Origin of the sequence: Pseudomonas sp. FW300-N2F2, from assembly GCF_017351655.1 — a bacterium.
Taxonomy (GTDB): domain Bacteria; phylum Pseudomonadota; class Gammaproteobacteria; order Pseudomonadales; family Pseudomonadaceae; genus Aquipseudomonas; species Aquipseudomonas fluorescens_AA.
On record NZ_JACNDQ010000001.1, the window covers coordinates 1,935,407 to 2,050,749 of the forward strand.

97 protein-coding genes and 4 pseudogenes (2 of these 101 running past the window's edge) are annotated in these 115,343 nt (G+C 55.4%); 35 read left to right on the top strand and 66 right to left on the bottom strand.

What is annotated here, in order from left to right:
• From J4E63_RS08750 to J4E63_RS08775, 6 genes and pseudogenes are all read left to right on the top strand, one after another.
• On the top strand, positions 1-312 hold the 3' portion of the coding sequence (locus J4E63_RS08750; protein WP_207281668.1) for a hypothetical protein. Its footprint begins 363 nt before the window's first position; the window shows 312 of its 675 coding nt (coding positions 364-675); its start codon lies beyond the left edge, outside the window; its stop codon occupies positions 310-312.
• The gene (locus J4E63_RS08755) at positions 305-1,012 is read left to right on the top strand and encodes an RES family NAD+ phosphorylase (RefSeq protein ID WP_207281669.1); all 708 of its coding nucleotides are present in this window, start codon (positions 305-307) and stop codon (positions 1,010-1,012) included. Before J4E63_RS08750 ends, J4E63_RS08755 begins: the two co-directional genes overlap by 8 nt.
• Positions 1,013-1,016: 4 nt before the next feature.
• Positions 1,017-1,448: a hypothetical protein gene (locus J4E63_RS08760; RefSeq protein WP_207281670.1), complete on the top strand. Its 432-nt coding sequence runs from the start codon at positions 1,017-1,019 to the stop codon at positions 1,446-1,448.
• Positions 1,449-1,565: 117 nt separating this feature from the next.
• Positions 1,566-2,348, top strand: a complete 783-nt coding sequence (locus J4E63_RS08765) for a hypothetical protein (RefSeq protein ID WP_207281671.1) — start codon at positions 1,566-1,568, stop codon at positions 2,346-2,348.
• Positions 2,349-2,384: 36 nt separating this feature from the next.
• A complete protein-coding gene (locus J4E63_RS08770) occupies positions 2,385-2,966 on the top strand; it encodes a hypothetical protein (RefSeq protein ID WP_207281672.1) in 582 nt (193 codons plus the stop codon).
• 41 nt (positions 2,967-3,007) lie between these two features.
• Positions 3,008-4,018, top strand: a pseudogene (locus J4E63_RS08775) (DUF4113 domain-containing protein); the annotation flags it as partial.
• A gap of 206 nt (positions 4,019-4,224) precedes the next feature.
• Here the strand turns inward: J4E63_RS08775 and J4E63_RS08780 are convergent.
• The 5 genes from J4E63_RS08780 to J4E63_RS08800 form a co-directional block, all read right to left on the bottom strand.
• A complete protein-coding gene (locus J4E63_RS08780) occupies positions 4,225-5,148 on the bottom strand; it encodes a putative phage abortive infection protein (protein WP_207281673.1) in 924 nt (307 codons plus the stop codon).
• 240 nt (positions 5,149-5,388) lie between these two features.
• Positions 5,389-5,688, bottom strand: a complete 300-nt coding sequence (locus tag J4E63_RS08785; RefSeq protein ID WP_207281674.1) for a hypothetical protein — start codon at positions 5,686-5,688, stop codon at positions 5,389-5,391.
• Between the two features lie 2 nt (positions 5,689-5,690).
• Positions 5,691-11,027, bottom strand: a complete 5,337-nt coding sequence (locus tag J4E63_RS08790) for an RHS repeat-associated core domain-containing protein (protein ID WP_207281675.1) — start codon at positions 11,025-11,027, stop codon at positions 5,691-5,693.
• Positions 11,028-11,038: 11 nt separating this feature from the next.
• Positions 11,039-14,068 (bottom strand): S-layer family protein, encoded by a 3,030-nt coding sequence (locus J4E63_RS08795; RefSeq protein ID WP_207281676.1) that lies wholly within the window; start codon positions 14,066-14,068, stop codon positions 11,039-11,041.
• A gap of 4 nt (positions 14,069-14,072) precedes the next feature.
• Positions 14,073-15,221, bottom strand: coding sequence for a cytochrome-c peroxidase (locus tag J4E63_RS08800; protein WP_207281677.1), 1,149 nt, complete (start codon positions 15,219-15,221; stop codon positions 14,073-14,075).
• 334 nt (positions 15,222-15,555) lie between these two features.
• Here J4E63_RS08800 and J4E63_RS08805 point away from each other — a divergent pair, with 334 nt between their 5' ends.
• Positions 15,556-16,161 carry a hypothetical protein gene (locus J4E63_RS08805; RefSeq protein ID WP_207281678.1) on the top strand — a complete coding sequence of 202 codons (606 nt, stop codon included), beginning with the start codon at positions 15,556-15,558 and terminating at the stop codon, positions 16,159-16,161.
• Positions 16,162-16,459: 298 nt separating this feature from the next.
• Here the strand turns inward: J4E63_RS08805 and J4E63_RS08810 are convergent, their stop codons facing one another.
• Entirely contained in the window at positions 16,460-16,675 is a 216-nt protein-coding gene (locus J4E63_RS08810) for a hypothetical protein (protein ID WP_207282473.1), read from the bottom strand.
• 259 nt (positions 16,676-16,934) lie between these two features.
• Between J4E63_RS08810 and J4E63_RS08815 the strand changes: the two genes are divergently transcribed.
• The 4 genes from J4E63_RS08815 (at position 16,935) to J4E63_RS08830 (ending at position 24,390) form a co-directional block, all read left to right on the top strand.
• Positions 16,935-18,080, top strand: coding sequence for a tripartite tricarboxylate transporter TctB family protein (locus J4E63_RS08815; protein ID WP_207281679.1), 1,146 nt, complete (start codon positions 16,935-16,937; stop codon positions 18,078-18,080).
• Positions 18,081-18,364: 284 nt separating this feature from the next.
• A complete protein-coding gene (locus J4E63_RS08820) occupies positions 18,365-18,790 on the top strand; it encodes a LexA family transcriptional regulator (protein WP_207281680.1) in 426 nt (141 codons plus the stop codon).
• The gene (gene umuC, locus J4E63_RS08825; protein ID WP_207281681.1) at positions 18,783-20,060 is read left to right on the top strand and encodes a translesion error-prone DNA polymerase V subunit UmuC; all 1,278 of its coding nucleotides are present in this window, start codon (positions 18,783-18,785) and stop codon (positions 20,058-20,060) included. The genes J4E63_RS08820 and umuC overlap by 8 nt, the downstream gene beginning before the upstream one ends.
• A 571-nt stretch (positions 20,061-20,631) precedes the next feature.
• Positions 20,632-24,390 (top strand): hypothetical protein, encoded by a 3,759-nt coding sequence (locus tag J4E63_RS08830; RefSeq protein ID WP_207281682.1) that lies wholly within the window; start codon positions 20,632-20,634, stop codon positions 24,388-24,390.
• 531 nt (positions 24,391-24,921) lie between these two features.
• On the opposite strand, the gene J4E63_RS08835 is transcribed toward J4E63_RS08830, so the two are convergent.
• Positions 24,922-25,938 (bottom strand): hypothetical protein, encoded by a 1,017-nt coding sequence (locus J4E63_RS08835; protein WP_207281683.1) that lies wholly within the window; start codon positions 25,936-25,938, stop codon positions 24,922-24,924.
• 819 nt (positions 25,939-26,757) lie between these two features.
• Between J4E63_RS08835 and J4E63_RS08840 the strand changes: the two genes are divergently transcribed.
• The gene (locus J4E63_RS08840; protein WP_207281684.1) at positions 26,758-28,221 is read left to right on the top strand and encodes a two pore domain potassium channel family protein; all 1,464 of its coding nucleotides are present in this window, start codon (positions 26,758-26,760) and stop codon (positions 28,219-28,221) included.
• A gap of 368 nt (positions 28,222-28,589) precedes the next feature.
• On the opposite strand, the gene J4E63_RS08845 is transcribed toward J4E63_RS08840, so the two are convergent.
• On the bottom strand, positions 28,590-29,414 hold the full coding sequence (locus J4E63_RS08845; RefSeq protein WP_207281685.1) for a hypothetical protein: 825 nt from the start codon (positions 29,412-29,414) through the stop codon (positions 28,590-28,592).
• 586 nt (positions 29,415-30,000) lie between these two features.
• On the opposite strand from J4E63_RS08845, the gene J4E63_RS08850 reads away from it, so the two are divergent.
• Positions 30,001-30,867 carry a DNA/RNA non-specific endonuclease gene (locus tag J4E63_RS08850; RefSeq protein WP_207281686.1) on the top strand — a complete coding sequence of 289 codons (867 nt, stop codon included), beginning with the start codon at positions 30,001-30,003 and terminating at the stop codon, positions 30,865-30,867.
• Between the two features lie 64 nt (positions 30,868-30,931).
• Here J4E63_RS08850 and J4E63_RS08855 read toward each other — a convergent pair whose 3' ends face one another.
• Together J4E63_RS08855 and mobH are read right to left on the bottom strand one after the other, a co-directional pair.
• Positions 30,932-31,183 carry a hypothetical protein gene (locus J4E63_RS08855; protein WP_063321941.1) on the bottom strand — a complete coding sequence of 84 codons (252 nt, stop codon included), beginning with the start codon at positions 31,181-31,183 and terminating at the stop codon, positions 30,932-30,934.
• A 260-nt stretch (positions 31,184-31,443) separates the two neighbouring features.
• Positions 31,444-33,285: a MobH family relaxase gene (gene mobH, locus J4E63_RS08860; RefSeq protein WP_207281687.1), complete on the bottom strand. Its 1,842-nt coding sequence runs from the start codon at positions 33,283-33,285 to the stop codon at positions 31,444-31,446.
• Between the two features lie 186 nt (positions 33,286-33,471).
• Here mobH and J4E63_RS31190 point away from each other — a divergent pair, with 186 nt between their 5' ends.
• The gene (locus tag J4E63_RS31190) at positions 33,472-33,828 is read left to right on the top strand and encodes a DUF3742 family protein (protein ID WP_176814210.1); all 357 of its coding nucleotides are present in this window, start codon (positions 33,472-33,474) and stop codon (positions 33,826-33,828) included.
• Between the two features lie 10 nt (positions 33,829-33,838).
• Here J4E63_RS31190 and J4E63_RS08870 read toward each other — a convergent pair whose 3' ends face one another.
• The 33 genes from J4E63_RS08870 to J4E63_RS09030 form a co-directional block, all read right to left on the bottom strand.
• Entirely contained in the window at positions 33,839-35,344 is a 1,506-nt protein-coding gene (locus tag J4E63_RS08870; protein WP_207281688.1) for a conjugal transfer protein TraG N-terminal domain-containing protein, read from the bottom strand.
• Positions 35,341-35,694 carry a hypothetical protein gene (locus J4E63_RS08875; protein WP_207281689.1) on the bottom strand — a complete coding sequence of 118 codons (354 nt, stop codon included), beginning with the start codon at positions 35,692-35,694 and terminating at the stop codon, positions 35,341-35,343. Before J4E63_RS08875 ends, J4E63_RS08870 begins: the two co-directional genes overlap by 4 nt.
• Positions 35,691-37,097: an integrating conjugative element protein gene (locus J4E63_RS08880; protein WP_207281690.1), complete on the bottom strand. Its 1,407-nt coding sequence runs from the start codon at positions 37,095-37,097 to the stop codon at positions 35,691-35,693. Before J4E63_RS08880 ends, J4E63_RS08875 begins: the two co-directional genes overlap by 4 nt.
• The gene (locus tag J4E63_RS08885; RefSeq protein WP_063321936.1) at positions 37,094-38,047 is read right to left on the bottom strand and encodes a TIGR03756 family integrating conjugative element protein; all 954 of its coding nucleotides are present in this window, start codon (positions 38,045-38,047) and stop codon (positions 37,094-37,096) included. Before J4E63_RS08885 ends, J4E63_RS08880 begins: the two co-directional genes overlap by 4 nt.
• 167 nt (positions 38,048-38,214) lie before the next feature.
• Positions 38,215-38,709, bottom strand: a complete 495-nt coding sequence (gene radC / locus J4E63_RS08890) for a DNA repair protein RadC (protein WP_063321935.1) — start codon at positions 38,707-38,709, stop codon at positions 38,215-38,217.
• An 809-nt stretch (positions 38,710-39,518) separates the two neighbouring features.
• Entirely contained in the window at positions 39,519-42,368 is a 2,850-nt protein-coding gene (locus J4E63_RS08895; protein ID WP_207281691.1) for a conjugative transfer ATPase, read from the bottom strand.
• Positions 42,368-42,793 carry a TIGR03751 family conjugal transfer lipoprotein gene (locus J4E63_RS08900; protein WP_063321932.1) on the bottom strand — a complete coding sequence of 142 codons (426 nt, stop codon included), beginning with the start codon at positions 42,791-42,793 and terminating at the stop codon, positions 42,368-42,370. The genes J4E63_RS08895 and J4E63_RS08900 overlap by 1 nt, the downstream gene beginning before the upstream one ends.
• Positions 42,771-44,198, bottom strand: coding sequence for a TIGR03752 family integrating conjugative element protein (locus tag J4E63_RS08905; protein WP_207281692.1), 1,428 nt, complete (start codon positions 44,196-44,198; stop codon positions 42,771-42,773). The genes J4E63_RS08900 and J4E63_RS08905 overlap by 23 nt, the downstream gene beginning before the upstream one ends.
• Positions 44,188-45,075: a TIGR03749 family integrating conjugative element protein gene (locus tag J4E63_RS08910; protein ID WP_086936628.1), complete on the bottom strand. Its 888-nt coding sequence runs from the start codon at positions 45,073-45,075 to the stop codon at positions 44,188-44,190. The genes J4E63_RS08905 and J4E63_RS08910 overlap by 11 nt, the downstream gene beginning before the upstream one ends.
• Positions 45,072-45,755 carry a PFL_4703 family integrating conjugative element protein gene (locus J4E63_RS08915; RefSeq protein WP_207281693.1) on the bottom strand — a complete coding sequence of 228 codons (684 nt, stop codon included), beginning with the start codon at positions 45,753-45,755 and terminating at the stop codon, positions 45,072-45,074. The genes J4E63_RS08910 and J4E63_RS08915 overlap by 4 nt, the downstream gene beginning before the upstream one ends.
• Positions 45,752-46,147 (bottom strand): TIGR03750 family conjugal transfer protein, encoded by a 396-nt coding sequence (locus tag J4E63_RS08920; protein WP_086936627.1) that lies wholly within the window; start codon positions 46,145-46,147, stop codon positions 45,752-45,754. Before J4E63_RS08920 ends, J4E63_RS08915 begins: the two co-directional genes overlap by 4 nt.
• A 12-nt stretch (positions 46,148-46,159) precedes the next feature.
• Positions 46,160-46,519, bottom strand: coding sequence for a TIGR03745 family integrating conjugative element membrane protein (locus J4E63_RS08925; protein ID WP_063321929.1), 360 nt, complete (start codon positions 46,517-46,519; stop codon positions 46,160-46,162).
• A 16-nt stretch (positions 46,520-46,535) separates the two neighbouring features.
• Entirely contained in the window at positions 46,536-46,769 is a 234-nt protein-coding gene (locus J4E63_RS08930; RefSeq protein WP_063321928.1) for a TIGR03758 family integrating conjugative element protein, read from the bottom strand.
• Positions 46,766-47,104 (bottom strand): RAQPRD family integrative conjugative element protein, encoded by a 339-nt coding sequence (locus tag J4E63_RS08935; protein WP_207281694.1) that lies wholly within the window; start codon positions 47,102-47,104, stop codon positions 46,766-46,768. Before J4E63_RS08935 ends, J4E63_RS08930 begins: the two co-directional genes overlap by 4 nt.
• 119 nt (positions 47,105-47,223) lie before the next feature.
• On the bottom strand, positions 47,224-47,973 hold the full coding sequence (locus J4E63_RS08940; protein WP_063321926.1) for a TIGR03747 family integrating conjugative element membrane protein: 750 nt from the start codon (positions 47,971-47,973) through the stop codon (positions 47,224-47,226).
• Positions 47,970-50,099, bottom strand: a complete 2,130-nt coding sequence (traD, locus tag J4E63_RS08945) for a type IV conjugative transfer system coupling protein TraD (protein ID WP_207281695.1) — start codon at positions 50,097-50,099, stop codon at positions 47,970-47,972. Before traD ends, J4E63_RS08940 begins: the two co-directional genes overlap by 4 nt.
• A gap of 2 nt (positions 50,100-50,101) precedes the next feature.
• Positions 50,102-50,473, bottom strand: a complete 372-nt coding sequence (locus J4E63_RS08950; RefSeq protein ID WP_259333826.1) for an integrating conjugative element protein — start codon at positions 50,471-50,473, stop codon at positions 50,102-50,104.
• 53 nt (positions 50,474-50,526) lie between these two features.
• Positions 50,527-51,102, bottom strand: coding sequence for a transglycosylase SLT domain-containing protein (locus J4E63_RS08955; RefSeq protein WP_207281697.1), 576 nt, complete (start codon positions 51,100-51,102; stop codon positions 50,527-50,529).
• Positions 51,087-51,806 (bottom strand): TIGR03759 family integrating conjugative element protein, encoded by a 720-nt coding sequence (locus J4E63_RS08960; protein ID WP_207281698.1) that lies wholly within the window; start codon positions 51,804-51,806, stop codon positions 51,087-51,089. The genes J4E63_RS08955 and J4E63_RS08960 overlap by 16 nt, the downstream gene beginning before the upstream one ends.
• Positions 51,807-51,814: 8 nt before the next feature.
• Positions 51,815-52,462: a hypothetical protein gene (locus tag J4E63_RS08965; RefSeq protein ID WP_207281699.1), complete on the bottom strand. Its 648-nt coding sequence runs from the start codon at positions 52,460-52,462 to the stop codon at positions 51,815-51,817.
• Entirely contained in the window at positions 52,459-52,986 is a 528-nt protein-coding gene (locus J4E63_RS08970) for a PilL N-terminal domain-containing protein (protein WP_207281700.1), read from the bottom strand. The genes J4E63_RS08965 and J4E63_RS08970 overlap by 4 nt, the downstream gene beginning before the upstream one ends.
• Before the next feature lie 168 nt (positions 52,987-53,154).
• The gene (locus J4E63_RS08975) at positions 53,155-53,457 is read right to left on the bottom strand and encodes a hypothetical protein (protein ID WP_063321920.1); all 303 of its coding nucleotides are present in this window, start codon (positions 53,455-53,457) and stop codon (positions 53,155-53,157) included.
• A gap of 138 nt (positions 53,458-53,595) precedes the next feature.
• Complete coding sequence (locus tag J4E63_RS08980; protein ID WP_063321919.1) at positions 53,596-54,078, bottom strand: STY4534 family ICE replication protein; 483 nt, start codon at positions 54,076-54,078, stop codon at positions 53,596-53,598.
• 122 nt (positions 54,079-54,200) lie between these two features.
• Positions 54,201-54,605, bottom strand: a complete 405-nt coding sequence (locus J4E63_RS08985; protein WP_207281701.1) for a hypothetical protein — start codon at positions 54,603-54,605, stop codon at positions 54,201-54,203.
• Positions 54,606-54,809: 204 nt separating this feature from the next.
• A complete protein-coding gene (locus J4E63_RS08990) occupies positions 54,810-56,066 on the bottom strand; it encodes a DNA cytosine methyltransferase (protein ID WP_207281702.1) in 1,257 nt (418 codons plus the stop codon).
• A gap of 460 nt (positions 56,067-56,526) precedes the next feature.
• Positions 56,527-58,542 (bottom strand): DNA topoisomerase III, encoded by a 2,016-nt coding sequence (locus tag J4E63_RS08995; protein WP_207281703.1) that lies wholly within the window; start codon positions 58,540-58,542, stop codon positions 56,527-56,529.
• Between the two features lie 285 nt (positions 58,543-58,827).
• Positions 58,828-59,232 (bottom strand): single-stranded DNA-binding protein, encoded by a 405-nt coding sequence (locus tag J4E63_RS09000; protein WP_063321915.1) that lies wholly within the window; start codon positions 59,230-59,232, stop codon positions 58,828-58,830.
• 11 nt (positions 59,233-59,243) lie between these two features.
• A complete protein-coding gene (locus J4E63_RS09005; protein WP_207281704.1) occupies positions 59,244-59,744 on the bottom strand; it encodes a DUF3158 family protein in 501 nt (166 codons plus the stop codon).
• Positions 59,744-60,535 carry a PFL_4669 family integrating conjugative element protein gene (locus tag J4E63_RS09010; RefSeq protein ID WP_207281705.1) on the bottom strand — a complete coding sequence of 264 codons (792 nt, stop codon included), beginning with the start codon at positions 60,533-60,535 and terminating at the stop codon, positions 59,744-59,746. The genes J4E63_RS09005 and J4E63_RS09010 overlap by 1 nt, the downstream gene beginning before the upstream one ends.
• Before the next feature lie 151 nt (positions 60,536-60,686).
• The gene (locus J4E63_RS09015) at positions 60,687-61,865 is read right to left on the bottom strand and encodes an STY4528 family pathogenicity island replication protein (RefSeq protein WP_086936621.1); all 1,179 of its coding nucleotides are present in this window, start codon (positions 61,863-61,865) and stop codon (positions 60,687-60,689) included.
• Positions 61,837-62,397: a DUF2857 domain-containing protein gene (locus tag J4E63_RS09020; RefSeq protein WP_063321912.1), complete on the bottom strand. Its 561-nt coding sequence runs from the start codon at positions 62,395-62,397 to the stop codon at positions 61,837-61,839. Before J4E63_RS09020 ends, J4E63_RS09015 begins: the two co-directional genes overlap by 29 nt.
• Complete coding sequence (locus J4E63_RS09025; RefSeq protein ID WP_063321911.1) at positions 62,394-63,962, bottom strand: ParB family protein; 1,569 nt, start codon at positions 63,960-63,962, stop codon at positions 62,394-62,396. The genes J4E63_RS09020 and J4E63_RS09025 overlap by 4 nt, the downstream gene beginning before the upstream one ends.
• A 14-nt stretch (positions 63,963-63,976) precedes the next feature.
• A complete protein-coding gene (locus tag J4E63_RS09030; protein ID WP_238992615.1) occupies positions 63,977-64,195 on the bottom strand; it encodes an AlpA family transcriptional regulator in 219 nt (72 codons plus the stop codon).
• 855 nt (positions 64,196-65,050) lie between these two features.
• Here J4E63_RS09030 and J4E63_RS09035 point away from each other — a divergent pair.
• Entirely contained in the window at positions 65,051-65,866 is an 816-nt protein-coding gene (locus tag J4E63_RS09035) for a helix-turn-helix transcriptional regulator (protein WP_063321909.1), read from the top strand.
• Positions 65,867-65,935: 69 nt separating this feature from the next.
• Positions 65,936-66,167: pseudogene (locus J4E63_RS30835) on the top strand (hypothetical protein).
• A 58-nt stretch (positions 66,168-66,225) separates the two neighbouring features.
• Here J4E63_RS30835 and J4E63_RS09040 read toward each other — a convergent pair.
• Positions 66,226-67,113, bottom strand: a complete 888-nt coding sequence (locus J4E63_RS09040; protein ID WP_086936619.1) for an MFS transporter — start codon at positions 67,111-67,113, stop codon at positions 66,226-66,228.
• Here J4E63_RS09040 and J4E63_RS09045 point away from each other — a divergent pair.
• A pseudogene (locus tag J4E63_RS09045) lies at positions 67,000-67,798 on the top strand (cation diffusion facilitator family transporter). The gene J4E63_RS09040 and the pseudogene J4E63_RS09045 overlap by 114 nt on opposite strands.
• A gap of 452 nt (positions 67,799-68,250) precedes the next feature.
• On the opposite strand, the gene J4E63_RS09050 reads toward J4E63_RS09045, so the two are convergent.
• The 3 genes from J4E63_RS09050 to J4E63_RS09060 form a co-directional block, all read right to left on the bottom strand.
• Entirely contained in the window at positions 68,251-68,931 is a 681-nt protein-coding gene (locus J4E63_RS09050; RefSeq protein WP_063321907.1) for a class I SAM-dependent methyltransferase, read from the bottom strand.
• 841 nt (positions 68,932-69,772) lie between these two features.
• Positions 69,773-70,687 carry a carbohydrate kinase gene (locus J4E63_RS09055; RefSeq protein WP_063321906.1) on the bottom strand — a complete coding sequence of 305 codons (915 nt, stop codon included), beginning with the start codon at positions 70,685-70,687 and terminating at the stop codon, positions 69,773-69,775.
• A 61-nt stretch (positions 70,688-70,748) separates the two neighbouring features.
• Complete coding sequence (locus J4E63_RS09060; RefSeq protein WP_207281706.1) at positions 70,749-71,699, bottom strand: AraC family transcriptional regulator; 951 nt, start codon at positions 71,697-71,699, stop codon at positions 70,749-70,751.
• Between the two features lie 292 nt (positions 71,700-71,991).
• Here J4E63_RS09060 and J4E63_RS09065 point away from each other — a divergent pair, with 292 nt between their 5' ends.
• From J4E63_RS09065 to J4E63_RS09085, 5 genes are read left to right on the top strand one after another with little or no spacing between them, the layout of a single operon-like run.
• Complete coding sequence (locus tag J4E63_RS09065; RefSeq protein WP_060738037.1) at positions 71,992-73,302, top strand: sugar ABC transporter substrate-binding protein; 1,311 nt, start codon at positions 71,992-71,994, stop codon at positions 73,300-73,302.
• 59 nt (positions 73,303-73,361) lie between these two features.
• Positions 73,362-74,288 carry a carbohydrate ABC transporter permease gene (locus J4E63_RS09070; RefSeq protein ID WP_013692785.1) on the top strand — a complete coding sequence of 309 codons (927 nt, stop codon included), beginning with the start codon at positions 73,362-73,364 and terminating at the stop codon, positions 74,286-74,288.
• A 10-nt stretch (positions 74,289-74,298) separates the two neighbouring features.
• Complete coding sequence (locus tag J4E63_RS09075; RefSeq protein ID WP_013692786.1) at positions 74,299-75,132, top strand: carbohydrate ABC transporter permease; 834 nt, start codon at positions 74,299-74,301, stop codon at positions 75,130-75,132.
• A gap of 57 nt (positions 75,133-75,189) precedes the next feature.
• Positions 75,190-76,287 carry an ABC transporter ATP-binding protein gene (locus J4E63_RS09080; protein ID WP_063321903.1) on the top strand — a complete coding sequence of 366 codons (1,098 nt, stop codon included), beginning with the start codon at positions 75,190-75,192 and terminating at the stop codon, positions 76,285-76,287.
• Between the two features lie 57 nt (positions 76,288-76,344).
• Positions 76,345-77,118 carry an L-iditol 2-dehydrogenase gene (locus J4E63_RS09085; protein ID WP_207281707.1) on the top strand — a complete coding sequence of 258 codons (774 nt, stop codon included), beginning with the start codon at positions 76,345-76,347 and terminating at the stop codon, positions 77,116-77,118.
• 188 nt (positions 77,119-77,306) lie between these two features.
• Here the strand turns inward: J4E63_RS09085 and J4E63_RS09090 are convergent, their stop codons facing one another.
• The 4 genes from J4E63_RS09090 to J4E63_RS09105 are packed head-to-tail and all read right to left on the bottom strand — an operon-like array spanning position 77,307 to position 81,416.
• On the bottom strand, positions 77,307-78,023 hold the full coding sequence (locus J4E63_RS09090) for an NADPH-dependent F420 reductase (protein WP_219738602.1): 717 nt from the start codon (positions 78,021-78,023) through the stop codon (positions 77,307-77,309).
• Positions 78,020-79,336, bottom strand: a complete 1,317-nt coding sequence (locus J4E63_RS09095; protein WP_207281708.1) for an NTP/NDP exchange transporter — start codon at positions 79,334-79,336, stop codon at positions 78,020-78,022. Before J4E63_RS09095 ends, J4E63_RS09090 begins: the two co-directional genes overlap by 4 nt.
• A 3-nt stretch (positions 79,337-79,339) precedes the next feature.
• A complete protein-coding gene (locus J4E63_RS09100) occupies positions 79,340-80,503 on the bottom strand; it encodes an MBL fold metallo-hydrolase (protein ID WP_259333652.1) in 1,164 nt (387 codons plus the stop codon).
• Between the two features lie 22 nt (positions 80,504-80,525).
• Positions 80,526-81,416, bottom strand: coding sequence for an SDR family NAD(P)-dependent oxidoreductase (locus J4E63_RS09105; protein ID WP_207281709.1), 891 nt, complete (start codon positions 81,414-81,416; stop codon positions 80,526-80,528).
• Positions 81,417-81,602: 186 nt separating this feature from the next.
• Here J4E63_RS09105 and J4E63_RS09110 point away from each other — a divergent pair, with 186 nt between their 5' ends.
• The 7 genes from J4E63_RS09110 (at position 81,603) to adeC (ending at position 91,400) form a co-directional block, all read left to right on the top strand.
• Positions 81,603-82,490 (top strand): LysR family transcriptional regulator, encoded by an 888-nt coding sequence (locus J4E63_RS09110; RefSeq protein WP_207281710.1) that lies wholly within the window; start codon positions 81,603-81,605, stop codon positions 82,488-82,490.
• Between the two features lie 160 nt (positions 82,491-82,650).
• A complete protein-coding gene (locus tag J4E63_RS09115; RefSeq protein ID WP_060743031.1) occupies positions 82,651-83,004 on the top strand; it encodes a cyclophilin-like fold protein in 354 nt (117 codons plus the stop codon).
• Positions 83,005-83,104: 100 nt separating this feature from the next.
• Positions 83,105-84,010 (top strand): LysR family transcriptional regulator, encoded by a 906-nt coding sequence (locus tag J4E63_RS09120; RefSeq protein ID WP_060743030.1) that lies wholly within the window; start codon positions 83,105-83,107, stop codon positions 84,008-84,010.
• 51 nt (positions 84,011-84,061) lie between these two features.
• On the top strand, positions 84,062-85,240 hold the full coding sequence (locus J4E63_RS09125) for an XdhC family protein (protein WP_060743258.1): 1,179 nt from the start codon (positions 84,062-84,064) through the stop codon (positions 85,238-85,240).
• A gap of 431 nt (positions 85,241-85,671) precedes the next feature.
• Complete coding sequence (locus J4E63_RS09130) at positions 85,672-86,820, top strand: efflux RND transporter periplasmic adaptor subunit (protein WP_060743257.1); 1,149 nt, start codon at positions 85,672-85,674, stop codon at positions 86,818-86,820.
• A gap of 3 nt (positions 86,821-86,823) precedes the next feature.
• Positions 86,824-89,979, top strand: a complete 3,156-nt coding sequence (locus tag J4E63_RS09135) for an efflux RND transporter permease subunit (protein WP_060743029.1) — start codon at positions 86,824-86,826, stop codon at positions 89,977-89,979.
• A complete protein-coding gene (adeC, locus tag J4E63_RS09140; RefSeq protein ID WP_060743028.1) occupies positions 89,976-91,400 on the top strand; it encodes an AdeC/AdeK/OprM family multidrug efflux complex outer membrane factor in 1,425 nt (474 codons plus the stop codon). Before J4E63_RS09135 ends, adeC begins: the two co-directional genes overlap by 4 nt.
• 119 nt (positions 91,401-91,519) lie before the next feature.
• Here the strand turns inward: adeC and J4E63_RS09145 are convergent, their stop codons facing one another.
• The 12 genes from J4E63_RS09145 to J4E63_RS09200 form a co-directional block, all read right to left on the bottom strand.
• A complete protein-coding gene (locus tag J4E63_RS09145) occupies positions 91,520-91,915 on the bottom strand; it encodes a hypothetical protein (protein ID WP_060743027.1) in 396 nt (131 codons plus the stop codon).
• Positions 91,916-92,325: 410 nt separating this feature from the next.
• The gene (gene pqqE, locus J4E63_RS09150) at positions 92,326-93,495 is read right to left on the bottom strand and encodes a pyrroloquinoline quinone biosynthesis protein PqqE (protein WP_060743026.1); all 1,170 of its coding nucleotides are present in this window, start codon (positions 93,493-93,495) and stop codon (positions 92,326-92,328) included.
• Positions 93,467-93,742: a pyrroloquinoline quinone biosynthesis peptide chaperone PqqD gene (pqqD, locus tag J4E63_RS09155; RefSeq protein WP_060743025.1), complete on the bottom strand. Its 276-nt coding sequence runs from the start codon at positions 93,740-93,742 to the stop codon at positions 93,467-93,469. Before pqqD ends, pqqE begins: the two co-directional genes overlap by 29 nt.
• The gene (pqqC, locus tag J4E63_RS09160) at positions 93,739-94,491 is read right to left on the bottom strand and encodes a pyrroloquinoline-quinone synthase PqqC (RefSeq protein ID WP_060740340.1); all 753 of its coding nucleotides are present in this window, start codon (positions 94,489-94,491) and stop codon (positions 93,739-93,741) included. Before pqqC ends, pqqD begins: the two co-directional genes overlap by 4 nt.
• Before the next feature lie 11 nt (positions 94,492-94,502).
• Positions 94,503-95,414 (bottom strand): pyrroloquinoline quinone biosynthesis protein PqqB, encoded by a 912-nt coding sequence (gene pqqB, locus J4E63_RS09165; RefSeq protein WP_060743024.1) that lies wholly within the window; start codon positions 95,412-95,414, stop codon positions 94,503-94,505.
• Between the two features lie 72 nt (positions 95,415-95,486).
• Positions 95,487-95,561 carry a pyrroloquinoline quinone precursor peptide PqqA gene (gene pqqA, locus J4E63_RS09170; protein WP_020295432.1) on the bottom strand — a complete coding sequence of 25 codons (75 nt, stop codon included), beginning with the start codon at positions 95,559-95,561 and terminating at the stop codon, positions 95,487-95,489.
• Between the two features lie 333 nt (positions 95,562-95,894).
• On the bottom strand, positions 95,895-97,223 hold the full coding sequence (locus tag J4E63_RS09175) for a carbohydrate porin (RefSeq protein WP_060743022.1): 1,329 nt from the start codon (positions 97,221-97,223) through the stop codon (positions 95,895-95,897).
• A 322-nt stretch (positions 97,224-97,545) separates the two neighbouring features.
• A complete protein-coding gene (gene tcuB / locus J4E63_RS09180; protein WP_060743021.1) occupies positions 97,546-98,703 on the bottom strand; it encodes a tricarballylate utilization 4Fe-4S protein TcuB in 1,158 nt (385 codons plus the stop codon).
• Positions 98,690-100,144: an FAD-dependent tricarballylate dehydrogenase TcuA gene (gene tcuA / locus J4E63_RS09185; RefSeq protein WP_060743020.1), complete on the bottom strand. Its 1,455-nt coding sequence runs from the start codon at positions 100,142-100,144 to the stop codon at positions 98,690-98,692. Before tcuA ends, tcuB begins: the two co-directional genes overlap by 14 nt.
• Before the next feature lie 323 nt (positions 100,145-100,467).
• Complete coding sequence (locus J4E63_RS09190; protein ID WP_060743019.1) at positions 100,468-102,903, bottom strand: pyrroloquinoline quinone-dependent dehydrogenase; 2,436 nt, start codon at positions 102,901-102,903, stop codon at positions 100,468-100,470.
• 58 nt (positions 102,904-102,961) lie between these two features.
• Complete coding sequence (locus J4E63_RS09195) at positions 102,962-104,203, bottom strand: SMP-30/gluconolactonase/LRE family protein (RefSeq protein ID WP_203225771.1); 1,242 nt, start codon at positions 104,201-104,203, stop codon at positions 102,962-102,964.
• A 144-nt stretch (positions 104,204-104,347) separates the two neighbouring features.
• Entirely contained in the window at positions 104,348-104,905 is a 558-nt protein-coding gene (locus tag J4E63_RS09200; protein WP_013692809.1) for a hypothetical protein, read from the bottom strand.
• 554 nt (positions 104,906-105,459) lie between these two features.
• On the opposite strand from J4E63_RS09200, the gene J4E63_RS09205 reads away from it, so the two are divergent.
• The 6 genes from J4E63_RS09205 (at position 105,460) to J4E63_RS09230 (ending at position 112,262) form a co-directional block, all read left to right on the top strand.
• Positions 105,460-107,574, top strand: coding sequence for an acetate--CoA ligase family protein (locus J4E63_RS09205; protein ID WP_060743018.1), 2,115 nt, complete (start codon positions 105,460-105,462; stop codon positions 107,572-107,574).
• A gap of 68 nt (positions 107,575-107,642) precedes the next feature.
• A complete protein-coding gene (locus J4E63_RS09210) occupies positions 107,643-108,683 on the top strand; it encodes a CDP-6-deoxy-delta-3,4-glucoseen reductase (RefSeq protein WP_060743017.1) in 1,041 nt (346 codons plus the stop codon).
• A gap of 49 nt (positions 108,684-108,732) precedes the next feature.
• On the top strand, positions 108,733-109,470 hold the full coding sequence (locus J4E63_RS09215) for an enoyl-CoA hydratase/isomerase family protein (RefSeq protein ID WP_060743016.1): 738 nt from the start codon (positions 108,733-108,735) through the stop codon (positions 109,468-109,470).
• 63 nt (positions 109,471-109,533) lie between these two features.
• Positions 109,534-110,328 (top strand): enoyl-CoA hydratase/isomerase family protein, encoded by a 795-nt coding sequence (locus tag J4E63_RS09220; protein ID WP_060743255.1) that lies wholly within the window; start codon positions 109,534-109,536, stop codon positions 110,326-110,328.
• Between the two features lie 55 nt (positions 110,329-110,383).
• Positions 110,384-111,316, top strand: coding sequence for a LysR family transcriptional regulator (locus J4E63_RS09225; RefSeq protein WP_013692814.1), 933 nt, complete (start codon positions 110,384-110,386; stop codon positions 111,314-111,316).
• 193 nt (positions 111,317-111,509) lie between these two features.
• Positions 111,510-112,262: an IclR family transcriptional regulator gene (locus tag J4E63_RS09230; RefSeq protein WP_060743254.1), complete on the top strand. Its 753-nt coding sequence runs from the start codon at positions 111,510-111,512 to the stop codon at positions 112,260-112,262.
• 121 nt (positions 112,263-112,383) lie between these two features.
• Here J4E63_RS09230 and J4E63_RS31195 read toward each other — a convergent pair whose 3' ends face one another.
• The 3 genes and pseudogenes from J4E63_RS31195 to J4E63_RS09240 form a co-directional block, all read right to left on the bottom strand.
• Entirely contained in the window at positions 112,384-113,151 is a 768-nt protein-coding gene (locus J4E63_RS31195; RefSeq protein ID WP_374005037.1) for a methyl-accepting chemotaxis protein, read from the bottom strand.
• Positions 113,152-113,238: 87 nt separating this feature from the next.
• A pseudogene (locus J4E63_RS31200) lies at positions 113,239-114,348 on the bottom strand (sensor histidine kinase); the annotation flags it as partial.
• Between the two features lie 160 nt (positions 114,349-114,508).
• Positions 114,509-115,343, bottom strand: partial view of an MFS transporter gene (locus tag J4E63_RS09240; protein ID WP_060743014.1) — the 3' portion only. Its footprint extends 536 nt past the window's final position; 835 of the gene's 1,371 nt are visible here — the last part of the coding sequence; its start codon lies off the right edge, out of view — the gene reads right to left on this strand; the stop codon is at positions 114,509-114,511.

Here is a 115,343-nt window from a genome sequence, read left to right on the forward strand (position 1 = left end):
AGTACCCGAAACCCCAGCGCCCAGCCCAACAAGTGGAAAAAGCAAGGTCAGATCTTCGCTATCAATCATGGTGGGGTCGACTATTTCCCCGGTTACGGTCTGGACCCGGATGCAAGCTACCGGCCGTTGAAGGCGCTGGCCAAAGTCATTGAGGTTTTCGAGGGGCACAAGGACAGCTGGGGTATGGCTTACTGGTTCCGTTCAGACAACAGTTTTTTGGGCGGCAAAAAGCCCCAAGACCTATTGGCATCGGCGCCTGACCGAGTGATCGACGCGGCACTGGACGAGATTCAAGGCATCGCCCATGGCTAAGCGCAGTGCTAAGGGCAGTGAACGTGAGGCTCCGCCGTCGGATGATTCGGCGGCATCCGCGACTCCGGCGCCTGAGGCTACGCTGCACGTCACGTTCACTGAAATGGCTAAAGGCGAGGTGCTCCATCGCGTGCACCACGACAAATACCAGCCAGATCAATTCAATCCAGGCGTGCAGGGCAATGCACGCTTCAGCCCGATCCAGAATGATCAAGGGCAGGCGATTCCAACGTTATATGGTGGTACGACAATAGAGTGTGCCTTGATGGAGACCGTCTTTCACGATGTTCCACATACGCCAGGCTTCAAGAGTTTCGATAAAGGAAAGCTAGCTGGACAGGTGCACTCCGCTGTCCAGATCGATCAACCGCTGCAATTGGTCGATCTGTCCAGCGTTCCCCTGCGCAAATTGGGCATCACCCGTAAGCAGTTGACCGACACTGAGAAGGATCAGTACCCGGCGACGCGCAAATGGGCCGAAGCGATCCATCGCCAATGCCCGGATGCGCAAGGTTTGTATTGGGTATCCAGGCAAGACGATTCTGCACGAGCTGTGGTTCTTTTTGGTGACCGTATTCCCGGAGGTTCGCTTCGTCCACAGGGTGTTTCGCGCAGCCTGGTAGACGATCCTATTGTCTACGACGCGGTGCTCGATCTGGCAGATCGGATTGGTGTCGCCGTCATTGCAGGGAAAAACTGAACAAATGGTCGAACAGTGTCCTGTGATTCGTTTCTCTGAGATCGAAGCGGCCGTGCCTACGGCCCCTGGTCTTTATGAGATCGTCACTGATCAGGGCGAGCTTCTGAAGGTGGGCATCAGCGTTAATCTTCGTAAAAGGCTTATACAGCACCGACAGTCGAGGCAGTCTCGCTTGAAGCTCAAGGATGGAGGTGAATGGAGTAACCCCTCTGACGTTGTAAGCAAGCAGTCGATCCTCGCCAAGCATCTTTTCTTCTCAGGGCAGGTCCTGGGTTATGACTTGCAGAGCGAGGCTGGCCGGCAATGCTATCTGGAAGAGAAGTGTCATATTCTCATAACGCCTACCACGACCCGGGACGAGGCACGGGCAATCGAAAGGGTGAAAGAAAAAAGCGGCGCCTATCGATTCGGAGGCAAAGTCAGGCTTTCATGCTGAGACGCTCTAGTACAAACGTACATGGATAAAATGGAAACGACCCACGCGGTCACTAACGATATGGAATGCTCATATACGGCTTCCACACGACGTGAATTCAGAAATTAAGGAGGCCAGTTGGATCAACAGGATGAGAGCGAGGTTCGGGATCGAAACAAACAGAACCGAGTAAAAAAACTCTATGAAAACGTCGTGATAGGAAATTTCCTATACGGTCTTGGATTCGCGGTGCGGTCATGTTTGGACGCCAATACCTTGCTCCCGAGCGTGGTCAACTTGCTACAGCAGACTCCCGCGGACAGGGAGCTGGCAGACGTATTGTTAAGCTTTCCAGGTGTCGTGCGACTGATCGAGTTCAAGATGAAGGGCGCCAAGCTTTCAAAGGAACGGATAAGGCATCGATTACTCATGGCAGCCTTATCAGGTGAGAATCGCGCTTTGGTCGAAACGTCGAGAGGCCTGCATTGGTACGTCGAGGTTGACACCAGCGACACTGAAACTCCTTTGATATCCCGGGTCGTTCCATACCTTGACGCTTTCGATACCGAATGTCTGGGATTGACTGCGGGACGTCTTGAGCGATTGGTAGAGCAAACTGCGTTGGAGGCCACCCGCGAGCTCGACCCGGTATCGCGGCAGCGTTCGGAAATATATCTGCGGTTTCTACGCAATATACAAGACGGCGATCCGGTAGACGCAGGTGGCGTGCTCTTGGTTATGGGCGCCGGTGGTGCAATGCATTTTGCTCAGCTGCGGGACATCTGTGACTTGAGCATGCCGCATCGGGAATGGTTGGAACTAGAAATGCGGGGTTCGGAGTTCGAGCGATCTATTCCTTCGCTGGAGCGAAGCAAAGAATATCCCCGAAAGCGCCGCGATGGCCCTGAACATACTATGTGATGGGAATGGAGCTATGTGATGGGAATGGAGGAAGACTTGAACGAAAATGATCTAAGCCTGCGAGCGATGGCCGTTGCCGCCAAGGGCATAATGGGCGCCGCAGAGAAGGACAGAAAGGCTGCCGAGCAAGCGATTACGCGTCTAGCGGATTTGGAGAGGCGAGTCGAGCAAAGTCTGCAGCAGGTACCAACGGCGCTGAGAGCTTCCACTGCGCAGATTGCTGAGTCAGTTGCATCCCAAGCGGCCAAGCTACTAGTCAGCAAGTTCGAAGAGGCTGACGTCGCAGCGCTTAATGCTGCACGAAAATACCAGGCGGCCAGTGACAGTCTTAAGCGTCGATTCTGGCTCACCATCGTAGCGATTCATCTTGGCGTGGTCTTGCCTCTAGCGCTGTTGTTTTTTTTCGCAGTGCCCAGCACAGATGAAATTGCTAAGAGGAAACAAGAGATAGCGACGCTTGAGCACAACATCGCAGAGTTGAAGCGACTGGGTGGAGGCGTGGAAATTGAAGAGTGCGACGGGAGCCTTTGCGTGCGAACACGCGAGATCCCAGGAGAAGAACCCTATCACGACAAGGCAACTGAAAAAAAAACCTATCGACTCGTCTGGACGAAGTGATGTCAGTTTTCCGGCTGACGTCCAATGTGATGATCTGGGCCGTGATGACCCTCCTTGAATCGATGGTGCCCGCGGTTGAGGTGTACAGCATTGATGAGGCTTTTGCAGATCTGACGGGTATTTGAGGGGCTGGATGCTCTCGGCCGCAAGATCCGCAGCCACGTGCTGCGCTGCACCGGTATTCCGGTTGGGGGGCATTGCTCATACCAAGACTTTGGCAAAGCTGGCTAACCACACGGCCAAGCGTTTGCAGGGACAGACGGGTGGGGTGGTCGACATCTGCGATTCGTTCAAGCGCGATTGGGTGCTGCGCAATACCGACGTCTCTGAAGTGTGGGGTGTGGGACGCAAGATGAAGCTGCACCTGGAGGGGATGGGCATCAAGACGGCAATGGATTTGGCCAAGGCCAATCCATGGACGCTGCGTAAGAAACTCAGTGTGATGATCGAGAAGACGGCTCGTGAACTGGCGGGGACGCCGTGTCTGGAGTTGGATGAGCCGGATCCGCCCAAGCAGGAAATCTGCTGTAGTCGGATGTTCGGCAAGCGGCTCACCGAGTTGGCGCCTATCAAGGAGGCGGTAGCCACCTACATGATGCGAGCTTCGGAAAAGCTCAGGGCGCAGAAGTCGCTTTGCAAGAAGGTTCGGGTCAGCTCCGTACCGGCATGTTCAACCCGGAGGAGGCGAAGTACGCCAACGGGATATTGATTGAGCTGCCGTATCCGACTGACGACGTGCGTCTTTTGACGAAAGCGGCAGTGGATGCCTTGGATAGGGTTCTTCGGCCTAGCTTCAAATACAGCAAGGCTGAGGTGTTGCTGATGAACCTCTGCCAGGCGGGGGAGTACACCGATGATCTGTTTGCCACGTCGCAGCCTGCTGATGCGGCGAAGTTGATGCCTGTGTTGGATCAGATTAATGGCGATGGGGCAGAAGGACGCTGCGCTCTGCGAGCGTGCCTGGCGACCCTGATTGGGGAATGCGGCGGGAGATGATGAGTCAGAGCTGTACCACTAAGCTGGATCAGCTATGGCGGGTTCATTGTCAGTAGCAAATTGCGAGCGTACAGGAGGCAGGTAACGGTTCCTGGGTTACGATGGCGCGATCGGCAGCTGTCGGTCAGAAGCAGTCCACGGGACTGCAGCTAGCTCGGGGCACTAGCCAGACCTATGAACCGAGCGAAAGATTTGAACTTCTCATTAAGTTCCATAATCCAAATTTGCATAAGTGTTGTTCTGATGTAACCCAATGCTTTAATTAACATTGCGCTACGTTGTGTACGTTCTTGAATTGACTATGGCCAAATGCTGCTTGGTCGTAAAATAGCTCGGTGTCTTGTAGTAGATTATTGATTTTGCTGTCAATAACGAAGGGCATATGCTCTAAAAAAGCGTAGCGTTCTATGAGCAATTTGAAATTCCAGTAAGTGTCTTGAGGTCCAGTGCAATAGCAGTATATAGCTAGAAGTTGAGTTGCGTCATAGTTCAAGAAGGATCTGAGAATGTTGCTATACATTTTTTCGTTATTTGCGAGCTTGCAGTGTTTAATTGTGCCTTCATTGAAGTTGAAGCCTATCTGGCTGTCAGGTACATTCATTGATATAAATTTTAAAATTTGATATAGAACTCTAAAATAGTGGCCACATAAGCCATTTTTCTCTTCAAGGGCATGTTTGGCTTCTGCTAAATTTGAAACTGATCGATCAAACACAGTTTCCCTGACAATATCAATATCCGACCTTCCATTGGTCCATTTGCCTGTTGGTGCTGATATTTTCTCCAGTGCTTTATTGTGTTGGTCTAGCAAAGAAAAAAAAGTGTCTTCGAATTGTTGTTTTATTTGTGTTTTCGATTGCTCTCTTAGCGAAGATTCAGATTTTTCCTGTGCTAACGCTGAGCGCTCTAGTTCTTTTCTCGTTGATTCGAGCTCTTTGCTTTGTAGGACAATGGTTAGTAGCAGGGCAATTAATCCAAGGAAGCTTAGCAGCGGGTTAAGCGTGCCGCCTATAAAGTCGCCAAATGTTCCCCAGTCGGCGTTCTGACTGCTAAAGCCATCATTAAACTCCATAAGATAAAAGGCAAAGACCATTCCCACAACTCCTGTCGCGAAGGCTAGTATCCATGCTAACCATTTGAACAGGCGCGCAGGTGTCAAGGTTTCAAATTTTTGTTCTAAACTCATGCCTCATTCCTCTTGGGCATTACAAGCATATTGAATGCCGGTTTTAGGCAGCTTAAGCGACCAGGATGAATTAATTTACTCTATTGCTGGATTGATGGTCAAAAGAAAAAGGAGACTTGGAGTGCGGTCAAGGGTCGTTGCTCGTATCGTGGTATTTTAATTTTTATTATGATTTTTGAGCTGTGAAGTAGAGGGTGGGAGGAAAAATTTTCTGTAAATAAGTTTATGGGTTTTATTAGGTTATGCTCCGCGTATATTAAGTATGATAAATAATGATAATAGTAGAGCGGAAATGGCTACTGCTAGGGCGTAGCATATGCCAAAGCCGATTTTAATAAAGAATGCTTCATCTGCAAAAGTTTTATGGCCAACGTATCCGCCAGCTGTTGCGGAAAATATGATCCCGATGACTAGGATGTCGTATGTTTTATAATTTGGTGCGATGATGGGGATCGCAATTGTATAAAGTGTACTTATAAGTGTGGTGGCTGTAGCTATAATTATAATCGATGCAATGATGCTTTTTTTTATGGTTGTCATTTTTATTTGGCTCCTGAGAATAATTTCCAAGCCAGATTGTTTAGGTTGGCTGTTTCGCTTTTGCAGTTGTTGAGTATTATTCCGTTGCTGTGGTTGTTTGCTGGAATGTTTAATTTGTCGAAGGCGATGCGGTAGTATGGGTCCATAAAGGCGGGGCCGACTTTTTTTGCCTCGCCATTTTTTAATGACTGCTCTGCCGCACTTATATCTTCTGGTTGGTTAAGGTTCCAGCCCTCCAAGTTGGCAGAGTTGCCCCAGCTGTACGTGGATTCAACAGAGCCGTCGTGATTGGTGGTAAATGTGAATGTATGCGTAGCCGGGTTTGACCAAGAGCGTGCGGAAGTGCCAACAACAGATAGGTCTCGATTTGTGACATATGTATCTAGACCTAGTGGGTCGGTGAGTGAGGCGGGATTTCCTAATGCATAGATAAATATGTTGATGCCGCCCGCAAGTTCTATTGGATCCTCCGAAATAAATCGTCCAAAGCTAGGGGAGTAATACCGCGCACGGTAATAGTAGAGACCGGAGCCATCATTTTCCCGCCCCGTGTACTGCAGACTGTTAGCACTGGCGGAGCCACTGGTGCTGGTATGGCCGTAAGGGCCGTACGTGTATTGGGTAGTGGATGAACCGCTGCTGTCAGAAAGTGCTTGGATTGATCCCAGTGCATCAGTCAGATAGGTGTAGGTGCTGCCACTGGCCTCGGTACGGCTGAACACTTCGTCCAAACCGCCCGTGAGGAAATTTGTCTGAACCGTCGGGGTGACAGTACCGGTCAGTTCTTGCACCAAGTTGAGGCCGTCGAAAACATAGCTGGTGGTTTGGCCGGCAATCGTCTTTTGGCCACGTCTGTTGGCCGCATCATAGCTAAAGCTACCAGACGTGGTACCTGTAAGCGTACTCAGGCGCTGACGTGAATCCCAAGTGTAGGTATTGCTGCCATCACTGGTCATGTTGCCATTGGCGTCATACAGCAAGGAGGCGCCGCTCCATGCCGTCAATTGGTTAGCCGCGTTGTAGCTGGTGGTGCTCACAGCATCGGGGAGGGTGGTGCGGGCCAAGCTGCCGCCAAGCTGTACCCGTTGGCCAGCATTATCGTAGCCATAGCTCAAATTGCCGAGGTTGGCGCCGCCCTTGGCGTAACTGAGGCTGACCAACTGGCCGGCATTATCGTAACCGTAACTGACGGTCACCCCGTTGGGCAGGGTCAAAGTGGCACGACGGTTGTCCGCATCATAAGTGAAGGCCGCGCTTTGACTGCCGTTGCTCAGATTGGTCAGACGATTGCCGACGTCATAGGTGTAGTTCACCGAGGGCTGGCCCGTGACAGTCATGCTGGTACGACGATCAGCAGCATTGTAGGTGTAGGAGACGGTGCCTTGCGTTGTTGCTTCGCTGAGCAGGCGATCCAGATCATCGTACCCGCGGGTGATCGTGCCTCCCTGCGTGTCCACAATCTGCGTCAGGCGGTTACCACCGTCGAAGGTGTAGCCAACGGTGGCATCTGGAGCTGTCAAAGAAGGACCACTGCCGATCAAGGTTTGCCCGAAGGCCGATTGCGTGCGCCGATTCAAGGCATCATAGGTGTAGCTGGCGATCACGCCATTGCGGGCGGTCCACTGTGTCACATTATCCAGGCCGTCGAGGCCGTAGCTTTGCGTCGCGTTCAGTGGGTCGGTGTAAGACACTCGGCGATCGCGAGCGTCGTAGGTGTACGCATGCACTCCGTTCTTAGCGTCAGTGACACTCAGGAGATTACTGTTCGTGTCATAAGCAAAGTTGGTCACGCTTCCTAACGGATCCGTAACCTTGATTTTACGGTCCAGTGGGTCATATTCCGTCATGGTACGACGCCCCACGGCGTCAGTTATTGCCATGACGCGCCCTACGTTGTCGGTGAAGTAGCTGGTGGTTCGCCCTAGTGGGTCGGTAACGCTCGCAAGGTCTCCAAGAGAATAGCTCAGGGTCGTGTTCGCTCCGATGGGGTCGGTGATCTGCGTCAAGCGCCCTTGGCTATCTGATGTGAATTTCACAGTATTGCCCAAGGGGTCGGTAATTTGCGTCAGACGCCCCAAACTATCGTAGCCGTAGTTAGTGGTATGGCTGAGTCCATCGGTATAGCTGGTGAGTTGATTGAAGGTGGAGTCGTAGGTATAGCTCTGCGTCACTGCCTGCGAGGTCCCTTGCAGCCGGGTCACGCTGGTGAGATTGCCCAATCCATCGTATGCATAACCAGTCACTCGACCCAAGGCATCAGTGACGGAGGTCACCAAATTGGTGGTGGCGTTACGTTGGAGGCTATAGCTTTGTTGTTCGGGTTGACCCAGGCCATAGGTGTTCGTTGTGACGTAGCCTGCTCCATTGAATGCCAAGCGTTCGATATTACCGCGGGGATCTGTTACGTCCGTCTGGGTCACTTGGCTGCCACTGAGGGTGTACGCAAATTGGTAGGTGCCTGCAACGGAACTCCCAGGTCCAAGAATTTGTTGTGAGACCCGGCCATTGGCATCGTAACTGTTGCTCAGCAGTACATTGCCGTTGGGTCGTGTGATGGTCAGCATCTGGTGTGAGCTGTCATAGGTATAGGTTTCTACGCCTCCATTGGCGTCAGTGACCTTCCAAAGATTTCCGTTGCTGTCGTAGGTATAGCTGACTGTGCGGCCCATGTTGTCACTGGCCTGCGTAATGCGGTCGCTGGAGTCATAGGTGAAACTTATCCAGTGCCCATTGGGGGATGTCACTCGCTGCAAGTTGTTAAGGGAGTCTCGTGTCAGTGTGACCGTGTTACCAAATCGATCCATGGCTTGGGTCATCGCTGCATTTTGCAGACGAGTGTTGTTCTCTGCGTCCGGGAACCACATTTTTGAGCCATCTTTGAGCTTGAGCAGCCACGGCCATGTGCCGCCGACCCATGAGATGGTTGCCCCCTGGAATCGATCCGAGGGTGACCCATTGTGTTGGTACACAGCATCCCCGTAACTGGTACCCGACGAAGTCCGGTTGAAGTGAATGCGTTCACCGTTTGAAAGAATCAGATCCTGATAGGTCCAAGGGCTGGTATCGCCGACCATGAAAATGTCATAGACGTGATTGGTACCGATGCCGAAGGCTCGTGACCGAGTGTCCTCGGAAAGGTAGGTGCGAGTTAAGATCAGTGGAAGGGTATCGGCGACAACCAGGTCGGTGTGCGGGTATGTGAACAAGCCCGTGGACGTATCCACTGGCTCGGCCTTGTCACTCGAAGCAACCCCCAGCAATTGGTTGCCTCCACCGGCCGTTGGATTCTTTGCGGGCGCTAGAGACGGCACACTGACCATGGCTCCAGTGAACTCATAAACGCCAACCCCATCTCCCGGAATAACTTGTTTTCCATTTTGTGAGACAAGCCCCTCACCATAGACATACCAACCTTTATAGACGGGGTCGTAAGTCCAGAAGTCCATCGCGGAGCCGGCCGGGCGGCTGTTGTAGTTGGGGTAAATGATCTGTGCAGCCTTAAAACTGCTTGGATCGATGGCTTGCAGATTTGCGCTGCCTGGCTGAATGGTGAAATACACCGGGATGCCGTGCGTAGGAAGCGGAAACGGTGTGCGGTCAACTGGGATGGGGGTAATGCTGACGGAGCTGACAACGGCGCCGTTGGTATCTCGGATGACGGTTCCTTTAGGGATATGCAACGCCAGCCCTGGAATATGAGGTGTTGTGACGGTCACCTCTTTTGTAGTGGGGGATGGCAGGCTTACCGCGTGTTGTGTGTCGGTACGGGGCAGCCAAATGGTGTATTGCAGGGACTGGGTTTTGCCATTCTCAAAGATGACGACCAAATCATCAAAAAATCCATATTGACGACCTGGTTTGTTGGCACCAGAGCCATCGATTCTGAGCGTTTGATTTCCGGTACCGATACCACTCAGGAGAAAGCGACCAGTAGCGTCGGTAACGGCGCTTTGTTCTCCCATCTTTAATTTCACACCTACAGCTGCCTTTCCATTCATCAACAGCACCTGGCCCGCCAGTGCCGTGACTCCCAAAGGGGCTTGTAAAGGGGGGAGGTCCTGCAAAGGAGAAGGTGGACGTTTGGTGCGCCAGTCACCGGTTAAATGCTCAGGACCGGGGACCCAGTCCTCAGGGCCGGCGTTAACCATCTCAGAGTCGGCAAGTGGGGCCAGCGGCTTGGTTTGGTCATCAACAGCGCTAGAGGGGGTGGTGCTGGTTGGCGCAGTGTTGGCGGTCAGGGCCTGCGTAGTAAAGGTGTACCCCGCCAGTGTAAGTTGAGTGCCGCTCGCATCTGTGGCGCCGCTGACAAACACACTGTAATGCGTATCGGGTAATAGCTCCTGCGTCGGGACAAAAAACACCGCTTGCCCGTTTTCTACAGGCGTTACTCTGCCGGTAATTTGACCGGTCGGGCCTATCACCGTCACAGTGTTGCTGTTCAGTGACGTCACCGTCATCGGCTTGGAAAAATGCAGGCTGATCCAGCTGTTGAGACCGACAGCGTTAGCATTAGCCGCAGGCAGACTGGCTTGCGTTTCTGGAGGACCCTGCAGGGAGGTTGACGTCGCTGGCAAGCCTGATTGGTTCTCCTCCAGTGAGGAGAATTTTTGCCCGGCGGGGTCATAAAGCTCGCTACCCGCCACTGGTTTGTCACTTTGGTCTTTGCCGCCCTGGATCAAGATGGAACCGGAAGGCAAGGTTTGCGCGGTATGCCCATAGCGGGCAGTCGATAAGCTAACCGGTAGCGTATTCACCGTCCCCGTACGTGGATCCCACAGTTCGGCGCTAGTCACCGCCGTTTTTTGAGGCGACAAGCCTGCGACTAACAGAACGTGTCCATCGAGCAAAAGGGTAGCCGTATGCCGGGAGCGGGGCGTAAAAGCCGCACCGGTAACAAGTTGGGTCTGCTGCTTCTCGATGTTGATGCGCTCGGCCTGGCTAAGGGGGCTGCCCTCTGCTCCCACACCGCCAACGATGAGTACCGTTCCATCGGGTAACAAGGTGGCCGTATGGTCCTGGCGTGGGGTATTCAGGTTGCCCGGGAACAGCGTTTCAGTGTTTGTCACTGGATCAACCACGGTCAATGTCGCGAGTGTCACGCCTTTTTCCGAACCTCCGCTGAGCAACCAACGTCCATCAGGCAACAACGTAGCGTCTTCACCTGCGTGACGCGTAGGCACGCTACCAGCAGCGCCGCCAATTGCCGAAGCGGCGCTCGCTTGGGAATTCATCATGCTTAGCGCAAGCCAGGCAATCAGCAGTAACGAGCAATGTGTCATCTGCCGTAACCAGATCTTGGTTTTAGAGAATGCACCACAACCGGAGTAATTCCCTTTCATGGTGTATTACCTCAAGGATTGGTCACGCTGACGCTAATGGAGCCCACATTGGCAGCGGACGGATCGACATAGATCGTATAGGTGCCGGTGGTGGGAAGAGTCTGAGGCGATAAATTGAAACTGGAGCTGCTGGACGTCGTCGATGTAAGGGCTGTGTTGTCGGGTCTTTTTAAGGTGACGGTCACATTGCCAATACTGTTAGTGGTCAGGTGAACCGTTGCCACCTGACTCGATGTACCGCTGAACGTCACACTGGCATTTTGTCCCTCTGCCGTTGTGGTGACGGTAAAGGCTGAGCCATTGATCGTGACTGTGCCGGTTACATCTGCCGGCACACTGGTCAGATGAAATGTCATGCTGCCGGTGTCAGCCCCGTTAGGGTTGAGATAGATGGTGTAGGTGCCCGTAGCCGGAAGCGTAAGAGTGTTCGTGTAGGAACCTGTCGACCATGGATTGCTATAAATAATGTTGCCGCTGTTGGTGTTGGCATTTCCGCTGGCGTCCGGTTTATAGAGGTTGACCCCTTCGCTGCGGGGATAGGTTGAGTTAGGTACGCTGAGGTAAATACGTTGGCCGGAGGTGCCACTGAAGGTCAGGCTGCCGTTCTGGCCAATGGCGGTTGTGGTCAGAGTGGCGTCGGCCCCATCAATGCTCATCGTGCCGGTGGCATCAGCGGGCACGCTGATCAAGTGGAACGTCATGCTGCCAGTGTCGGCGCCGGTCGGGTTGAGGTAGATGGTATAGGTGCCGGTCGCTGGGAGCGTCAGGGTGTCGGTGTATGAGCCCGTTGACCATGGACTGCTGTAGATGATGTTGGCGCTATTGATGTTGGCATTCCCGCTGGCGTCCGGCTTATAGAAATTGAGCCCTTCGCTGCGGGGATAGGTGGAACTGGGGGCGCGGAGGTAGATGCGTTGCCCGGCAGTACCGCTGAAGGTCAGGCTGCCATTTTGGCCGATGGTGGTGGTCAGGGTGGCGTCGGCCCCATCAATGCTGATCGTGCCTGTGGCATCAGCTGGCACGCTGATCAGATGGAACGTCATGCTGCCGGTGTCAGCCCCGTTAGGGTTGAGGTAGATGGTGTAGGTGCCGGTCGCTGGGAGCGTCAAGGTGTCCGAGTAGGAGCCCGTTGACCATGGACTGCTGTAGATGATGTTGGCGTTATTGGTGTTGGCATTCCCACTGGCGTCCGGCTTATAGAGATTGAGCCCTTCGCTGCGGGGATAGGTGGAGTTGGGGGCGCTGAGGTAGATGCGTTGTCCGGCAGTGCCGCTGAAAGTCAGGCTGCCATTTTGGCCAACGGTGGTGGTCAGGGTGGTATCGCTCCCACCGACGCTGATCGTACCTGTGGCATCCGCAGGCACACTGACCAGGTGGAACGTCATGCTGCCGGTGTCTGCGCCGTTCGGGTTGAGAAAGATGGTGTAGGTGCCCGTGGCCGGAAGTGTCAGGGTGTCCGTGTAGGAACCTGTCGACCAAGGATTGCTATAGATGATGTTGGCGTTATTGGTGTTGGCATTCCCGCTGGCGTCCGGCTTATAGAGATTGAGTCCTTCACTGCGGGGATAGGTGGAATTGGTGGCACTGAGATAGATACGTTGGCCGGCGGTGCCACTGAACGTCAGGCTGCCGTTTTGACCGACGGAGGCCGATGCCAGTGTGGCGTCAGGGCCGTCAATACTCATGATCCCTGTTGAGTCTGGCGGCACGTCATACAGTTTGAGGGTGACATTGCCCGTGGCGTTACTGTTTGGGTTGATCAAAATTGTATAGGTGCCGGCGGACGGCAATGAGGTGGTGTCTATATCGCCAGGGGAGAGGGAACATGGCGTAGTGGTTAGGAGGCTGCCATCGGGAGTGTAAATGGCGAGGGTAATACAAGCCGAAAAGGTCGCCCCCGTTACATTCAGATAAAAGCGCTGGTTTTGTGTGGCATCAAAGAGAAGCAGTCCCTTTTTACCCCCGGTGGTGATACTGGCTGTCTTGCTCACCCCAACGGCCAGACGATCCATGTATTGAATGTCCGTCGCTAGCAATGGAGAGGGCGGAATGAATAGATCCTGCGCGCTGACGGTCGAGCCATAGGCCGTGGTAACACTGACTTTACCGCCCATGGTTTTGGTGGGAATGCTCGTTGCGATGGTGCTTGTACTGGTGGAAGTGATGATCAACGGGCTGTTGTTCAAAATCGCTTTTTCTTTGAATTTGTCGCTCTGGAAGTTACTTCCTGAGATGGTCAGCGCGGTGCCGGCTATGCCGATAGTCGGTGACAAGTTTGAAATGGTAGGAGCTGGACTCGCTGCAACGGTGAAATTGACCGTCGAGGTGGCACTGCCCGCCGGCGTGGTCACGTTGACCGATCCCGTAGTGGCGCCGCTTGGAACCACCACGGTCAGACGGTTCGGATAACTGGGATCGATGGTCACTGAGCTGGCGGTTACGCCATTGAACTGCACGGTATTCTGACTTACCGTGCTACTGAAGTTGTTGCCGTCAATGGTGACGGTTGTGCCGACCGGACCCTGTACGGGTGAGAAGGTCAAGATGCTGGGATTGCCCGCAGCGTAGGCCTTGATGGCGGTGATATTACCTACCACGTCGTAATTGTATTCAGCCGATGCCGTGCTATTGGTGACGCCAGCGAGGTGACCGGCCACGTCGTAGCTATAACCAATGGAACCGGTGCCTACAGTGATGCTGACGGCGGGCGAGGTTGTGGCGACGTTTTGGGAGTCTGTGGCTTTGGCCGTGAGGCTGTAGGTGCCTGGTGAAACATTCGTCCACTTGAAAGCAAATGGCGCAAGGGTGGCCGTGCTCAGTAGGGTGGTACCCTGATAGAACTCTACTTTTGAAATGCTTCCAACACTTGTAGCTGCGTTTGCGGCCAAGCTGATTGTCGCTGGTACGATAAACGAGGCGCCACTTGCCGGCGTCGTTAAGGTCACCGTAGGGGCGGCAGAGAGTTGGCCGGTAAACGCCATGCTCAGCATCCACCCTGTCATCACAACGAGCCGATACCACTCCGACACTTGCTGCGACATATCCCTAACCTCGGTTCTGTTGTGTGTGGGCTGATTCACATGCAGGGTCTTGCTTGAAATGAGGACTGGTCAGGGCTTTGAGAAACGCCACCAAATCGTTTTTTTCCGTGGGTGTCAGAATCAAAGGACGACTGGCTTGGATACTGCGGTAATACACTTCCAGATCTACCGCTTCTTCAAGTGTTGCAACGCTGCCGTCGTGCATGTAGGGCGCTGTCTCAGCCACATTGCGTAGGCTAGGGGTGCGAAAGCGGCCAAGATCGACTGGATTGAGCGTGACACTGAAGCGGCCCAGCTCGGCCAAGGCAGGGTCAGATTGCACGAGCGACTGGCGTTCGGTTGCAGTCAGCTTTGAGAACCGAATCGCCTCAGGAGCCAAACGGTCCGCCAGATGCCTGAATCCAACACCCAGCGCATGAAACTGCTGATCGCTGAACAACGCACTGGTCTCGCCGATGACATGGCATTGCCCGCACTGGGCACGACCACGAAATAACTCCAGGCCGCGCAACGCGTCTGCCGCCAGAGCCGTTTTTTCGTATCCATAGCGGTAACGATCAAATGGGGAATTACCAGCTGTCAGGGTGCGTTCGTAGGCTGCGATGGCTTGTGCAACGTGTGTGGCTGTAAGCGTCTCAGGGGAGGCCGCAAATACCTTCTCGAAAACTGCAACATACTGGCTGTCCTGTCGAATAATATGGACTAACTGAGCCTCATCGATCATGCCGTGTTCGATTGGATTTAGGAGGGGATCCATCGCCTGAGACTCGAGGCTGTCGCGCCGTCCATCCCAGAATTGAGTGTCAGAAAAGATCGCATTGACGAGCGTTGGGGTATTGCGAGTACCCAACTCACCGTGGATGCCTTGAGCTCGCGGCAAGCCATCTATGAAGCCTCGTTCGGGACTATGGCAAGAGGCGCAGCTGATTGTTCCATCAGCACTTAGGCCTTTGTCAAAAAATAGCTTTTTGCCAAGCTCGATTTTTTTTATTAACTGATCGGACGCTGGGGCTTCAGGTAGGGCTGGAAGACCTAGCAGACTGTCTACGGCTTGCTCAGTACAGACCGGCGACAAACGAGGAGGTAGAGCGGCCATAACCATCTTTGCAGGCGACAGCACCAAGCAGATGCTTAGGCCGAGAATGATGTGCATGTTCAACACTGAGGTTCAGCGAATTGAAAGCGAGAGTCGGTTGTCCGAGGAGTTCGTGGGCGCGAAGGGAAATATTGCGTCTCGATGCATTTTCGGAGGCTCAATATTTGTAATTGAGACTTTGGGCCTGGAGTCACCATAAGCACCTCCTGTGAGCCAAGGCCATATCCGTCTCGGCGTGCATTGCATAGCGATAGGAACAATGCGTGTTCACAATAATGGTCTTCGTTCCATGACCTTGGGTTAGATCAAGCGTCTGCGATCCACCGGGCGTCCAATATGAGGTGACGTTAGTACAGCCCTTAAAGACTCGCCAATAGACCTGAGAAATTAAATGGCCATCATGGGTGCTTCGGTGCCCTTCGATGGTGTTCTAGGAGACGCCGAACTGATGGTGCTCGCTATTGCTCGCGGGCAGCCGCTATCTAGCGTACTGACAGGGCCTCCATTGTTACGTCGGAGTTGGAGTCGGTTGCTACATACGTCATCCGGAAATGCTGCACTGCTTGCGCTGTTTCCATTCGATTATAAGGTTGAAGGCTCCAATTCTTGGTTCATATGGAGCGAAGCGCCCGGGCCGCGGATGTTCCAAGCACTTGTCAAACAGGCCGAGACCAGCAAAACGGCTCCTGGCATGTTGAGAATTCTGGCGGGGCTGGTTTCTGTCTTTTCCAGGCGTTACAAATCCGACAGGCTTCCCGCACCGGTTGGCATCGCCGACGACGCCCCGACCTACGAGGATCTGGTTCAGTTGTTCACCGGGCTGTTTGAAAGCCCGATGGCTCGCAAGCTGCTGAGAAAGACCTATAGGGCTATGGAGAATCGGGTAGAAGGGGAGGGAGACCCAGCGGTGCAACGCATGTTCAGCGCATTGGAAACCATGACCGATAAAACGCTGCTGAAAGCGATGGGGGCCGAAGACGTGGCCGCTCCGCGTTGAATAGCCTGGAACTGCCCAAAGAGCGTCGCACCGAACATGCCCAGTCACTTTTTTGGCTATTGCAGCAGCAACTGAGTGAGGAGGACCGCAAATTTACTGCCGAGTTAATTGGAACGACTGGGCACTGGCTTTGGGGCGAACCACCGAAGGATGACCCACGAGAACAGTTGGATCGCTTGGATTGAAGGCCAGCTTGGCCTCTGGAGATACTCCCCTCGTGCCAATGATCGATGCTGCACAAGATGAGAACCGAGGAGTCGCCCATGGATAAGCGCGATGCCTCGGGATACAGAACTGATTAATCGGCATCCTGTTTCTTGAGTCGAGCTAAACCCTGTTTGATGAAACCTGCATTTTCCTCGATGGTTTGCAAAGCCCCACGGATGTTGTCTCCGACCTCCTTGGAACCCTGCTTTTCGATATGAAGCGTTAACTCCATTATCGCAGCCTCCAGCGCGACTTGGTTTCGGTAGATCCTTTCCAGTACATCCGTCAGCGAATATTCCCCAGACATGCTCTCGCTTCCTCTGAAAATTTCAAGCGTAGCAGTCAGAGGCAGATGCAGAGACATGAGAGTGTCATTAATAACGGGTCCGTAGCTTCCCTGGGCCAAGTTTTTTGACCGCGGAGGGTAGCAATCACGAAGAGCCGTCTTGGGAACTAACGATGATTGTTGAGTGATCCCTTAATAACTCTCGCCGGACGGGAGGGTTTGACTGGCATAGGGCTATCACCTACGATCCTCGGCATTTTGATGCCAGGGAGATACGGCTGTGTCGGATTCCAAGGTTGGTGGTTTTTTCAAGGCCGTGGTGATGTGGCTGTTCTTCGCTTTATTCCTAGTCATAGGGCTGGCAGCGATGTTTACCAGCTTTCTGTCGGGGCTGATCATGCTCCTAGCCGCTTGCATTTTCGTCCCGCAGGTCAATCGGGCAATCAAAGATAAAGTAAACATAATTGTCACCCCAGGCGCGCGTACCGTGGTCGCTCTCGTTTGCTTCGGCCTATTTTTCTATTCCAGCAACGAAGCTCTGGACACCTCTCGCATCCAGCGTCAGGCCCAGGAAGCCTTGGTTAATCAGCAAAAGGCCGAACAGGCCCAAAAAGAAAAGTACGAGTACGTTGCTGCGAACCAAGACGCAATCTTGGCAGAGATGAACGCGATGATCGCAAAGAAAGACTACTCCGGGGCCACTGCCCTAGGCGGTAAGTACAGCAATGCAGGCAGCTTCGAAATTGACCAGGCTCTTTCGAAGGTGTCTGCCCAGAAGGCAGACGCTGACAAGCAGCAACGCAAAGCGACTCTCCTCACGTCTCTGAGCAACATCAAGCAAGATGATTATAAAGGCCTAGCCTCTACGTACTCACAGCTTGCTTCTATTGACCAGACATACCAAGCCAATGCTGACAAATTCTCCAAGCTCGCTGAACAGCATGCCCAGGAGCAGAAGGCCCGTGAGCAAGTTGCTTCTGATAAGGCACGCCGGAAAAGCTTGGGCCTTACTTGGAACTACGCAGACGGTGAAGACAAGATGTCCGGCGAGCCTGTGCGCCAGGCCTACGTGTCATCCATCAACACTGTTGATTTCAAATTTCCTTACGGTGGGGTCCAGCGGGCAACGCTCACTATCCGTAAGCACCCACGGTGGGGTACTTCGGTGTATGTGGCCATTGAAAAGGGACAGTTCGTCTGCGGGTACGATGACTGCGATGTCCGAGTGAGATTCTCTAAGGGAAACGCCCAGCGCATGTCAGCAAGTGAGCCCGACGACCACAGCTCCAACCTGCTTTTCATCAGCAATGCTGCATCGTTCATTGCTCAAGCTCGGAGGTCCGACAAAGTCTTCGTCGAGGCCGACTTTTACCAAGAGGGCAGCAGGGTCTTCGAGTTCGACGTCTCAGACCTAGAGTGGAAATGATTCGAATCCCAGTAGCATGGAAGGTTTTAGATGGAGGCCGCAGGAGTTCCCCTCGGACACAGCTAATCCTCCTGTGAATCTTTTCCATCAATCTACTCGACGATGTTTGACTGAAGCCCGGTAAGCGACATCGTCCACGCAGCACGCCTTCCACCCCTATCGTCTTTCGCGTCAGGATCGCCCCCTCTGACCCCCGCCTGTCAGATTGTTCCTATACACATTGACCCAAAAACTTGTACAAGATTAACCGTATATTCGTACAGGTTTTTCGGAAGTCGTGCGTCATGAGCTTTTTAATTCTCGGTCCTATCGCCGTGGGTGGCTTGAAGCTGCCCTTGTGTTCGTTTCGTGTGCCTGCCGGGTTTCCATCCCCTGCGGCGGATCACATCGAAGCGCATATCTCATTGGATGAGGTTCTGAATATCCGTGCCCCACATGTGTACCTGGTCTCGATTGCCGGGGAGAGCATGCAAGGTGCTGGAATCTTTGAAGGAGATCTGGCGGTAGTGGACCGGGCGTTGGAGCCGGTGCATGGCCGCATCGTCGTGGCGTTGTTGAACAACGAGCCAGTCTGCAAACGACTGTGCATTCGAGGCAGGGAGGTGATCCTCCATTCGGAGAACCCAAAGTACCCACCGAGGTACGTGCTTGAGGGCGATGAGCTGCTTATCTGGGGCGTTGTCACTTGCAGTGTGCGCAGCCATGTCTAAAGCCCAGCCGGTTTTCGCTCTGATCGATTGCAATAGCTTCTACGCCAGTTGCGAACGGGTGTTCCGTCCGGACCTGGCTCGGGTGCCCATCGTAGTTTTAAGCAACAACGATGGTTGTGTGATCGCTCGCAGCTATGACGCCAAGCCCTATGTGAAGATGGGCGCGCCGTACTTTCAGATCAAGGACACGCTACGCCAGCTTGGCATCGTCCCGTTCTCTTCGAACTATGCGCTCTATGGCGATATGAGTGAGCGGGTGATGACGCTCATTGAATCGATGGTGCCCGCGGTTGAGGTGTACAGCATTGATGAGGCTTTTGCGGACCTGACGGGTATTGAGGGGCTGGATGCTCTCGGCCGCAAGATCCGCAGCCACGTGCTGCGTTGCACCGGCATTCCGGTTGGGGTGGGCATTGCTCGTACCAAGACCTTAGCAAAGCTGGCTAACCACACGGCCAAGCGTTTGCAGGGGCAGACGGGTGGGGTGGTCGATATCTGCGATCCGTTCAAGCGCGACTGGGTGCTGCGTAATACCGATGTGTCTGAAGTCTGGGGTGTGGGCCGCAAGATGAAGCTGCACCTGGAGGAGATGGGCATCAAGACGGCAATGGATTTAGCCAAAGCTGATCCATGGACGTTGCGTAAGAAATTCAGTGTGGTGATCGAGAAGACGGCTCGTGAGCTGGCGGGGACGCCGTGTCTGGAGTTGGATGAGCCGGATCCGCCCAAGCAGGAAATCTGCTGTAGTCGGATGTTCGGCAAGCGTCTCACCGAGCTGGCGCCCATCAAGGAGGCGGTGGCCACTTACATGATGCGGGCTTCGCAAAAGCTCAGCGCGCAGAAATCGTTGTGCAAGAAGGTTCGGGTCAGCATCCGTACCGGCATGTTCAACCCGGAGGAGGCGAAGTATGCCAACGGGGTGTTGATTGAGCTGCCGTATCCCACCGACGACGTGCGTCTTTTGACGAAGGCAGCAGTGGATGCCTTGGATCGGGTTTTTCGGTCTGGCTTCAAATACAGCAAGGCTGAGGTGTTGCTAATGAGTCTCTGCCAGGCGGGGGAGTACACGGATGATCTGTTTGCCACGTCGCAGTCTGCTGATGCGACGAAGTTGATGGCTGTGTTGGACCAGATCAATGGGCGATGGGGCAGGGGGACGCTACGATCTGCAAGCGTGCCTGGCGACCCGGATTGGGGGATGCGGCGGGAGATGATGAGTCAGAGCTATACCACCAAGCTGGATCAGCTATGGCGGGTTCATTGCCATTAAATCGGTCTGGGAGGGGACCGCTTTTGTCCCAGTCTATAGCCTGATTGCAGTCGGCAGTCGGCAGTCGGCCGATTCTGTTGAAAAAGTCGGATTTTCAGATCCGCCTGAACTCAGGCACGACTACCACTGGAGAACCTGCTCACCACATTAAGTGGTTTTACTGCCCTTCGTTAACCGTTGCCGCTCAGTTAGTGGGTTAGTTTGAGGTTTTTTGCTTAGTGCAGGCGCACCTATCCCGTGACCGGTGGGCCTTGAGAAATAATTGACCACGAAATCTCGGGTGTCTCAGCCCGCAGAGGTGCCAGTACAAGCGATTAGGCGTTCGGAATTGCCGTGGGCGCCATGGAGGTTTCGGGAGTGGATTTGCGAGGGGCGCGGCTAGCGATGAGCACACCGACATGCCGCATGAAAATCGTCGTGCTCACTTCTTTCGATTTAAGAGGTTTTGTGCCCATAGATAAGAAAATCCCTCGCAAATCTAAACCGCCCGAGAATAAAGTGGTAGCAGTCCGTCCAGTACAGCTGGATGGGAAAATAGAACCTGCTGGCTACTGAAAACAGGAGATGAAAGTTGCAGTGGATCAAAGCGCTTGATCTGGAGATGTGGGCTGAAACAGTCCAGGCCAAAGGCAAGATGCCCGGCCTCGTGAGCGATCTAATATGGGCCACGGCATCAAAAGTCAGATACCTAAGATTTCCAAACGGGGATAAAGGTCAGGTTCGAGGCTACGATGGCGAACTTGACGCAGATTCCTCCTCATCGTTCATCCCAGATGGCAAGTCTGTCTGGGAGTTTGGAACAAGCGGCGCAGGCAAAGCCAAGGCTGAGAGTGACTATAAAAAACGCACCAACGAGGTCGCGCCGGCTGATCGCGCGAACCTTACGTTGGTGATTGTTACACCTCGAACTTGGGACACCGGAGGAGAGAAACTCCCTGACTGGCTTGCGGAGAAAAACGCCCTAGGGGAGTGGAAAAAAGTTGAGTATCTCGAGGGGACGCGCTTAGAGGACTGGCTCTCCCAGTGCCCCGCAGTCGCGTCGAAGTGGGCGAGTTGCGATCTCAAGCTGACGCCCCAAATCGGTGTCCAGAGCACTGAAGAATTCTGGCAATTTTACTCAAGCCGATTCTCACCCGCACTGAACGAATCGGTATTGCTCGCCAGCCGAGAGGATCAAGCGAAAGAGTTGCTGGAAAGGCTGACTCAAAACAGCGGCCGCCTTGCATTTGCAGCCGACTCTCCTGACGAGGTGATTGCTTTCGTCATCGCGGCAATACGTAGCGCACCGGAACCCATCCGCAACGTACTGGAGGCGCGCACCCTAGTCGTAGAAACGGAAGAAGCCGTCAGGCATTGCTTAACGCTGGACAATCTTATTTTCCTTCCACGACAAGGCGCTAGGGCTTCGGCAGGTCGACTCGCTCGTGAAGGTGTTACCGTCGTCAGTGCCGGGGCAGATGAGAAAAGTCACGACCACGTTCTCCTTCGCAGGCCAAGCAGCAGAGAAATGGGCAAGGCCTTCATGAATATGGGCATGAACGAAGACGCCGGTTACCAACTGGCTAGAACATGTGGCCGCAGCCTAGCGGTTCTGGCTCGACTGCACCCTAGTGGCACGGCTGAAAATCCTGAGTGGATTGAAGATGCTAACTTGTTGATCCCTGCCCTACTCGCTGGATCCTGGATGGCTGACGTGGAGCCGGATCGCTCAATCGTGAGTCTACTCACGCGTAAAGATTATGATGACGCAGAAGAAGAGCTGCTCAAATTTACTAAGATGCAGGATGCGCCATTAGAGCGCATTGAAGATCTCTGGGCGATGAAGGCATCAGTGGACGCTTTTGTATACCTCGGGCATCTCATCAGCAGCAAACATCTGGATCGCTTCAAGGAAGCTGTAACCTCGGTTTTTTCAAAAGCTGCGCAAGCGCACAAACCTCCTAGCGCGGATCAGCCCTTTTTGATGCAGGGCAGTAGAGATCAAAATCCGCTGCATACTGACTCCCTAAAAACCGGCCTTATGAACACTCTGCTGCACATGGCCGTGTTACATGAGCAGGCGCAGTTCAAAGTCTCACGCTCGAACCCTCAAACTTTCGTTGACGAGGTCGTCCGGGGACTGCCAGGCCTGTCCAGCGATCACCGCCTCATTGCGAGCTTAGAGCAACAACTCCCCCTGCTGGCGGAGGCCTCCCCACACCTTTTTCTTGAGGCCCTTGAGCGTCAGCTTGAGGGCGACGCCACGATCCGTCCTATCTTCGACGAATACCCGGGCCTAATCACCCCGACTACCTATCATTGCGGTTTGTTGTGGTCTTTGGAGGCGCTGGCGTGGCTTCCGGATTTCCTACAACGAGCAGCACTCTGCCTCGCAAAGCTTGCAGCTCTGGATCCTGGTGGAAAGCTGACGAACCGGCCCATCAATAGCCTACGCTCGATCTTCCTTTCATGGAGTCCCGGCACTGCCGTCAGCACCCAACATCGGCTCGCGATTCTTGAGTCGATCATTAACGACGTCCCCGTCATCGCATGGCCGCTCCTAGAACAATTACTCCCTCGATTTAGCGACACCAGCACGCCGACGACGAAGCCGAGATTCAGAGAGCCCGAACAGAGAGAGAACGAAAACCTGACATACGGGCTTGTCTGGAAAAGTGAGGAAAGAATCGTTGAGCTCGCGATAACCCGGGCAGAATATGATCCAGCCCGTTGGAGCTCGCTGATCGACTCTTTGGGCGCCGTGCAGGAACCCACGTTCGAACTGATCGTAAACGGCCTCGGACACGTTCTCGGTGCTACCCAAGACGAACAGCAATCCGATATATGGAATGCACTTCGCAAACAAACCCTGCGCCACCGAAAGTATCAAGACGCGGACTGGGCATTGCCTTCTGGCAGTATCGAAACGCTCGAGGCTTTGGTCGAAAGACACAAGCCCGCAGCTTTGGTGGAATCTGTAAGCTGGCTCTTCGACGATTGGATGCCCTCGTTCGATTTGGACGATGAGACCTCCGACCCAATTCAGGCGGTGGAGGACGCCCGCGTGGCAGCTCTCAGGGGCATCATGGATGCGACGGGAATCGATGGCGTCGTGGGCTTGATGGAGCGCGTTAAGGTTCCTCGCTTGGTGATGTTCTCGATTCGCGGCCTACAGCTTCCTGATAACCAGCTTCTGCAACTGTTCACCAGGCTGCTTTCAAGCACCATTGGCGAGTCAGCCCTCGCTGCAAGCATCGTCTTGGCACACGGTATGGAACGGTTTGGTGACAGTTGGGCCACAGATGCAAAGGACGCTCTGCAGAACAGCGGCTGGGATCATCAGAAGAGCGCTCTTGTGCTTTTGGGGCTCGACGAAACGAAGGAAAGCTGGAATTACATCGCGTCCTTTGGGAGCGAGACGGAGACAGCGTACTGGAGCCAAAAATCGCCGATCAGGATCCAGGGAGCGCTAGAAGAACTCATATTTGCCATCGAAAAATATCGTTCCGTGGGGCGATCTGCTGCAGCCCTGGCCGTAGCAGAAAAGCGATTGGGGGAGCTTTCCGTCGCAACGATTCAAGCAATCATGTCCTCGGCAGTGTCCGAACATAACGCAGATCCAGAGGCGAAAAGCACATTTGGATATCTGGACGTAGAGAGAATTTTCGCTGTACTGGCGCAAAGATCTGACCTCCCCCGAGAAAGTCTGGCAACGTTGGAGTTCATGTACCTTCCCATGCTCCGTACCGATAACCTTGCGATCCATGAGTTGTTGCTGGAGCAGCCAGGATTCTTTATGGACATGGTTAGCAGGGTATTTCGAGCCAAGGACGAAGAACCCCAGGATCTTTCCGAAACGGACAGAAAGCTGGCATCCGCTACCTACCGGCTACTCAAGGGGCTAAAGAAGCTGCCAGGTCAGAAAGGAAACGATGTGGATGAAGCTGTGCTGAAGGCTTGGTGCGTAAGCGTCCGAGAACTGGCTCAGAAATCGAACAGGGGTAAGGTCACAGATCAACTCATCGGACAAATACTGGCACACGCTCCCCTTGGAACGAAGGATCTGGCATGGCCTCACGAGGCCGTCAGAAACGTCATCGAAGTCTTGGCATCGCCTGAGGTTGAGCGAGGCATCAGCCTCGAGCGGTACAACATGCGCGGGGTGTACAGCAAAAGACCGGATGAGGGCGGGGATCAGGAACGCGCCCTCGCTTCTCAAGCGCGTGAGTGGGCTGCGAAAACGATAAAGTCAGTAAGGACTTCAGCAATGCTTCGCACGATTGCTGATGGCTGGGAAGCTGACGCGGAGAGGGCAGATATTGCTGCAGCGCAGCGAGCCACGCGCTGGTAGAAGTGCAGCTAAGAGGGCTCGGCGTGCGTTGAGTTTTGCCAGCGCAGGTCAAGCACCTCTCCTACCTACGCACATTACTCAGCGTTTGCCTGATGTTGAATAGCAGAGAAGCTACTAGCGCTGAGCACCTAGACATAAAGTGAGCTAAACGCTGGCCGGATTGCATTGCCCTCGGCCTGCTCAACCGACTCGATTTAGGACGAGGTTGGCATTGCGTAAGCGTTCGGGAAACACGCCTTGCGCTGCTATCCATTTCCGAACCAGATTGGTGTTGATGCCATGACGCGGGGCTACGCTGGCCATGGACACGCCAGGTGCAGGCATTCTTGGACGACCTAAGCTTTAAAGAGTTTGGGATAAGTGGTTCTTTGGTGCATGGCAATCCTAACAATAAGGGTAATCGTCCGGCCAACTCACCTTCCTGACACCGACGCCAAAGGCGATGATGTCAGGAAGGTGAGTTGGCCGGACGATTACTGTCATTTCCAGGGGGGGGGGCGAGTTAAGGCACGTTCCCCTGAGGGATGGTAATTAATGTGGTGTTGACTTCAATGCATCTAGAATTGCTGCAATATGCGCCATTGGCTTCATGATCTCTTGAATTGCAAGCATCTGGGCCGATGGTTTCATTGCATCCCCAAGCGTAGCTAAATGCGCCATTGGCTTCATGACCTCTTGAATTGCAAGCATTTGGGCCGATGGTTTCATTGCATCCCCAAGGGTAGCTAAATGCGCCATTGGCTTCATGACCTCTTGAATTGCAAGCATCTGGGCCGATGGTTTCATTGCATCCCCAAGCGTAGCTAAATGCGCCATTGGCTTCATGATCTCTTGAGTTGCAAGCATCTGGGCCGATGATTTCATTGCATCCCCAAGCGTAGCTGAATGCGCCATTGGCTTCATAACCTCTTGAATTACAAGCATCTGGACCGATGGTTTCAGTGCATTCCCAAGCGCAGCTATTTGCCCCATTGGTTTCATGACTTCCTGAATCGCAGCCATCTGAGCCGAAGGGCTCAGTGCATCCTGAAGCGCTGCCATATGCATTGACCTCATCACCCCCTGAAGCGCTTCTATCTGCGTCATCGGCATCAATGTAGCCCGGCGCACAGCATCAAAAACTGGTCTAGGCGATATGCCGAGGTTTGGCAAACGCCCACGCGGGCTTACACGATCATCTTGCATTATCGGCTGCTGAATAGCGCGAACTGTGGGGCGGAATGCGTCAAGATGCATGAGGCCCAGTGCGGCTGCAATGTTCTCCGCTTTCTCGGCGGACACACTCCAGTAGCGCGATATACGCAGTGAAATTGGCGCAATAAATTGCTCTATTGCCAGCGATTGGCCTGAATAGGCAGGTCCATTTTGTTTGGCTTGCGAGCGTAACTCTTCGTAGCCACCATACCCCAGAACTTGAGCAAAAGTTTGCTGCACCACAGACCGCTTGGGTTTAACAGGCTGATCGGGATGATACTTGCTGAGCTTGGAAATGGAGCTTTTGATACGGCCGCTTTCGAAGTCAGCCAATGTAACGGGAATACGAACCATAAAACACCTCATGCAGGGGCACAAAGTTCATACAGCAGCTGGCGGGCCGTGGTGCACCTGACTAGGGTCAAGTTTCGTATCAAAAGAATGGTTGTCGCGACTGAAGCAGGTTGGTCTCGTATCCAAAGATTTCGCGCAAGGCCAGCAGCGCCGAACGAGACCAGTCCGGCTTAGCTAAAAATATTATAGGTCTGAAAAATATTGTCAAGCGGAATATTTCTCAGCCCGTCTTTACTCTCTCTGCACCAGTTGTTTAGCTCCATGGTGCGTAGGTCAGTAACGTGAACTGGTACAAATTCGTACAACATCGTACCGCGCAACTCTGAACATTTGCGACAAAGGATATGCCGCTTTTGGTCGTTTTCTGCCTGTCGCCACCGGCAGAAATCGGCCAAAAGCAGACGCTTCCCACGTACTACCCACATGGCTGGAAAATGATCCAATGATGATCACGCGTCGCCTACAGACTGTTGAGCATTCTTTCGACCTGCTGCGGGAAAATTCCACAGTCAACGGTTGACAGCGATGAGCCGGTACAACTATAGAAGCGTTAGGATGGATGTAATGGTCACCAGTAAGCTGAACCTTACGACCGAAGCTAAGCTCATGGTATCGAGCGAACGCGATGTTGCTCGTTTAGTGGCAAGACGCGGCGGATTCTGTGAGCGTCTTCACCCGCTATCGTTTTAAAAACAAGCTTCCACCCTCAATTTTTGCAATAAACGCGAACTAGTCGAAAATCGGCGATCGCCTAACGAGCAGGCATAAAAATTAGGTCCATAAATGCATAGCTACTTACCGGCAAGCGAACTTTGGCAAATGAAGCCTCATGATTTCAACCGATGGCGCGCCGAAAACGATCTTCTGGTCCTATTTGATTATTTTAGGGAGACGCTACCTGAGTTCGATGTATGGTTACAGACTATTGGACTCAGCCAGCACCAGATACTTACAACACTAAACCTAGGTGATTTTTTCAATGGAGATGCCGAGAAAGTTGTAATCAGGGAGCGTAACAGCTATGCGCCAGAGAAGTTCAGCTGCATTGACAAGTCCGATCTTCAAAGGCCTCAATGGAGAACAAGCAGAGCGTTGGAAGGGAGGCAGTTGGATGTAGCTTCGGTTTTTACTCCTTATTTCAAGTGGATAAAAATTCGCACAAAAATTAAAGATCCAGTAATGTGGGACACTCTCAACAAATCCTATACGGATCACTTCTTCATAGGTGGATATAGGAACATACCACCTAACAGCCGCGCCAGAATTTGGAGGGGGCCTGAGCTTCTTAAGCTTGGAGAAATAGAATTACCTGAACACATCTCAATGTCTGAAATGAATTTAGATTTTGCAGATCTCGACGGGTTAAAGATTGCAGTTGGCGTAAATGGAGGATTTAAGAATATCAGCTGTTCCAGCTTTCGAAACCTTGAAATTAAAGAGACAAGCATTGCGTTTTTCAGGTTCAAATATTGCAAATTTGAAGAAGTGCACTTTTACAACTCAAGAATTCAAGATTTTTACTTTTTCGACTGTGGTCTCGGCAATCTAACAATATCAGACTGCGCTGTCTACAAGTTATCATTTGAAAGAAGTGCAGGCCTGCCTTTTATCCAAAACTGCGACCTCAAAGACTTTATAAACTATAAGCCGGGAAAGAATAACTCCTGGGAAGAAGACGCATGCCGCTTACTAAAGAACGCTTACAACTCCGCAGGACAAAGGAAATTCGCTTCTGAATACTACTATCAAGAACAGATTGCCCACCGAAAGAATATTTTCAATGCAAAAAGACATCATAAATATTCCTCCAGCTATCCAGGTGGGCGCCCAAACTCATGGCTGGAAATTGTCAAGAATATTAAAAGTCCTTTTAGAAAATCATTGGCAATAAGGAAGCTAAAACATTACTGGCAATATTTGTCAAAGCCAAAATATCTGATGGCTCTTATAAGTCACAAGCTTCAATGGGCATATTTATTCCTTGATTGGGCAATATGGGGGCATGGTGTTAAGTTGCATCGCCTAGCATTTTCATCCTCCACAGTAATGCTACTTTATGCTTTGCTGTATCAAACCCTTGGAGAGCAGATCTCGGCAACGCCAGCGCTAGGGCCCTTCTGGGATTACTTATATTTTTCCATGGTCACTTTCACCACCTTGGGATATGGCGATATCCTTCCCAAAACTACTACCTTACGAATGATATGCGGGAGCGAAGCGTTTTTGGGCGCCTTCATGATGGGTTTGGTCGTAGCTGGTTTCGCCAACAGAAAGGCGGACTGACAACGACCAAAAGCAGACGCTCAATGAACCTCTCAGATCCAGTGCTTTCGCCGGGCCTCCTTCAAATTCTGTAGAGCTCTGCGCGAGCTCTGGGTTTGGACTTTTATCGACTGCAGATAACATTGGTGACAGGTTGCGGTTTTTGCCACCATTCCTGTAGACGATTGGAGCGCCCGATTCTGGCTGTTAGCTGCCAGTGGGGAGTGGCAGCTATGGGTCGATGACTGCCGGTGGCGACTGGCACACATTGGCCAGAAGCTGCCCTTCGCAATAGGCAACAACAGCCAAAAGCAGTCACTCGCGTGCCGATCACGTATCAGAATACATAGACGTCTATTCCAGCGGTTCGCATGAACGCACAGTTAGATTTATGGTTTTTGAGCAGACACTGGCGTGCCAAAGGGGAATCCCATGCTCGATACCTCACGCATTATTGCCTCTGCCGCCTGTTGGGTGGGGAGAATTGAGGCGCGAAACGCTGACGCCAACGAATATCCCGATGAGCGCGAGATTCTGACCCACTTATCATTCTTTGGGCTTGGCCAGCACAACACTGCATTCTGGCCAATGTTGGGATGGATGTACTCGCTTAGACGATCGTAGTCGCGACGGCATTCGGTGTATGAGCTTTTCTTCGATGAGCGATCGATTCTTGTCATGATGTTCTTGGCTTGAATTGTCACCATGTCGTCTTCACTAGACTCTCTGAGTTTGGATGGCATGGCCGTGGCAACGACCTCTTTCAGAAGATCTAGACGGTTCCCGCTTGTTGCATTAATGAGCGCCTTATCTATGGAAATCACCCTATCAAGGTACCTCTCAGCGTGATCGCCACGGTTCTGTTTCATGTGGTCGAAAAGATCAAAGACCACGGCAAAAACCTCAATCATGCTTCTTGCCGCAAACAGCATGGAATAGAAATTTCTTGAGGAGAATCCATCCAAGTACATCTTCAGAAGATGGTTCACCTTGTAACTAGTGACAAACGTGAAATGCATCAGCCTGGCAGCAATGACCTGTTGCGCGTAGTTTCGGAGTTTCTGCTCATCGTTCGCGTAGTCAGCTGCGTGAGAAATCATCACAGGCATTGGGAAGTCGTAGTCTTCGGGAAAACTCTCGGTCCAGACAAGGACTGATTCGAGCCGCGAGAGCTCCGCTTTCCAGCTATCAGGTAGTGAAGGAAGTTCAGGCATAAACCTATCGATTAAGTAGGCGACAGCAGTGGCATAAAGCTCCCGCCACTACTGTCGCATAACGTTCCTTGTCCATGTGTAACCCCTTGAGCCAACTGTACCGAGCGCGAGACGCGACATTGGCAAAGGAGAAAAATGGACAAGACCTGCCCCAAGATTACGAAGTCGTCGGCAGCGTGTCCACGATCGGTTATGGGTTAAGCGCTTCCGCCCCTAAAAGCCCGTTTCTGGCCGTTAGTTACCGTCTCCGAAGGACCGCTATGGGTCGAACGCAGTCGTCTGCGCATCTGCTCCCCGTTGATTTCTGCCTATGAGGGATTGCATAGTCGCCTGGAACCAGCACTGGTCCAGCTTTGTTAACCGTGCGGCTAGGTGGGATGCAAAAAATTGTGGCGTTTGTGCTCTGCTTAACGCATGACCGTGGATGAACCCGGGCTGGGGTACCTTAGCCCATCATGTCGAAAGCTCGGGGTATGTGTCGGAAAGCGGGCAATGATTTTCTAATACATGCTTTGAAAGGCTACAGGAGTGGTTTCGCTGAAAGCTGAGCCTTATGCTCACGGGCCTTTTTCAGGAAACGGTTTCAATGCAAGGAATGCAAAACGTAAAACTGGCCTCACTCTTCATCTTCCCACTGATAGCGGCTTGCACCACCCCTGGACCAACAGACGCCCCTGACACACCCAAGCGGCTCCTGACCCAGCCAACAACCATCGACAACTGCGCAGTCGGCTGCCCATCCGGCGGAAGCGATGTCACGCTCAACCGGCAGGCTTATACGCTAAACAACAACAGCTCTACGAAATTCGCCAACTGGGTCGCTTACAAAATTACCAAGGAAACCCCAGCCAGCGGGCGTCCGCGAAACTGGAAAACCGACCCAGACGTTCCTGATGACCAAACACTGACCCCGGTCGATTACAACGGAGCTAGCGTCGCTCTGAAAATAGACAGGGGCCATCAAGCGAATCTCGCATCTATGGGGGGTGTATCGGATTGGCAAACGCTGAACTATCTCACCAACATCACGCCTCAAAAAATGGACCTGAACCGAGGCCCATGGGCACGCTTGGAGGATCAAGAGCGCAGCCTTAGCAAGGCACCTGATGTTGATGCCGTCTATGTGACCACCGGCCCTCTGTACGAAAAGAATATTGGCTCGCTACCAGGCACAAACAAAGTCCACACGATCCCAAGCGGGTACTGGAAGGTCATCTTCACTGGTAGCACGCCCGAAAATGGACTGTACGCAGCATTCATCATGGAGCAGAGCACACCGCGCTCCGCCAATTTCTGCGACTTCCGGGTAACGGTGTATGAGATCGAGGAGCGCTCGGGATTAACGTTCTGGAGTGCATTACCTCAGGACATCCAGACAGAGCTGAAAGCGAAGAAAGGGCAGTTGTCTCAGAAAATCGGCTGCAATGCGACAGCAGAGCTATCCAACAGCTAAAGCCGCATAGAAAACCACCTGTCATGAACAGGTGGTTTTCAGTACGTCTAAGGTGATCGAAAGATCAGTGAAGAAATTTCATAGCCGTGAGAATAATGCCAACAGCAGCGGACGTGATGACACCCATGCGGATTGTCAGCCTCACGTCGGCTTTTGCAATCTCAGCCGTTAACCGGTGCTCGAGATTAGCGAGATCACTTTTGGTTGCGAGAAGGGTATGCATGTCAGACTCCATTGCTTCGATCACGGCATGGGCTTTCTGCTCAGGGACGTTGATCGACATCAACGCTTGGTACAGAGCTAGGTCCATTTTCATTAAGGCCTCCAAAAAAATAGGGCCTTGTCCCACGACGGGAAAAGGCCCGTCGTGGGTGAGAAATACTGTGTTTCCGAATCGACCGTTAAGTCGACCTAACCGCACTGCAGGAAACGAAGCGGTCATTGGGAGGGATCCTACGGATAAGCTCCGTAGCGCCGTCTGAAAGATCCTTGGCGGCTGGGCATGTAGCTGACTTTGTCAGCAAAACGCGTACATAAATTGCTTCCCTGGCGGTTGGCTGTCAACCCAAAAACCGGTTACCGAGTGTTTCCTAAAGTTGGAGTCTTGCGTTTCCTCGGCATCGAATCCAGCAGCTTGAGGTAAGGGTTGTTCAGCGCCAGGTCGTTCATGAGTCCTTCGTGCGACTTGAGTAGGTAACCGTACAGCCTTCGGGTTTTACGGGCACCACTGACTTCACAGATCCAGATGTTCAGGTCGTTGGGTTGCTTCCGATGCAGCTTCAATTCCTCGAACCGCTTTTGAATCCACTCCCAGTCCAAAAGCTTTTCTTTCTTGGCAATGCGTGCCAGATGGGGATGTTCTTGGGCATAACGTAGGAAGACGCCTGGGGTAACCAAATAGAGGGTGTCGCTGACTGTGTGCACTAGGGCGTTGGCGTCGTTCATGATAATTCGGTGAGATCGCAGCCCATTGGTCAGCCACTCCATGAAATGAGCGCCGGACAGCTCAATGGGCTTGCTGCTCTGGGGAGACGCATCAGTTGGCGAATGGTCAGCCTCTTTAAATGGAGGGGCGAAATCTTCGGGTAGTGCCGGAGGCCCACCAAAAAGGTCCATGAGTGAATCGAGTGAATTCGGTGCAGATGAATCCATCGCGATTGAGCTTGATGGTGGGTTAGGGGGCATGTGCGACCCATTCGACGGTTCCCTGGCCGAGGGAGGAGCTTGAGGGTGGGTAGAAGCGTCGTCGGAGAGTGTTGAGGTGCTCTCTAGCGGCATGACCACTACCGAGCCTGTGAATACGTCTGGACGCTCTTCACGGTCCCAGATCATGGCTGGAGACAGCTTTAGGAACGTAAAACTATGGGACCAGCCTGTTTCGCTGGTGACGGTCGCTTTCCAGATGGCTTTGCCATTGGTGTTGGGGAGGGCAATGCCGTGCTCCTGGAGCACATTGAAAATGGCGATGTTTTGCTCCGGAATCCCATCGACACCTTGCGAAAGCAGATGAGCGCGTAGTTTGTCTGAGACGGTTTTACTGACCAGCCAGAGGGCTTCTTGAGTAAGCCAGCCATCTGAGGCTTGAGGCTGATTGAGCTTGAGCTCTTCGCTTAGCAAATAGCGCAAACCTTCCAACAGCTTACGTTGCAGAGCATGTTTGGGGGCTGCCATGGCCTTGGTAGGGTCACCGCCGAGTGCTTGAGCAACTGAGGCCTGGTCCGCTTTTGAGATCAGGATGCCGAGCTCGCCCGCATGTTCGTTTTGTCCTGCACAGTTGAACATCAAAGCTGTCCATAGCTCAGGGAAGGTGCTGAGCCAATCCATTATTTCGCTGTTCAGAATCTTATGGATGAGCACTCCGGCTACGATGCCGTGGAGTCGGTATTGGCGGTTTTTTTTATAGCGCGCACGGTAGGGGGCTGAGAGTGGACCCTGCCAGGGGTGCCAGACGCGGCCGTCGCCATACTCGACATGCACGTCTACAGCGATCTTGCCCAGGTCATGGCCCAGGGCCGCATATACGAGGGCGGCAGTCCAGGCCTCAGCCTGGAAGATTTGTACTTCAGGCTGAGCACCAGAGGGAAGCAGGTAAGATTGCCTTAGCTTCAACGCGTAGATAACGACTTCAAGCCCATGATCAAGCATGCCGCCGGGGTATGCGTGGTGATGACTTTCAGAGGCGGGAAGGAGCTGAACCAGTTCGGCGTAGCGGCTGATCGGGTCGAGGTAGATCTCGTTGAATTGTGGGCGGGAGACGGCGGTGTGCTGCCATATTAGCTTCAGCAGTTTTTCCCGGCGCGGTGTGGCCAAGAGGGACTTTGCTGACTGAGGACGAGTCAGTCCTGCAGGTGCCGTTGGCTCGGTTGAATCGATGTGTTTTGGAGCGGGTCGTGACTTGCGATGAAACAGCGAGAGCATGATTGATCCTTTCGATTGGGTTTGCAGGAAGGCCTTTTCTGCTTTTCGGGTAGGGCCTTTCCCCTTCTGCTCCATTCCCTTGGTTTACCCCTTTTTCCCATTTACCTTTTGAGGGAGCGGTAGGCTATGGAGCCGCCATTTGACTCCTTTGCACAGCAGGGGACACTACGGGCAAAGGAGATGTTGATGAGCGAGCAGGAGCAATCTTCGAGCGCAGAAAAATTCGGCAATTATCTCGGACGATGCTGGAAGGGATACTCGCGGATTCTGGATAGGTTCTCGCGTTGCCTACAACGCGTGGGCGTCCCCTACGTTCTGTGTCGGATGATTGGGGTGGGCTTGCAGGCCGTTGTCCTCATAATTCTGTTGTACGTTGCTTTTTGGATAACGCTGATTGCCATATGTTTATTTGTCAGATGGGCCACTGGGGTCGCTATCGACGATGAGAGGACCCCGCAGTGGCGAGATGGCCCAGACGGGTTTGGATACTATGAAGGGGATACACGTATCGACTACGGAGAAATGTTCGACGACCTTGAATGAGCTGGAATGATCACTTTTTCATTCCTTTGATCACCGAAGTACCTGAACGACCAGCCCCTTTAGCGTCGAAAATTGCATCACCCATCCCTTTGATTAAGCCTCCTGCGTTGATACCCACCCATGTTAGAGCTGCAATCCAGAACGCAGGCAGCACTACGAAAAGTGATCCCATTACGTAATTCAGCAGCATGTCCCCAAAGGAATTGTTCGCGCCTAGGAGCACGTTGAAATTGCTGTGGGGTGAGTTCCAACCGTAGAGGGCATCGAGGATCGTGCTGTCGAGCCAGCGTGCGAGCTGGAACCAGAAGTCGACGAAGAACAGGGCGAATTGCACGCAGCTGATGGTGACCAGGGCTTTGAGCTCGTAGGTGCCGATGACCAGGATCAGTGGGATGCTGATGGTCAGCGCCATCTTCAGAAAAGACAGCACCATGGGCAGGGCTTGGCGTACGACATCCATCGCGGGGAAGTACGCTGTTGCACCTACGGTCAGGCCCAAATCTGAAGCTAAGCGTGCGGTCAGGTTGGAGGCACTCATATCAATCTGGCCTGCGTAGCTGGAATAGACCTGGCCTTGGTTCAGCGTCTGCTGACGTGGTGAAGTCACCGAACGAACAACGGCGTCCTCGGCTTGGGCCATGCTGAGGAAGCGTGCCCACTGGGTAAGTCGAAACAGTAGATTGGGATCGACCTGCCGCAGCAGCCTGCCCCGTAGTCCGTGACCGACATCCGACCACCACTGCTTGCAACTCGGATAGCCACCACCGCCCGGAACCTGCAAGAGGCCTGCATCACGTGCGCTGTTGTAGGGCCAGCGGCTGCGAGGTGTTTTTGAGCGGTACGCGTCGTAGTAGCCGTGGGTGTCGAGCAGGTATTTTGAGCCAATCCAGTTGATGTCATCCATCAACGCTTCGCTCAACGTAGGCCGGTTCATGAATAGCTTGGCCCGGGCCGGGCCGTAGCAGTCTTGGCTAAAGTCAGCCACTTCCTGAGCCAGGAGAGGGTCGTCGATGCGAGCGGTATCGATGTCGATGCGTATCTGTCGCAGATCTGTACCGCAGGGGATTGCAGCAGTGGCTCCCCCCGTCAGAGCCTTGGACAGCGAGTGCATGAAGAACCACCACACAGGCACCTTTGCACTTTGGTTGTTGAGCGTGGTGAAAGTGTTGGACCAGCGCGTGTCCTGAGGTGTAGCGATGCTGACCTGGCATTGTGTGGAGCGTGTGTCGTCGAATGCGATGGTGTTCAAGTCCACATCAATGAACGGCACACCCGCGAACATGATCACGACGATGGCGACCCAAACCCGATTTTCGATACGCAGCGAGGAGAGCACGCCCTTGTTGCCTTCATCAGCACCTTCACTACGGGCCCTGAGCCACTCCTGAACGATGATCGCCAGGAAAGGCAGGGTGAAGACTCCGCTAGCAACCAGCATCTCCCATATCCCGTTGTTGACGATCCATCCGACCAGGGTGAGGTAATACTCCAGATAATCGTTCGTATAGAGCGTCATGGGCGTGTCCAAGGCCGGCTTTCGTCGGTGACGGCTAACAGCTCAAGCAGAGTGAGGACTCCAATGGCGGCGACCTCGGCGCACAGCAGGCGTCGATGCTGTTCCGCTGTGAGCCCGCGATGGGGCAGGCGCCGACGCATTCGGTACCACGCCACCGCAGTTGCGCCGTATAGGGTCAGCCGCCAGATCAGCAGAGCTGTTTTGTTCTTGTCCAGCCAGGAGTACCAACCGTTCAAATCGTTGGCCGCTTCCAGGGTTAGCAATCCGACGACGATGAATGCCAGGCCAAGGATGACGCCCCATAGAACCAGGTGACCGATTACAAGCCGTGTCTTTGATGGACGCATCATCGAGATTGGCCCTCCGGTACCGTCTGCTGGATCAGATCCAGGCGGTTGCGGATAGGGTCCCCCTGATAAACACCGCGAGAGGCAGCGGCGCGTTCGCTTTGACGCTGGATCAGCATCATGGGTGAGTTGCTCGCCAAGGTGCGACGCAGCTCGAGTTCGGTTTTGAGGTTGTTGATTTCCTGAGTCAGGGATTCGCTTTCGGTGTTGATAGCTTGCTGAGCCAGTTGGTTGGCCGCCACGTTGGGCTCTTTGCGTCCGGTGAGTAAGGTTCGTTGCAGCAGCAGAGCTTTTTCCAGGACGCTGGATAGGGCTATTTCTGAGGCAAGACGTTTTGCCAGCAAGTCTTGATCAGGTTCATCGCGCAGTGCTTCGATGACGCCGCGGGTGATGGGCAATGATTGGCTGCCCGCTGCCATGAGGTGTTCGGCGGAGGTGGGCTTGCTGCCTTTGATCAAGGCATCAAGGACTTGCAGCTTGGCTTCGTACTCCTCCTGGATGAGTGGAGTGAGACCTACGCCAGGTTTGGTTTGAGTTTTGGTGCAGGTGTCGCAAGTCTGGTGTTCTCGTTCTCCCAGGACACGGGTTGCCCAGGCTTCGGCCTCCTGGGGTGACGACCAGGTCTGGCAACTTAGGCGGTTGCCGCAGCTGTTTTTGGGGATAGGGGCACGGTTGCCGGCGTCACGACCATTGAGCAAATTGAAACCGGCGCGGGTGACGTCGGAGACGACTTTGATGGGCGGCTGTCGTTTGCCTCCAGCCGACAGACCCCCAATCCAGGGGACGCCGTTGTTGCCTCGATTTGCCTCCGCCTGCTCAATCGCCGCAACGGCGTCGTGGTTTTTGACGGTATGACTCAGTGCCATCCCTTCGGCCAACTGCCCCCAACCGAGCTGGCCACCGGCGATATCTGCCATCCGTTCGGCGACAGCTCGGCAGGTTGATTTGGAACGATCAAAGTCCAGTCGTGCTTGCAGAATGCCGTTGGTGAGTAGGTTGTAGAGACCGGGGTCAGCACGCTGGATGATCAAGGCTGGGAGAGAGGCTACTGCGCTGGTAGCGTTCTGGATGATATTGCCCATGATGGATTTGAAGCCGCGTGTGGCACCGTTGAGTTGGTTCTGCAGCGTGGTGTCCAGGCTCATGTCACCGCAGATCAAGTTGGCGTCCCAGCCGGCCCCTACCGAAATGCTGTCCATGGACGCCGATCCCCCCATGGACACAGCGCGTCCGCCGCCAATGCTGTAGAGCACATCGTCTCCAATCGAACCGCTGTGATTGATGCCGTCTTTGTTGATCTGGGTTTGAGCGGCGTATGCGTTGTGGGCCGTGAGAAGCAGGGTGGCGATGATGATTCTGGTGACGGAACGAGGAGAGACTGGAGCGCGAAAGTGGGCTGTTTTCATTCGCTTGCTCCCGCGAAATCGGTACTGCCCAGGAATATCTGGCCCTTGCGTTCGCAGCAGCTGTAGGGCCGCCAGAGGGCCCAGGCGTAGTCGCCACGTGGTGATTGAACATGCACAGCGTTGTTAGGAAAGACAACGCAGGTTGGGGATTGGCTGGGCATCAGCTCTTGCCATTTCCCGGTGCTTGCGTCGCTTTCTTTCAGCGGGCCGGCTGGCCAGTACCCATCCCGCTTTGAGCCCAGAAGCGGCTGGTACACGTGTGCTTGGCCTTGCCGAGTGACGATGTCTCCCGCGCGTTGAGCGACAACAGCAGCGCTTTTGTGGTCGTCGACGCCATGCAAAAAACCTCCACGGGGATAGACCGCTCCCCACAGGTTCCCGGCAGCGCGACTGCCGATCTCCCTCATGCCCGGCGTGACAGACTCAGGAAAGACCAGCTCCGGAATGTTGTAGCGCCAGGCGACACTGTCCAAGGTGCTCAGGAAGTAGGGCATCATCATCTGTCCAGCACCTGGGCAGGAGTAACCAGACTGCCCCGCAAACTGGCTGAAGGTGGCTCCTCCAGGATGACCGATTACATCGGCATTCTTGAATTTGGCGAGGTCATTTTCATGGCTGATGCCTGCACTGCCATCGCCGCCGCCCTGGGCAGAGGCATTGGCTGAGCTCATGGCTCGGACTTCCGTCCAAGGGTTCTCGCCGGTGGTGCTGTAGCTCGACACCACTGCGTCAGGGACATAGTGGTGAACCTTCGAAGAGGTTTTAACGCTGCATCCGAACTTGGTGCAGAAGAGCCAGTAACAAATGCCTACCACGCGATAGGCAATGCAATCTGGCGACAGGCTGGACGCAGTGATGGTTGCGGTATTCAACGCGTGCGCGGAGAGCGGAATTCCGACGGCTAGGGGGATGGCAATCAAACGGAAAATTTTTGAGCGGTGGTAGGACATGGATTGATCCTGTGCAGGGTTATCTGCACAGTGAATCAGCGGTCGGAAGCCCATACCCGTGAAAAACGGATTCAGCTGCCTCCCGTATAGGTGTTAACCCAGAAAAAAAGCGCCCTGAAAGGGCGCTTCGGCTAGGAGGTAGCGGAAAGATCAGGCTGCCTGATGGTTCAGAGCAAGCCAGCTTCAGCGAAAGAGTAGGGCTCACCTTCTCCGATGATGAAATGATCCAACAGACGGACATTGAGCCTTGGCAGCAGGTCGTTTAGCACCTTGGTGATTTCTTTATCCACGTTGCTCGGCTGAGTTTCGCCAGAGGGGTGATTATGGGCGACGATGACCGCTGCGCAGTTATGCTCCAGAGCGCGTTGCAGTATCCGTCTTGGATAGACGCTCACCGAGTCAATCGTGCCGTAGAACAGCGGTTCATAGGCCACCACTCGATGAGCGCTGTCTAGGAAAAGCGCAGAGAACACCTCTTGAGGTTCCCCTGCAAGTTGGAGCTTTAAATATTGGCGAACGTCGTGCGGCCTTTCGAGGTAAGGACCGCGCTTGAACATACGCTGCTCCAGAATGGAGATCGCTTTTTCGACCAGCAGGTCATCATGATTAGAGGGCTCATTCTCTTGAATGGAGGGCTTGGCCGGTGGAAAAATTGTTGTCATGGGAGACTCCGTTGACGAAAAGAGGCTCCCGTCCCAAAGGGCGGAAACCCCAAGGGACTGTGTTAGATAGAAGACCGAGCTGACTCGGAAGGGAGAAAGGTGCATCCACCACCGCTTGAGCGGAGATTCGCTAAAAAGGATGCTCAGCGAACGATTTTGGTCTGCGCAGTGACGCTGCGCCGTAGCCTTAAGGACCAGAGCTACCTGGGCAGTTGCTAAGGGTGTCAGAGGTGACACGTCGTTGCCGGATCATTGTTATGAGAATGAAGGTCGCTGTCCCGATTTAAACCGTCCTGACAGCTCTCCACTTTTTCATTCGTACTTCAACGTCTTCCCCCGGCTCGATCACTTATGTGGGGTGGACCTGTATTAAGTGGAGGAGTGCTCATCTGGGTGTCTGGCATGCGGCCAGCTAGCCTCTCGCTTCATCCTCAAGCTTTCCTTGGCCACTGCTGAGTGGAGTGCCTCCGTCAAAAGATCCGCAAGTCGTAAAGCCACGTCCTGCTCCAATCTTCTGATTGTCCCCGTTCTAGGGGTGGCGCAACTGATAGTTTTCTCAGCGATACGGAGCGAGGACATCACGCCCCGTAGGTACCCGTCCAAAAATTGATTATCAAAGAGGACATGGCTTTCAGGCGCTTCCTGATAGTCCCAGTCCACTCTGAAATACTTCCCGTCTTTAGATACTTCGATTTTCGGCAACGATGACTCTGAAAGAGACGATTGTGCTCGGCTCATTGACTGACCTCTTGAAGGCTTGAGGGCATGAGATTCACATAGTATGGAGAACGGCCGCCACGATGATGGTGTTAACCATCGCTATGAAATTGTAACGGTTGAATTCCTCGAGCCCGGTCTATGTTTTCTGCCATTCGAATGGCGGCATCAAGCTCACTTATTCCATGTTCCTGCATGAGCTTGAACCTCGCTGCTTTCTCCTCAGGTTCGGTCATGGCCATCGCTAGATACAGGCTAGGTGGCACGGCGCGAAAGAGCGCCTCCATCGACTTGGAGAGCACGACGCCTTCGCAGTATTTTCCAGCCTCTTTGCGGGCTGACATCATCATCGATTTTTGGGCAGGGCTGAGCTCGCGGAAGCGCGCGATCTTCTCGACTTCGTCAGGTGGCATGCTCAGGCAAATCCACCACTCGATCATGTTCAGCATTGGTTCTGCGGCTTTGGGTAAGTCGTCCAGATTTTGTGTGGCCAGCCAGAACCAGGCACCCAGTTTTCGCCACATCTTGGTGATCTTTACGACGTAGGGCGAGAGCAGGGGATTCTTGGTGATGATGTGTCCTTCGTCCGTGACGTTGATAATGGGCCGTCCCTGGAATTGGTCCCGTTCAGCGATGTTGTTCACTGTGTTGAGCAACGAAAGGTAAGCAATTGAGAGTTGAGCGTTGTAACCCTCACGAGCGAAGGTGGCCAGGTCGACAATGGTGATGTCCGCCTCCGGCCAAGGAGTACCGGGGCGGTTGAATAATTCGCCATCCAGCCCCTGACAGAACAGATCCATGGCCTCAGCCATCTCGAGTAGTCGTGTTCGCCGCGACTCAGGCAAGCCATTGTCTCGGCCACGTTCACGCAATGCATCACGCACGTCCTTAGTCAGCACGGATCGATGCTCATCGGCGCAACGTTGTGCCGCGTCGAGAATGCTTTGACGAATCAGACTACGGTCTGCCCGGGTCAGGCGAGCCTCCTCTTTGTCTTCGCCCCCGGTGATCATCAGGCGCGCCGTGATCTCCAATTCTCCAAGGACGTCTCGCTGCTCATCGCCCTCTTGAGGAGCGGCCGTCTCTTCTAGCCGCTCAGCATCCAATGTCTCGATTTCCTCAGGCGTTTCAATCAAGCGACGAGCGTCTGCAAACGGCGCCAAGCTTACGCCGGCCCCTGGCGAAAGCTTTACATGATGCACCGTCAGACCCAAGCGCTTGGCGAACTCAGCAAACAACCCAAAGGAGTTGCCAGCCTCAACGATGAACAACCGTGGTCGATAAATCGCAGTGATCTGGTTGAGGATATTGTTGAGCGTCGCTGACTTGCCGGAACCGGTAGGCCCAAACAAAAACAGATGGGCATTCATTTGCCGATCGAGGCGGTTCAGCGGATCGAAGGAGAGGGTACCGCCACCGCGGTTGAAGAATGTGATGCCTGGGCGCCCCGTCCCTTGGCTACGGCCCCACACCGGGGCCAGGTTCGCCGCGTGCTGTGCGAACATCAGTTGGCTGTACCATTGCCGTTTGTCCTTGGCCGGGTCGAAGACACACGGTAGCCAGCGCAGGTAGCTATTGAGCGGCGCTACCTCGTCGTCCTCTCGTACTGGCTGCAATCCGGCATTGAGCATCACATTGGCCAACTGCAAGCCGCGGGCATCCAGTTCCGCAATGTCTTTGCCACGTAGGAAAAATGCGAGGGATCCGCGATACAGTTTGTGAGCGCTTCCGATAATTGATCGAGCCTGCTGGACATCTTGGCGAGTTTGCTCCGAGGCCAGTGTGTCGCCCACGGATTTCTTGCTGAGGTGGTTGAGGTGAGCTTCCAGTACATCCTGAGGTGTGGCCACCAAGGTCAGGCACATCATGGTGTCTTCTGGCATCTGGTCGAAGTAACTGTTGATGGCGTCACCCTTGCGCGTCTCACCCGTCAAATGGCCTGTGTGGGGTACTGAGCGCATACGGTCCATCAACATGACCCGATGCGGCATGCCGTTGAAGGACCAGGTGCCGTGGGTTGCATCAGAATGAGGTTGGCTGAAGAACAGACGTTGAGAGAAGTCCGTGCCGCTGGCCAATTCGATTTCCCCGGGTTCTGTTTCCTCAGGGTAGGCGGTTAACTGATAGAAGCTGTCCCGATCACTTGCAGCATCCCCCAAAAGCGTGGGATTGGGGTTGAACCAGCGCAGTAGCCAGTCGTAAATATCCTTTGCCTCAAGGCGTTGCGTCTTGAGTCCAGCACTGCTCAAACCGGCCGTCAGCCTATCGCAAACATTGCTCAGGGCTTGTTCTGCAGAGTGCCCCTTTCTGGATGTTGCGACGGAGGCCCGTCGGTAAACAACCATTCGTACCCGCCGATTCTGTCCCTTCCAGGGCAGGCGAGTGAGCGTGGTGTCCTCAAAGAGTCCGCCAGGCTTGGCAATCGCCTTGAGGTGGTGGGCAAAGAACCGTAAATAGAAATCACTGAAGGCACTGCCTCGTGCTCGTGGTCGAAGGTACTGACCCAGCGTATTCAGGTAAGCGTCCCAGTTGGTTTCGTCCTGGGCATATAGCTGCACCACCCATGGGTTGCTATCCAGTTCGTCGAAGCTGTCCTGCAACACGTTTTCAAGCGTATCCCTGGCCTGCAACAGCCAGGCAGTTTCCCGACCTTCGGTACCCAGTGGCATCAGCTCGAAGAAGGCCGCAACTGAAACGCCATCCTCCAGCAGCATGCACTTGGATTGGGGTAGGAATTCGACCCATGGCAGCCGCTCTACAAAGGACGGCGCCACGTCGTAAAACGTGGTGTCGTCTGCTTCAGTCACGGGTTTGTTGTGCCAGCCTCCGGGCCCAGCGATACCTCGCTCAGCGAGTTTCGCAATGTGCCGGCTCCAGGCATCCTGTTCCGTAGGCTCCGACGTTGGCTCATGATATTTGTGCTGAGGGAAAAACCAGGCCATCAGTAGTCCTCCAGACGTTCACCAGGCAGGGCGTATTGCACACGTTGGTGCAGTGGAAAAACGGTGCTGTACCCAGGCACCGGTACGGCTTCTGTTCCAGCCCGGTGAGGAAAGACGTACATCACCAGGTCCGGATTGGGTAGCCGATGGAACTGACGCTGGATTTCGTTTTGTGCGGTCCGTGTATAGGGAGCCGAAAAGGAGGGCACCAAAGGTTCTGTCAGTGGATGTCTCAAGGCTTGCCGCGCGTCGAGCAATCGTTGACTCGATTGCTCATTACGCGACCCGGTCGTTTGCCGATTCCAGACCTCCAACATGGTGCTGCCGTCATGGCTGAGCAGGTCCTGGGTATTGGTTGCGCATCCAGTCAACGCGATGACGATCAGCGCAGCCGCCATTGCTTCAATCCAGGTCCGTGGTGTCATGGCGACCTCCGAGGGTGTGATCGACTTTGCGTCCTTGAGATTCGTAGTCGAGAGTAAGTGGTTGTTCGATATGGACGGCGATCTGTGCGCCAGGCTCCACGTACACGGCGGCGAAGGCTTGTCCGTAGAGTTTGTTGACCCATTGCGAGATGTCCTGCACACCGCTGGCCAGTAATCGGTTCATGGCTTCACCGCTGGAGATGCCTACGGTCCCCATTGCACCGCCGCCATTGCCGGCATAAAGGGTCGTGCTGTCTGACTTGATCAAAGAGGCTGCGCCTACCCCGGCGGCGGTGATCAAGGCCTGTGAGCCCAGATACTGCTGAGCGTTACTTCGCCGTTTGCCCGGTACACACGGAATGCCATGTTGATCACTGATCCAGCCGAGACCTTCTTGCCCATGATTTGAGTCGCTCCTGGACTGTCCAGCAGACTCCTCACGACTGTCACCCGGTAGGGTTCGGATGGTGCCGTCCTGGAATACGAAGGTGATGGAGCGGATCTGACCTCTGACACAAGACAGCGTCCAATCACCCGACGCAGTACCACTGACGACCGCACCTGCGATCTCAGGGAGATCAATGCCATTGGCCGTCAGGTTGTCGGCCCCAATCAGTACCTTGAACGGGTAGGGGTCATTAACGGTGCCGTCGATGGGGATTCTTCCAATGAGCGCTGTCATTGCCACGGAACCCATCAACGTGGCATTGGATGGAACGGTATAGGTGGGCTTCAGCTGCCGGCTACCAAGGTCTCCGATGGCTCGTGTGGCGAAATTGTTTGCTACATCGCCCAGAGGATTCTGTGCAGGACCGAAACGTGTCGGGAAGCTGAAACCCGGTTCGTTGGAGGTGTTTGCAGATTCTTTTGGTATTGCATCATCGGGCTCAATCCAGCGAGTACCGTTCTTGAATGCCGTGCCGTCGCCATCCTGCAAGCCTAGTCCCAGCGGCAGGTCCGCTGGATCATCCGGCTGCTGCAAGGTACTCAGCTGCCGTTGAAGATCTTGTAGAAGCCATTGAGTCTCAGCGTTACTGTCATCGGTAGTGCTTTTCTCCTCCTGGATTCGTTGTCGTTCATTCTCCAGAGCGAGTTGAATGCGTTGCTCGATGACATCTGCGAATTGGCCCAACGATTCGGGGGCACCCGTGCGAAGCTCGTTTTCGCTTATGGTTCTTTTCAACTCAGCCCGAAGCTGCCTGACCTGAGCGACCAGCGTGGCCACCGTATCGCTTGGCGTGTCGCCCTCCAGTCCCAGTGCCTTCATTTCTTCGGCGGTGAGCTGGTTTTCTAGCGCTGGCGGTTCGGCTGGGGAGGGCTTATTGGAGAACACTTTCACAAGAATCAACACCACAAGCAGCACCATCGGAACCATTAACCATTTGAGCAGCCCGTTACTTTTCATTTGGCCTCTCCTTCGGCGATGCTCCAAGTGCTTGAGGCAGGTTCAGGGCGGCATCGATTGGGCTAATCGTGGGAATCAACGCAGCCGCAATGCCTTGCCCACGACTGGTGAGGTAGAGCACCGTGGTGTCTGAGGGGGTGCCCCTGGGGCCAAGGAACTGATGTTGGAACGTGGCCGTCGCGAAATCTCCCAACAGATATCGAGGATCCAGATCAACATGAGCTTGGGTTTGATTGCTGAGCCGAATAGCCGTAACCCAGTAATCATCCAACCGCCACGCAGCGAGCGTTTTGGCACTGATTGATAGGCTAGGCATCAATAGGTCGAGCGCGAGATCGGCCGGCAGGTTAACGGGTCTGACGCCGGGTAAAGGTTCTACAGTTCTAAGCGGTGCGTATAGGTTTTGAGCTGCATACCGAGTCAGTACGACTGGTACCGGAGTTTGTTGTATATGTTCATGGACAGAGGCTGTCGGTTCGGAATGGCCATCTTTCGTGTGTGCTTGGTTTATGGGGGATTCGACGATCTTTATCGCTTCCAACGCCGCCTGACCCGCTTGAGCTACCTCAGCAGCGATATCCAGGAGAATCAGCTCTCCCGTTGCCGCGTCTTGTAGCTGCAAACGTGTCGGCTCGATCGGTTCATTGGCCCGCAGGTACACGGTTCCTCCAGCACTTTGGACTCGTAAGCGATCTCCCAGCTCGGCCGGCATACCGACCCGTACATTACGTTCAACAAACAGCACGCGCTCTTCGCCAACAACCAGCGGAACTGTCAAAGGCAGCCGCTCCCAGCGCATTAGCTCCACTGCTTGGCATTTGAAGAGGGGAAGAATCAGCGTCAGTCCTAGCACAACGGACGTTGCGAATGGATTCATGAGGCATCTCCCAACGGACGGTCCAGGGTTCGTGTAGCAGGTGCCGAGGACGTGGGCAGTGTTATGCGTTGAGGCGTGCCTTCGTAGCAGTCCAGAGCCAGTCCGAAGGGATTGAGCTCTGGATCGATGTCCAGGCGTACGACCTTGATGGGATAGCGAACGAGCGCGCGCTTAACCTGCTCGGCGCCGTGGTACTCATCGGCATTGATGTCCAAGGTAACCAGCCAGTCATTGTCTGAAACTACTTTGACGCGGGTTTCCGGGGCGTCCCCGTAGCCGCGTCCAGGAATCTCATACACCCCGCGCACACGCTTTCTGAGCTCACCTAATCGACGGCGCTGGTCATAGTCCTGTTGGAAGAACGATCGGCACGCGGGAGTCAGATAGGCCGTCAGTGATTGCAGGTTACGGCTGTAGTCGTCTTCACCGTCGTTGGGCCAGCGGTTGAGCTGCTGGAAGATGTAGAAGGTGAATGCGTAGACAGATTCGGGAGGGATCTCCCACCACTTACGAGTGCTGCCAGAGCGCAGGTCAGGAGGGACATGGATGGTTAAATCTCGTGGGGCATTCCACCATCCCGCGCCTAACCCGACGACAACGAGAAATAACCCACCGGTGCAGAGCCTCAGCGTCCTGACATGAGATTGCAGGTGAAGGACCTCGTTTTTAAACCGGCTCATGCCTCACCTCGACGCGTTACCCAGAAGCCGGAGTAGGTAATGAGTCCATGAATACCCAATTGGCGGCTCACGTGAGGGTATTTTGTGGCGAACCTCCATTGGAGATGTCGATAGAGCCAAGTCTCCGGTCGACCGCGCTTCTGTCGACGTAATAACCCTCCGCCGAAGAAGAGTCCGGCTGCAATCGACAGTACGATCATGGTGGGGACCATGGCGATGCTGCTGGTGAGGCAGACTAGCGGTACGCCCAGAATCAGGCCAATTGCCGCTGATAATCCGGTGCAGATCCAGAGTTCATCTGCGGTCAATCCTCGAACGACAACAGGTTGTCGATTCAGGCGGTGGGGCAGGAAGGTGATGGTGGCCTTAGGCGCACTCTGTAGAGACTCCATGGTGCGTCGTCCTCACAAAATCCCGGTGGCTTTGGTCAGCAGCCAAATGCCGACCACCAGCATGACTGCACCCACCGCGATGCTCAGGCCGAACTGACCCCAGGTAGATCGTCCTGTATGAATTTCGGAGTAACGGGTGTAAGCGTGATAGCAGACACCGATGAACATGGACGCAACCACTAGTAGCGCCACGAGCATCACGATGTCGTAGCCATAGTTTTGCATCGTATCCATGATGCCTTTGCCCGCACCGCGGGATGGGTCCTCCATCGTCGGTAACTTGCCTTTGGCCAAAGCCAAGGAGGGCAGTGCGCTAGTCCAAAGGGCTGGTACGACAGTGAATCTTTTGGAGCACGAGATATAAAAATTCATGGAAGATTCCATTGGCTTACGAAAGGAGGAGGTAGGTCAGGGCCAGGTACATCGCCATGAAACGGATCACCACGCCGAGGAACTGGCGCTGGTTCAGCCGTTGCTCAGCCCAGCCGGAATAGGCGGTTCGTATAGCCCAGGTGCCCCAGAGCAACAGCACCGCAAAGACGGTTGAAGTCAGAACCAGGGCGGTGATTGAAGGTGAGAAGCCACCGTTTGCTTGAAAAGCAGCGATCTGGGCGGTGCTCATTGATGAGGCACCGTTTCATCGAAATAACTGCCGTACAACGCCCCGGCGTCGCGAGGGGAGGCTCGCTTGGGAGACAGGTAGTCTTTGATTCCCGTACTGACACGATGGATATCCATGCGTAAACGGACATAGTCAAAGTGATAGCGAGCCGTCTCGGGGGCCTTGATGAAATCATCGGCAGCGACGAGCCGCTCGATAGCCTTCAGCTCGCGAAGGACGGTGGCTAGGCGGGTATGTTCATCAACGATCTGATTGGCTGTTGCAGTGGCTCCTCCTACGAGTGCGAAGAGCAGGCCAGTAGCCTTTGTGAGTGTTGGAGGTGAGGGAGTGATCATGGTTGAGCTCGTTCTGTCCAGTTAGACAGCCCGATAGTGCTAGGGGGGACGTACTGATGCTGCGATCAATATGTCATGGGAGAAAACCCTATTGATCAGCGATATATCACTAGCAGCGGTCAGAGATATTTCTTGAACCTGCTGGCTGCTAGGGAAAGAGTGATTGCCAGAAGAATCGCGCCAGGTAACAGAATCCAGGCAGCATTCAAGCTCACAGGCAGCGCCAGGTAAACGACCCAGGGCCATGTCAGCAACGGCATCACACAGGCCTTGGCTCGATGGTAGACGTAGCCTGACTCACGACCTGCACCGAAACGACGGATGTCGCGTTGTACCAGCCCATCCACCAAGCCGATGAAAGCCGCCATAAACAACAGCGGCACTGAGAGAAACAGCACCATCAGCCGAACGACGAACACCAGGACGCAAAATGCCGCAGCGATCAGGTTGTTTTCCAGGTGCATATACAGCAGCGCAATGTAGTAATGAGGCTGGTGAGTCGCTTCAGCGTGGGCTCGGGCCGCACCCTCCGATGTTTCTTTCAGAGACCTGATGATTCCGGTCTTGATCAGCACACCTTCATACACCAGTTGGACAATTGCATTGGCGCTGCGACCTGGTTCTTGCACCAATACGCTGCGTTTGAAATCACTGGACAATTGGCCCAGCTCATATTCAAACATCTGTCTTGCATGCCGCCAGCCATCTTCAGGCCAGAAGGCATACATACCGATGCACTCGATCACGATGTTCAGCAGCAGCGACCCGAACAACACAGCGACAAACCGGAAGGGCAGTGTAATCAGACCGAATACAAATCCCCGTTGCTGCCGCTGTTGACGTTGCGCTGTCGATGACGGTTCGCTCATTCTTCGGTCTGCTCGGACGATGCAGACTCTTCGAGTAGATCCTTAGGCAGTGGGGGATCTTGATAAAGCTCTGCTGCTAAATCCAACCAATCATCCGCCGCGACGTAACGTTTACGCATGTAGCTGGCCATCATTTGGAGGTCCCTGGGCATCACTTCATCGGGATCGGGTGCGGGGAGTGGCATGCGAATCTTCCAAAGCTGACCGCCTTCAATCAATCCGAAGGCTTGCCCTTTGGGCAGGGCGACCACATGGGCAGGCTCAATCATGGGAACTGAGGTCGCGGTGACTCGATCCTGGGTATTTGAAGTGAAGGCAGTGTTGCCATGCGGGTCCGAGCTGTCGGTAGCAGCGCTCATCACCGACGCCGTATACACCTCCACCTTGGGTAATTGGTTGGTGAGTAACTCGGCTGTGGCCGTTTCACGAACGCGCAACATGAACAGATTATTGAAGTTGCCGATGACCTGGCCCGCCTTGGCCCGGTTTCCGATTCGTGCCTCGATATCACTGAGCGTCTGGGTGTAGGCCGTGACCTGAATCCCGGCACCACCACCTTTGTTAATCATCGGGATGAATTCGTCTCCCATCAGCTCGTTGAATTCATCGGCATGGAGGTTGATGGGGATTTTCTTATCTGCCACTGCTTTATCCAACCCATAGTCCACCCCGAACTTGTAGATGTGACCGGCCACAGACACTAGGTCCGAAAACATGGAGTTACCCACGGCAGAGGCCACCTCAGCATCCGAAAGTGCATCAAGGCCAACGTAAACGACAGCACGTTTGCGCATGACTTCCATCCAGTCAAAGATCGGTCGCGAGTCATTCAGATTGATGTAGTCGGGAGCCAATAGCTGGGCGATCTCACCCGTGGTGAGTTTTTCCAGCAGAGGCAGTAGGGAAGCGACGATCTTGTCGAAATAGGTCCGGTCATAGCGCACGGCTGAACGCAGTCCGTCGAGTACAGGGTCATACAGGCGTGCCTGCGCCAGGTATTGCTCAATCGCCACGACCCGTTTCTCACGACCCATCATGTGCCGCGGAGTGTTTTTTTCATTGATCCTGGCTTCCAGTTGCACGATGACGTCCCAAGCCTTGGGAGCTTTTTCGGCAAAGAAGTGAGCCGCATATTCGATGAATAGCGCGTCGATGTTGATCACGTGCCGTTGAATCAGCAAGTAATCCGGACGTTGGCCCAGTTCAACCAGGGCACGAGCGATGATGTTGACGAAGCGCCAGGCAAACTCCCTGAAAGCAGCAGAGTTACCTTCACCGGATAGTTGTCCGGCAATTCGGGATGCCACCTCAGTGATACGCCCGAAACGGCCGATGGCGTTGTATCGGGCTGAGATTGTGGGTTGTCCTAGGTGAAAAACATAGAATTCGTCACCGCGACCTGCACGTTGGGTCTCAACGTACATGCGCTTGAGAAGCTCGGCATCACCCTTTGGATCGAAAACGATGCAGACCTCGCCGCGACGAATGTCCTGGCTGATGAATAGCTCGGCAAGTCGAGTTTTTCCAACTCGAGTTGTGCCTAGCACCAGCGTGTGACCGACCCTCTCACCCAAGGGGAGGGTGACATCCAATTCTTGAAGCTCTACAGCATGGAGCCGTGGCATACCCCCGACTGGCGGTAATGGCCTCATCGGGTTCAGCGGATGGTCCCAGCCAGTGAGGCGGGGGAGCTGGCTCAACGGGTGAGGAGAAAATTCAAGTCTTGCTTCCAGCCGGCGTGCCCACTTGTACAGAATCGAGGGTTCTACATAACGTCGGAATTCCGGTCGGTAAGTCTGCATCAGTCGGTGGGTATGGCGTTGATCCCAACGAAATCCTTTTCCCACAAACAGGCGCTGATGACTGACTGGGATTTCACGGCTGGTCATCCTATAGCGTGGCAATCGCCTCATCTGCCTGCGATAGCGCAAAACGGTGCATGCCTGGTTTAGGCGAATGACGCCTAGAACCGCGAAGGCGAAGGCCGCGGCTGCACCGATAGCAGGCGCCAGGGCTAATGACCACGGCGCTGTGATACATAGAATCGCCCCGGAACTGCATGCAGCGACGCTATACAACTCCACCGCCGGTCGTAGCAGCGTTTCAATGCCATGGTTGTGCGTCATGGTTACTGCTCGATACTGCTGGCCGTGACTAAAACGGGGTAGTGTTGCAGTTGCAGTCGTTGGGCCAGATCATCGGCGGATACGGGAGACAGGGTGAGACCTGGCGCTAACTGACGAAGTTGAATAAGTGACGCGTTGGACTCCACATTGACGACCAACCCGGCGGCCTTGAGCTTGGTCAGTTGGGGTAGTCGCTGCCTAAGCCAAGATCGTGAAAGCGCGTCGTCTCCGATCAGGAAGAACGCCGGCAAACCAGAGGCATTCAGGGGCCTGCGTTTAACGGTTCCGGGGGACAAGGTTTTGGTGCGAGCCGGCAGTTGGTCGTCTTCGCGAAAGCGGTCCTCTGCGTATTGAGGCATCGCTCTATCCGCCATGCATGGAGTGCAATCGAGTGCTAAAAGAATGCATATCCACCCAACAGTATTTTTCATGGTTGCAGTCTCCTCTTTGAAGCCAATTGGTCCAGATGTTTGCGGATGCGATCTCGGTAGCGTGTAGCCAACGGTCCGCCTGCCGGACGGTGATAACGACCAGCAGCCAGGAGCCAATCTTCGCCCTGGCGGTGATGGTTACGCAGGATGGTGGCGGCAACCTCCAGATTTCGATGAGGTCGCAGCAACTCACAAGGGTGCCGATAAAAATGGCGTTGGTGACCCAGGTTGATCTGGGCCAGACCTGCGTCTATTTGAGAGGGAGGGTGGTGCTTGAGGGCTCGTTGAATCGTGTCGCAGGCATCAGATTCTCTGGGGAAATAACGGGAACCCCCAGCGATGTTGAGCGTCCAGGGCCATGGTATTCGTTGGCCTCGCAGCGTGACGTCGCTTTCCTGTAGCGCCACTGCAAACAACAGTTCCGCAGGCACTCCCATTCGCCGCGCAGCTAAACCGTAGGCTGGGGGAGGCTCCAGAGCGGTCTCAGCCCCTTCAGCAAAACCCATTTCAAAAAGGGTGGCGAAGCTCAGGAGTCGCAGCAGTGAACGGCAAGTCTTCACTGTCGCAACCATCTGCCATTGACCTCCTGCATCACGGCCGGCAGTTCTCCGGCATCACCGATCGATACCCAGCGTCCTTTGTCATGGTTGATAGAAATGGTCCCGTCTCGAACCTTGATGGGCTTGATTCCGACTTTATGGGCCCAATGACGAATGCCGTTGTCGTCATGTTGACTATCAATGATGTAAAGATCGAAGGCTGTTCCAGAGGCTTGGAGTTGCCTTATCCGGTGCTCGCATTCAGCACAGTCAAGGCGCACGAAAACAGATTTTCTTCCTGCGGTCTTGATCTGTAGTGGACTGTGCAACGGAGGAGGATTGATCAGTACCATCCCCGGAAATCGGTTTTTCCATGCTTGGTCATAGGCACGTTGATAGGAGAGTAATTTCTCGACGCGTACAGCTTCGGCTTCAACCTGAAGCTGGGCATAGTGCTGCCGTTCCGCATCAGTTCGGGCCTCGATCCCCAGCGCGCTCAATGGGTCCAGGTGAGGGGAGTACGTACCCAGTGGGCCGCGCATCAGTGCAGTGAAGCGGTCGAGTTCTTCTTGCTCCAACCCCCATTGTTGAGCCAACAACGCGCTTTCAAGAGAAACCGCCGTATCGGTTTGTGGCTTGGACTTGAGCCCAGCGAGGGTACTCGGAGTGAAGTGTTGTGCCTGAACCCCACAACATAGCGACAGGGCCAGCAAGGGCAGTAAATGCAAGCGGAACATAGCCACTCCTATCGAACGTTCAATTTGTGCGTGATGCCGTCGACAGAAAACACTGCCTTCTGCTCGTCGAGGCGCTCAAGCTTCCAGCCGAGATAGGTATCGCCGATCCTCAAAAGTTGGCTTTGATCCAGCGCTTGAACACCTACTGGTGCGACAGACAGAAACTGCACTGCGCCTCGTAGCTCCAGACCCAAGATCTGGAAGCCAGGCTCAGCGCCTTTCTTCGGTTTTTGAATAGAAGGCTTGGCTTGTTTGGGAGTGGGAGTTTGCGTGATTGATTTCTGGCTGGATTCGAGCCGCTCCAATCGTTGCAGCAATGGTTGCAAATCCTGCTGCGCCATATGTGTTGCTAAGGTGTTCTCCAGGTCTACCAGGCGCTTGTTCAGATCAACCTGCAGATCCTTCAGGTCGTTACGATTGGGTACGTGTCTCGCTGTCTGTTGCACTTGCAGGACAGCTTGCTCTAGCCCTAACACCGTACTTTCAAGATGCTCCAGGCGATTAACGTCAGGATGGTCGCTCAGACCCTGGGCCAGCTTCGACAACGACACCTGATGAGATGCGAGCACGCAGCTCATCAGCGTGAATACAAACGCAGGCGTCCAGCGTTTAAGGCGACTGTGCAAACGAGGCCCAGGCAGGGTGGCGTATATCATTGTGTGACCTCCGGATTGACTGCCGCTTGTGCTGTAAGGCTCGGTTTGGCAGCCCCGGCAACAGGGATGAAGCAGACCAGGCGAAGCTGATCATCGGTTTGCAGCGCCCAGGCTGGCCCCGCAAGCGTCTGTAACGCGTCGCGAAGTTGAACAGGGCCGAGCTTCAGATGAGGTGCAGGGAGGGGTAGGGCAAACAGTGCCGCGTTTTCTGGTGTGCGATCACAAAGTTGATACCCCGAGCGCAAAAGGACATAGCGCAGCGCATCAGCAACTGAGATGGACCAATTGCCCGGAAGATCGATATCGATCACTTGAAGCAGAAGGTTTTGTTGTGCAACGTGCGGCGCGAGTTCCACCAGGGTGTATCGACCATATCGTTGAACGGGGATGTAGTGGTCGGAAGAGGGCTGGGGCACACTCGGCACCGCCTGTTCTATGGAAGTTCGTTCTGTAGACAGGCACGCAGTCAGGGTTAGGTGGCTCAACAGCATGAAGGGCAGCAGACGCATCTGTATCGCGGGCATATGAGGAGTTCCTGGATGGGATATGCGAACGATCTCAAGCAGGTGACTCTGTAGCAGCCATCAATAGGTAATGACCCGTTACCTGTTTCAAGGCCATCAAAGAAAACGGCCTCCGAGGAGGCCGTTGCGAGGATTAACTGAAGTGCTAGAGAGGTCTGGCCGCAGGCCTCAATATTCCTCAGGTAGAAGAATGGTGGTCACGGTACGATCAGCTTCGGTGATAACCCACAGTCTCAAGCCAGGTTCAACATCGTAGGCAGACATCAGACGATAACCCGACTGCAGTGCATCTTCATTGAGCTGACGATCTTCATCACAGATATCGCCCCAGTCGCCCAAGATGTGGCGGCCGAAGTAATGGAACGGATCTAATCGTTTCGTTCTCATCAGTGCATCAACGCCAGGGGTCATAACCAAAGCGCCGTGCTCGGACCAGGGTTTGGCCGAATCTCCAAATTTGATAACAATCATGGTCTGCTTCCTATTCAAAAAGTTGGGCCATGACACTCCCCTCGGGCGTCATGGCTTACGAGGGAGGGTGGGAGTTTCAAACGTCGACGTTGAATGACGACGTTGAGGAAAAACCAAGACCCGTAGTCGGATCTGAGATCAGAATGCAAAGTCCTCTTCGGGTGATGGAGGGGCTGCGTTCACTGGTTGAGTTGTAGCTTCGGATTTCAGGCTGTCTTGATTCGAAGGTTCGCGCTTATGCACCAAAACACCGTCGATCTTGATCCAGTTCAATAAGAGCAATCGGGCCTTGAAGCTCACGCCCAACTGTCCCTGGTTAATGCCTTTGGAGTAAGTGAACGTGTCCACCCAGGGATCTCCCAGACGAAAACCAACCAGGACCTTACGGTCCAACTCAACGGCTCTGGCACAGCGCCGAACCAGTACCTGTGCATCTTCGCCTGTGACACGAACGTCGAAACGCCGATACTCAGCGCAGTCGGTCGGACCATTGAGCGCCGCGATGTCGCAAGCTAGGAATGATTCACCTTTCTTGAGCTTCACTTCACGAATGCGATTGAGATAACCCAGTCCAGTGATGTGAAGGTCAAAATAGGTCGTTTCATCAAACGTAGGATTCATGACATGCCTCCAGGCTAGGAATAACGATGGAGGCGCCTCTCCCGAAGGGGCAGTCGCCCCCAATGGGTGATTGGTTTGGAAAGTGGGGAAAACTGCCAGGCCCCAGTGAATAAAGAGGCTGATTACCAGCCGTGGTAATGAAGGATCAGCGAAGCAATAATGCCTCTCTGTAGAGGGTCTAAAAGGCCCAGATCAGCCAAGCCTTTAACCCCTGCCTGCTTGAGCAACTCACAACCTTTTTGGGTGTCGTGGAAGCTCACCATTGCAGCTATTAATATCCGTTCCTGACTGCTCAGGACTTCGAAGTTTTTATCGATCAATCGCATGATGGGACGCAGATCCCATCGGCAATTGGCCTTGTTGAAGCCAGCTTTAGAACCGTCACCAAAATAGGTGAAACCGGCTAAGGCAACGCCTTTTTTCCAAGCGGCGAAGAAAGCGGCTGCTGTATTGCCGACATCAGCAAGTTGTGCGGCGGGCTTAGGCTGGGACAGGGACGACAGTTGAGTAGCGGGAGCGTTTTTCATCGCTAATGACTCCTTGGATCTGATTTAAGTGGAAGGTGTGGGTAACCCTCACGGCGAAAGACAGGCATCAACGCCTTCGAAGGCGTACGTCCACGGAAACGATGCCGGGCGGACTGGGCGGGGCCAGCGTGAAACATTTCACGACGCAGCTTTGAAGACCCTAGCTGCCTGGGCATGCGCTGATCTGTGATCAGTCTTGCGTGGTCAAGAATGGTTTTTCTTAGCCGGCCTGTCAGTGATCAATACCTCGCTGAAAGACTCCGGATTTCTAAGCACACCGAGCAAACGTTTACCGAGCCAAGTCAGGCAGGGGACGGCCATTGAGTTGCCTATGACCTTGTAACGGGGGCCGTCAGCAGCCATCAGCATCCAGCCATTGTCGGTGACTTCCCACATGTCCAGAGGCCGACGGTGGCTGATGCGTCTTATTGCGTAATGACGCCTGGGAATGCGCGTGTAGTTATCGGGTAGTCCCTGCAGGCGCTCACATTCAATGGGAAGCAGGCGCCTGGCCCTAGGACGCAGGTGGCAGCTGTTACGTGCGATAACGTCTTGGTGCAGCAAATGGGGAGTTGAGGTTTCACAGACGGAGCCGTGTGTTGTGCCACACACCACAATCGCAACGTCGTGATTGCAGGTCAGTGTTGGGCAGCATTCCAACGCTGCCTCAGCCCCGCCTTGGCCGTTGGCTATGCCATAGGCGTTGCTGAACACGACGTCGCGTAAGGGGTCATTTAAGGCTGCAAGGCCAGCGCGAGCAGGGGTGGCAGCCTGCGTTTGTGGCGTGCGGTGCGGCGCAGTATCCCGGCGCGGGCCTTGGCGCTCAAAAAGTACCGCAGCGGGATCGAATCCCACACGAGCACTTGCGACAAGGAACACGCGACGGCGTCGTTGGGCCAGGCCGAAATATTGGGCATCCAGGACGCGCCACGCGACTGTTCTTTGGGGGCCAAACACAACACCTGCGTGCGACCAAGTCTTCCTTGGGGGGACGAGTTCATGTTCTTCGCCAGCCAGTGCTGCGATAAAACATCCGAAGGCGTTGCCCCTATCGGTGAGCACGCCGAGAACGTTTTCCCAGACGATGATGGCTTCAGGTTCCTTTCGTTGCATTCGGACTTGGTCGATTGCATTGGCAAGCTCCACAAATGTAAGAGTCAGAGCACCTCGAGCATCTGCCAGGCCCGCGCGAAAACCCGCCACACTGAATGCCTGGCACGGCGTGCCGCCAATCAGAATGGCAGGAGCCTCAATGACTCGATTGAGTGCCTGGCGGGCCAGTCGCTTCATGTCGCCGAGATTAGGTACGGTAGGGTAATGATGGGCCAGCACCGCACAAGGGAACGGTGCTATTTCGGAAAACCAAGCCGGGGTGAGACCTAAAGGCTTCCAGGCGACGGTCACCGCTTCAATCCCGCTGCAAACGCTGGCGTATTGCAGTGGCGGAGAGGTTTGAATCATGGGGTATGTCCTTTGCAGGCGCGCCTTTCTGTGCCCGAGCGGTGTCGGACACGGCGCAAAGTGGGAGAAAGGACAAAGGCGCCGAAGGCGTGACCTTCGGCTTGAACAGAGAGGCCACCCGTGGGGCTGTTCCGGGCTTGGCGGTCGTCAGGCCAGGCGCCTTCACAAGCATCGCACCCGACCCGTTTCGTGGCGTGGGTCGGTATCATCAGGCACACATCCGCGTACAAAAGGAGCTCGTTGTTTGACCGGCGGGGTCCGGTACCGACTATGTCCACCCTGAAGGGTCTCCTGATCGCCCCGGGGAAGGCGATCAGGGGACCCTTCAGCACGGCACTGTCCTACTGAACCATCATGCTGTAGGCACAGCTCAGACGATGTGTTCCTCCGTGCCACCGGCTGTTGCTCGGCTTGGCGCGCTCGCTGTTTCAGAAGGAGAAGCGAGCTTGGGCAAGGTCGTTCAGGAGTTTCCAGGTTTTGAACGACGCGGCTTTCTGTGGCGTGGGGAGACTCTCCCTTGCGAGGCGACGGGTAAAGCCCCCCGGCATTCTGGATACCGGGTACAGGACCAAAACTTGCTGTGCTTGCCGTCACGTTGACGCATCGGCGCCCCACACAAAGGGCAACTCGGACCGCCGGGACTATGGAGCGCCAAGGTCGTCGTACGGTAATGCTCGACCAGTTGGCTGATCCAGGCGGTTTGTTTTGCGAGGAAATCCTCCAGCGTCAGTTGGCCGGCCTCGATCATGTCGAACGCCTGCTCCCAAATGGCGGTGGTGGCCGGGTCTGCTATGGCGGGAGGTACCGAATCGATCAAGGTGAAGGCTGCCTCAGTAGCCCGCACAGATCGCCCTTTGATATACAGATACCCTCGGCTCAGCAAACCGCTGATGATATTGGCCCGTGTGGCTTCTGTGCCGATGCCTGTCGTCTCCTTGAGAACCTGCTTCAGCCTTGGGTCTGTCACCAGTTTGGCCACGCCTTTCATGGCTTTGATCAGCTCACCCTGGGTATAAGCTTTGGGGGGCTGAGTCTTGAGGGACTTTAGCTCCACGTCCACCACGTTGCAGCAAACACCCGAATGCAGGTCTGGTAGCGCTTGGCTGCGTGGCGACGCTTCGTCGTCGTTGGGGGGGCATTCGCTACCCAATACTCGGTGCCAACCTGATTCCACGACGTGTTTGCCATGGGCTTTCACTACATGATTGCCGCAGGTGAGCTGCACGGCGGTGCGGTCGTACTCATGAGGGGGCAGAAACTGCGCTAGATAACGGGCTCTAATCAACTCATAGACCGCGCATTCGCGTTCGCTTAACGCCAACCGATCAAACGGTTCCAGTGTCGGGATAATGCCGTGATGCGCGCTGACTTGGCTGTCGTTCCAAGCCCGGGAGCGCAGCGTGGGATCGACGGATTGCACCAAAGGGCCCACGCCAGGATCGCTCTTTATCAGTGCAGCGAAGACCGCTTCTGCCTCGAGCAACATGCTTTCGGGAAGGTAGCCTGAGTCTGTGCGCGGATAGGTCGTCGCTTTGTGGGTCTCATAAAGCGATTGAGCAATGTCCAATGTTTCCTGCACACCGTAGCCCAAGCGTCTTGAGCAAACTTCTTGCAAGGTGCTCAAGTCGAAGGGTAGCGGCGGTGCCTCTCGAGTTCGTTGCGTCTCAACCTCCAATACTTGTGCAACCCCTGTCGCTCTGAAGCTCTGCTGCGCCTGCAAAGCGACGGCTTGCCTGATACACCGGCCAGCTTCGTCAGTGGCACTGTCGGGTGCCACCCACTGAGCTGTAAACGCTTGCCCCAGTACTTCAAGCTTCACCTGGATAACCCAGTAAGGCCTGGGTACAAATCGTTCGATCTCGCGATCCCGATCAACCACTAAGCGTAAGGTCGGTGTTTGCACACGTCCCACCGACAGCACCCCGGTAAGTCCGGCCTGGCGGCCCAGGAGGGTAAACAGTCGGCTCATGTTCATGCCGATCAGCCAGTCCGCTCGTGAGCGGGCGAGGGCAGAATGGTAGAGGGACTGAGTTTCTTCTGCCCGTCGTAATTGACTCAGGGCTTTGCGGATGGAGGCTTCGTTAAGTGCTGACAGCCACAGCCGTTGGATAGAGCCGCGGTACTGACACAGTTCAAGCATCTCGCGAGCAATCATCTCGCCTTCGCGGTCCGCATCAGTGGCGATCACCAATTCAGATGTTTGGGCCAGTAGCTGTTTGACGATTTTGTACTGAGCCACCGTGTTCGCTTTGACGCGGACACGCCACGAGGTCGGAATGATGGGCAAATGGTCCAGCGACCACTGTTTGAAGCGTTCATCATAAGCTTCAGGTGGTGCCGCTTCGACCAAGTGTCCGATGCACCAGGTCACACTGATACCCACGCCTTTGAAGCAGCCGCTGCCACGTTGTCGAGCGCCAAGTACCCTGGCAATGTCTTTGCCCTGGGAAGGTTTTTCACACAGAAAGAGTCGCATGTCATGCCCAGCAAAGCAGTTGAGAGGGCAGGAAGATGCATGAGGGGAGACGGTGCGCGCGACTCTCAAAGCGATTCTGCATCAGAGCGTATTGATGATCAGTCGGCAGAGGCGACCATGAGCCAGGCATGGGAGCAGCGGTCTTTGCACCAGCGAATTCGTCATGTGCCGCTGGCTGGAACAGGATGGACGTCAGTGGACACTCACAACGCCGTAGGGCTTGCGAGCGTTTTGGGGCAATAGAGCGACTGACGACTGGGCCAGCCGCTCTCCCACTTCTCGGGATCAATGCGGATGGTCGTCGCCATCGGTAGCGGCGGCAGATGATTTGCCACCCAGTGTGACCCGTTCGACCCGGTAGGGCAGGATGCCCACACGCCGCGCTTCGATTTTGAACGTCACTCGTGCGTTCTCATCCGCATCGGCCCATTCCTCCTTGACCGAGCGTCCTTCAACCATCACCCGCATGCCTTTTTGATACAGCGTGCTCCAGTGTTCTGCTTCACGGTGCCAGATTTCAACCGGCGCCCAGAAGCCGCCTCGATCTTCATAGCCGTCTTTGACAGGGACAGGGTTGTCGAAATAAACGTTGAGCCTCAGCAGACGCCTGGGCTCGTCATTGCGGTTGTTGAATTCCCGAAATTCGGGCGCCGATCCGATATTACCTTCACCGAAAAAATGAGTGCTCATGAGGGGCTCGCTTATACAAGGGCGCGTTGGTTAACGCAGCGTTGATAGACCGCTTCGGCATGCGCCATCTTGATGGCGCAGTCATTGGCTTGGCGGGCCAGGACGTGGGTCATGCTGATTTGCATATTCAGCACGATCCGCTGTTGCTCCAGTGCGTAGAGGTCGTCAATCAGCAGATTGGGGGTGGCCTCGTGTTCAATGCATTGCTGCCACAGGGATACCCCCATGTTGGTGCGGTCGGGGTTGCGCCAGCGCAGAAAGGTCGTCCCAGCCCCCGTGCTGTGGCGGGTCAACTGTGCTGCCAGCAGGTTGAAGGGATAACGCCGAGCTTGGGTCAGGATTCGTGTCTGCGCCAGCCCAATCAGACCGTCACGAAGTGCATTGCAATCGCTGGCCCAGTCCTCCAAACAGCCCTTACCTTTAAAAGGCTGTAAAAGGCCTTTTAGGTAGGCCGCATGCTGCAGTTGCTCGAGCTCTGAATGAACCAAGGGTTTGAAATAATGCAAGGCCATCAGCGCTTTTCCTCTGCTGGCTGCTCCCGAGCGCAGGAGGCAGGTTCATGAGGGCAGGGCGCTTCACTGTCGATGGCGACGTCCAGGGTATTCTCTTCGTCCCTTTGAAGGGCGCTGATCGTGAGACGGCGCACCAAGGGCGGGGCAAAGCGCGAGCGACGGGTGCCTTCCAGAATGTCTTGATCAATCTCACCAAAACGTTCTTTGGCCGATATCGCCAGGGGGGTATTGGCCTGATAGTCCTCACGGTTCAAGCCGGATGATTTGTACTGTTGAGCCAGGCTGAACAGGCTTCGTAAAGCGTGTGCTCCTTCGTTAAGCCAGCGTTCTAAGCTGGAGCGATCAATCAATGCGGTGTGATGAGCCAGGATCAGACGTCGCGCCAGGTCGTCATAGTCTGCCAACAGATACACGGCCATGAAGCCGAGTTGGGCGTTGACGAATAGCGGTAATTTGACTGGCTGCACATTGAGGTTCTCGCCCAAGCTCAAGGCGGAAGGCACTTCTGCGAGCGCCAGGTTCACCTGCTCATTCAAGACGTTGAGGATGTCTTTGGTCGCGTTGAGCTTTTCTTCTATTCTTAACATCCAAGCGTCGGCGTAGGGGTCATCCAATTCCGCGCCACGTTTCATTTTGTTCATGACGGCAATAAAACCGTTGAGGCCGATGATCGTTGCTCGGCCTTGGGAGGCATCTCGCCCATGCCAGATGCGAGAGGCGTGATGGGTGTGCAAGGTCAGTTGCACGCTACTGCGCAATGCACCGAGGTTCAGTTGCAGGTCGTTTGCCATAGGACGTCACTCAGGGACTGTGGGAGGGTGCCCAGCTTTGCGGCACGGCGGGACTCTGTCAGTGAACAAAGCGCAGGCAGTGCGAGCCTGATTGGTGACTGCGAAGGTGGGGGCGACAGCTATCCCCAGGGGATAGCTCGATGCCGTGCTGTCATCGTTCCTTCAGCAGACCCTTGAGCTCGTCCAGATAGGCGTGAGCAACAGCTGGGTCCCGCTCCGTCTTCTGAGTTTGCTTGGGGCTGGGCTTCGTTCCACTCGATTCAGGAGCTTGTTCCTTGGCTGCCCAGACGGTGAATTGACCCTGCAACGCTTTTTGAAAAATGCCAAACAGGTAGCCGGCTGGATTGCGTATGTGGGCCTCTCGGCACCGAGCTGCCCATTCATCCAAGACTGCCTGCCGCAATTCGCCTGGCAATCGCTGCAACGCCACTTTGGCACCCGATTGCTGTGCAGGCGTGAGCGATGAAAAGCGGGGAGGGAAATCCAGCTCGAAACCTTCCTGCGAACACTCGCCAGTACGTAGTGTTTTTAACGCTTTTGTACTTAACATACTCGCAGGCTTCGGATGCCGAAGAGAGTGCTCCTGCGGGGCTTTGGGCCTTGGTTCGGATACCGAAGACGGGGCGTTTTGTTTCCGAAGAGCCTGAGAGGTACATTTTTCGGTCGGCATATCTGGCGCGACATCGACGGCCTGCGTTTGCTGCAGACGCAAGGCTAAAACCTGTAGATGGCTGGGCAGCAATTGAGTCTGGACGCTGGGGTCATGGCTTATTTCTTCGAGCACCGCCAATCCGACGCGCTGAATACCCTTATTGGCGTGCTTGAGCGTGTGGCTGACCAATACCATGTATTCGGGATCGATCTGCATAGCTTCAAAGGGCGTCAAAGGGCGATCATGCAGGACATACAGGTTACCGAGCACACGTCCGGTACGTGCATCTCGCCGTCGACGGGCCAAGCTCAACCACCTTGTCAGACGCAGGAGTGTCAAGGTCTTCGCAACTGACTCATGGGAGGCCAGGGCGCCGCAGGGTACGGACGCCAGATACTTACGTAACTGGTCATAGGTCGGAAAAGCGGTGACTCCGTCGTCGTTGAGCAGCAGCCGAAAAACTTGCCAGGCATTGCGTTCAAGCGGGGTCAAACGCTGATCAAGAAGCAACGCCCTGGGGACGGTTTCATGGCGGTTGCCACTGAACAGGAAACCGTCCCCATTCCCTTGCGTGCTCTGGGCACACAAACTCTTCAGGGCGCTATCAAGCACAGAGGAGAGAGGTTTGGGGGCCGAGCTTTTCACCACGCTAGACCAACCCTTGATCGATCCAGTCACGCAATGATGCCCAAACCACCGAGGCTGGGTATGAAAGCTCCTCAGCCAGATCAAGCGTCAGGTCCAGTAAGGCCCGGTCATCGTCCACCGAAATTTTTCGTGCCTTGAATTGAGGGTGCCAACGCTCCCAGAGCAGTGTGTCCTGTGCTTCGCTGAGCACATGGTGCCGGCCCTTACGCTTGGGCAGTCCCAAAATGTTGCGACGCAGGGCCACTTCCTGATGAGTCAGACCGTAGAACTGACTGACCATTTCCGTACTGGCGCCCAGGCGCAGCATCCGATCAACGTTGGCGATTTCTAGCCCCACGTCTTCTGCCTGACCAAGGATTTTCTTCAGTACGCCACGGTTTATCTGGACCGTGCACCAAGGCACACGGGCATTGAGCAGAACACTGATAAGCCCGGGTTCCTTGAGGGCGGCCAAATCCTCATCAGCAAATCCCATGGTCTTGCAGCGTCTGAGTTGGCCGTTGCGCAGATCATGCAGCGCCTGGGCTATAACGGCTTGGTTGATCGGATGGGGTGTCGTCATGAGTCCTCCTTGGTGTGCATGTCCTGGTCGGTGCCAAATTCTGATTTGAGGTCAATCAAGCGTCGGGCTAAACGAATCAAGCGAAACAATTTGATCAGATTGGCGTCGCTCAATCGGTATGCTTGGGCATCCCGATGTGCGCTTCCCAATAGAAGAGGGCCGATTTCCATCGGGACGCTTGGTACAGAGGAGTTGGTCGTCAATGTTTCGAGCAAGGCGACCAAGGTTAACGGTGAGGGATGTTCGGGTACTGTCTCGAGGCGACAACGAAAGCCGATCCCTTCATCCACTTCGGTGATGAGGTCGGCTTGGGCAACGTCCTGACAAATTTCACGTGCGAATTGGCTGATATGTATCCGCAGGCGCTGTGGCTCATCCAGTGCCGGATCAATGTTCCAGATATCCGAAATAGGGAAGAGACTCTCTTGTGAAAACGGCAGGACGTCAGATGCCAAAGAGGGTTCACCGCCCGTATGTCTGGCCACCAACGCTTGGATGGATTGCAGGCGATCAGAACCAGATGCATCCGGATGGTCAGGCTCTTTAAGCGCCTGAACAGTTTTCGTTGGAGGGCCAGCCGGGATAGACGGGACGGTTGGGAGGTCCAGACCGGTGTCCGAAGCAGCCGTTTTTGGAGGGCAGGGCGCGTAGCGATGACTCGGAACGTGAGTTAATGCCTGCTCACGTTTTTCGCCTGCCTCAGACGCCAAGGCCAGTGTGTCGTAGTCAACACCCAGGTAATGAGCCATTTGTCCAATGACCTCATCCTGAGCGCGGTCGATAGAAAAATCGGCCGTTGCTCCATCAAATAACATCAGAGCTTCCTGAAAAAGGGATGCAAAATCGATGGTCAGGATTTTTGTTTTTGCATGCTCATCCCAGATCTTGGCACAGGTCCGTCGAAGCACAGCAAGGCGCTCGACTTGATGCCGGCCTAGCCCTCCGTATAGAACGTTGGGAATCGCAGGTAGCAAGTAGTGAACCGCATCTCGCATCCGGCTGATGTGGGATTGGTGAACAGGGTAGCCGTCCGAGGTCAAGCGCCTGGACAGCTCTGACTGGGAAAGCGCTGCTCCGCTCTCAAGCTCGTAAAGCTCCCTGGCTTTCTCAACGCCGAGCGCGCGCTCGATAAATGTCAGACCGCCGCGCAATTCATTCTCAGCTAGGTGGCCTGTCAGGGAAATGATTTCACCGCGCTCGGGCCAAGGGCGAAACATGCAGGTCAGATGATAAAACTGCTCGTCCTTTGTTTCAGACCAGAGCTCGCGCAGGATCGAAAGCCGCGTGTTGCCACCGTTGCGCACGCGGAAACAAGATTCGCCTGGACGCCGGGTGATCGGCGGCGGCGAATCGAGTCCACGCTGGCGGATGGACGCCTTGATTTCATCGTACTTGGGATTGCGCGTGACCCTCGGGTCCAGGTCGTAGGGCTTCAAGCAGTCCAGTGTGACGACCATAGGCGTTTCGACCTCTGGATCGCTCGAGCATGCTGAGACAGCGTTTTCGCAAGGCGCATTTGAAACACGTTTAGACGCCTCATCTTGTGTAGGGAAGGTTGATGCCACGCTCGCATAACTCCTTAGCTGCGATCGTTTGAACGATCTGTAATCCACTGATCGACTTCCATGGCGTTCCAGCCTACGGCCCGAACGCCCAAGCGGACGGATTTTGGGAATTTGCCCTGACCCATCAGGCTGTAAAGGAACGAGCGCTTGAGCCCCGTTTTCTGCTCGACGTCTGAAAGTCGCAATATGCGAAGCTCATGAAGGGGAGGTTTTGAATCAATATGCATAGGCATGGTTGACACTCCTTGACGATTGATCGCGCCTGATAGAGCACGGGTAATAATGTTTCAAGGCAAACGAGCGTCGCTAATGAGCGCTTTGGTTGCAGCGGTCAGGTCATGGTTGGGCTCAGCAACGGCGTAGTTCGTTAACTGTTTGCAAATGTGTCATGGGTACAGTGAGCTTTACGAATACATGCAGGGATGTCAGGCAGACTGCTAGATTAAATGCCGCCTTTAGCACACGGTAGTAAGTGTTGGTGCCGTTGAACTGTTCATTTTGATCATGAGTCTTTCCATATCCTGCAATGTCCATCTATGGAACTGCATGCTTGGGAACGACGAAAGATTCAATGCGTCAAGGCACATACCCGTTTAACTGGTAGACAGCTGATGATTTCTAGATATTGCATTGGAGAGGCCGCAGCGTTGCGTTGTTCGCGGACCGTAAGCGTTGTGAACGAGTATTCGAAGACGCCGCGGATCAACACGGTTCAGGCTTGAACTCACTTCCAAAGCATTGTCTTGGAGAGATTTCAGCTGATGCATGCAGCGAGCATGAGGAGGTTGCCTTGCGGGTAATAGGCAGAAACATTCTGAAGAAACTTGCGTGCCTAATACACATAGTGAAACGGATGTGAAATTGACAGCGACAAGACCTTTCCTTAGGAGGAAGTCGTTTATGACTTCGTGCATGTGGTATTCCTTACCATATGTTGCAGTGACTTACGTGAAGAGGTTTCGCGACGGTTTGCGAAAGCAATATTTCGTTAATGTCTCCTCATAAGCAAGTGCTCGAAGCGCCATTATCTGATGCGAGTTGCTGCTACTTTAATGAACTTGTCGCTCTGGAATTGAAAGCTTTCATGTATGCCTGATCATTTTTCGTCAAACTTGTACCACCTATGCTGTCACTACCGATCTGTCGCGGAGGTGTGCCGAAAACTGAAGATCAACCGAGGGCAGTTCACCAAGTATCTGAACGGCAGCAGCCGACCCACGCCTTACAACCTGAAGCGAATTTGTGATTTCTTCGGCGTGGAGGAGAGCGAGATCGCGTTGCCAACCGAGCGGTTTCTCCCTTTGATTGGCGTCCAATCGCGCTCTCGAACAACCGAGCCGACGAGCGCTGCTATAAGGATGTTCGATCATCTGTGCAAAGGCTCATCAGACCGGTTCTCGACGTTGCTGGGGTACTACCATGAGTACTACTACGCCATGACCGAGCCCGGCCAAATCCTCTGCTCATTGGTCCATTTGCGCGAGGAAGCTGGACAGGTGGTGTATGAGCGCCATGAACGAGTACAAACGGTTGAGGCGGGGCAAGAAGTTTTTGAGCGATACCTTTACAAGGGAATTGCCTACTACCTGCGAGACCGAGTGTTTCTTCTCGATTACGAATCGCTGACGAATAATGAGATCACCCAGACCATCCTGATTCCTAGTTACAAAAGCCGTTTGTCTCGGCTCAATGGACTGAAGCTAGGGGTATCGGCTACAGACCAACGCGTACCGACATGCACGCGAGTGGTGTGGGCTTTCTTGGGCACCCATATTGATCAGGAGGACGCTCTAAAGCGGACTCGATTGTATCGGCCCGAAGATTCGAGATTGGATGCCGATTTGCTTGAGCGTTTATCGCGGACGGAGTTCGAGGGAGGGACATTTAGGCTGGGATCATCATGAACAGTATCGAGTGCCGATTGAAGGACTATTAGCTCGGAGCCTTTGCCCGCTAACCCCGGTAGGTGTCCTATGACTGACCACGAACGTTTATTCACCCTCCAGTCCTACGCCTGGATCCTTGAACTCCCGGGCGAAGCGTGTTTCAGCACGACGAGTTGCTGGACTGCGAACACAACCCGCACCTGAGCCTCACAACAAGGCAGGCATTCACCAGGCGATGCGTATCATCATCCGGTTGATGGAAGAGCATTGTGGCAAGTTGACTGATCTCGGGGACGAATCGGAGAAAGCAGGGCAGTGAAACCGCACGGGGAATCGTGTGAGATTTTCCCGTGCGGTCCGAAGAAAACCCTGCCGACTTACCGCTCAGGCATGTTCCGATACGGCCCCATCAGGAAGAACATCTGCGCTCCCACCAGCAACAGCCCCATTAGCACCAGCAGCCCTGCGGTGTAACTACCCTGCAAGTTGCGCGACAAGCCTAGCAGGCCGATGGCGCAAGCCGCCGCGACCTGGAAAACCGAATATACCAGTCCATAGATGGACCCGAACGAGCGGCGTCCGAAGTAACGGGGGATCAGGTAGCCGAGCACGTCGAATTCCGCGCCGATCACTAGTCCGATCAATGCGGCGCACAGCGGGGCGGTGCCCGAGGGGGCACCGAGGGCGAGCAGCAGCAGGGCGAGGGCGGCGGCTAGGCATATGCTGGTCATCAGCTTGGATACGTGGATGCGATCGAGCAGCCAGCCGGTGCCGATGCGTCCGAAGATCAGCGCGATGCCGAGCACCGACTGCATCGCCATCGCCTGGGGTGTGTTCATGCCGGTGTCGACCAGGATGCGCACCTGATGCACGAAGACACCAGAGCTGGCCGCACCAAGGACGAAGAAGCCCACCAGCACCAGCCACAACTCGCGGTCGCCCCAGGACTGGCTGACGCTACGCTCGACCAAGGGCGCGGCGACCTTGGCTTCGGTGCGGTTGCGGTCAGTGCCGGCGTCCCTGAGCAGCCAGAACGCTACCGGCCAGGACACCAGGACGGAAAGCGCGCCCAGCACCTGGTAGGCGGTGCGCCATCCGTAATGCACCATCACCAGCGCGGCCAAGGCGGGCAGTAGCGCGGCGCCCAGGCCCTGTTCGACGGTTTTTTCTCGTTGGTCGCTACCTTCATCAAGGTACTGATGCTGATCACGGCCAGGTTGATCGCCAAGGAAAGCAACCACCGCTTCCAGTTCGGGTTCTGGCATCTGGAACCCATGGTCCTGCTGATCGAAGGCAGCTTCCTGCTGTTGATCGCCATCTATGCCTTCCTCTAATGGCGTGTCCGGCATCATCACCGGTGGCCGTGAAATCGAGCTGGGGATGGTGATCATCTATGCCGCGGTGTTCACCGTCGTCGAGTTCGGCTATTTCTTCTACGTTCGCTATCGCAATCGAACGCTCAAGTCATCGCTCATCCAGTTCGACAACATCAGTTGGCTGGTCGACGCGATGCTTTCGGTGGGCCTGCTGGTCAGTTTCCTGATCGCTCTGTTGCTCAAGGCCCAGGGGTACGGACAGTGGGCGATGTATGTGGACCCGTTGATCCTGATCCTGCTGGCGCTGAGCATGCTGGCACCGGCCTTCAAGATCCTGCGGCCGGCTTTGCGCGATGTATTGGGTATCGCACCGGATCAACTTGACGATACGGTGCGCCAGGTGATGGATGCGGCCACGGTAGAGCATGGGTTCGAGGACTATGTGTCCTATGTCCAGAAACACGGGCGGGCGCGGTTTATCGAGATCCATATCGTGCTCCCGGCGGATTACCGGTTGCAAACCGTAGGGCAACTGGACGCGATCCGTGAGCAGATTTCTGCCAGGTTGGGTCAAGCCGACGCGACGCGGTGGTTGACCATTTGCTTTACCGGTGATCGCAAGTGGATCGCTTGATTTTTCATCGTCCCTGAAGCCCGGCTGAGTTATGTGCAATTACGACGGCAAGTACGGTCCGCCAGGTCGTCCTAATCTCAAGGTTCGAGCGCTAGGATGCTTGGTGTCACGTCGGTACAGATGCCATATTTCTGGCTCTCGGCTGAGTGCTTGCAGGCGCCTATCTACGATTTTTTGCTACGGGTCGACGTGTTCGGCTTGCAAAGCATCGGTGGCATTATCGGCGCGGTGCTCACTGGTGTGTCTGGGGCGGTCTGTTGGAAGGGGGACCATGGACCTTGCTGAGCATAACGAGCGGGTCTACAACCATTGTCCCCCGGCGCTGAATGCAAGTAGCCCACTGTTGGCTGGGCCATTTACGTTGTAATTCAACTCATCGCCAGTTCCCCGGTGATTCGTTATGTATGAACTATAAACTTTATCAGCTCAATAAGTGGCCGATAGCTCTCCTATTATTTTTTGCGCAATACATACACTCTCCACATGGCGTACAGCGGAATAAAGTCTAGGGATTTCTGAACGCGGAACCCGGCCTGTTCGAATTCTGCCTCGACAGTAGTAGCCGACAATACGAACCGATTTTGGTAACTGTTCTGTTCTCCTTTGTTGCGACGACGCACTTCGGTACGCTTGCGTTTCCAAGCCTTGAAGTTCCCGTCCACCCATAGTGAGATAATTACGCTGTCGCGAGTAACGCGTTGAAACTCACGCAGTATCGCGAGTCTGTGCTCAGGGGCGCCGATGTGGTGCATCAAGCGCATGCAGAATATGTTGTCGACCGCGTTGTCCGGTAAATCGATAGCAAAGGCAGAGGTCTGCAACGGGCGAACCCGTTTCACCACCTCCGCCGGTTGGGCGATGGTTGCGACCTTCAACATCGACTCAGAATTGTCTGCGCCGATGATCACGCGACCAGGCTTTTGCGCCAGTAACGGCCAGAAACGCCCGGCCCCACACGGCAAGTCCAGCACCAAGCCAGGCTCGCCAGCGGCGACCAACGCACTACGCGCCAATTGCTCGTCGCGTTTGTGGGATAAACGGCGGGCCAGATTGTCCTGATGCTTGAGTAAATAACTCTGCGCGTGCTTATCGTCGTACTTTTCGGAAAATTCAAGCTTGATCGGATCGGGCATCAATGGGGCTCCATTCGTTGCGGCGAATAACTCCAGAGGATATGAGCTGTAATCCTCATTCTGAACTTATGCGGTCGTAGCTTTGGCCGGGAGATCTGCGTGACTATGGGAGCTGTCAGGTCATTTAAAAAACCTTACGGCTAATGGGCGTGGAGCCTAGTGACGATGACGCAGGTGGCTTCGTAATCGTGGCGTGATTTTACGACAGGGATGACCAAGAGCTAGCTACCTGATCGCATATAACCATGAGCTGTATTGATGGCTGGGCACCAATATCCCATTGCGTTGATTCATAAGTCTCATTCATGGCTTCATTTATGTATTCAATTGTTTGACTTCGTCTGAAAATCTGGCTCGCGTCACCGTACACAGGGCGACGTTGATTCGCGCAGGGCAGTAACCCGTGGTGCTCCCAGAGTTTCAATATAGCGTCCATGCAGGCGCTACTTGCTCGCCCCAACGGGCCCGGATCTTCAGCTTCCAGTCATTCGCGCACAAACCTGCGAATGTAACTGGCCAGTCGCATGGCGAGAGGGCCATCCGGCACTTCAGGTTGGTCACTCGCAGCGAGTAAAAAGGTATACGGATATTTCTGAGGTGGCGGGAACGCTCAGTGGGTGATCTGCATCTGAACAAGCATTGGGCTAAACAAGTGGCCGCTTAGAAGCAACAGCCCTGGCAAAACGTTCTGGACGGCTGCCTGGCACGAACAGTGCGCTTCGAATGATTTTGGATTAAACGCCCCGTGCAGGGCGGGCTAGTCGTCATCCGGGATCTAAAGTCCATCCAGTGCTTCTTGAACCCCGCCTTCCTGACAAAATGGCGGTACGCAATACGAACCTCAGCGCTGATGTTGCATGCGGTTTGACAGCAAATCCTCCACCTCTTCACGACTAGGCGCGTAAGCCCCGGCATGCGAGCAAGACACCGACGCACAAGCAGCGGAGAACTCCAATCGTGCATGGGGCTCTTGGATGCCTAACAACGTCGAGGCCAGCCATCCGGCCATACTCGAATCGCCGGCACCCACCGTATCAGCGACCTCAACGGCGATCGCGGGCTGTTCAAACTTCACGTCGGCAGCATACAACGCCATACCTTTCGCTCCACGGGTGAAAAGAATCTGCGCACTAGCATTCATCGTCCGCAACGTGTGAAGCGCCTGTTCTTCGTTCAATCCAGGGTATATCTGGCGAAGATCTTCATCCGAGAGCTTGATGATGTCTGCAAGCTCCACCATGGCCGGGAAAGTCAGCTCGCGGTAGCGGGTGTCCATCAGGTTGCGCCAGTTCGGGTCATAGCTGATCAGCTTGTCTTCTTCCTTCACCCTCCTGGCCACCTCAACAAGCCTGTCCCCCAATGGCTGACGGGCAAGGCTGATACAGCTGAAGTGACAGAGTCGAGCGGCATCCAACCAACCTGCCGGGAGTTGGTCCACATCAAAAAGTAGATCGGCCTCGCCCGCAAAGAAATACCGGGGAGGGTGGCTGGAGGGCACGATAGCTACCAGAGGGTCAGCGTCAACTCTCTGGAGGAATCTCATGTCCAGGCCGGCAGCTTTCGATTGCTGTGCGAGCTCATCGCCCAATGAGTCGGTACTGATCGAGCCGGCGAATGCAGTGGGCACGCCGAGGCGGCTCATTGCGCGGGCCACGTTCCAGGGCGCGCCACCTGGATAGCCCTGCCACCGTCCGGGCGAGTGTTGAACCACGTCGGTCAGTGCTTCACCAAACACAACAACGCTCGGCAATTGCATTTTCATTCTCTCTTGTATCGGGCTGGGGACACTATCGTGCGTCACATCAATAGGCGCGGTCTCACCGCACCTGCGTGATCGGTAGCGATGGGTGAAGACTGTCTCGGTTGAAGAGCTTCACGGCAGTACTACGCCGGTAGTCGCTCGGGGTCTGATGCATTTCATGACGGAAGTGGCGATTGAAATTGGAGACGTTTTCATAGCCAACCTCGAAGCAGATTTCGGCGACCGAGAGCTGTGTCTGGACGAGTAGCCGACATGCACGCTGGATGCGCAGCTTGCGCATCAGGTCCATGAATCCGTGGCCAGTGATTCGTTTGAAAAAGCGTGAAAAACCGGCCTCGCTCATTCCAACTCGCTCGGCGATGACAGATAGCCGGATGTCGGATGTGAGCTCATTGATCAGGTAGTCGAATGCCTGATTTATTCGCTCCGAGCTGCGCTCGTTCAACGAAGGCGAGTAGCAGGCGCTGGCCAATACCCGAATTTCGCGCTTTGGCGCCCTTGCGAGGGTGTCTATCAATTGCAGGAACATGATCAGGCGCTTAAGCCCCGTCGCCTCGCCGATTTTCTCAAGCAGCAAAGCGGCCTCGACGGCCGTCCCCCCAGTAAATTCGATCCCACGTTGTGCCAGCTCAAACAGCGTTTTCAGCTCCGATAGCTCAGGCAATGAACCTTGGAGGTCGAGCAGGGCAGCGCCGTCAAACTGCAGAACCACGTCGCGGCCTACGAGCTGTTCTCCCGGCGCGATATCTCCCATCCAATCATGGGGAAGACCTGGTCCAATCAGTGCGACATGTCCTGCGGTGAAGGGCCCAATGTAATCCCCAGCCAAAAGCTTGCCACTTCCTTGTCGAATCAGGTGGATTTCATATTCCGGATGGTGGTTCCAGCGGGCGAGGGCGTATGGATAGTCGTGCTCGTACCATCGAAAGCTCTGATCGGGTTCAGGAAGGATGACTTCAAGGTCGGCTGGTCGGTGCTCGAACAAAGCAGCGCGGTTGTCAGGCATCTCGTGCCCCTTTTTATAGTTATGCGGTGGATCGAATGCGCCAACCATACGCCGAATTCGTCCGGGACTGCTAGCCCAACTATTGCAGCTGGTTGATACTTTTTTAACCCTTGTGGCTGCCGGCTATCGCGATCAAAAAAGTATCAATTCGGCGTCCGCGATTCGTTTGAGGGCGGGGCGGGTAGGTGATCTAATCAATTCGCCCACCACTGCAATGCGGTCTTGTTTGGCTCACAAGTGGTGAACAACAACAATAATAGCTCCGGTCATCTGGCTTGGAGTGGAGAGCCCCATGAAGATTACGAATGCGCTAATTCTTTCTACTGGTCTGTCATTCGCCCTTGCCAGCCATGCCGCTGAGACGCTGACCATCGCGACGGTCAACAACGGTGACATGATCCGAATGCAACGGCTATCCAAGGTCTTCGAGCAGCAGCATCCCGACATCAAACTGAACTGGGTCGTGCTCGAAGAGAACGTTCTGCGTCAGCGCCTGACCACTGACATTGCCACTCAAGGTGGTCAGTTCGACGTGTTGACCATTGGCACCTACGAGACCCCGATGTGGGGTGCTAAGAACTGGCTAGAGCCGATGAAGGACCTCCCGGCCGGCTACGACGTCGACGATATCTTTCCTGCCGTGCGTCAGGGCCTTTCTGTTAACGATACGCTCTACGCACTGCCGTTCTACGGCGAAAGCACCATCACGTACTACCGCACCGATCTGTTCAAGGCTGCTGGGCTGACGATGCCGGGGCAGCCGACCTGGTCGCAACTGGGCGAGTTCGCTGCCAAGCTCAATGATCCTTCGAAGGATCAATATGGCATGTGCTTGCGTGGCAAAGCTGGCTGGGGCGAAAACATGGCCTTGCTTACCACGATGGCCAACGCCTTCGGGGCGCGCTGGTTCGATGAGAAATGGCAGCCTGAACTCAATGGTCCTGAGTGGAAGGCAGCAGCGACGTTTTATGTTGATACCCTGAAGAAATATGGCCCTCCCGGAGTATCCAGTAACGGGTTCAACGAAACACTGGCCCTTTTCAACAGTGGAAAATGCGCGATTTGGGTTGATGCAAGCGTGGCTGGATCTTTCACCACCGATAAGGAGCAGAGCCGGGTGGTGGACAGCGTAGGTTTCGCTCCTGCGCCTATTGAGGTTACCGACAAGGGGTCCTCATGGTTGTACGCCTGGTCATTGGCAATTCCTGCCACCTCCAAGCACAAAGAGGCCGCCAAATCGTTCGTCACCTGGGCCACCTCCAAAGAGTACATCCAGCTAGTTACCGATAAGGATGGCATCACGAACGTGCCACCCGGTACACGCATCTCGACCTACAGTGACGCTTACCTCAAGGCCGCGCCGTTTGCTCAGGTAACGTTGCAAATGATGAAGCACGCTGACCCGTCGCAGCCTTCAGCCAAACCTGTTCCGTACGTGGGCATTCAATACGTGGTGATCCCCGAGTTTCAGTCGATCGGTACATCGGTAGGCAAGCTTTTCTCCGCAGCATTGACAGGACAAATGTCGGTTGAGCAAGCGCTGGCTTCTGCCCAGTCCACAACCGAACGCGAGATGAAGCGTGCGGGCTATCCCAAAAAATAAATAGCCCCTTACCTCCGCCGGCTTAGCGCCGGCGGTCACAGCCGCACAGGTAAATAATCATGAACACGTCCATTATTCGAGCCCAGCTTGCGGCCTCGGCGCCATCACGCGCACGCCGTTTGATCAATCCAGGATGGTTTCTGGTGTCGCCATCGGTTGCACTTTTGTTGCTCTGGATGATCGTGCCGCTGGCCATGACCGTTTATTTTTCGGTGATCCGGTACAACCTGCTCAATCCAGGGGAAAACGAGTTCGTTGGCCTGGAGAACTTTGCCTATTTCGTGACAGATTCGGGTTTTCTTCCCGGAGCGCTTAACACGTTGATATTGGTGGGCAGCGTGCTGCTGATCAGCGTGATTTTTGGTGTCTTGATTGCAGCCTTGCTTGAGGCAAGCGAGTTCTTTGGACGCGGCATAGTCAGGGTGCTGCTCATTTCGCCGTTTTTTATCATGCCGACCGTGGGGTCGCTGATCTTCAAGAACCTGATCTTCCACCCTGTCTCCGGGATCCTCGCGGCGGTATGGAAGTTCTTCGGGGCACAGCCCGTCGATTGGCTAGCTCATTACCCACTCTTCTCGATCATCGTCATCGTTTCCTGGCAGTGGCTGCCTTTTGCGATCTTGTTGCTGATGACAGCCATGCAGTCGCTCGATCAAGAGCAGAAAGAGGCCGCTCGATTGGATGGGGCGGGTGCCCTGGCCATCTTCTGGCATTTGACCCTGCCACATTTGGCCAGGCCCATCGCGGTGGTGGTGATGATCGAGACGATTTTCCTGCTGTCGGTATTTGCAGAAATCTTCACCACGACAAATGGCGGACCTGGGTTCGCTTCCACCAACCTCGCCTATCTGATCTACAACCAGGCACTGGTGCAGTTCGATGTGGGCATGGCCTCGGCCGGTGGTCTGATTGCGGTGGTGATCGCCAACATCGCGGCGATTGTGCTGGTGCGCATGATTGGCAAGAACCTGACCGACAAAGCCTGAGGACAACGCCATGATGACGCTTAAACAATCCCGGTCTCTGCAAAGCGTACTGCTCGGCACCTTGGCCTGGGTCACCGCTTTGCTGTTGTTCTTTCCGATCTTTTGGATGGTGCTTACCAGTTTCAAGACCGAGATCGACGCCTTCGCTACGCCGCCACAGTTCATCTTCATGCCTACGCTGGAGAATTACTTGCACATTCAGGAGCGCAGTGACTACTTCCACTTCGCGTGGAACTCGGTGCTGATTTCCTTCTCCGCTACAGCGTTGTGCATGCTGATCGCGGTGCCGGCGGCCTACTCGATGGCGTTCTATGAGACCAAGCGCACTAAGCAGACGCTGCTTTGGATGCTATCGACCAAGATGCTTCCTCCAGTTGGGGTGCTCATGCCTATCTACCTTCTGGCGAAGGGGGCGGGGTTGCTGGACACCCGGATCGCGCTGATCGTGATCTACACCCTGATCAACCTGCCCATCGTGGTGTGGATGATTTACACGTACTTCAAAGACATTCCCCGGGAGATTCTGGAGGCGGCCAGGCTGGACGGGGCGACCCTGGGACAGGAGATGCTGCGCGTGCTGCTGCCCATCAGCAAGGGTGGACTGGCGTCGACCATGCTGCTGTCGATGATCCTGTGCTGGAACGAGGCCTTCTGGTCGCTCAACCTGACGAGCTCCAGCGCCGCACCTCTGACCGCGCTGATCGCTTCCTACTCGAGCCCCGAGGGCCTGTTCTGGGCGAAGCTTTCCGCGGTTTCCACATTGGCCTGTGCACCTATCTTGATCTTCGGCTGGATCAGTCAGAAGCAATTGGTTCGTGGGCTGTCCTTTGGCGCCGTCAAATGACGACGTCGAGCATTCAATGATTTCGCGAAGGCTCCAATTTCATACAGGACTTTACGCATGGCCACTTTGAAAATAGAAAATCTCAAGAAAGGTTTCGAGGGACTGTCCATCATCAAGGGCATCGATCTCGAGGTTAAGGACAAGGAATTTGTGGTGTTCGTAGGGCCGTCGGGGTGTGGCAAGTCGACCCTGTTGCGCCTGATTGCAGGTTTGGAAGACGTCACGAGCGGCACGATCGAGCTCGACGGCCGAGACATCACTGAGGTGACTCCCGCCAAGCGAGACCTGGCCATGGTATTCCAAACCTATGCTCTGTATCCGCACATGACGGTACGGAAGAATTTGTCATTTGCCTTGGATCTGGCCGGTGAGAAGAAGCCGGATGTGGAAAGGAAGGTCGCCGAGGCCGCAAGGATTCTCGAGCTTGGTTCTCTGCTCGACCGCAAGCCTAAGCAGTTGTCAGGTGGTCAGCGCCAACGGGTCGCGATTGGTCGTGCGATTGTCCGAAACCCGAAGATTTTCCTTTTCGATGAGCCACTGTCGAACCTTGATGCTGCGCTGCGTGTACAGACGCGCTTGGAGCTGTCCCGACTGCATAAGGAGCTGCAGGCGACCATGATCTACGTGACCCATGACCAGGTCGAAGCCATGACGCTCGCCACCAAGGTCGTTGTGCTTAACGCAGGGCGGATCGAGCAGATTGGTTCGCCGCTCGAGCTCTACCATCACCCTGCCAACCTGTTCGTTGCCGGCTTCCTTGGGACACCAAAAATGGGATTCTTGCAGGCGACTGTGCATGCCGTGCATGCGTCGGGGGTTGAGGTTAGATTCGCCTCTGGAACCACTTTGCTCATTCCACGCGACAGCAGTGCGTTGTCGGTCGGGCAATCCGTGACGATCGGGATACGGCCGGAGCATTTGACCCTGAGCGCTGAAGGCCAAGTGCCGGTCACGACGGATGTCACCGAGCGCCTGGGCAGCGATACCTTCTGCCACGTGAATGTCGATTCAGGAGAAAGCCTGACGGTACGTGTCCAGGGGGATTGCGAAGTGCCGTACGCCGCCCGGCGTTATCTCACCCTTGATGTCGCTCATTGCCATCTATTTGATGAGAGCGGTCTTTCGGTAAGCCCTGCGGCATCACGCGCGGCCTGACTTCCATCAGGCGCGCTCTTTCGATGAAGCGCGCCACGAACCACAAAGGTAGATTCAATGAAACGTCTCGAAGGTAAAAGCGCTTTGATCACGGGTTCCGCACGCGGTATTGGCCGCTCGTTTGCCCAGGCCTATATCGGTGAAGGCGCTACGGTCGCTATAGCCGACATCAATTTGGAAAGAGCTCAAGCGACGGCCTTCGAGCTAGGGCCGCAAGCTTACGCGGTGGAGATGGACGTTACCCGCCAGGCGTCCATTGATGCAGCAATCGCTGAGGTCGTTGCCCACGCAGGAAAGCTGGACATCCTTGTGAACAATGCGGCGTTGTTCGATCTTGCACCGATCACCGAGATCACTCGGGAAAGCTACGACAAGCTTTTTGCAATCAACGTCAGCGGGACGCTGTTCACGCTTCAGGCAGCGGCGAAGCAGATGATCAGTCAGGGGCATGGCGGGAAGATCATCAACATGGCTAGCCAGGCGGGTCGCCGCGGTGAGGCGCTGGTAGGCGTCTACTGCGCCACCAAGGCGGCGGTCATCAGCCTTACGCAGTCTGCTGGCCTCAACCTCATCAAGCACAAAATCAATGTCAATGCGATCGCCCCGGGGGTTGTCGATGGCGAACACTGGGACGGTGTCGACGCGCTCTTCGCCAAACACGAGAACCGACCTCTAGGTGAGAAGAAGCGGCTCGTCGGCCTTGAAGTTCCGTATGGGAGAATGGGGACGGCAGAGGATCTGGTAGGAATGGCAATTTTCCTGGCGGGCTCGGAGAGCGATTACATCGTTGCACAAACGTACAACGTTGATGGCGGGAACTGGATGAGCTGAGTGCAGGAGGGGGGGCGGGTGACAGGAGAGCGGCACATTTTCCGATCACCCGGCGGTTAGATTCAGCTTCCTCGCGATCACGCTGCCCGACTCATGAGAGCCTGGCAGTTTGATCCACCGGCCGATTGTTGAGGTGGGAGCTAGCAGCAAGGTTTCTTGCTTATCTACGCGGCCACCAGAACTCTGCACTACAGGCCGAGGAGGCGGCGCAGTTCCGGTGCGGTCAGATGGGCGCGGAAACCCGGCCTGCCCGGCTGGAACGAGGCGGAGGCAGCCAGGTTGCCCACGACGACTGGGTCGCAACCAGCATCGCGTACCATGTCGGCGGCGACCCGCAAGGCCTCGGCGTCATCTCCGGCGATGGGCATGCCAATGCTCCCGCCCGCTCGTGAGGCAGACGTTGCCACCACGGTGGCATCGACGGCACTGAATGCGCGCACCAGTCGCGCGCCGATCATGTACTTCGCGACGGTTTCAGCAACGCCCAGGTTGTGCGCTTCGCGGTATACATCGCTGCTGCTTGTGCCCCAAGGATTGGTGGAGTCCAGAACGATCTTGCCGCGGTAGGCACTGTGCAGGTCTCGCCCGACCTGGGGCAGCGCTTCAAACGGAATAGCCAACAGAAGCACGGTGCCGAACTCCGCTGCCGCCATCGGCAGGCCGGCCGAAGCGCGTGGCCCTAACTCCTCAACCATGTCTTGCAATTGCTCTGGATGGCGGGAAGAGAACATGACCTCATGTCCAGCCTCGACCCACAGCCGACCTACCGTGCCGCCCAGCGAGCCGCTACCGATCACGCCGATGCGTGTTGGCGCGACTGCAAAGGCGCGACTCGCGGGGATGAGCCAAGGCAGAGCGGCCAATACGCCAAGGGATTTCACTATGGAGCGGCGGGTAGACTTCATGTCCTGTCCTCAATCAATGATGGTGAGACCGTAGCATCTCGCTGTTCCTGCTTCAGGTGGGTTCGTCCCAACCAGACACTCAAGCCCAGCCAGATAGCTGAGAGGGGGACCGAGATCATGGGAATCTGCGCCAGGGTCAGGCCAAGGCCCATCAGGCTTGCGTATCCCCAACTGGCGATTTGGTCACCGCCACGATAAACGACCGTGTCGATGAAGTTCTTAGCTTTGTAGCGATCTTCACGTGTGCTGGAGGTAAACAGGATTTCCCTGGCGGGTCTGGCCAGTGCGAAGTTCGCTACCCGGCGGGCGACCTGCGCGGCCACGATGACCGCGACGCTAGGGCTGGCGGCCAAGGCAGCGAAGCCGAACAGGCTGACCAGCGGCAGGACACACAGCGTTGCCACGATGCCCACGGTGGCGATCATCCTGCCGGTGATGAACAGCTGGAATACCAGTGTGATCGCATTGACGATCAGGTCGATATTGGCAAAGAACGCCGTGCGGGTCGCACGATCAGGGAGCGAGGACTCGGCGATGCTGGCCTGCTGAAAATACAAGAAAGTCGACGTGACCGAGTACAGCAGAATGAATAGTGCCAACCCGACCAAGTAGGGCGAGCGCAACGTGTGGACCATGCCGGTAAAGATGCCGCCACCCAAGGGCTGGTCCGGGTTTTCCTTGAGCGTGGTGTGGCTGAACATCGAAGCAAGGCGAGATAAACGACGTGATGCAAGTACCGCCACTTCCAGAAACAGGATGGCAATCACCATCAGCCAGGAGCGGTCCAACTGTTGGATCAGGCTGGAAGTGATAGCCGAGCCCAAGAGGCCGCCAATCGTTGCTCCTGCCGCGAGTAGCCCGAACAGCCGTTTGCCCTGCTCGCTGTCGAAGATATCCACCATGAACGACCAGAACACCGAGACGACGAACAGGTTAAACACCGAGACCCAGATGAAAAAGGCACGTCCCAGCCAGATCTGCCACTGTGGATCGGCGAGATGCAGCAGCAGTGCAAACAACATCAGGTTGGCAGCGAAGAAGCGATAGGACACGACGATGAACTGCTTGCGTGGCAGTTTGCGCACGGCCAGCGCGAACAACGGGCTGGCTACCAGCATCGCCAACAACGTACCAGTGAATAGCCAGGGCAAGTTCTGGACTCCGCCCGCCACACCGAGCTCGTCGCGAATAGGTCGCAACAGGTAATACGCCAGAAACAGCGCGATGACGTAGAGCATCGACCACAGGACTGCGGGAGCTTCTTCGGGGCGCACCTTGGCCTGGCGCTGCAACAGCGATAAGGGAGACTGCACGACTTACTCCTCCCTGGCTCCAGCCGCGAGCTGAGGCGGAGTCTTCACCACGTCGTCTTCCCACCATGCCGTGAACGACTGCGCACGGCCGTCAAGGTAGACCGTGCGGCCGATTTCGGGCGTCCACAGCGCGAAGGTTTGCCCCTGACTGGCGACTTGCATGCGCTTGAACGGATCATCCCAATCGTGAGGGGCGATGGAGAAGCGGCCCACATGCGTCTGCATCAGCACTCGGGCGCGCAGGTCCTTGGCTGCCTGCGCGGCCTGTTCCGGATTCATGTGGACGTTCGCCCAGCGCGGATCGTACTGACCGGCATCAATGGCGACATAGTCGAACGGACCCAGCCGCTGGCCGATCTCGGCAAAGTGCGGGCCATAACCCGAGTCGCCACTGAAAAACAACCGCTGCTCAGGAGACACAAGTGCAAAGCCGACCCACAGCGACTGATCGCGGGTAAAGGTGCGTCCAGAGTAGTGTCGAGCTGTGGTGACGTGGACTCTGACGTTCGGTGTCAGCGCGATGACTTCGTTCCAGTCGGCTTCACGTACGACTCCCATGTCGTAGCCCCAGCGCTCGAAATGCGCGCCTACACCCAACCCCACGATAACCTTTCTGACTTTGGGCTGAAGCGCCTGAACGGTTGGATAGTCCAAGTGATCGTAATGATCGTGGCTGATCAACAAAGCGTCGATCTCGGGTATGTCATCGGCCGTGTAGAGGCTGGTGCCCTCGAATGCCTTGTTCACTCCGGGGATCGGCGCGGCGTAAGTGCTGAACACCGGATCGATCAGGATGCGTTGTCCGCCCAGTTGCACGAAGTAGGAGGAATGGCCCAGCCAAACGACTATATCCTGTGTAGGGTCGAGTGCTTTGAGGTCGGTCTTGACGGCGGGAATCGGGCTTGGCGGTCGAGGCTGCCCCTCTTGCCCGAAAAGGGTCTGCATCCACATCGATATCTCGGATTGGTCCGTGGTCTTCATGGGCGTGTCGATCTGGTTGCGGAACACTCCGTCGGCATGATTGGGCGAATGTTCGATGCGCGTCAGCCGCTCGCCGCTGGGCAGGTCGCCGAAGACCGGCTGCTGTAAATAGGCGAAGGCGCCAACGATGCCTAGCAGAGCGATACCGACAACGGCCATGAGAAGACGACCCCAGAATAATTTCATGCAGTAGTTACCGTGGAGATGGTCACGACAGGTTCGTGCCGCTGGCGCGCGTGAGTTCAGCCAGCAGCAAGTCTTGGAATCGGGAGTCTTGGACCGCGGAATGCGGCTGTTCGCGTTGCTGATGGTGCCAATAGCCGCCGCTGGTGAGTGCCTCAGGATCATTGCTGGTGGCAAGCCATTCCTGGGTCAGGTGTCCCAGGCGCAGGTCGTCAGGCGCGTTGGGACCTCCCATCTTCGTTGGGACCCAGCCCGGATCGACCGCATTACTGAGGACGTCGGGGTACAACCGCGCAACGGCGGCTGCGAGTGCGGTTACAAAGAGTTTGCTGTCCGAATAGCTGCCTGTGGGGGTGCTGCCCGACCAGTCCAATCCCGTCAGGCTGGCTCGTCCCCCCCTATGCATGCTGCTGCTCAGGTAGATCAGACGCTTGGGGCGCTGAATCAGGGCCGTCAGCATATAGGGTGCGATAACGTTGACGACCAGCAGTTGCGCCCCGCTAAGGATGCCTGCGTTGTGAACAATGGCATCCATCGCGCCGATGGCATTGACTTGACGGGCAAGATCGCGAACCTGTTCAAGATCACCCAAGTCGCCGACTGTCGCGATGGCGCCCTGGTCCACGAGTTCTTGCACGGCAGACAACCGAGCAGGTGAGCGCACATGCACGACAACATCGTGGCCTTGGGCAAGCAGAGTCTTGGCGGTGGCATGGCCCAGTCCATCTGCCGAGCCGGTAATGAATACGCGGGCTTTGCCGCCTGTATTGTTGTCCCGTTGTGCGCTGGACGCGGGAGCTTTCCTTCGGGAATTGGCTGGGGTCTCTGCCCAGGATGCCGCTGCTTCCAGAAGGGAGCCTGCGACCAACGCCGAACCCAGTCCGGCGCCTCTGATGAGAAAGTCTCTACGATCCATGGGCGTCCCCTCGGGCTACTTCGCGCCTTTCGTCCCGAGCGCCATGGCGATTGCTCGCGTTGAATATAACGAAGTGTTGGTTAACGAGGTTGTTAATGTAACCGTCCCGCTTCGGCGCCACTAGCTAATCAGTCCTTAAAGGGGCTATAAGGCCTGCTAATTAATGATTCATGAGAGACTTGGACGATGGTCAGACGTAACCTCAATGATCTCTTATCGTTCGTAACGATCGCCCGTGAAGGCAGCTTCACTCGGGCTGCTTCCGTACTAGGGGTGACTCAATCTGCCCTCAGCCAGGCAATGAGTGGGTTAGAGGCCAGGCTGGAGATTCGCTTGCTTACACGAACCACGCGTAGCGTATCACCTACGGTAGCTGGCGAGCGTTTACTAAAAGCCATTGGTCATCGCTTTGACGAAATCGAGGCAGAACTCGACGAGCTGACTGAGATGCGTGATAAGCCTGCCGGCACCGTGCGTATTACCTGTGGTGAGCACATTCTTCGGGCACATTTGCTTCCCAAGCTCACGCCGCTTTTGCTCGATTATCCGGATATCAAGATAGAGTTCGATATCAATTATGGTTTTCGAGACATCGTCGCCGACCGTTTCGATGCAGGCGTTCGTTTGGGCGATACCATCGACAAGGATATGGTTGCGGTACCCATCGGTCCTCAACTGCGTATGGCCGTTGCGGCCTCCCCGAAGTATTTCGAAAGGCATCCAACTCCCAAAAAACCACGTGACCTGCTAAAGCACAGTTGTATCAATCAGCGTATGCAAACAGCAGGGGGGTTGTACGTTTGGGAGTTTGAACGTCGCGGTCAACCGTTGAATGTACGGGTGGATGGCCAACTCGTTTTCAACACCTCTCCCAGCATGGTGGATGCGGCTTTGGCTGGCTTAGGCATCGCCTATCTTCCTGAAGAAGAATTCGCACCGCATCTGGAAAATGGCCGCCTGGTTCGTGTGTTGGAGGATTGGTGTGCTCCATTCCCGGGTTACCATTTGTATTACCCAAGTCGCAGGCAGCCATCGCGGGCTTTCACGCTCGTCATGAATGCACTGCGTGTGTAAGGAAGATTGATAAATCTCATTCATGACTTCAATCGCTGTAAGGTATTTCAGTTTTTCTGTCAGCTGATACCTTCTGGCAGGAAAGCAATTTGGCTGTCAGATCAATTCGGGTCGGGGGTAGGGCGTGCCCCGCAGCCCATCGGAGCAAAGTGGAGCAACTATGAAAATACGCATCGATGTTTCAGGCGGCCCGGTTACGGCAACGCTCGACAACAACGATTCCTCCATAGATTTCGTTAAGCAGCTGCCGATGAAACTGACACTGGACGACTACGCCTCGACCGAGAAGATCAGCGTCCTGCCCGAGCCATTATCGACACAGGGCGCGCCAGCTGGCTTCACGCCTTCGGCGGGTGACATTGCCTTCTATGTGCCATGGGGAAATCTCGCCATTTTTTATAAAGGCTTCAAGTATTCGAGCGGCCTTATCAAACTCGGCAGAGTTGATTCCGGTCTGGACATACTCGCGCGCCCAGGCCCCCTCGAAGTGAAGATCACATTGGTCGATGAGTGATCCCCCAAAGCGATCAGAACCATGCCGGTAAAACTGTCTGTGGCGTAGGGGGCGGTGAGGTCTTTTCGTTCATACGTTTCACACCAATGGCAGAGAACCAATGCAGCTGACTCGTGCCAACTTTGGCGATTTTATCTACTTTTTAGCCGTCGCCCGCCATTCCAGCTTCAGTCGTGCGGGTGTTGAGGTGGGGATAAGTGCGTCTGCGCTGAGCCACGCTATCAAGGGGCTGGAGGCGAGATTGGGGGTTCGTTTGCTCAATCGCACGACCCGCAGCGTCACCCTGACGGCAGCCGGTGAAGAACTGCTGGCACTGATAAGCGAACCTGTCGACAAAATCGACCAGGCCATTGAGCTGTTGAATAAGTTCCGTGATGAGCCCACGGGTCGTATACGGCTGAATGTTTTCAGCGACGCGGCGCTTCTTTTGTTGGCACCCGTTTTATCGACATTTGCCCATCGTTATCCCGATATCGAAGTGGAAGTCTCAACCACCAACAGTATGGTCGACATTGTTGAAGGAGGCTTCGACGCTGGGATCAGGTATGGCGCTACCGTACCTGAAGGCATGATTGCCCAAAGCCTCTCCCCCCCTGTTCGATGGGTCGTGGTAGGAACCCCCGATTACCTCGACCGATGTGGCATGCCTCTGCACCCAGAGGATTTGAAACAGCACAGTTGTTTAAGGTTTCGGCTAGGCAACGGTCGGATGTACAACTGGGAGTTTGAGAAAGAGGGTGAAAAATTAGAGATCCCAGTGTCCGGTAATGTCGTGTTGGATGAGACGCGGATGATGCTCGCCATGGTCACCCAGGGCGCTGGGCTGACTTATTGTGCCGAACCCATTGTCGCGCCGCTTGTAGCGGAAGGAACTTTACAAGTGGTTTTGGAGGATTGGGTCAGTGTTGGTCCAGGCTTCCATATCTATTACTCAAGCTACCGGCAGGTGCCGATCACGCTGCGTTTGCTGATCGACTTGATCAGAGAGTTGCACCCGCTTGGATAGTTGGCGATCGACCGCGACTTTGCCGGATTCGCTTTGGGAGAGAGATCTGATATGTCCAGTTTGAACGCATTGCTCGATGCCATCCACGTCGAACAGAACGAGGGTCGAGAGTCTGTACTCGCCACCGTTGTGAAAGTCGAGGGTTCGGCGTATCGCCGTCCGGGGGCGCGCATGCTCGTTTCACAATATGGACGTCCGGAGGGCACTATCAGTGGTGGCTGTCTGGAGGCTGATGTGGTGCGAAAGGCCTGGTGGCTAAGTGAGTCGGGCCCGGTGATTCGTAGCTACAGCACAGCCGAGGCCACAGACGAAGAGGGCGGTGAAGAGTCCCTTGGTTTCGGGCTGGGCTGCAACGGCAAGGTATATGTGTTGTTTGAGCGAATACCAGCTACAAAGCAATGCGCTGTGCTTGATGCTTTACGCAAAGTAAGAAGCAACCAGAGACCCGTAGCAATCGCAACGGTAATAGCGGGCTCACGCAATAGCCGTGCAGATGTTGGAGACCGTGTGTTCCTGGAATCTGGCGCGGCGCCCTTCGGGGGACTCTACCATCCTGCACTGAACGAGCGAATTACCGCTGATCTGCGTCTCACATTGGACCAGCAAAAATCTACGCGGCAACGCTATACCGAAGGCTACGCAGAGGTAGAGGTTTTTCTAGAATACGTCGCGCCACCACCGCGTCTGATGATCTTTGGGGCGGGCCATGATGCGCAGCCGTTGGTACGGATCGCAAAAATCTTGGGGTGGCATGTCACCGTTGTTGATAGTCGCCCACATTTCGCCCGTCCGGAACGTTTTCCCGAAGCGGATCGGGTGTTGAGCGCCGATATAGGCGGGCCTTTCGAATTTCGAAAATTTGTGGAGGGGGCGTGTGTGGCGGTAATGTCCCATAGCCTGAGCCAGGATGCGCATTGGTTGAAAGGCGCGTTACAAGGTAATCCCCGTTACGTCGGTCAGCTCGGGCCGCGTGATCGAACCGAGCGTCTGCTTGATGAAATAACGCGACAGACAAACAGCCTGCCTGCGCTGGACCGATTGCACTATCCAATGGGTTTGGATTTGGGTGGAGACACCCCGGAAAGTGTGGCGATGGCGGTGCTTGGGGAGATGCAGGCCGTCCTGAATGGGCGAGCGGGTGGAAGTCTGAAGTTGCGGACGTCAACGATCCACGAAACTTGTCAGCTTGAGCCCAGATGTTCCCGTGAATTATCCATGGCAGAGTCGTAGAAGGCTTGAGTTGGAAGCTCCGGCAGGATATGAGCCTCGCCGATGCGCTGCACGCATTCGAGGCCAAAACTGATAAAAACTCACTAATCGAAATGCTGTCCTCCGTTAATCGCTGGATATAGAGCGTTGTGAGTAATCTGCAAAATTCTGAAAACATTTTATTGCTGAATATCACTCATTGGTGATTTCAGTAAAGTCGGGCTAATCCTCAGGCCCCTCCATTGTTAGCATGCTCACATAACAATCCAATGCGCAGCGCATTGGCTCATCGGGTTTATTAACCCGGTCAATAAGCTTGATCTTCGCACCGCGCCTCTTGCGCGTACTTGCCGAACTCTGTCTCCCCATTGCCGTCAGCAGCTGTTTCAGCCTGTGCTGCGGCAGTTTGCAAACTCATGCGCGCATTTTTCAGCGCGATGTTCGAGGACTTTATGCCATTCAAGCCTATCTTTCCTGCTTTGGTGACCGCCATTGCTTTTGCCACGATGCTCAGTGGATGCAACAAGGAGCAGGCTGCTGCTACCCCGGCGCAAGCCCCTCAAGTCAGTGTGGTGACCCTGAAACCTCAGGCGGTGACCTTGTTCAACGACCTGCCCGGGCGTACCAGTGCCTACCGCCTTGCTGAGGTTCGGCCGCAGGTGGATGGCATCGTCCTGAAACGCTTGTTCAAGGAAGGCGCAGATATCAAGGCTGGTCAGCAGCTTTATCAGATCGATCCATCAACTTACGAGGTGACGCTCGCCAGTGCGCAGGCCAGTTTGGAGCAATCTCGCTCGCTGACCACCCGGTATCGGCAACTGATCGATGAGCAGGCGGTGAGCAAGCAGGAGTATGACACCGCTCGATCTCAGCAGATGCAGGCAGAGGCACAAGTCAAGGGCGCCCAGATCAATCTGAGATATACCAAAATGTTCGCGCCCATCAGCGGGCGAATTGGACGTTCGGCTGTGACCGAGGGTGCGCTAGTTTCTAATGGCCAAGCAGCCCCCCTTGCGATTATCCAGCAACTCGACCCCATTTATGTCGATGTCACTCAGCCTTATGGCGAGGTGCTCAAACTGCGTCGGGCTCTTGAAAGCGGGCAGTTGCAGAAAACTGCTGACAGGGCTGCGAAAGTCAGCCTGACACTTCAGGACGGTAGCCAGTATCCGCTGCAGGGTTCGCTGGAGTTTTCAGAAGTCTCCGTCGACGAAGCAACCGGCTCGGTCACCCTGCGCGCCGTGTTCCCCAACCCCGATCACTTGCTGCTGCCCGGGATTTTTGTGCATGCGCGGTTGCAGGAGGGGGTCGCCGAGCAGGCCATTCTTGCTCCACAGATTGGTGTGACCCGGGATCTCAAGGGCACCCCGACCGCCATGGTCGTTACCGCCGATAACAAAGTCGAGCAACGCCAGCTCAAGGTTGGCCGCACCGTCGGTGCGAATGTGCTGGTGGAAAGCGGCTTGAGCGCCGGAGACAAAATCATCGTCGAAGGGCTTCAGTTCATTAAGCCGGGGATCACCGTGGTCGCTCAGGAAGCGATGACAGATGAGGCGAACAGAGCCCCTGTAGCGCTAAACACCAGCGCTAAGGCGGAGTAGACCATGTCGAAGTATTTTATTGATAGACCGATCTTCGCGTGGGTGCTTGCACTGATCATCATGCTCGTTGGGGCATTGTCGATCCTCAATTTGCCGATCAATCAATACCCTGACATCGCACCGCCCGCTGTCGCGATTCAGGTTTCTTACCCCGGTGCTTCCGCGCAGACAGTGCAAGATACGGTCGTGCAAGTGATCGAGCAGCAGATGAACGGCATCGACAATCTGCGCTACATCTCTTCGGAGAGTAATGCCGATGGCAGCATGCGAATCATCGTGACCTTCAACCAGGGTACCAACCCGGATATTGCCCAGGTTCAGGTACAGAACAAGCTGAACCTGGCCACGCCGCTGTTGCCGCGGGAAGTGCAGCAGCAAGGGCTGCGCGTCACAAAATTCCAACAGAATTTCATGATGTTCATCGGTCTGGTTTCCACCGATGGAAAACATACCAAGGAGGACCTATCCAACTACATCGTCTCAAATATCCAGGACCCGATTTCGAGGACTTCAGGTGTTGGTGACTTTCAGATTTGGGGCACGCAATACGCCATGCGAGTCTGGCTGGACCCGGCCAAACTGAACCAGTTCCAGTTGACGCCAGTCGACGTGACCGAGGCGATTGAGGCGCAGAACGTACAGGTAGCTTCGGGCACGATCGGTGGTCTTCCTGCGCGCAAAGGTACGGTGTTTACCGCAACTATCATCGGCAAGACGCGACTGCAGACCTCCGAGCAATTTGGTGACATTTTGCTTAAGGTCAATAGCGACGGCTCCCAGGTGCGCCTGAGTGATGTGGCTGATATCAGTTTGGGCGGTGAAAACTACAGCATCAACGCCCAAGCCAATGGCAAGCCTGCCTCGGGTATCGCCATCCGCTTGGCCACAGGCGCCAACGCCCTTGATACCGCCAGGGCGATTCGCGCCACGGTCGACCGACTGAAACCATTCTTCCCGGCCGGGATTGAAGCGGTGTACCCGTATGACACGACGCCGGTGGTCACCGAATCCATCAGCGGAGTGATGCATACACTGGGCGAGGCGGTAGTTCTGGTCTTTCTGGTCATGCTGCTGTTTTTGCAAAATCTGCGCGCCACCATCATTACGACTTTGACAGTGCCCGTTGTGTTGTTGGGTACGTTCGGCGTCCTTGCCGCGGCCGGCTTCTCTATCAATACCTTGACCATGTTCGGCATGATCCTGGCGATTGGATTACTCGTCGACGATGCGATTGTGGTGGTTGAAAACGTCGAACGGGTGATGGCGGAGGAGCACCTGTCACCCAGGGAGGCCACGCGCAAATCGATGGGGCAGATCCAGGGAGCGCTGGTGGGTATTGCCTTGGTGCTTTCGGCGGTGCTGTTGCCCATGGCTTTCTTTGGTGGCTCCACTGGCGTGATCTACCGGCAGTTCTCGATCACTATCGTATCGGCCATGGCGCTTTCGGTATTTGTTGCTTTGGTATTCACCCCGGCGCTTTGCGCCACGCTGCTCAAGCCCATCGATCCGACAAAGCACGGTCAGCCCAAGCGCGGTTTTTTTGGATGGTTCAACAGACGGTTCGATGCCTGCGTCAACGGATATGAGCAGGGCGTAGGCCAGATCATTCGGCATAGGGTGCCGGGCTTTATGGTTTACCTGGTAATCGTCGCCGGCACGATCTGGATGTTCGCCCGGATACCGACCTCGTTCCTGCCCGATGAAGACCAGGGTTTGATTTTTACGCAGGTGCAGACGCCGGCCAACAGCTCGGCTGAGACCACGCAAAAAGTGCTTGATCGCATGAGTCAGTACTTGCTGGACAAAGAGCACGGAGAAGGTAAAGCCGTTGCGACGGTGTTCACCGTTAACGGCTTCAACTTTGCCGGCCGCGGGCAGAATTCAGGGATTGCGTTCGTCAACCTGAAGCCATGGGATGAACGAGACAGTGACAATACTGTGTTCAAAATTGCCCAGCGTGCCCAGCAAGAGTTCCTGAAGTACCGCGACGCCCTGGTATATGCGGTGGTTCCGCCTTCGGTACTGGAGTTGGGTAACGCCACCGGCTTCGATTTCTACCTGCAGGACCAGGATAGCGTGGGCCATCAAAAACTCATGGAAGCGCGCGGCAAGTTTCTTGAGCTGGCTGCCCAGAGCCCGGTCCTCGCCGGTGTTCGCCCAAACGGCTTGGCCGACGAGCCACAGTACCACCTGACCATCGACGACGAGCGCGCGCGGGCGATGGGTATTTCTCTGGCCGATATCAACACCACGCTGTCAGTGGCATACGGCAGTAGTTATGTGAACGATTTCGTTGATCGCGGCCGAGTTAAGCGGGTGTACGTACAGGGCCAGCCTGACTCGCGCAGCACCGCAGAGGATCTGAGTAAATGGTTCGTGCGTAACAACCAGGGTCAGATGGTCCCGTTCTCGGCATTTGCGAGTGCCGAGTGGATCTTCGGCTCACCAAAACTGTCGCGCTACAACGGCGTTCCTGCCGAGCAAATTCTCGGGACTCCCGCCCCGGGTTACAGCTCTGGCCAGGCGATGGCGGAGGTCGAGCGAATTGCAGAACAACTGCCGCCCGGCGTAGGCATCTCTTTTACCGGGTTGTCCTATGAAGAGCGTCTTTCAGGGTCACAAGCGCCTGCTCTGTATGCGCTGTCGATTCTCGTCGTGTTTCTATGTCTGGCGGCACTCTATGAAAGCTGGTCGATCCCGATTGCGGTCATCTTGGTCGTGCCTCTTGGGGTAATCGGCGCGCTAATGGCCACGGCATTGCGGGGACTGTCCAACGACGTGTTCTTCCAAGTGGGTCTGTTGGTGACTGTGGGGTTGGCGGCGAAGAATGCGATCCTGATCGTCGAGTTTGCCAAGGAATTGAATGAAAAAGGTACACCGTTGCTGGAAGCGACGGTCGAGGCTTGTCGTATGCGTCTGCGTCCGATCGTGATGACGTCCTTGGCATTCATTCTCGGCGTGCTGCCTCTGACCATTTCCAGCGGAGCCGGCTCTGGCAGTCAGCACGCCATCGGCACGGGGGTGATCGGCGGCATGATAACGGCCACCGTTCTGGCGATTTTTTGGGTTCCCCTGTTCTTCGTTTCCGTTTCAACCTTGTTTAAAGGCAGCCGCAAGAAGCAGGACGAAACTGCTATGCGTGAGGAGGCAGGCCAATGACTCGCTCTTTAATCGGTCTCGCGATCAGCGCCGCTGTTCTGAGTGGTTGCTCACTGATCCCTGAGTATCAGCGACCGCAGGCTCCAGTTGCGGCGCAATATCCGCAGGGTCCTGCCTATCAGGCAACCAACGCTGCCGACCAGGCCGCTGTGGAGCAGGGGTGGCGCGAGTTTTTCCACGATCCGGCATTGCAGCGATTGATCCAGACTGCCTTGATCAATAACCGCGACCTGAAGGTCGCGGCACTGAACGTTGAGGCGTACCGGGCGCAATACCGAATCCAGAGAGCTGACCTGTTTCCGGCGATTGGCGCCAACGCCAGCGGAACACGACAGCGACTGCCGAGTGCTCAGACGCAGTCCGGTCAGGCCAGTATTTCCAGCCAATATGACGTCAACCTGGGAATCAGTTCGTACGAGTTGGATCTGTTTGGTCGCATCGCCAGTCTCAGCCAGCAGGCATTGGAAACGTATCTGTCTACCGCCCAGGCCCGACGCTCGACCCAGATCAGCATCGTTTCGAGCGTGGCCAATGCCTACCTCACCTGGCAAGCTGACCGTGAATTGCTCAAGCTCACCGAGAATACATTGGGCGCCTATGAAGAGAGCTTGCGTCTGACCGCTCGGAGCAATCAGGTGGGTGTGGCTTCTGCGCTTGATCTCGCACAGGCGCGTACCTCGGTGCAAGGTGCGCGGGCGAGCTTGGCAAACTACCAGCGCCGGGTAGCCGAAGACGAGAATGCTTTGGTGCTTCTTCTCGGTACAGGACTGCCCGCCGATTTGCCAGAGCCACAGTCCTTGGATGGCGACTTGCTCGCCAACGTACCGGCCGGACTGCCTAGTGATTTACTCGTCCGCCGTCCTGACATCCTAGCTGCCGAGCATTCGCTCCTGGCGGCTAACGCAAATATCGGTGCGGCGCGAGCGGCGTTTTTTCCTAGCATCAGCCTTACGGCAAATGCTGGCACCTCGAGCGCGAATCTGGATGGGCTGTTCAAAAGTGGCTCAGGCAGTTGGGCGTTTTCCCCTACCATCAGCTTGCCGATTTTCAATGCTGGCGCGTTACGCGCTAGTCTGGATTACTCAAAGATCCAGAAAGACATTGGTGTGGCCAACTACGAGAAAGCTATCCAGACTGCTTTCCAGGAGGTCTCCGACGGGTTGACTGCACGTAAAACTTACGTCGACCAGTTGCAGGCACAGAAGGATCTCGTTAACGCCAGCCAAGATTATTATCAGCTTGCCGAGCGTCGCTATCGAATCGGCGTGGACAGCCACCTGACTTTCCTGGACGCGCAGCGCTCGCTGTTTAGCAGCCAACAAGGGCTGATCAACGATCGTCTTGCGCAGTTGCAGGCTGAAGTGAGCTTGTATCGTGCACTGGGTGGGGGATGGAACGAGCGGGGCACGCATAAACTCTGAGGGCGACTAAGCAAAAACGCCCGGCGATAGGCCGGGCGTTATTGTTTTAGCGTGGAGTGAAACTGTCATGATTACTGTGTACTTAGGTGGTACCTCGCTGTCACCTGCTCTGCGGGAAATTACAAGCAGGGCATTTTGTCAGTTTGAGCCAAGGTATTACCTTTGCTGTCAATAAGTTCAATTTTTACCTCTTTTCCCGCACTACTTTCCATCAAGGTGTAACGTTCATTCGGTAAGAAATTGTCATAGGACAGGGTGGCAACACAGCGGTGTTGGCTTTCCTGGTAGCCCTTGGTAACTACCCCAACTTCCATCGTATGCGCCCCTGGCGATACTTTGAAATAAGTCAGGTTCTCTGCACGTTGCGTATCCAGGCGTCTGGCCAGCATTTCATCACCGATCTGCTCGTGAAGATTGACAATGGATTCGCCATCCTTAAGCGTCGGAAGTTCAGTCGCGCAGCCAGCCAGGCCGGTGATTAAAATGATAGAAGCTGTAAGTTTGGCAAGGTTCATAAGTGTCCTGAGTTCTTTGGGGGTCGAGAATAGCTATAAGCTTGTTCTGAACCGTTAAATAGGGAAGGTTTTAAGCAAGCTGTTCCCGCCTAATAACGCATTGGTTTGGGAACGTGCGCCCGTTGCTTCTGTGGATGACGCGAGATGATCGAGGGCGGCAAGGGTTAAGATGCCTACTCGATATCCGGAATGAATTTGTTGTCGGTATGGGGATATTCTACAGGCTGATTTTTAATTGATTAGCCTGTGAGCTATTGATGCAGTGCTGAGCTTTACTCACTAATGATGAGCCATCCACGACGCCGGGCGCCTGAATCCCTCAGGTGTTGCAGGTGATATTTGCTGCGCGTTGGACGTTACCGTCATCGAATCTATCGTCGACCAATCAGTTGTTTCTGTCGCTGAGACGATCAGCCTTTAACGATGAGGCGCGAGTTTCGTTCATTGCGGAAGGCCAGTTCTTCAATGGTTTGCGTGGCGTACTCTGCGTCTTCGCGAGCCTGCAGGATTATCCCGTGATGTGCGGATTTACTACACACCGGATCAGCATTGCTGGCGTCCCCCGTGAGCATGAACGCCTGGCAGCGACAGCCACCGAAGTCCTTTTCTTTTTCATCGCAGGAGCGGCACGGTTCGGGCATCCAGTCATAACCGCGGAAACGGTTGAAACCGAACGAGTCGTACCAGATGTGCTGCATGCTGTGGTCGCGCACATTGGGAAACTGCACCGGCAGCTGTCGGGCGCCGTGACAGGGCAGTGCCGTGCCGTCCGGCGTGACGGTGAGGAAAATGCTGCCCCAGCCGTTCATGCAGCCCTTGGGGCGTTCTTCATAGTAGTCCGGCGTGACAAAGATCAACTTGCACGGATTGCCTTCGGCTTCCAGCTTGGCGCGGTATTCATTGGTGATGCGCTCGGCGCGTACCAGTTGCTCCCGGGTGGGCAGCAGGCCGACACGGTTCAATTGCGCCCAGCCGTAGAACTGGCAGGTGGCGAGTTCGACGAAGTCGGCCTCCAGGGCAATGCACAGCTCGATGATGCGGTCGATCTTGTCGATGTTGTGCCGGTGGGTCACGAAGTTCAGCACCATCGGATAGCCGTGGGCCTTCACCGCCCGGGCCATTTCCAGTTTTTGCGCGAAGGCTTTCTTCGAGCCGGCCAGGAGGTTGTTCACCTGCTCGTCGCTGGCCTGGAAACTGATCTGGATATGGTCCAGCCCGGCCTTCTTGAAGTCACTGATTTTCTGTTCGGTCAAGCCGATGCCGGAGGTGATCAGGTTGGTATAGAAACCCAGCCAGCGCGCTTCACCGATCAGCTCGGCCAGGTCCTGGCGCACCAGCGGCTCGCCGCCGGAAAAACCCAGCTGCGCGGCGCCCATCTCCCGGGCTTCGCGAAAGACCTTGAACCACTGCTCGGTGCTCAGCTCCTTGCCCTGCTCGGCGAAGTCCAACGGGTTGGAGCAGTACGGGCATTGCAACGGGCACCGATAGGTCAGCTCCGCCAGCAGCCACAGCGGCAGGCCGACTTCCGGCCTGGGCGGCAGGGCACGGGTGTCAGGCAAGTTCGATCCAGTGCTGTGCACGGGCGACCTCCATGAATTGCTCGATGTCGTCACCAAGTTCCGGCACGTCGGGAAACTGCTTGGCCAACTCGTCGATGATGGTCGCGACATCCCGTTCGCCGTCGATCAGGCCACCGATCAGCGCAGCGCTGTCGTTCAACTTGATCATGCCTTCAGGATAGAGCAGCACGTGGCCTTTCTGGGCCGGTTCGTACTGGAAACGATAGCCGGGGCGCCAGCGCGGGGTTTGGCTGCGGTCGAAACTCATAAGGTAATTCCTTTGTGCCAAACCCGTTGGTCGGTCACGCTGTGATAGGGCGGGCGATTCAATTCGTAGGCCATGCTCATGGCGTCGAGCATGCTCCAGAGGATGTCCAGCTTGAACTGGAGAATCTCCAACATGCGTTCCTGCCCTGCGCGGGTGGTGTAGTGCTGCAAGGTGATCGCCAAGCCATGCTCCACATCGCGCCGGGCCTGGCCCAGGCGGGTGCGGAAGTATTCATAGCCGGCCGGGTCGATCCACGGGTAATGCTGGGGCCAACTGTCCAGGCGCGACTGGTGGATCTGCGGGGCGAACAGTTCGGTCAGCGAGCTGCTGGCGGCCTCTTGCCAACTGGCCCGGCGGGCGAAGTTGACATAGGCGTCCACCGCGAAGCGCACCCCTGGCAACACCAGTTCCTGGGAGCGCAGTTGGTCGGGGTCCAGGCCCACCGCCTGGCCCAGCCGCAGCCAGGCTTCGATGCCGCCGTCTTCGCCGGGCGCGCCGTCATGGTCGAGCAGGCGCTGGATCCACTCGCGACGGATTTCCCGGTCTGGGCAGTTGGCCAGGATCGCGGCGTCCTTGAGCGGGATATTCACCTGATAGTAGAAACGGTTCGCGACCCAGCCCTGAATCTGCTCGCGAGTGGCGCGGCCTTCATACATCGCCACGTGATACGGGTGATGGATGTGGTAATACGCGCCCTTGGCACGCAGGGCCGCTTCGAACTCGGCGGGGGACAGGGGGGTGTCAGTCATTTCGGTTGCTCCTACAGTTCAATACTCATGCCGTCGTAAGCCACTTCGACATTGCGCCGCACCAGCTCGGCCCGCTCGGCGGAGTCTTCATCGAGGATCGGGTTGGTGTTGTTGATATGGATAAGGACCTTGCGCTGATTGGGCAGTTGCTCCAGCACTTCCAGCATCCCGCCGGGACCATTCTGCGCCAGGTGGCCCATTTCCCGGCCGGTGCGGGTGCCAACGCCACGGCGCTGCATTTCATCGTCGTTCCACATCGTGCCGTCCACCAGCAGGCAATCGCTGCCGGCCATGATCTCCAGCAATGGCCCATCGACCTTGCCCAGGCCGGGGGCGTAGAACAGTTTGCCGTCGGTGCGCAGGTCTTCGACGATCAACCCGATGGTATCGCCGGGGTGCGGATCGACGCGGTGCGGTGAATAGGGCGGCGCGGCGCTGCGCAATGGCAACGGGGTGAAGCGCAGGTTCGGGCAGGTCGGGACGGTGAAAGACTGGTCGAGTTCGATACGGTTCCAGCTCAGCCCGCCGTTCCAGTGGGTCAGCATGTTGAACAGCGGGAAACCGGTGCTCAGGTCTTCATGGACCATGTCGGTGCACCAGACCTGATGCGGGCACCCTTCCCGCAGGCTGAGCAGGCCCGTGGTGTGGTCGATCTGACTGTCCATCAGGATGATCGCGCCAATGCCGGTGTCCCGCAGGGCTCGGCCCGGCTGCATAGGGGCGAAACTCTGAAGCTGGGCGCGAATGTCCGGAGAGGCGTTGCACAGCACCCAACTCACACCGTCATCGGAAATCGCGATGGATGACTGAGTGCGCGCCTGGGCCCGCAGGCTGCCGTTGCGAAAACCTGCGCAATTGGCGCAGTTGCAGTTCCACTGGGGGAAACCGCCACCGGCCGCGGAACCTAGAATCTGGACGAACATGGCTGCTCCATCATTCTGGAACTTAAAATAAAGCGCCTCGGCAGGCCGAGGCGCTGTCCATCAGATACAAACTTAACGGTTTGCGAAGTACATGGTGACTTCAAAACCGATACGCAGGTCGGTGTAAGCAGGTTTGGACCAAGACATGAAAGTACTCCTATCAAGTGATGAGACGTTTGTCAGGTACATATTTCTGAGTTTGGTTGGGATCATTTTGCAGCGTTCCAAGGCGCGCCCAACCTACGGCGCCGTGTTTCGGCTGTTATACCTCGTCTTGTGCTGCCGGACGATCGGACAACAGGACGGCTTCGGGAAATTGCTCCAAGTACGAGAACGAGTGACTCGACAATTTAGAGGCCAGGGCGGCGACGCACTTCGTGAGCAGTTGAACTCGATTCTGTAGGCTGCAAAACGTCATTGTCGTAGTCTCCCGTGTTTGTGCGAATTCAGGCTGAAAATAAATTGCATAGGAAGAGCCTCTTACAGACTGGTCTCGAATTTCAAACCGGCCACCCATGCATCCCTGACCTCGCTGACTCCGCCAGGATTGCCTACAAATTGCAGGTTGGGGCGCACGGTCAGCCACTTGGTCACGCCGAAGCCATAGTAAATTTCCATGTTGGTTTCTGAGCTTTGTGTCGGTGTGTAGCGAGGGTCGTCGTAATCGCTCACCCCCGCCCGGTCGTTCAGTTGCTGCTGACGATCTGTGAAACGGTTATTCACATGGAGACTGGCGATGGCGACGCCGATCTCGTCATTCGGGCGAGATTTGAAGGGGGCCGTGTAGTAAGCGCCTACTTGCGCATAGCGATCGATCATATTGGTGGCTTTGTCATGCACGGTGGCATAGGCAAACACCGTCAGCCCGCGAGCAGCGAAGTCCGGATCTTTCCAGACTTGTTGTTGCCCGGCAATCCATGCGCCGTGTTTACTGTCGCGGGATTTTGCTATGCCGTTTTCTTCTGTGTTGACGTCGTTTGCGTCACGGCTGCTGTAATACGCCCCTACGCGATATTCCCCTGGCAGCCGTCCGGCTCCCAGCGACGTGGTATGGACCAGCTCGACAGGTACCAAGGTACCCTCATTGCCGCTGCCGCTGAGTTTGAAGCCGTTACCTATTTCCAGGTAGGAAGGGTTTTGTTCGTACGCACCGATCTGCGCATAAGTGTTATCGCTCAATGCGACCTTTACACGGCCCGCCCATTGAGTGATTGGCCAGTTATAAATGATATCGCCGGCCCAGTTACCAGGCTGCGCGCCGCAAAATGCCAAGTTCTGGAATTTGCAGGGGAAGCTGCCGAAGTCCTCGCCAAAATTCATGCGACCCAGTTTGATATCCAGCCCGCCGTCAAAGAACTTTTGACGATACCAGAGTTGCGTAAGTCGCCAGGTCTGGCCGCGCCCGTATACCTCTTGAACCTGACTGATGCCTCCCACACGAGGATCGGTGAGTACATCGTTGGTTAGATTGCGCCCGTTACGATCCGATATGGTGAATTGAAAATCAGCATCTTCCCAGCCAAGTATTTTCTCAAGGTCAAAATTGCTCATCAGCGCAAGTTGGTCGGTATACCGCGCCGTGGTGTGCGAATCGTAGCCACCAGCAAGATTCGTCGCTGCGTCGCCCGTGTAGAGCACGTTAAAGGTATAACCTTTTTCCAGCAATTCTGTGCGTAGGCCGCCCCAGTCTCCCAACATCCAAGGGGATTCGGGACTGAAGGCTTCTTGTGCATGACTGTTGGCCGCTCCGCAAAGCAGCAGCAATGCGATGGAAGTATTAAGCGTGTTGCAGTTCAAATGAGTGGTCATGATAATCTCTGCTTTTGTTTTTATTAGTCAGATAATCGAACACATCTTCAGGTTGGTCTTCCGCTCGGAAGAGCATTAAAGAATGTCTGCAACGGTTGATCCCAGCGAAGCTCTACTGGATTTTTTGTGGACGCGTCGAGCTTGACGTGACACACGGTAAGTTGATGAGAAGACGGGACCTAAGTCATGTCACGTCTGTTCTTGAGAAATGTCTCGGTAATTTATTTGAGCATCTGTAAAACTCTCCTTGTGATTCTCATGAAGGTTACTTTCAACTTAACGGCGCCGAGGATGCCGTCGGCGCGCTCTTGAAAAACACCTGTCATTCGCCGCCCGCACTGATCGGGTTGGGTTGGCGTTTTTCAATGGTGTATTTCAGCAACGCAGCGCTGCGGAATATGCCGTGGGCGAATTTGCTGTAGGGCATGGTCAGGAAGAACGCCATGACCAGGCCCAGATGGATCGCAAGCAACAGGCCCAACGCACTGGTTTCGCGCCCGGCAAGCAATGCCAGGCCGCTGGCGCTGACCAGGAACAAGAGCGCGATGAAGCCACGGTCCATGGGTTTCTGGTTCTCATCACCCTGTTGCGGGTTACGCCGCAAATTCATCCAGAGCAAACCTGCCGGGCCGATCAACAGACCTACACCACCGAAAATGCCGAGCAATACCGGCAGGCTCAAAATCGGGTACGGCGCCGACCAATCCAGCAAAAAGTGATAAAGGGTGGCAACGCCCGTGGCTGCGAAGCACAACATGAACCCGTAGAAAGTGAGGTGATGAAAGCGGCGGCGCCAGAGGGTGAATTCGTCGTCAGCGTTGTTGCAGCCTTCCCCATGTCCGCCGTCCAGGTACTTGAGTTGTGCGACGTTGGCGCCGGCCTCCAGTGCTGCACTGGCTTTCAACGGCAGCGGTGCCTCGGCGGGTGAGATTTCGCGCCAGAATCGACGCACGCCGATGCCTAGGGCCAACACGGCGAAACCGAACACCGCACTGAACATCAGTGCCAACGTGTTGTGTGGAAAGATCTTGTAGAAGTTACCGTCTGGCATGGCAATGAACAGGTTGCCCATGATCATCAAGGTCAGCGATAGGAACAGCGCCAACCCCGCGCCTGAAGCCAGTGCCAAGGTAAGGCCGTTGCGTTGGTACAATTTGCCCAGTGGCTGCGGCCAGGCGTAATTGGTGTAGGTTTCCAGACGTACCTTAGCCATGGCTTTGGGCACGTTGACGGCAAATTCGTGCGGGGCAGCGTATTGGCAGGCTGACAGGCATGCGCCGCAGTTGTGGCAAAGGTTCGCCAGGTAGTGAATGTCGGCCTGACCGAATTCCAGATGCCGGGTCATTGCGGGGAATACGGCACAGAAACCTTCGCAATAGCGGCAGGCATTGCAAATGGTCATCTGCCGTCCGACTTCGGTTTCCTGCAGGTTGAGGACCGGGATCAGTTGACTGGATACCTGGGGATCAAACAGCTGCATGTTGAAGCTCCGATTTCACAGGAGAAAGGCCAAACCCCGCACAAAGCGCGGCCTGTACGCCGGCGATTCGTCCGAAGGCGGTACCGATGGCCATGCCAATACCCGCGGTATAACCCTTGCCTAGTACGTTGCCAGCCATCATTTCTCCGGCGACAAACAGGTTCGGGCTGGCCTTGCCATCAAAGTGCACGGCGGCCGTTTCGTCGGTCGCCAAGCCGAGATAGGTAAAGGTGACACCTGGCTTGAGGGGGTAGGCGTAGTAGGGTGGTTTGGTGAGCGGCCTTGCCCAGTGAGTCTTGGCGGGAATAAGCCCTTCGGTATGGCAGTCGTCGAGCGTGGTGTGGTCGAACGTGCCGACATGGCAAGCGTTGTTGTAGTCTTCGATGGTTTTAACGAACTGCGTTTGCGGCAAGTTCAACAGGCGAGCAAGTTCTGGCAACGTCCGGGCTGTGGTTCCGGGGAACACCGGCGGCATGAAGCGGCCAAGCGCCTGTTGGTCGATAATCGAGTAGGCCTGCTGGTTGGGTTGTCCTGCAACCAGACGGCCCCAAATCGCATAACGCTTGGGCCAGAAATCCTCACCCTCATCGTAAAACCGTTCGCCATCGCGGTTGACAACCACGCCCAGGGACACGCAGTCGATGCGGGTACATATACCGCCGTCGTAAAGCGGAGCCCGGGCGTCGATGGCAACCATATGTGCCTGGGTCGGGTCGCCAACTGCATCGGCGCCAAGATCGAGCATTCGTCGCAACAACACACCGGTATTGAAGCGAGTGCCGCGGATCAGAAAGTTGTCCGATGGCCATTCACCACGCTCGTTTTGGCCCCAAGCCTCCCGTAACCATTCACGGTTGGACTCAAACCCGCCAGCCGCCAGGACGCAAGCGCGTGCTTCGATACGTTCCGCTGGGAATCGCTGTCCACCTATCATGCGTTCGGCCAGGTGAGCTGCGACGAAAGCACCGTTTTCCAGTTCTATGTCGGTGACTTGAGCGTCATAACGGATCTTCACGCCCAGGCGTTCGGCGCTGCGAAAGTAGGCATTGACCAATGCCTTGCCGCCGCCCATGAAAAACGCGTTGGTGCGAGCCACATGAAGAGCACCCGACAAGGGCGGCTGAAAGTGCACACCATGTGAACGCATCCAATCACGGCAAGATGACGATGCGCGAATGGCGATGCGCGCCAGTTTCTCGTTGGTAAGACCACCGGTGACTTTAAGCAGATCTTGCCAATATTCTTCTTCGGGATAGGCATCGACCAGCACATCCTGAGGCGCATCGTGCATGCAGCGCAGGTTGCGCGTGTGCTGCGAATTTCCGCCGCGCCAGACTTTCGGCGAGCCTTCCAGCAGCATCACGCTGGCGCCAGCCTCTCGTGCCATCAATGCGGCACATAACGCAGCGTTGCCGCCACCTATCACCAGAACGTCGACCATCGTATCTCCTCGATTCACTGGCAGGGCGAAGTGACTGCCGGCCAGTGGATTAACCATAGGGATGGGCTCATCGCGGCGAAAGGCGGATTTAGAGGTGAGGGCTTCAGTTTTAGTGAAGGGTGATGTTTCTGTGCAGGGGGATATGTGGCAGGCGTTACCACTCTCCCTGAAATACAAAACGCCCGATGCTAATGCACCGGGCGTTTTGATACTGAAATGGATATAGACCCATTTCAGAGGCAGGCAAATTTGCCCTGTCCAAGACTTTGGAGACAGGTCGCGATGGCCTGGCTCCTTAGTCGATCAGCTATTGTCAGCAGCGATCACTTGCTGTCTGGAATTGCAAAGGCAACCAGCTTCGAACCAGGCTTCGTACGATAATGCGGGCGCCCACCTTCGGCGACCACCACAAATTGCCTTCCGCTCACAGGACTGCGGTAGGTCATGGGTGTGGCATTGGCGCTGGTGGCCAGGCGGCTGCTCCACAGCTCCCGGCCGGTGGCGGCATCCAAGGCACGGAACGTATGCTCTGCTGCACCACCGATAAATACCAGGCCGCCACGTGTCGTCACGGCGCCACCGGCGGTCGGTGTACCGATTGGGATGGAGACCAGGGTCGGCAGACCGAACGGGCCAATGTCACGCGGTGAGCCAAATGGCTTGGACCAGATGAGCTTGCCACTGACAAGATCAACAGCGCCAATCAGGCCCCAAGGCGGCGCATTGCAAGGAATGCCAAGCTGCGAAAGGAAGTTGACCCGATAAGCACCGTAGGGCGTGTCAAGCATAGGCTGCTCGGCTTGTCCCCCTGCGTCCAGACCCGGTGCAATCCTGAAATTGCGTTGCGTTGCTTCTTCGCGTGTGACCAACTCGATTCGGTCAGGGACCTGAGTCCAGTTGACGATCATCAGCCCACGATCAACGTCCAGCGAGATGCCATTCCAGTTCACACCCCCCATTGAACCGGGATCGATCAAGACATTTTTGTCGAGCGTGATGGGCGTGAACTGGCCCTCGTAGCGCGATTGTTTGAACATGATCCGGCAAACCATCTGGTCGATCGGCGTCGCCCCCCACATGTCTTTTTCGCGCAGTTGAGGCCCCCTGAAAGCAGGGAGCTCGACAGAGGCAGGTTGGGTAGGGGACAGCCATTCGCCTTTAGCAATATCACGCTGAGGCACAGGCTGTTCTTCCACCGCCTTGATCGGCTCGCCAGTCTCGCGGTCGAGCACGAAAATCTCGCCGCGCTTGGTTGGTTGGATCAGTGCTGGCCGCATGCCCTTTGCGGTAGGCCAATTCAACAGAGTGGGCTGAGAAGCGACGTCATAATCCCAGATGTCATGGTGCGTGGCCTGAAATTTCCAGCGCAGTCGACCAGTCTCCGCGTCGAGAGCGATCACCGCACTGGAGATGTCCTCGTCATAGGGACGGCGCTGCCCACCGTAAGCATCAGGTGTCGCGTTGCCCACTGGCAAATAGACAAGACCGAGCTTCTCATCCGCGCTGATCGGGGCCCAGCTGTTGGGCGTGGAAGGCGTGTAATACTGTCCTTCAGGTGGCAGGCCGAGGCGATTTGGCGCGCCGGCATCAAAGGCCCAGGCGAGTTCGCCTGTTACTGCATCAAACGCCCTGATAACGCCGGACGGACCACCCCAGTATTGCCCGTCGGGAATGCCGCCACCGACGACAATCTTGCCGCGGATGACTTGCGGTGCCGAGCTGACATAGAACAAGCCATGGGGGTAAGGTGCGACGCCCTTTGTCAGATCGACTGCGCCGTTGTTACCAAACCCAGGGCAATACTCACCGGTTTTCGCATCCAGTGCCACCAGCGTGGGGTTGTGGCTGGGGGCGTAGATGCGCTCTGAGCAAAACCCATTGGCGTCAGGCACTTTGTAGTACGCCACACCCCGACAAGGTTTGCCCGACTGCGGTACGCCGTTGGAAATGTCGCGGCGCCACAATTCTTTGCCGGTTTCCGCATCGAATGCATGGATACCGTTATTGCCATCACACGCGTACAGGGAGCTACCCATCATGATGGGGGTGCCTTCGATCGCGTTGAGATCGCCGTTCACTGGCGCCATGTCGGCTTCCCAGACTTTGACCAGTTTCGAGACGTTGGTTGTGTCTATGTCTGCAAGCGGACTGAAGCGGGTCCCGCCCTGGTCATTGCCGTAGGCTTGCCAGTCGGTACGCTCGTTGTTGGCCAGTGGTTGAGGTAGTTTCGCTGGCGCCTGCGATTGCACGCCGCGTCTCAACATCGGAAAGTCCGGGGCATCGGGTCCGAAAGCGTGGCTGACGCTCCCCAAAGCAATTGCAGCGACCAGACCGCCGGCAAACGATGGCCAGCCGCGTGGAAGTTTCCGGGTGCTCGGCGCTGGCTTGAGTCGGGTGAAATGCGGTAGCAGAAGTACTGCGCCGAGAACAAACGGACCAATGAGCCGCGGCGCCAGTTGCCAGCCGTTAAAACCCACCTCCCACAAACTCCAGGCCGTGGTCCAGACCAGCATTGCGGCATAGACCCAAATCCCTCGCGCATCGCCGCGCCAGAGAAGTACAGCGCTTGTGATGAAGGCCAGCCCGGTAATCAGGTAGTACGCAGAACCTGCGTCCGCAACCAAGATGATACCGCCAATGGAAAGGGCCAGCCCAAGCATCAGTAATACAATGGCAAAGATACGACATACCCATCGCGAGGCTTTTGTCGTATCGCGCTTGGCATTCAAAGAGTCAGGCTCTGCGCCAATAGGGGTCATAGGGGTTTCTCCATGTGATCAATAGGACACACGTGTGGGGAACAAACATTGAGACGGCTCATTTGAATGACGCCGGCGGCAAGCCATGGGTAAACACCTTGGCGTGGAATATTGTCGCTCCTTGCCCCTTATCTCCATCACTGGTGACGGAGTACAAGGTGTTCGTATGGGGATCAATTGCGAGGCTAGTCGATAGCAGATTGTGCCCTTGTTCGCGCCCCGGCAGCAGCACCTGGCCAATCGGGATACCGATCTGGTTAAAGACCATTACACGACCTTGCCCATAGATCGCCACATAGACATTGCCATCGGCGTCGACCCGCATCGAATCGGGGGAGGGCCCCGTGAAACGGTAGGGGATGGACGAACTGATGGTGGCGATGGTAGTAGCGTTGGCCAGGTCGATGCGATGCAGAAGGTTGCGGCCAAATTCGGTTGCCCACAGCGTTTTTCCGTCTGGACTTAGCGTAACGCCGTTGGCCATCGAGAGATGCGGCAAGACGACAACGGGAGGCGAAAGATCGGGAGAAACGTAATAGATCCCGCCCTTTGGCTCGGTCGAGATACCTTTGAAATCACTGAAGTAGAAACCACCCTGTTTGTTGAACGCCAAGTCATTGGGCATGAATCCGGTGTCTTGCGCGATGATGGTTTGCATTCCCGTGCCATCGGGTTTGACCGCGAAAATCGCGCCGAGGTTGCGGTTCAGATCGAGAGCCGCGATGAACAGACGTCCGTCGGGATGAAATGCCAGTCCGCCAGGGGAGAGGTTCTCTATCGTGGCTACGATTGAAAGCTGTTTGGTCGGCGAGAGGCGAAGTACGCGTTTACCCGAAACATCACAGAAAAGCAGGTTGCCCTCGCGGTCAAATATGGCGCCTTCCAGTATCCGTCCTTCGTTGGATGCTTTGAACCAGGTTTGAGCAGTAACCGTTGGAAGGCCTCGTTCCGATACCGGGATGGGTACTGGGCCTTGGGTCTGCTTGTCGTAGGCCAATGCTGAAGAGGGGGGGAGTGGCCCGGCATATGCGCCTGTAGCGACGCTGGCGGCGCCAAGGGCCAGACAGGCCAGCAGGCTGCGGAGCTGGAGTTTTTTGAGCGCTCCATGAGCACTGGTGCTTTTTCTATCCGAACGTTTCCTACAGACATGGATGCTTGTCGCGTTTATCGCTGTGTGCGGTGCAGGCATGTCGAGTTGTGTCAGCGTGGGTAAAGCGGTCGTAGCGAATAGCCGGCTGGGGGGCGCGCCGGATATCGGCGCGACCAGCCTTTTGAAATTGAACGTTACGCCAATGCTCATAACGAACTCCATTGTGCAAAGCCTTTTACTCCCCCTCAGGGGCGTAGACTTGTTTATTGTTTGATAGGGTGAAGCTGTGTTTCTTACGCGTTAAGGTTGGGCACACGACCAGCGAATGTCAGTTCGCCGGAGGGAACCCCTACTTCAAATCTCTTCCCGGGGGTACTGGAGCACGAGAACCTCGGCACCTTGGTCACCTGCTTGGATCTCGAACTTTTCCTCAGTTGATTCCACGACGATCATGGACCAGAGAGGAAGCTCCTCTTCGCCATGCAGCACGCTGCCGTTTCCGACGAAAACGTAATAACCCGACGCAATACCAGGGGGCGGACCGTCCACCTTCATACCAGCGCCCAATCGTAATACCTGAGCGCGCAGGCCATCTGCCTCATCTTCAAAAAGCAGTTCCCAACTCGCTTCTTCGCGGGCCTGCATCACAGGGGCAATGGAGAACTTGATGGGCTCGGACGTCAGGTGCCGGCGTTTGCTGGGACGCAGTTGTTCCCGGTAGCCAGGCTCACTCAAATAGACCGGTTGGGAGTTTCCGGTGTACATCCGCATGGCGACGAAGGACAGCCCTTGCGGACCCGCCACGATCGGCCCGTAAGCCGTGTGATGGTCTTTGAACTGGACGGTGAGCGGCTCAAGTACCTGCCCGCGATTACCCAGTGTGCCACTGCCAGCGATGAACAACTGAAACATCGACACCCCGTGGAAATGGGGCACTACTGCTTCGTGTGCTCTGAGTTCAGACATTGTCGCCTGAGGGCCTGGGGCCCGCGCTTGAGAGCTCCGCGGGCCAAAGAAGGTCGTTCCCCAATGCTGGTTTCCGGTACCGGGCGAAACGATAACGCTCCGGTTTGCAAGGGCGTCTGCCCCACTGCGCGTGTAAATCATCACCAATGCTCCTATTGAATCTGCATGTATGCAGGACAAATCAACCGTCCATACGAGGCCGTAGCTGCCCTCGGTCGACGCAAAATCATACTAGCATGTGTTTTGATAATTAGCACAAGTTTCAATGAGTGGAACTTGTGCGTAACAGATGCGTGCTGGGTTAGCGCCGGTTCAAGCTTGTGTAAAAGGGTGTTTTAGGTTTCATTCATTGGAACCAATTCCAAAAATAATTGACTTTCGGCTGGCTGCGGACGACAGTGCACCGTGGCAGCTCTGCTTTTGGGGAGAGCAGAGAAACGACTGCATCTCTTTACCTCGTCTCCCGATTTTCGATAGCGATCAAGGGCTTCAGTACCGATATGAATAATTACAAAAACTTGCTTGAACCACGTTCGATTGCGGTTGTAGGCGTGTCGGAGGATGCGGGACGTCCCGGCTCTCAGGCCGTAAGAGCTCTGATGAGCAATGGATACACCGGTGCGATCTATCCGGTGAATCCCAAATACGAAACCTTTGAAGGTTTGAAGTGCTATGGGTCCGTTGCCGATATCGAAGGCGACGTCGACCTCGTAGTGGTTGGCGTTCCTGCGCAGGGTGTTTTAGCCGTGCTGGAATCGAGTGCGCAGAAGAAGGTTCCTTTTGCGGTGGTTCTGAGCGGTGGCTTTCGAGAGAGCGGTCCGGAAGGGATTCTCCGGGAGGAGAAAATGCTCGCGATTGCCCGGGCGGCGGGCATGCGTATTATCGGGCCCAACTGCCTCGGTTTTGCCAACATCCATTCTCGTGTCTACGCCGCATTCGGTAGCATTACGCGTGAACCGAAACTCGAGAAAGGGTCGGTATCGCTGGTGACGCAGAGTGGGGGATTCGGCTACAGCATCGCCCTTGCATGTGCCGAAGCCGGTATTGGTTTCCGGCATGTCATCGCGACGGGCAACGAAAGCGATGTCAACACGGTACAGCTCATTGAGGCGCTGCTTGATGATGACGAGACACACACCATCGTCGCCTATATCGAGGGAACCAATGACGGTCGTGCGCTGTTGGAAATCGGCCGCAAGGCTACGGCGCGCGGCAAGCCGATCCTGCTGTGGAAGGGGGGCGTCACCGAGCAGGGCGCACTAGCGGCCGCATCGCATACCGCCAGCATGACGGGTGTCTATGATTTCTATCGTGCCCTGTTCAAGCAAACGGGGATCGTCGAGATCAGAGAGATCCATGAAGCAGTGGATTTCCTCAAGGCATTGGAAAGCAAAAAATACCCGGACAATGGGGGTGTCGCGGTGATGGGGGTATCAGGCGGGTCTGCGATCGTATTCGCAGATGCGGGTGAGCCTGAAGGTCTGACCTTGTGTGAACTTGGTAACGATACCCAGCAAAAGCTGCTGGCGGTCGTGCCTAACATCGGGGCCGTCCATAATCCAATCGACCTTACCGCAGGGTATTTTTCAGCGGCCAATGCGCAGAAGTTGGAAGCCGCTGTAAGCGCGACGCTTGAAGACCCCGCCGTAGGATCGCTTTGCATTAACCTGGCAACCACAGGCGCCTCTGGCAGCCTGGCGGCAGCCCAGGTATTGGCCCGAATTGCCGCGTCGGCGTCGAAGCCGATCCTGGTTTTTTCCTCAGCCCCCAGCGTTCAGGTTGCAGAGGCGCTGCGTGTATTCGCTGATGCGGGAATTCCGGTGTTGCCTTCGCCGTCGCGAGCCGCCAAAGCTATCGCAATGCTGATGCGATTCAAGCGGACTCAATCGCGCATTTTGCAGATGCAAGAGGATGAGGGGCTCAAAGTAGAGCGAGCTTCTGTACCGCTTAGCACCGCCGTTGGCAGTCGGGCATCGTTGTCCGAGGTCGAGTCCAAGGAAATGCTGCGTTCCATCGGTATCCCCGTCACAACCGACCTGATCGTGAAGGGTTTTGACACTGCGCTGTTCGACAAAGTCAAAGCGCCCCTAGTCGTCAAGATTGTCTCTGCGGACATTGCGCACAAAACCGAAATAGGCGGCGTAAAGGTCGGCATTCGGACAGCCCAGGAGCTGGAGTCAGCGATCGAGCAGGTGTTAGCCAGCGCGCAACGGCATGTGCCTGCCGCCCACATTGAAGGTGTCCTCGTTTCCGAGATGGTGACAGGTGGCTTCGAACTGATTGCCGGGGTGGTCAAGGATCCTTCATTTGGCCCAGTGGTGGTAGTCGGCGCAGGTGGGATTTATGCGGAAGTACTGAAGGATTCCGCGTGTCGAATCGCCCCTTTCGGCCTGCCAACCGCTATGGAAATGCTCGATGAATTGCAATGCAGCGTGATCATGAACGGGGTTCGGGGCGCGCCTCCCCTTGACGTCGATGCTGTTGCCCGCGCGTTGGTGGCGTTATCGCAATTTGCCTGGCAGCAGCGCAGCGATATAGCCGAAATCGACATCAATCCAATGTTTGTATTGCCCCACGGTGTGATTGCCGCGGACGCCTTGATTGTGCGCGGTTAATGAACCGCCCCCAAGCTTGTCGCGAGGAAGAGCAATGTACAAAACATTCTGTAAAGGGGTGAATCGCTATGAATGACAGCCTGTCCGCCACATTGACGCATCGGGTCAATGTGAAGCCTATCGACCGCACGTTCGAGGTGCAGCAAGACGATACGATACTTGCTGCCGCCCTCAAAAGCGGGTGTCAACTGCCCTACAGTTGTCAAAATGGCATCTGCGGAACCTGTCGGGCCAAAGTACTCGACGGGGTGGTCGATCATGCGGAGTCCAGCATGGCGATACTTTCCAACGAGGACCGGCAGCAGGGATACGCGCTCCTGTGCCAGGCAAAGGCTTTAACCGCATTGACGATCGCCTGCGAGGTGGTGGAAGCAACACAAGACATCCCTATTCGTCGGCTTGTTTCCCGTGTCGATCGTCTCGAGCGCCTGGCCGAGGATGTGATGAGAATTCGCCTGCGCCTTCCTGCCAAGGAGTCTTTCAGGTTTTTGCCTGGGCAATACATCAACGTGGTGATGCCAGGCGGTATTCGTCGCAGTTTGTCGCTGGCAAACGTGCCCGACGACAACGTGTTGGAATTGCATCTCAGGAATTACGGTGGCCCGTTTAGCCAACACGTTTTCAATGTCATGAAAGAAAACGACCTGGTGCGCCTTGAAGGCCCGCTAGGTACTTTTTTTGTGCGTGAAGACAGTAACAAACCAATGGTCTTCGTTGCCAGCGGCACAGGGTTCGCACCGATCAAAGCCATGATTGAGCGCGAACTTGAAAAAGCATCGAGTCGTGAAATAACGCTCTATTGGGGCGGGCGAAGGGCCTCGGATCTGTATTTGAGTTCCGTTGCCGAGGCTTGGACGAAAAGTCACAACGTCACGTTCATACCTGTCCTGTCAGAAGCGCACCCCGACGACCTATGGGAAGGTCGGGTCGGCTTTGTTCACCGTGCAGTCATGGAAGATTACGAGGATCTTTCCCAGCATCAGGTCTATGCCTGTGGAGCGCCCGTCGTCGTGCAATCGGCAAGGCAGGATTTTGTGGCCTTACGCAAACTCCCCGAGGAAGAGTTTTTCGCGGACATGTTTGTGTCGGGACAAAAGACTCCCCAGTAGAACTCGGGTCGTGTGTCTCGATGAAATAAAAACAAGCACGTAGAGGAAGATGTCCGTGGATGAACTAGCCAGCGAGTTGACGGTTGAGCGACATGAGTCGCTCCTGTGGATCACTCTTAATCGTGCCGCTAAGGCGAATGCGATGACGGTGGATATGATGGAGCGTATGACGGCTGCACTGCAGGCGGCCACTGATGACCCGCAGATAAACGCGGTGATGTTGACCGGGTCTGGTGAGCGCGTGTTCTGCGCAGGGGTCGATATTCGTGAACAACCGGCGGATGGTGATACGGCACGCCAGCGTGAACGAAGGTCGTTGGCGTTGGCGGCGCTACAGGACGCCGTGATGGACTGCCCCAAGCCAGTTGTCACAGTGCTCAATGGTACCGCGACGGGAGGTGGCGCGATGCTTGCGCTCTTGGCGGATGCCTGTGTCGCCGTCGATACCGCGAAACTGTCGCTGCCCGAAATTGATTTGGGTATCGCCACCTTCTCGGGTGCAAACATTTTAGAGGTCATCGGCGGACGCGCTTTGGCGCTTGATCTGATTCAGAGTGGCAGGGCGATGAAGGCTACCGAAGCATTGGCGAGAGGGCTGGTCCGCGAGGTAGCCCTGCGAGACGAACTCCATTTGAAAGCTTCGGCGCTGGGGCAGGCGTTGGGGGCAAAGAACCCGCGCACGTTTGCCGAAAACAAGCGGTGGCTCAATCGTTCGCTGAGAGCTGCATTGTTGCAGGCTCGGGACGAGCATGCACGACACCGTGCACTGGCTCAGGCCGAGCAATAGCGCAGCGGGCAACGAGTGTGGTTTTGCACGGGCGGCGTGTCCATATCGAACTGAGGGAATATGATGTCTGATCTAGAAGTCAGTACCGTTGGCCGGGTGATGGTAGCCAAGCTAAACCGGCCCGAAAAAAAGAACGCCTTGAGCGAGAGCATGCTGGATTCGCTTCGCACTGCATTGCTGGCTGCCGATGAAAATGATGACATCGGTTGTTTCGTCATTACCGGTGCCGGTGATGCATTCTGCTCCGGAGGCGACCTGGGCCGTCGGGCCGCCGAAAGCGCAGAGGGGGATCCAACGCCGCTCGAGCGTAAAATCAGATTGCAAAAAGTCACCCACCAGGTGGCATTAGCGATCGAGAACTTTGAAAAGCCACTCATCGCGGCGGTAAACGGCGCGGCGGTGGGGGCGGGCATGGATCTTTCGTTGCAGTGTGATATGCGTTTCGCATCAGAGTCGGCTCGATTTGCTGAGGCTTATATTCGTGTTGGCCTGATCCCTGGAAATGGTGGCTGCTATTTGCTGCCGCGCATAGTCGGTACCGCGAAAGCCCTGGAATTATTATGGACGGGCGATTTCGTCAGTGCTGAGGAGGCGTTGGCATTAGGCATCGTCAACCGAGTATTCAGTGATGACGAACTCATGCAGCAAACGCTGGATTTTGCTACACGCCTGGCGGATGGCCCTCCCATCCAGCAACGCAGCATAAAGAAGCTGCTATACCAATCGCTGCGGACTGATTTGCGGACGAGCTTGGAGTCGGTGGCTGCGCAGATGGCCGTGGTGCAATCCACGGATGATTACAAGGAGGCCATCAAAGCTTACAAGGAAAAAAGGAAACCGCGTTTTATCGGCAAATAGCGTGTCGTGCCTGGACCGACCGGTCCAGGCATCGTTGTGATAGTGGAGGTGTCCGATGGAACTGCGTCAACTGCGCTACTTTGTCCGGGTAGTTGAGTGTGGAAGCATGGGGCGAGCAGCGCTTGAACTCGATGTTGTCACCTCGGCCCTCAGTCAACAAATCAGTCGACTGGAGAATGAACTGTCCGTTCGGTTGCTGCTAAGAAAGAAGAGCGGCGTGCAGCCCACCAGCGCCGGATTGGCATTCTGGCATCGAGCACAACTGGTATTGCGCAACGCAGAGGATGCGGCCCACGCGGCCCGGACTGGACGGTTCGCCGGGCATGTCACGGTGGGATTGGCTCCATCCACCTCAGGCGTCGTTGCACTGCCGTTCATGGAGGCGATGCGAGAGCGATACCCGGATATTTCCCTTCGTATTGTCGAGGCGTTATCGGGCAACCTGGAGCGGATGCTGAGTGCTAGACAGATCGATCTTGCGATATTGTTTGGCGCTGATCATGGGCGCAGATTCAGCACTCAACCGCTGGTAAATGAACGTCTTTTCGCTATTTCCGCAGCTGACTTTTCCCTGGTCCGCAAGAGTGAATCGCTGTCAATCAGTGAGCTTTCCAACGTCCCCCTTATATTGCCCGGCAGTACGCACGGCCTCAGGGCGCTGATAAACAATGCTTTTGAAAGAGAAGGCTGCACGATGAACGTCATCGCGGAAATCGACGGGCTTGCGATACTCATGGACGCGGTGGGGGCGGGCTTGGGGATGACGGTGCAACCTAGCGCGGCACTTGCAAGGCATGATAAAGACCGTTTCGATACGGTACCCATTTCCGAGTTCAATTTTACCCGCTTGAATCAAGTCGCCAGTTTGTCGGACGATGAGTTGTCGCCGGCGGGTTTGGCAGCACGTGTTGTTTTGGCTGACGTCGTTCGTACGTTGGTTTCGGATAAACGTTGGCTGGGCACGCAGCTGGTAACGGTGCCCGACTGAACAAGGCGCGTTCGCCAGCCGTCGCGATGTGCCTCCGTTCTCAAGTTCGGTGGGTGGAACTGAAGTTGGCGAGTGAAATAGCGTCATGCTAGTATGTTATTTTGAGACTGATTCTCGTTTGTTGGCGAATGAAGCATTTCGTGTCGAGGAGGATCGTTACGATCAACGATTTTGATGGGGTTTTTCAAGAATGATGCGCTCTGTGCAACGTATCTTGGCAGTTTTCGAAAGCTTTAGTTCAGACCGCAGCAGCCTTACGCTTCAAGACATTGCAGACCGTATCGAGCTACCGAAGTCGACGACGTTTCGTATTGTCCAGAGTCTTGAAAAGGCTGGCTACCTGGTACGTCTCGAGCAGCAATATTGCTTGTCCTTCCGGTTCACGCGCTTGGCTGGCCTGGTAAAAAGTACCCTGGGTATTCGTGAGATCGCTCGACCCGTATTGCAAGAACTCGCTGAGCAGACTGAAGAAACAGTCTCCATTCATGCGGTGAGTGATCGCAATCGAGTCTGTCTCGACTCGGTCACTACCAGCTCGGCACCGTTGCGCGCGGTGGTCCAGGCGGGTGAACAGATTCCCTTGTTGGTAGGGTCTGCTTCAAAGGTCTTGATGGCCTATATGCCCAAAGCCCAGCTCACCCCGTTAGTCAAAAATGTTGCCAAAGCGACGAAGCGCACCAATGGCGCGGTGCTTGAAGAGTTCGCCATGATCCGGGAGCAGGGTTATGCCGTTTCCCATGGCGAACGGCTGTTAGGCATCTCGGCGATCTCGGTACCCATCAAGGACGTCAATCAAGAAGTGCACTATTGCTTGTCGGTGGGGGCACCGACTGTCCGAATGAACATGAATGAAAAGGAGTTTATCGAATTGGCGATCAAGGGTGCCGAAGTCATATCGCGACAATTCGGTGGAGAGGTGGCCTTGCCCGCCCCTACATCCGACTGATGATGTGCGCCTGGCCTCAAGCCTGGATGTCTTGACAGCGGCTCATCGCGAGAACGAAACGCTCCGCTGGTCACTTCCATGCGAATGGACCAGTTGGGACTTCCAGGCGAACGACGACGGTTCACGATTTGAAGCGCCCCACCAGACCGTTCAGTTCATCTGACAGACTCGACAACTTGCCGGAGTCATCTTGTGCAGAGTTGGCCAAGCTCTCCACCAGCCGAGCCTCGTCATAAATCTGCTGGATATGCCGATTGATCTCTTCGGCCACGCTATGCTGCTCTTCAGCAGCGGCGGATATCTGCAGGTTTTGATCCCTTATTTCATTGACCGACAATTGGATGCCTTCAAAGCTGTCTCGAGTGCTCTCGATGGACGATACGCTGGCGTGCGAGAGCTCCAGGCAGCTACCCATTTTGCCCATGACCTCCTGGGTCTTGCTGCCTAGTGCGCCGAGCAGTTGCTCGATTTCGCCGGTCGAATCGGATGTGCGCTTGGCCAGTGCTCTGACTTCATCTGCCACCACTGCAAATCCTCGGCCTTGATCGCCCGCCCTGGCGGCTTCAATGGCTGCGTTCAGGGCCAGCAGATTGGTTTGCTCGGCAATGGCGCGAATGGTGCCAAGGATCTGGTTGATGCTGCGACTGCCGGCTTCGAGCTCTGTCATGGACTGCGACGACTCGGTCAGACGGCGTCCCAGGCGATTCACGTTGTCCGTGGTGATCTCGATCTGCTGCTTGCCCTCCGCCACGCGGCGATGTCCATTCTCGGCGGACTCTGCTGCGCCGCTGCATGAACGGGCCACCTCATTGGCGGTTGCGACCATCTCGTTGAACGCGGTCGACACCAACTCCACCGCTTCGCGCTGTCTCCCGGCGGCCTCGTTCATGTTGTTGGCTACCTCGCTGTTAACCCTCGAGGCATTTTGCAGATTGCTCGATGCGGCGCCGATGTGTTGGATCAACTGACGTATGGCGCTGAGAAACTTATTGAACCAGCCTGCCAGTTCAGCGGTTTCATCGTTACCCTGAAACTCTAGTTCGCGACGCAGATCTCCCTCGCCCTGTGCGATCGATTGCAGTCCGGTGCTGACCTGGCTGATGGGTTTGACGATGGACTTGGAAAATGCCACGGCGACCAAGGCAAAAATGACTGTCAACCCTCCCACGATGAGGGTGGTGAGGTAGGTCATGCGAGTGGCCGCGCTCATGACTTCACTACGTTCGATCAAGCCGATATAGCGCCAGCCAAGATCAGGCGACGTCCAGACGTTGGCCATGTAAGGGATCCCATTGAGTTCAACCTCGGTTGATCCCTGCGGGATGGTGGCCAACTTTGCATAGGCCGCGCCCAGGTCCTTGAGCGGCTTGAAGCTATGCGTCGTGTCGCGGGGGTCTACCAGTACGATTCCGTCCTCGATCAACATCACGTAGCCGCTTTCGCCAAGCTTGATACTTTTGACCAGCTCTGTGAGGTTTTTCAAAGACACGTTCACGGCTAACACACCTTTGACGATGCCATCGCTCGTGATCATTGCCCTGGCTGTCCCCACCAGTGCTGCATCTTCCTTACCGTAATCATAGGCTGGATAAAAAGCGGGTGTTCGTACGGTTTTTCCAGGGCTCGCCATCGCCGCTTTATACCAAGGGCGTGAACGCGGATCGTAGTTGGCCAGCTGAGGATCATCTGGCCATTTGGCATAGGAGCCGTCCTCCAGGCCGATGGAGAGAATCGCCGCGGACGGGTGGGCCGCACCGTAATGCGCAAACCTTTCGATCAGTTGCTGGGCCGCAGGAGGCAATGGTCGGCTGGCGGCATCGCCGGTCTGGTAGTTCTTCAGCGCGCCAACCGATACATAAACTGGATCGGTTGCCATTTGATCGACATTTTGCTGGCTGGCGTCGAAAAACTGGCGAATGTTGCCATCGATCTGACGTATTTCCCGCGTACTGCCATCCATAAACTGATCAACTGCCAGCGTTCGTGTGTTAGTCACCGAAATCACTGCGACCAAGCTCACGGGTATAAACGCGACCAATACGAACGTCAGCACAAGCTTGTTTTTTATTTTCATAGTTAAGCCCATAAACAGGGAGGACGGGCAAACGGCCAATTTGGAGCGGTAGTCGCCTTTACAACCGATCCTGTTCGGGTGCGATATGTTCGGCGGCTCAGCCGATGAGGCGGACTGTTTTCAGTCCGCGCACATCTTGAGCCGCTCAGCGATCAGTTGACTGCAAAAAGGGTTATGTAGAAAGCTCTTGCCGCATTGCTTTCTGGGGCTGCGGCAATTCACTCGCCTTGTTGCTTGTCTTGTTGCCCACCGAGGTGCGCAGGTTTACTCCACGAGTCTCAGGAACAAACTGAGTTGTGATCAGACAGAGCACGGCAATCAACGTGACGTAAAAGGCCGGCGCCAGCGGGGAGCCAAACGCCTGGGACAGGTACGCAGCGATCAATGGGCACGTTCCGCCGAACATCGCGACACTTGTCTGATAGGAAATCGCGTGTCCGGTTGCACGGAACGATGTCGGGAAAAATTCCGCTGCGGCCACAAAGCTGGCTGCCCCATAAATCCCCAATCCGGCAGCGAGGAGTGTTTGCCCGGCCACAGCGCTAGCGAAGGAACCCGAGGCAGCCAAGTACATGGCCGGATATGCCGAGAGCGCTATCCATGCCGCACCAAATGTCAGTACTCGCTTGCGGCCAAACCGATCGCTCAATAAACCTCCTAACGGAAGTAGGGCTGAAAGTACGATGACGGCGATGGCGTTTGAGATTAAAGCCGAGGTGGAATCCAGCTTCCCGACCTCAATTAGAAAGGTGTACATAAAGCCGAGCAATAGGTAAGCCCCTACCGAAAAAACAGGTTGGACCATGAACACGTGCAACATACCCCTCAATCCACCGCAGCGAATGGCCGCGATCAGCGGATTTTTCTTGATTTTGCTGGCTTTACTGGCCTGGCGGGCTTGCTTGTACTCTTCAGGCTCATCGATGTTGCGGCGCAACCAGAACCCGACAACTCCGATAATGCCTCCAAGAAGGAAAGGGATGCGCCACGCCCAGTCTGAATACGCT

What these genes read in the sequence shown, in the direction of transcription:
- J4E63_RS09100 (WP_259333652.1), bottom strand. Translation starts at nt 80,503, where the DNA reads ATGAAATTATTCTGGGGTCGTCTTCTCATGGCCGTTGTCGGTATCGCT.
- J4E63_RS08930 (WP_063321928.1), bottom strand. Translation starts at nt 46,769, where the DNA reads ATGAGCACCGCCCAGATCGCTGCTTTTCAAGCAAACGGTGGCTTCTCA.
- J4E63_RS09115 (WP_060743031.1), top strand. Translation starts at nt 82,651, where the DNA reads ATGAAAATACGCATCGATGTTTCAGGCGGCCCGGTTACGGCAACGCTC.
- J4E63_RS09090 (WP_219738602.1), bottom strand. Translation starts at nt 78,023, where the DNA reads ATGAAGTCTACCCGCCGCTCCATAGTGAAATCCCTTGGCGTATTGGCC.
- pqqC (WP_060740340.1), bottom strand. Translation starts at nt 94,491, where the DNA reads ATGACTGACACCCCCCTGTCCCCCGCCGAGTTCGAAGCGGCCCTGCGT.
- mobH (WP_207281687.1), bottom strand. Translation starts at nt 33,285, where the DNA reads ATGCTCTCGCTGTTTCATCGCAAGTCACGACCCGCTCCAAAACACATC.
- J4E63_RS09065 (WP_060738037.1), top strand. Translation starts at nt 71,992, where the DNA reads ATGAAGATTACGAATGCGCTAATTCTTTCTACTGGTCTGTCATTCGCC.
- J4E63_RS08975 (WP_063321920.1), bottom strand. Translation starts at nt 53,457, where the DNA reads ATGATTGTTATCAAATTTGGAGATTCGGCCAAACCCTGGTCCGAGCAC.
- J4E63_RS08760 (WP_207281670.1), top strand. Translation starts at nt 1,017, where the DNA reads ATGGTCGAACAGTGTCCTGTGATTCGTTTCTCTGAGATCGAAGCGGCC.
- radC (WP_063321935.1), bottom strand. Translation starts at nt 38,709, where the DNA reads ATGACAACAATTTTTCCACCGGCCAAGCCCTCCATTCAAGAGAATGAG.
- J4E63_RS09040 (WP_086936619.1), bottom strand. Translation starts at nt 67,113, where the DNA reads ATGCCAGAACCCGAACTGGAAGCGGTGGTTGCTTTCCTTGGCGATCAA.
- J4E63_RS08880 (WP_207281690.1), bottom strand. Translation starts at nt 37,097, where the DNA reads ATGAAAACAGCCCACTTTCGCGCTCCAGTCTCTCCTCGTTCCGTCACC.
- J4E63_RS08895 (WP_207281691.1), bottom strand. Translation starts at nt 42,368, where the DNA reads ATGGCCTGGTTTTTCCCTCAGCACAAATATCATGAGCCAACGTCGGAG.
- J4E63_RS08780 (WP_207281673.1), bottom strand. Translation starts at nt 5,148, where the DNA reads ATGAGTTTAGAACAAAAATTTGAAACCTTGACACCTGCGCGCCTGTTC.
- J4E63_RS08965 (WP_207281699.1), bottom strand. Translation starts at nt 52,462, where the DNA reads ATGATATACGCCACCCTGCCTGGGCCTCGTTTGCACAGTCGCCTTAAA.
- J4E63_RS09050 (WP_063321907.1), bottom strand. Translation starts at nt 68,931, where the DNA reads ATGCCCGATCCGATCAAGCTTGAATTTTCCGAAAAGTACGACGATAAG.
- J4E63_RS09075 (WP_013692786.1), top strand. Translation starts at nt 74,299, where the DNA reads ATGATGACGCTTAAACAATCCCGGTCTCTGCAAAGCGTACTGCTCGGC.
- J4E63_RS08855 (WP_063321941.1), bottom strand. Translation starts at nt 31,183, where the DNA reads ATGAAAATGGACCTAGCTCTGTACCAAGCGTTGATGTCGATCAACGTC.
- J4E63_RS09055 (WP_063321906.1), bottom strand. Translation starts at nt 70,687, where the DNA reads ATGCAATTGCCGAGCGTTGTTGTGTTTGGTGAAGCACTGACCGACGTG.
- J4E63_RS09220 (WP_060743255.1), top strand. Translation starts at nt 109,534, where the DNA reads ATGTCTGATCTAGAAGTCAGTACCGTTGGCCGGGTGATGGTAGCCAAG.
- J4E63_RS09010 (WP_207281705.1), bottom strand. Translation starts at nt 60,535, where the DNA reads ATGGCAAACGACCTGCAACTGAACCTCGGTGCATTGCGCAGTAGCGTG.
- J4E63_RS08845 (WP_207281685.1), bottom strand. Translation starts at nt 29,414, where the DNA reads ATGCCTGAACTTCCTTCACTACCTGATAGCTGGAAAGCGGAGCTCTCG.
- J4E63_RS09120 (WP_060743030.1), top strand. Translation starts at nt 83,105, where the DNA reads ATGCAGCTGACTCGTGCCAACTTTGGCGATTTTATCTACTTTTTAGCC.
- J4E63_RS08920 (WP_086936627.1), bottom strand. Translation starts at nt 46,147, where the DNA reads ATGGAGTCTCTACAGAGTGCGCCTAAGGCCACCATCACCTTCCTGCCC.
- J4E63_RS08940 (WP_063321926.1), bottom strand. Translation starts at nt 47,973, where the DNA reads ATGAGCGAACCGTCATCGACAGCGCAACGTCAACAGCGGCAGCAACGG.
- J4E63_RS08915 (WP_207281693.1), bottom strand. Translation starts at nt 45,755, where the DNA reads ATGAGCCGGTTTAAAAACGAGGTCCTTCACCTGCAATCTCATGTCAGG.
- J4E63_RS08925 (WP_063321929.1), bottom strand. Translation starts at nt 46,519, where the DNA reads ATGAATTTTTATATCTCGTGCTCCAAAAGATTCACTGTCGTACCAGCC.
- J4E63_RS09110 (WP_207281710.1), top strand. Translation starts at nt 81,603, where the DNA reads ATGGTCAGACGTAACCTCAATGATCTCTTATCGTTCGTAACGATCGCC.
- J4E63_RS08990 (WP_207281702.1), bottom strand. Translation starts at nt 56,066, where the DNA reads ATGATTCAAACCTCTCCGCCACTGCAATACGCCAGCGTTTGCAGCGGG.
- J4E63_RS09085 (WP_207281707.1), top strand. Translation starts at nt 76,345, where the DNA reads ATGAAACGTCTCGAAGGTAAAAGCGCTTTGATCACGGGTTCCGCACGC.
- J4E63_RS08935 (WP_207281694.1), bottom strand. Translation starts at nt 47,104, where the DNA reads ATGATCACTCCCTCACCTCCAACACTCACAAAGGCTACTGGCCTGCTC.
- traD (WP_207281695.1), bottom strand. Translation starts at nt 50,099, where the DNA reads ATGACGCACAACCATGGCATTGAAACGCTGCTACGACCGGCGGTGGAG.
- J4E63_RS09230 (WP_060743254.1), top strand. Translation starts at nt 111,510, where the DNA reads ATGCGCTCTGTGCAACGTATCTTGGCAGTTTTCGAAAGCTTTAGTTCA.
- J4E63_RS08805 (WP_207281678.1), top strand. Translation starts at nt 15,556, where the DNA reads ATGGCCATCATGGGTGCTTCGGTGCCCTTCGATGGTGTTCTAGGAGAC.
- J4E63_RS08875 (WP_207281689.1), bottom strand. Translation starts at nt 35,694, where the DNA reads ATGATGCGTCCATCAAAGACACGGCTTGTAATCGGTCACCTGGTTCTA.
- J4E63_RS09215 (WP_060743016.1), top strand. Translation starts at nt 108,733, where the DNA reads ATGTCCGTGGATGAACTAGCCAGCGAGTTGACGGTTGAGCGACATGAG.
- J4E63_RS09130 (WP_060743257.1), top strand. Translation starts at nt 85,672, where the DNA reads ATGCCATTCAAGCCTATCTTTCCTGCTTTGGTGACCGCCATTGCTTTT.
- J4E63_RS09210 (WP_060743017.1), top strand. Translation starts at nt 107,643, where the DNA reads ATGAATGACAGCCTGTCCGCCACATTGACGCATCGGGTCAATGTGAAG.
- J4E63_RS08985 (WP_207281701.1), bottom strand. Translation starts at nt 54,605, where the DNA reads ATGAAAAACGCTCCCGCTACTCAACTGTCGTCCCTGTCCCAGCCTAAG.
- J4E63_RS09175 (WP_060743022.1), bottom strand. Translation starts at nt 97,223, where the DNA reads ATGACCACTCATTTGAACTGCAACACGCTTAATACTTCCATCGCATTG.
- J4E63_RS31195 (WP_374005037.1), bottom strand. Translation starts at nt 113,151, where the DNA reads ATGAACGAGGCCGCCGGGAGACAGCGCGAAGCGGTGGAGTTGGTGTCG.
- J4E63_RS08970 (WP_207281700.1), bottom strand. Translation starts at nt 52,986, where the DNA reads ATGCCCGCGATACAGATGCGTCTGCTGCCCTTCATGCTGTTGAGCCAC.
- J4E63_RS09030 (WP_238992615.1), bottom strand. Translation starts at nt 64,195, where the DNA reads ATGCCTATGCATATTGATTCAAAACCTCCCCTTCATGAGCTTCGCATA.
- J4E63_RS31190 (WP_176814210.1), top strand. Translation starts at nt 33,472, where the DNA reads ATGAGCGAGCAGGAGCAATCTTCGAGCGCAGAAAAATTCGGCAATTAT.
- J4E63_RS08995 (WP_207281703.1), bottom strand. Translation starts at nt 58,542, where the DNA reads ATGCGACTCTTTCTGTGTGAAAAACCTTCCCAGGGCAAAGACATTGCC.
- J4E63_RS08955 (WP_207281697.1), bottom strand. Translation starts at nt 51,102, where the DNA reads ATGGTTGCGACAGTGAAGACTTGCCGTTCACTGCTGCGACTCCTGAGC.
- J4E63_RS08905 (WP_207281692.1), bottom strand. Translation starts at nt 44,198, where the DNA reads ATGAAAAGTAACGGGCTGCTCAAATGGTTAATGGTTCCGATGGTGCTG.
- J4E63_RS09195 (WP_203225771.1), bottom strand. Translation starts at nt 104,203, where the DNA reads ATGAGCATTGGCGTAACGTTCAATTTCAAAAGGCTGGTCGCGCCGATA.
- J4E63_RS08820 (WP_207281680.1), top strand. Translation starts at nt 18,365, where the DNA reads ATGAGCTTTTTAATTCTCGGTCCTATCGCCGTGGGTGGCTTGAAGCTG.
- J4E63_RS09200 (WP_013692809.1), bottom strand. Translation starts at nt 104,905, where the DNA reads ATGTTTCAGTTGTTCATCGCTGGCAGTGGCACACTGGGTAATCGCGGG.
- J4E63_RS08960 (WP_207281698.1), bottom strand. Translation starts at nt 51,806, where the DNA reads ATGTTCCGCTTGCATTTACTGCCCTTGCTGGCCCTGTCGCTATGTTGT.
- J4E63_RS08810 (WP_207282473.1), bottom strand. Translation starts at nt 16,675, where the DNA reads ATGTCTGGGGAATATTCGCTGACGGATGTACTGGAAAGGATCTACCGA.
- adeC (WP_060743028.1), top strand. Translation starts at nt 89,976, where the DNA reads ATGACTCGCTCTTTAATCGGTCTCGCGATCAGCGCCGCTGTTCTGAGT.
- J4E63_RS08850 (WP_207281686.1), top strand. Translation starts at nt 30,001, where the DNA reads ATGCAAGGAATGCAAAACGTAAAACTGGCCTCACTCTTCATCTTCCCA.
- J4E63_RS09005 (WP_207281704.1), bottom strand. Translation starts at nt 59,744, where the DNA reads ATGGCCTTGCATTATTTCAAACCCTTGGTTCATTCAGAGCTCGAGCAA.
- J4E63_RS09190 (WP_060743019.1), bottom strand. Translation starts at nt 102,903, where the DNA reads ATGACCCCTATTGGCGCAGAGCCTGACTCTTTGAATGCCAAGCGCGAT.
- J4E63_RS09080 (WP_063321903.1), top strand. Translation starts at nt 75,190, where the DNA reads ATGGCCACTTTGAAAATAGAAAATCTCAAGAAAGGTTTCGAGGGACTG.
- J4E63_RS08910 (WP_086936628.1), bottom strand. Translation starts at nt 45,075, where the DNA reads ATGAATCCATTCGCAACGTCCGTTGTGCTAGGACTGACGCTGATTCTT.
- tcuB (WP_060743021.1), bottom strand. Translation starts at nt 98,703, where the DNA reads ATGCAGCTGTTTGATCCCCAGGTATCCAGTCAACTGATCCCGGTCCTC.
- J4E63_RS09135 (WP_060743029.1), top strand. Translation starts at nt 86,824, where the DNA reads ATGTCGAAGTATTTTATTGATAGACCGATCTTCGCGTGGGTGCTTGCA.
- tcuA (WP_060743020.1), bottom strand. Translation starts at nt 100,144, where the DNA reads ATGGTCGACGTTCTGGTGATAGGTGGCGGCAACGCTGCGTTATGTGCC.
- J4E63_RS08835 (WP_207281683.1), bottom strand. Translation starts at nt 25,938, where the DNA reads ATGGTTCGTATTCCCGTTACATTGGCTGACTTCGAAAGCGGCCGTATC.
- J4E63_RS09035 (WP_063321909.1), top strand. Translation starts at nt 65,051, where the DNA reads ATGCCTGATCATTTTTCGTCAAACTTGTACCACCTATGCTGTCACTAC.
- J4E63_RS09060 (WP_207281706.1), bottom strand. Translation starts at nt 71,699, where the DNA reads ATGCCTGACAACCGCGCTGCTTTGTTCGAGCACCGACCAGCCGACCTT.
- J4E63_RS09000 (WP_063321915.1), bottom strand. Translation starts at nt 59,232, where the DNA reads ATGAGCACTCATTTTTTCGGTGAAGGTAATATCGGATCGGCGCCCGAA.
- J4E63_RS09225 (WP_013692814.1), top strand. Translation starts at nt 110,384, where the DNA reads ATGGAACTGCGTCAACTGCGCTACTTTGTCCGGGTAGTTGAGTGTGGA.
- J4E63_RS08795 (WP_207281676.1), bottom strand. Translation starts at nt 14,068, where the DNA reads ATGTCGCAGCAAGTGTCGGAGTGGTATCGGCTCGTTGTGATGACAGGG.
- J4E63_RS08840 (WP_207281684.1), top strand. Translation starts at nt 26,758, where the DNA reads ATGAAGCCTCATGATTTCAACCGATGGCGCGCCGAAAACGATCTTCTG.
- J4E63_RS09070 (WP_013692785.1), top strand. Translation starts at nt 73,362, where the DNA reads ATGAACACGTCCATTATTCGAGCCCAGCTTGCGGCCTCGGCGCCATCA.
- J4E63_RS08870 (WP_207281688.1), bottom strand. Translation starts at nt 35,344, where the DNA reads ATGACGCTCTATACGAACGATTATCTGGAGTATTACCTCACCCTGGTC.
- pqqD (WP_060743025.1), bottom strand. Translation starts at nt 93,742, where the DNA reads ATGAGTTTCGACCGCAGCCAAACCCCGCGCTGGCGCCCCGGCTATCGT.
- J4E63_RS08885 (WP_063321936.1), bottom strand. Translation starts at nt 38,047, where the DNA reads ATGTCCTACCACCGCTCAAAAATTTTCCGTTTGATTGCCATCCCCCTA.
- J4E63_RS09145 (WP_060743027.1), bottom strand. Translation starts at nt 91,915, where the DNA reads ATGAACCTTGCCAAACTTACAGCTTCTATCATTTTAATCACCGGCCTG.
- J4E63_RS08980 (WP_063321919.1), bottom strand. Translation starts at nt 54,078, where the DNA reads ATGAATCCTACGTTTGATGAAACGACCTATTTTGACCTTCACATCACT.
- J4E63_RS08950 (WP_259333826.1), bottom strand. Translation starts at nt 50,473, where the DNA reads ATGGCGGATAGAGCGATGCCTCAATACGCAGAGGACCGCTTTCGCGAA.
- umuC (WP_207281681.1), top strand. Translation starts at nt 18,783, where the DNA reads ATGTCTAAAGCCCAGCCGGTTTTCGCTCTGATCGATTGCAATAGCTTC.
- J4E63_RS08900 (WP_063321932.1), bottom strand. Translation starts at nt 42,793, where the DNA reads ATGACACCACGGACCTGGATTGAAGCAATGGCGGCTGCGCTGATCGTC.
- J4E63_RS09105 (WP_207281709.1), bottom strand. Translation starts at nt 81,416, where the DNA reads ATGGATCGTAGAGACTTTCTCATCAGAGGCGCCGGACTGGGTTCGGCG.
- J4E63_RS08800 (WP_207281677.1), bottom strand. Translation starts at nt 15,221, where the DNA reads ATGCACATCATTCTCGGCCTAAGCATCTGCTTGGTGCTGTCGCCTGCA.
- J4E63_RS08755 (WP_207281669.1), top strand. Translation starts at nt 305, where the DNA reads ATGGCTAAGCGCAGTGCTAAGGGCAGTGAACGTGAGGCTCCGCCGTCG.
- J4E63_RS09125 (WP_060743258.1), top strand. Translation starts at nt 84,062, where the DNA reads ATGTCCAGTTTGAACGCATTGCTCGATGCCATCCACGTCGAACAGAAC.
- J4E63_RS08790 (WP_207281675.1), bottom strand. Translation starts at nt 11,027, where the DNA reads ATGAAAGGGAATTACTCCGGTTGTGGTGCATTCTCTAAAACCAAGATC.
- pqqB (WP_060743024.1), bottom strand. Translation starts at nt 95,414, where the DNA reads ATGTTCGTCCAGATTCTAGGTTCCGCGGCCGGTGGCGGTTTCCCCCAG.
- J4E63_RS09205 (WP_060743018.1), top strand. Translation starts at nt 105,460, where the DNA reads ATGAATAATTACAAAAACTTGCTTGAACCACGTTCGATTGCGGTTGTA.
- J4E63_RS09020 (WP_063321912.1), bottom strand. Translation starts at nt 62,397, where the DNA reads ATGACGACACCCCATCCGATCAACCAAGCCGTTATAGCCCAGGCGCTG.
- J4E63_RS08785 (WP_207281674.1), bottom strand. Translation starts at nt 5,688, where the DNA reads ATGACAACCATAAAAAAAAGCATCATTGCATCGATTATAATTATAGCT.